Genomic DNA, 110,792 nt, shown 5'->3' with positions numbered 1-110,792 from the left:
CCGGCCGTGATCGCGGGCTCCCGGCCGCTGCGGGTGCTCAAGGACGCCTTCTCCGACGCCGTGCACCTGCGCAACGACCTGTTCTCCTACCAGCGGGAGGTCACCGACGAGGGCGAGCTGAGCAACGGGGTGCTGGTGCTGGAGAAGTTCCTCGGCTGCTCCACGCAGGAGGCCGCGGACGCGGTCAACGACCTGCTGACCTCGCGGCTGCAGCAGTTCGAGCACACCGCGGTCTTCGAGCTGGGGCCGCTGTTCGTTGAGCACGGCATCGACCCGCTCAGCGCGGCCGGCGTCGCGGCGTACGTGAAGGGGCTGCAGGACTGGCAGGCGGGCGGGCACGAGTGGCACATGCGCTCCAGCCGCTACATGAACGAGCGGGCGGGGGCGAGCCGGCCGCTCGGCATGTCGTCCGTGATCGACCTGCTGGGGGCCAAGCGGGTGCGCTCGTTCACGCACGTGCCGTACCAGCGGGTGGGTCCTTCGCGGATCCCCGACCTGTACGTGCCGTTCGAGCTGCGCCTGTCACCCCACCTGGACGGCGCCAGGCGCGAGCTGGTCTCCTGGTGCCGCGAGATGGGGATGTTGGAGCCGCCGCACGGCGTCGCCGGGCCCGCCGTCTGGGACGAGGCCAAGCTCGTCGACTACGACCTGCCGCTGTGCGCGGCGGGGCTGCATCCCGGCGCGACGCCCGGGGAGCTCGACCTGGCCTCCGCCTGGCTGGCCTGGGGGACGTACGGCGACGACTACTTCCCCGTCGTCTTCGGCCGCCCGCGCAACCTGGCCGCCGCCAAGGTGGCGGTCGCCAGGTTCGGCGACTTCATGCCCGTCGACGGCACGCCCGCCCCCGCGCCCGCCAACGCGCTGGAGCGGTCGCTGGCCGACATCTGGGCGCGTACGGCGGGGCCGATGCCGCAGGATGACCGGCGCAAGCTGCGGGCGGCCGTGGAGGAGATGTGCGAGGCGTGGCTGTGGGAGCTGGCCGGCGAGATCGCCCACCACATCCCCGACCCGGTCGACTACATCGAGAGGCGGCGGCACACGTTCGGCTCGGAGCTCACCATGAGCCTGAGCCGGCTGCGGCACTCCAAGTCGATCCCCGACGAGTTCTACGCCAGCGGCCCGATGGTGGCGCTGAAGAACGCCATGATGGACGCGGGCACGCTGGTCAACGACGTGTTCTCGTACCAGAAGGAGATCGAGTACGAGGGCGAGGTGCACAACGCGATCCTCGTCGTCGAGAACTTCTTCGGCTGCGACTACCCGACGGCGCTCGGCATCGTGGCCGATCTGATGGCCTCGCGGGTGCGGCAGTTCGAGCACATCGCGGCGAACGAGCTGCCGATCGTGTGCGACGACTTCGGCCTCGGCGAGGAGGCGCGGCGCGACCTCGACGCTTTCCTGACCGAGCTGGGCGACTGGCTGGCCGGCATCCTCAACTGGCACCAGGGCTGCTTCCGCTACGACGAGCCGTCGCTGCAGCGGCACCACCAGGCGCCGCTGCCGCGCTTCCACGGCCCGACCGGGCTCGGCACCTCGGCCGCGGTCATCAGGCCGCCGGGCGCCGTCGGCCCGGGTACCGTCAGCCCTGTCGCAGCGGGACGTTGACGTCCTTCGGCTGGTAGAACCAGCCCAGCATGCGCAGCAGGCGCCGCTGGTACGGCGTGACGTTGTGCAGGCGGATCCACCGCTCGGCCGGCGGCAGTGCGGGCATCGCGAGCACGCGCAGCCCCGAGACGTCGATGAAGGTCAGCTCTCCTGTGTCGACCACGATGTAGGTGCCCTGGCGGCAGCTCGCCAGGGTGCTGGCCACCGCGCGGCTGTTGGTCACGTCGATCTCGCCGATCAGCGCGACCGCCGGCACGGCGGGCAAACCTGGCGCCACCGCCGTACTGATCGTCAGTTGTCGGTCTTGGTACAGCAGCCGTTCTTGGACGCTCACGCTCCCCGCACCCCCCAACACGCTGGCTCTTGGGGGTTGTCGCCGTGGTCGCACCTGCGGATCTGTCGCACGCGCTTTCCGGCGATTAATCCGAAACCTAGGCTACACGAAGTATGCCGGGCTATGGATTTTTCGTCGGAATATGACCGATTTTTCGGATAATCCTGAAGTTAGCGGTCCGGGGTGCTTCGCGGTGGCTCGCCGGGCCTGGGCGGTGGGGTCTCACGTCGTTTGCCGAGGATCTAGGGAGGCGCCGGCGCGGGCGGAGACCGACCCCCAATTGGTGGAAATTTCATCTTTTAGCGGGCTGCCACTGATGGCGTTTTGTCGCCATAGAAGGCGAGAAAAGCCACAGAGGAGACAACTGCGGGCAGGGCGGCGACGGCGGCGCCCGGCGCGGCTCGGATCGGGAGCGTCGATGTGCCATGGACCAGAGACGGAGACAGCGAAGACAGCGGAGCCGGCGTAGGCGGGGCTTGCGGGGACCGGCAGGGCCGTCGGCGCTGCGCGTGGTGGTGGCCTGCCTGGTCGCGCTCGTGGTCCACGCCGCGGGGGCCACGTCTTCCGTGAGCGCCAGGTCGGTGGCCGGGAGCATCGCGCTGCGGGCGGCGCTGGAGATGATCGGGGTGCCGTACTCGTGGGGCGGCGGCGGGATCCACGGGCCCGGGTACGGCATTGGGCGCGGCGCCACCACCAAGGGCTTCGACTGCTCCGGCCTCGCCGAGTACGCCTACGCCCGGGCGGGCGCGCTCATCGGGACCACCACGTACGAGCAGTGGCGCGCGGGCATCAGGATGACGAAAGAGCTGATGGAGCCGGGTGACCTGGTCTTCTTCGACAGCGACAAGGCGACCCCTGGCCCCGAGCACGTGGGGCTGGCGGTGGACGCCGAGCGGATGGTGCACGCGCCGCACACCGGCGCCCAGGTCCGCATCGACCCGCTGAACCGCGCGGACCTGCTCGGCATCGTCCGGGTGGAGGTCGGCCGCGGCGACCAGGACCTCTGAGCCATGAGAATGCCGTACGCCTCCGGGCGGGCCCTGATCGGGTCCCGCGCCGGAGGCGTACGGCGTACCGAACATTCGGTCACCGGAGAGGCGGCGCCGTGGCCTCGCGAGTCTCCACGGCCGGCCTCACCGGCTCACCCAGGTCGAGGGAGGACCGTTGGCCACGCGGCCCGTCCGGTAGGGGGCCGCCGCGCCCTCCCCGCCTGCTACGTCCAGGTCCTACCTGGCCTGCGCGCGGCCGTTGTCGATGTCGGTGTTGATGTTGCCGTCACCGACCTGCGGCTGGTTGTTGTTCAGCAGCGCGACGTTGGTCTCGTCCAGGAGCTGGAGGATGCCGACCTCGATGTCGTTGGCCGAGTGGTTGAGCAGGTTGTTGAGGACGTCGTCGGCTATCTGCCACTGCGTCAGCAGGGCCTGACCCTTGTTGCTCGGGTTGGGGCCGACGTCGGCGGACGCGGCGGAGGTGGCGAAACCGAAGGCGGCGGCCGCCACGGCGGCGCCGGCCAGAATACGACGGATCATTGTGTGCTTTCCTCCATGAATCGGCGCGGAATTACCGGCGCCAGCTTCTTTCGTACAGGGCTGTGCGGTGCCGCTGACGGTGATCGTGGCAGACCTCGGAGATGGCGACTCGTTATGGAGGTCAAGGAGCGCTTGAATGCTGTGGTGCTGATTCCCGGCTTACCGCTATAAGGCTCCGATGCACGTTCGGTGACCTTTTCCGGCTTATTTCCGGTGAGCGTTCTCCGACGGCGCCGGCCGTACGGTCCTGGGCGATGTCGCTCGCCGCGACGGCGTACGGCCGTCGAACGCTCCGGTGTTCCAGGGAACCGCTCCGTGGCCTCGCGGATCGCCACGATCGTTCAGGTCTGAGTCCTACCTGGCCTGGGCCTGGCCGTTCTGGATCTTGGTGTCCTTGTTGTGGTTGCCGACCTCGGGCTGGTTGTTGTTCAGCGCGCTCACGTTCACCTCGTCGAGGACCTTGATGATGTTGACCTCGAGGTCGTTGAGCGAGTGGTTGGCGACGTTGTTGAGGACGTCGTCCAGGATCTGGAACTGGCTGAGGACGGCCTGGCCCCCGTTGTACGGGTTGGGCCCGACGTCCGCGGACGCGCCGGACGCGGAGAAGCCCAGAGCGACGGCCGCGATTGCGGCACCGGCCAGAATGCGACGGATCATGTTTGCTTTCCTCCATGGAACGGCCCGGAATTCCCGGCGCCATAGTCGTTCGTGCAGGGCTGTGAGGTGCCGCGAATAACAATCGCGGCAGGCGGCTGGGCCCGCAACCCGGAAAGACCTTATGGAGGTCAAGAAGCCGCCTCGATTCCTTGACATCAGGTTTCGCCGACACGGCGCTGGAAACCGGCGTCCGCATATCGCGGGCGGGCACCCGATGGATCGGCGGCGTCATTGCTGTCGCGGGCCTTCACCTTTTACACGCGCACCGGCGGGGGGCGTCGGTCGCCGCCCCTTCCGCCTGCCCGGCCTACTGGGCGCGGGCGTCGCCGTTGTCGATACGCGTGTTCCTGTTGGCGTCGCCGACCTGCGGCTGGTTGTTGTTCAGCAGCGACACGTTGACCTCGTCGAGCGCGGTCAGGATGCTGACCTCGAGGTTGTTCAGCGAGTGGTTGCCGACGTCGTTGAGCACGTCGTCCAGGATCTGGAACTGGCTCGCGATGGCCGCGCCCTTGTTGTACGGGTTGGGGCCCACGTCAGCGGACGCGGCCGACGCGGAGAAGCCGAAGGCTGCGGCCGCGACTGCGGCACCGGCCAGAATGCGACGGATCATGTTTGCTTTCCTCCATGGAACGGCGTGAATTTCCTGGCGCCGTGGTCGTTCGTTGCAGGGCTGCTAGGTGCCGCGAATAACCATCACGGGAACCCTGGAAAAGCGCAACTGGAAAATCTCTCGGCAAGGTCAAAGAGCCATCTGGATTTTTTGAGCCGGTTTTCCTGCGCTGCACCGGCGGCGCATGGGCGACACCGCGCGGGACCGCCATTGAACCGGTAGCGCCGATCGGCCGCGCCGCTTATGGGGGGTCCGTTCACCGGTCTTTGGGCAATGATCGACCGCTGCTTGGCGCTGGTATCCGGCAGCAGGAAAACGCTTTTGGAATGGCCGCCGCAGCACCGTGGGGAGACCGGGGACACCCGCGATGACGTGCGGGAACCATCGGCCGGCTGGGACGGCTCCCAGCGGGAGTCCGGGCCCGATCCCGTGCGAGGATAGTGGTCATGGCAGAGATCGTCGGCGGAGGACGTCCGGTCAACGACGCCGAGCGGCGCGTGATCGCATATCTGCGAGACCACGCGCCCGCCGACTGGTTGCTGCTGCACAACGTCGAGGTGCCGCGCGGGCACGACGTGTTCGAGGTCGACGTGCTCGTCCTGACCGGTCACTCGCTCGTGGTGGTCGACGTCAAGGGCACGAGGGGCCGCATCGAGGTGTCGGGCACGCGCTGGTTCCCGCCGCGCAGGGAGGCGTTCGGCTCGCCGGTGACCAAGTTGCGGGGCACCGCCAAGGCGCTCAAGGGCCTGCTGGTCTCGCGGGCCACCCAGCTTGAGCGGGTCTATGTCGACAGCCTGGTCGTGCTCACCTCACCCGACGCCGAGCTGGTCGATCCCGTCGGGCGCGACGCGGTCAACGTCACCGACCTGCCCGGCCTGGTGGCCACGCTGAGCGACGTCTCGCGGGTGCGCCGCGGCTGCAGCCCCGACGTGCGTCCCTACGTCACGGCGATCCTCGACGCGCTCAACCAGACCGTCCGCCGCAGCACCGCGCCGCCCAGGTTCGGCAACTGGGAGGTCGAGGAGCAGCTCGGCGGCGACGCCAAGGTCACCGAATACCGCGCGTTCAACGCCACGCTGCCCGGCAGCGAGACCGTGCTGCTGCGCGTCTACCAGGCCGACCCGCTGGCCGACCAGGAGTCGCGGGCGGCCGAGCGGCAGCGCATCGCCAACGCCTACCAGACGCTGGCCCGCATCCCGCCCCACCCGTGCGTGGTGCGCTCGCGCGACTTCTTCGCCATCGACGACGAGAGCCGGTTCGTGCTGGTGCTCGACGACGTGCACGGCGAGGCGCTGCACCTGGCGATGGGCAAGGCCGCCCCGATGGGCGTGATCCAGGACCTGCTGCGCGGCCTGGCGCACGCCCACCTGCACGGGGTGGTGCACCGCGCGCTCACCCCCGCCTCCGTGCTGGTCACCGACGACGGCCACGCGGTGCTCACCGGCTTCGACTACGCCAAGCCTGGCCCGCGCAACTACACCGTGGCCCACGAGCTGGGCAACGTGCTCGACGCCCACTACGTGGCGCCCGAGTGCCAGGAGCGGCCCGACCTCATGACCACCACCTCCGACGTCTACGCCGCCGGCGCCATCGCCTACCAGCTGCTCACCGGCCAGCTCCCGACCAGCTCCGACGCGCAGGGCCCCGACGTGCCCGAGGTGGTCCGCATGATGCTCGACCACTCCCCCGCCAAGCGGCCCACGGCGGCGCAGGCCCTGCAGGCGCTGCGCGACGCCCCGCCGCCGGCCAGGCAGCAGCAGAAGTCGCGGCTCACCAGGTTCGTCCGCCGCATCGTGTCCCGCCCTTAGGGCGCCTCACAGGCCGCCGCGTCGTGTCCCGCCCTTAGGCGCCTCACAGGTCGGCGCGCAGCGCGTCGGCGTGCCTGAGGTAGTCGAGTGCGAGGCCGGTTCGCCCAGCCGAGCGGTGCAGCTCGCCGAGGAGCTGCGTGCTCGATGCCTCGCCGCTGCGGTCGCCCAGCTCCTGGAAGATCTCCCGCGAGCGTTCGAGCCCGGTGGAGGCGAGCGCGAGGTCGCCGCCGGCCGCCTGTAAGCCGGCCAGGCTCTGCAGCGCGTACGCCCCGCAGTGCCGGTCGCCCAGCGACTCGAAGATCTCCAGCGCGTGCCGGTGGAACGAGATCGCCCGGTGCAGGTGCCCCATCTGCACGCACACGCAGCCCTCCCGGTGGGCGTCGCCCAGCTCCTGGGCCAGCCGCATGGCCCGGCTCAGCGACTCCGACGCCTGCGCGAGGTCACCCGACTTCAGGCACACCCGGCCGATGGCCTGCCTGGCGTACGCCTCGCCCGGCCTGTCTCCGGTCGCCTCGAAGATCGCCAGGGCGGCCCTGAAGTGGCCGAGCGACTGCGCGTACCGGCCGCGGAACTGGCTGACCGCGCCGAGGCCGCAGATCGAGGTGGCCTCCGCCCTGCGGTCGCCCAGCTCGCGGAAGATGCGGCGGGAGCGGGTGAAGGCGTCGGCGGCCTCGTCGTAGCGGTCCTGGTAGAGGGCGACCTGGGCGAGGCCCCTGAGCATGGCGGCCTCGCCGTACCTGTCGCCGGCCGCGCGGGCGGCGGCCAGTGCGGTGGTGTGGGTGCTCCGCCAGGTGCCGAGGTGGCAGCGCAGGTCCAGGTACGGCACCATCGCGGCGGCCAGCCCCCACGCCGACTCGGCGGCCCCGTTGCCCGCCGCCGTCTCCACGGCCGCGCTCAGCGTCTCGTGCTCCGCCTCGAACCAGGTCACGGGGTCGGAGGTGAGCCGGTCGAGCGTGGTGCCGGGCAGCCGCCAGCGCGGCGCGCCCGCCGCCGTCAGGCTGAAGACCGTGGTCGGCAGCCGGGCCATCGCGTGCTCCGCGGTCGCCGTCCACGCCGCGAGCACCCGTCCCACGGCCGCCGGGTCGCCGCGCTGGGACCTGGCGTGCCGGGCGATCAGGTCGGGCACCCGGTAGCGCGGCTGGCCCATCTCGTCGGTGCCGACCGGGTCCAGCAGGTTGACGTCCACCAGCAGGTCGGTGACGTCGCCCGCGCCGTGGCGGCCGAGCACCGCGTCGATCACCCAGCCGGGCTGCGCGGCGGGGCCGAGCAGGCCCAGGGTGGCCAGCGTGCGGGCGGCGTCGGCGGGCAGGCGCGCGTAGCCGCGGTCCAGGCCCGTCCGCACCTCGCGCAGCTCGCCCAGCCAGTCGTCGTCCAGCCGCTGCCGCAGCACCGACAGCGACCAGCCGGGGCGGGCGGCCAGGCGGGTGCCCGCGTTCCTGACGGCGAGCGGCAGGTGACCGCAGGCCGCGACGATGGCCTGCGCGGCCTCGCGCTCCCTGGCCACCCGGTCCGCGCCGGCCACGCTGGCGAGCAGGGACAGCGCCTCGTCCGGCGCGAGCGGGCCGAGCTGGACGAGCGCGGACCCCGGCAGCTCGGTGATCCTGCGCCGGCTGGTGACGATCACCGCGCTGTCGTTGCCGGGCAGCAGGGGGCGTACCTGGTCGGCGTCGCGGGCGTCGTCGAGCAGCATCAGCATGGGACGCTCGGCCAGCAGCGAGCGCAGCAGCGCGGAGCGCTCGGCGGTCGTCGGCGGCGGCGCCGCGACGCCGAGCGCTCTGAGTGCCTCGGCCAGCAGATTGTCCGGCTCGCGGTCGCCCAGCTCCAGGTAGAGCTGCCCGGCCGGGTACGCCGCGCGTAACGCGTGCCCCGCGTGCACGGCCAGCGCCGACTTGCCGCAGCCCGGCGGCCCCGAGACGACCGCCACGGGATGCGGCAGGCCGAGCGCGGCGACGGCCTCGGCCCTGCCGGTGAAGTCGGGCAGGTCGGGCGGGAGCTGCCGGGGCACGACGGGCGCGCTCTCGTCGGCGAGGATCAGCTCGTACGCGCCGCGCAGCTCCGCGCCCGGCTCGACGCCCAGCTCGTCCACCAGCCGGCCGCGCACGGTCGCGTACGCCCGCAGCGCCTCGGCCTTCCTGCCGCCCCTGTGCAGGGTCAGCACCAGCCGCCCCCACAGGTCCTCACGGTACGGCTGCTCCGCCAGCAGGCCGCGCAGCTCCGAAACCGCGCCGTCGTGGTCGCCTGCCGCGATGCGCCGCTCGATCAGCGCCTCGGCGGCCCGCGCGCGCAGCTCACGGAGTGGTTCGAGCCTGCGGTCCCAGACCGGGCTGCCGGGCAGGTCGCACAAGGGCGCACCGCGCCACAGGGCGAGCGCCGCGTCGTACTCGCCCCGGTCGACCAGCTCCTCGAAGGCCAGCAGATCAAGCTCGGACGCGGTCACGTCGACGGCGTACCCGCCGCCGTCGGAACGCAGGACGTCCCCGCCGAGATCGGTGCGGAGCGAGCTGGCGTACGTCCGCAGGTTGGCCTGCGCCGAGCGCGGCGGCCGGTGCGCCCAGAGCACCTCGGCCAGCAGGTCGGCGCCCACCAGCCGCCCCGCGTCCAGCAGCAGCGTGGCGAGCAGCAGGCGTGGCTTCCTGCCGGAGATCCGGACGGGGTGCCCGTCGCGGCGGACCTCCAGCGGCCCGAGCACGTGGAAGGTGACCGTCATCCGCATCAGCTCCTCTACAGAGGCCTGACAGCCGTTTGTATCGGTTGTGGACAGTTTCTGTGCGGCTCGTGCGGACCCTGGGTCTCAGAGATCCCACGGAAAGGATCACCCGATGAAGCTCTACGGAGCAATGGTCGCGAGCCTCGTGCTGCTCGCCGGCCTCGGCACGGCCAGCCCGGCGGCGGCCGATCCGGCGCCGGAATCGGCGGAGGCCCAGATACTCGCGACGAACTTCCAGCTCCCCTTCCCCTGCGGCCAGTCGTGGACGGGCAACTCCAGCGCCAGCAGCGCGCACCGGTCGTACGAGATCGACTTCAACCGGGGCAGCACCGCGGACGCCGACCTCGGCGACACCGTGGTCGCCGCCGCCTCCGGCACGGTGGCGATCTCGGCGCACCAGGGCTCGACCAACGGCTTCGGCAACCTCGTCAAGATCGACCACGGGGGCGGGTGGTCGACGTACTACGCGCACCTGAACACCCGCTCGGTCAGCGCAGGGCAGTCCGTCTCCCAGGGCCAGAAGATCGGCACCGTCGGCAACACCAGCAAACCGGGCAACAACATCTCGCCGCACCTCCACTACGAGGTACGGCTGGGCAGCAGCTATCCGTCCAACATTCAGCGGGCCGTCTTCAACGGCACCACGTTCGGATACCCGAACCAGACCGTGACCTCGCGCAACTGCGGCGGCTCTGCGAACCCGTACACGCCGCAGGAGGTGTGCGGCTCCGGCTTCAGCGTGATCGACTCGGCCGCGCTCGGCAGCGACGGCACCGTCTACCTGCTCTACAACTCCAGCAACGCCAACAACTGCGTGGTGACGCTGAAGGCGAAGTCGCTCGGCACGGCCACCGCGACCAGCGCTTACCTGGAAGTGCAGGGCAGCACCCGCAAGACGGACTCCGGCAACTTCGGCTATTACGCGGGACCGGTCAAGGCGGCGGCGCAGGCGACCTGCGTCAAGTGGGGCGGCAAGGCCGGCTCCACGGCGTACGACAGCCCATGGGAGCACTGCAGCTGAGCCAGAAGCGTGAACCGGAGGCCGGGCGGCGAGAGGGCCGCCCGGCCTACGCGCTCGTGATCGTGTCGAGGATGTCGATCACGTAGAGCTTGGGCCGCTCGCCGGGCGACGGCACCGCGATCCTGCTGCCGACCCGCTGCCCGGCCAGCGCTCCGACCCAGGCGGCCGGCACCGCGCCCGCCTCCAGCGTGAACGCGCTGGGCCCGCCCCGCCGGTACGAGGAGTCCACGACCTCGCGGGACGGCCAGGACGCGGCGACGTACTGGATGACGACCTTGGAACCGGCGACGACCTGCCTGCCCGAGCCGTCGATGAGCACCCGCGGCGGGTCGGCGGGCCGCAGGTCGGCGGGGACGACCGGCAGCGTGCGGCCGACGAGCCTGGCGTCCGGCGGGTAGCCGCCGAGGATGTCGAAGACGAGTACCAGCGTGTCGTACGGCGAGACGCCGGTCAGCGGCACGTTCGGGCCGAGCGCCTCGGCGGCCGGGCTGACCAGCATGATCCGGCTGCCGGCGGGCCGGCCGATGAGCGACTGCCGCCAGGTCTCCGACACCTGCCGGCCGTCGAAGACGACCGTGGTGGGCTGGTTGCCGTCGTACGTGCTCATGTACGGCTGGTTGCCCTTCCAGCGCCGGATGTCCACGTCGGCGAGCACCACGTCACCGGGCACCGTGCGCCGCCCGCTGCCTGTCGAGAGCACTGTGATCTGCGGCGTCCTGCCCGGCTTGCCCTTGGGGATGGTGACGATCGGCCGGCTGCCGAACCGCCCGGACACGACGGGTTGCGTGCCCTCGTCCGCCAGCCCGCACGAGGTGGCGAGCACGAGCAGGGCAGGCCAGAACAGACGCACTTCTTCTCCTTCAGGGCCCGGATCCGAAGGAGATACTTGCCGTAACCGGCCCAAGGAAAGCTTCGTGCCGCGCCATCACACGACAAACTTGGAGGATGTCCAAGCCCAACCTGGCCCGCCGGGTCGCGCAGGCGGCCGAGATCGCGCTGACCACCCGCAAATACGTGACGTTCCTCGACGTGGTGACGGGGCTGCGCTGGCTGCACACCCGGCACGTGGACGTCTGGCGGCAGGGCAGGGCCGGCACGCTGGCGGAGCTGGCCGCGGTGGACGAGGAGCGGCTGCTCACCACGGCGGCCCTGCTGCGCGACTGGGCGCTGGCCAAGGGGCTGCGGCCGGTGGAGACCCCCTACGTCGCGGGCACCCGCGACCGCCGCGAGCTGCGCTTCACCACAGGCCCCGACCAGAGCCCGTTCCGCGTGCACTGGTTGTCGCCCGACCTGAGCGAGGCCAGGGTGCGCCGGCTCACCGAGGCGCAGAGCAAGGCGCCCGACCTGGTGGTGGTGGCGCCGCTTGAGCCGTTCACGTGCGCGTCCTGCCGTGACACCGGCCCTTACCTGATCATGGAGGACGACGAGCCTCACTGCCTGACCTGCGCCGACCTCGACCACCTGGTGTTCCTGCCGGCCGGGAACGCGGCGCTCAGCCGCCGCGCCAAGCAGGAGAGCGGCCTGTCGGCGGTCGTCGTGCGGTACAACCGGCGGCGCAAGGTCTACCAGCGCCAGGGCCTGCTGGTGGAGGAGGCCGCGCTGGCCGCCGCCGAGGAGCGCTGCCTGGCCGACGAGGAGGTGCGCCTGCGCCGCCGCGAGCGCGACCGCGTCCGCAGGGCCGAGCAGGACGTCGAGTTCCAGGCCACGATGGCGGCCGAGATCGCCCGGTTGTTCCCCGGCTGCCCCGAGCCGCGCGCCCGCGAGATCGCCGAGCACGCCGGCCAGCGCGGCAGCGGCCGGGTGGGCAGGTCGGCGGCGGCCAGGGCGCTCGACGAGAACGCCATCACGCTCGCCGTGATCGCCTCCATCCGGCATCTCGACACCGACTACGACAAGCTGCTGATGGCGGGCGTGCCCCGGATGGAGGCCCGCGACCGCATCAGGGACGCCATCGAACACAAGCTCGAAGAATTCCGCCGGGCCGGTTAGGGTCGGGAGTTATGAGCGACTGGCACGACGTTCGGGAAGAGCTGCTGGCGTTCGCGCTGGGCCTGCCGGAGGCCCGCGAGGACCACCCCTGGGGCGACACCGTCGTCAAGGTGAACAAGAAGATCTTCGTCTTCCTCGGCTCTGACGAGCCGACCGACCGGTGGGCCCCCACGTTCACCGTCAAGCTCCTGTCGGAGGCCCATGGCCACGCGCTGAGCGTCGAGGGCGCGCAGCCGAGCGGCCACGGGCTGGGCAAGGCCGGCTGGGTGACGGTGCCGTTCCTGTCGGAGCTGCCCGCGACCGACGTGCTGCTCGACTGGGTGGAGGAGAGTTACCGCGCGGTCGCGCCCAAGCGCGCGATCAAGGAGCTCGACGCGCGCTGAAGGCCGGCCGCCGCCCGCCCCTGGCGCGAGCGGGCGCAGGGGCCGGGCGACGGGCGGGCGCGGGGCGCGCGGTCAGGTGACGGCGAGGCGGACGGCGTACTTCTCGTCGCGCCACAGCTCCTTGTCCAGCACCTCCAGCAGGGTCGCGGCGGCGTCGTAGACGTCGGTGTAGCCGAGGTAGAGCGGCGCGAAGCCGAATCTGAGCGTGTCGGGCGCGCGGAAGTCCCCGTGCACGCCGCGGTCGATCAGCGCCCGCATCACCGGATAGCCGTCGGGGTGGCGCAGGCTGATCTGGCTGCCGCGGGCGGCCGGGTCAGCGGGCGAGGCCAGCTCGAGCCGGTCGCCGACGAGGTCCACGAAGAGCGCGGTGAGCGCCATGCTCTTGGCCCTGACCTGCGTCATCGGCACGCGTTCCCAGATGTCGAGCGCCGCGTCGAGGGCCGCGAGCGAGAGCACGTGCGGCGTGCTCACCACGAACCTGCGCATGCCGTCGGCCGGCCGGAAGTCGGTCTCGAACGCGAATGGCGCGGCGTGCCCGTGCCAGCCGGACAGCACGTTCTCGGCCGTGGCCTGGTGGCGCGGGTTGACGTAGAGGAAGGCGGGCGCGCCAGGCCCCGCGCTCAGATACTTGTACGTGCATCCGACCGCGAAGTCCGCGCCCGAGACGTCCACCTCCATCGCGCCCACGCTGTGGCACAGGTCCCACACGATGAGCGCCCCCGCGGCGTGCGCGGCGGCGGTCACCGCGGGCACGTCCTGGCGCGCGCCCGTCCGGTAGTCCACTTCCGACAGCAGCACCACGGCCGCGTCGTCGAAGCGCCCCTCGGCCAGGTCACGCACCTCGTAGCCGCCGAGCAACCCGGCCAGCCCCTGCACCATGTAGTGGTCGGTGGGGAAGTTCGCGGCGTCGGAGACGATCACCCGGCGCTCTGGACGCAGCCGCAGCGCGGCCGCCACCGCCTGGAAGATCGCGATCGAGGTGGTGTTGCCCACCACGACCTGGCCGGGACCCGCGCCGATGAGCGGGGCCAGGCGGTCGCCGATGGTGAGCGGCTGCTCGTACCAGCCGGCGTGGTTCCAGCCGCCGACGAGCTGCTCACCCCACTCCTCCTCGACCGTGCGCCGCATCCGCTCCGCCGTACGGCGCGGCAGCGCGCCCAGCGAGTTGCCGACGAGGTAGATCACGCCTTCCGGCAGGACGAACTCGTCCTTGAAGGCCCGCAGCGAGTCCTGCGCGTCGAGGGCGAGGCACTGGTCGCGATCCAACGGTCGCTCCTAATTCATGGCGGAATGGTGGCTATGACGCTGTTCACCCCATTCTGATACTTCCGGGCGTACCAGTTCTGCACCTGATCGTGCTGATCGTTCAGCCGGGACGGGCCGCGCGGCGTCATGACGCGGGCCGGCGGCTCGGCGGCGTACCGGCCGGCCGCCATGAGCACCAGGAAACCGGCCACCGGCAGCCCCAGCACAGGGACGCGCATGGGGAGGCTCCCTTCAGCTCACGCCCGCTCCTGGGGGTGGTAGGCCACCGCCTGCATCTCGATGAGCAGGTGGGGATGCGGGAGCTGGTGCACCGCGACCGTCGTCCTGGTGGGCCCCTCCTCGTCGAAGAACTCGGCGTAGACCTCGTTGTAGCCCTTGAAGTCGTTCATGTTGACCAGGTACGTGGTGATCTGCACCAGGTCGGCCAGCGACCCGCCCGCGGCCTTGAGGATGTCGCCGACGTTCTCGATGACCGCCCTGGTCTGGGCGCGGATGTCGAGGCTGGTGGCGCCGTACCTGTCCACCTCGACGCCGACGAAGCTGTCGTCGGGCCTGCGGCAGCTCGTGCCCGACACGTACAGGAAATCGCCGGCCCGCTTGACGTGCGGGAACCGGCCTCGTGGCATGGCCTTGCCGGGCACCCGGATGGCCTTGGGCGGCGGTCTCACTTGCCGAACACCGCCCGTACCGAGCCGAGCCCCTCGATGCTCGCCTCGAAGACGTCGCCGGGCTCGACCGGCACGATCGGGCCGAGCGCGCCGGTCAGCACCACGTCGCCGGCCCGCAGCGCGTACTCGGTGCGGCCGAGCCGGGTGGCCAGCCAGACGGCGGCGTTGAGCGGGTGGCCGAGGCACAGCTCGCCGGAGCCGGTCGAGACCTCCGTGCCGCCGCGCGTCATCGTCATCCCGGCCGCCCGCAGGTCGAGCGCGCTCAGCGGGACCGGCGTGCCGCCCAGCACGAACGCACCCGCCGAGGCGTTGTCGGCGACGGTGTCGGCCAGCGTGATGTCCCAGCCGGCGATGCGCGAGTCGGCGATCTCGATCGCGGGCAGCGCGAAGTCCACCGCCCTGATCACGTCGGCCACGGTGTAAGGACCGCCGGTCAGGTCGGCGCCGATCACCAGCGCCACCTCGGCCTCGGCGCGCGGCTGCAGGAACCGCTCGTACGGGATCGGCAGCCCGTCGCAGTAGGACGTGTCGGCGAACAACATGCCGAAGTCGGGCTGGTCGATGCCGAAGCGCTCCTGGAGCACCCGGTTCGTGACGCCGACCTTCCTGCCGACCAGCCGGCGGCCCGCCCCTAGCGCCCGCCTGGTGTGGATCTCCTGGACGGCGTACCCGTCGGCCTGCGTGCTGACCAGGTCCCTGATCGGTGCGCAGGGCTTGCCCGTACGCGCCGCCTCCGCCAGCCGGTCGGCCGCCTGGGCGTGCGCGTCCACTGCCTGGGACCATTCGTCATGCATCGGGCTGCTCCAGTTTGATGGTGATCGTGGTGGGTTCTGAGTAGAAGTCGAGTGACCGGGTGCCGCCCTCCCTGCCGATGCCCGACAGCTTCGCGCCGCCGAACGGGGTCCGCAGGTCGCGTACGTACCAGGTGTTGACCCAGACCAGCCCGGCCTCCAGGCGCTGGGCGACGCGGTGCGCGCGGTCCAGGCCGTCCGTCCAGACCGTGGCGGCCAGGCCGTACTCGCTGGAGTTGGCCAGGTCGATCGCCTCGGCCTCGCTGTCGAAGGGCGCGACGTGACACACGGGACCGAAGATCTCCTCCCGGTTGAACCTCGACCATTCCGACAAGCCTGCCACTACCGTCGGTTCGACGAAATAACCGCCGTCGCGGTGGTCGCCGAACACCGGCACGCCGCCGCCCGACAGCACCTTGGCTCCCTCCGAGCGGGCCAGGGCGTAGTAGGACAGCACCTTGTCGCGGTGCGCGGCGGAGATCATCGGCTGCGGCTCGACCTCCTGGGCGCGGGCGGCCAGGCGGGCGCAGAACTCCTCGAAGATCGAGCGCTGGACGTACACGCGCTCGGTGCACAGGCAGACCTGGCCGCCGTTGGTGAAGACCGACCTCACCGTGCCCTCGACGGCCCTGTCGAGGTCGCAGTCCTCGAAGACCAGCCCGGCGTTCTTGCCGCCCAGCTCGAACGAGATCGGCTTGACCCGCTGGGCCGCGGTCCGCATGATCGCCGAGCCGGTCCTGGTGGAGCCGGTGAACGTCACCGCGTTCACGTCCGGGTGCTCGACCAGGAGCTGGCCCGCCGGCCCGTGGCCGAAGATGATGTTCACCACGCCCGGCGGCAGGCCCGCGGCGGCGCAGATCTCCGCGAAGATCGCCGCCGAGCCCGGCGTGTGCTCCGACGGCTTGACGACCACGGTGTTGCCGGAGACGAGGGCGGGCGCGAGCTTCCAGGTCATGAGCAGGAACGGCAGGTTCCACGGGATGATCGCGGCGACCACGCCGAGCGGCCTGCGCACGGTGTAGCTGAAGGTGCCGGACAGGTGGAAGGCGTCCTCGGGGCGCTGGGCGGCCATCTCGGCGAAGGCGCGGAAGTTGGCGATGCCGCGCGGGACGTCGAGCGTACGGGTCTGGTCGAGCGGGTTGCCGGTGTCGGCGACCTCGGCCGTCACCAGGTCGTCGAAGCGCTCCTCGATGCCCTCGGCCAGGCGGCGCATCCACCCGGCCCGCTCGCCGACGGGCATCGCCGCCCAGTCGCGCGAAGCCTCCCTGGCCGCGCGTACCGCCCGGTCGACCACCTCGGGGTCGGCCTCGTGGACGTGCCTGACCACGGTGCCCGTGACGGGGTCGTGGACGGGGAAGCCCAGGCCCGCGGCCACCGGTCCGCCACCGATGAAATGGGTCAGCACCACAGTCTCCTCATCTCTCCCTCGCTTTCCGGTAGGGATCGGGTACGCGGACGACACGGACCCACCGATCGCATCGTCTCGCCGGATCGCGGCGGGCGCCATGCGCGATGCTGGTGAACATGCAGACCCGCACCGATCGGATCACCGCCCACGACGGCACCTTCGACGTACGGACCTGGCTGCCGGAGACCGGCGGCGGGCCCGGCATCCTGCTCATCCAGGAGATCTACGGCGTCGGCCCCTACATCGAGAAGGTCGCCGGCGAGCTGGCCTCCAGGGGTTACGTGGTGGCCGCTCCCGACCTGTTCTGGCGCATCAGGCCGCACTGGCGCGGCGAACACACGGAGGAGGGCACGGCGATGTCGATCGAGCTGGCCCGCGACTTCGACCTGCCGCAGGGGGTGGCCGACTGCGCGCTCACGGTGGCGCATCTGCGCGCCATGCCCGAGGTGCGCGGCGGGGTCGGCGCACTGGGCTTCTGCCTCGGCGGCACGGTCGCGTTCATGCTGGCCACCAAGGTCGAGCTGGCGGCGGTGCTGTCCTTCTACGGCTCGGCGGTGCCGGAGTCGACCGGGCTGATGGAGCGGATCGACGCGCCGCTGCTGCTCGTGTTCGGCGGTGACGATCCGTTCATCTCGCGTGACCGGGTGGCCGTGGTGGAGGAGGCGGCGCGGTCGCGTCCGAACGTGGTGATGCACATCGAGGAGGAGGCGGGGCACGCCTTCCACAACAGCGAGGCGCCGATGTTCCACCGTCCCGAGGCTGCGGAGCGTGCATGGGCGGTGGCGCTCGACTTCCTCGGCCGGGAGCTGCCCGTCCGGTGAGACCTGTCCGAATGGACATCTTCCGGTACCCCTAGATCATCGCCATCATGGTCAAATGGCGCGGACGTGGGAATTGTGGGGAAACGTCATTATTGCTGGCACCATTGCACTTCCCCTCGCCTTGCTAGCAATCGTGCTGCTCGCCCGCCATCGCGCCCGCGCCGGTCACCCCGCTCCCCTGCGCGTCTCGATCGCCGACGTCGGCATCGCCGTGGGGAGCGCTCCATGGATAGGGATGATCCTCACCCCTGCGGGCGGCGCGAGCGGCGTGTCCCTGGCGCCGTTCAGCGACCTCGCCGACCTGGCAGGTGCGCCGTGGGACGAGGTGTTCGTGCAGGTCGGCGGCAATCTGCTGGTCTTCGCCGCGCTGGGCGCGCTGCTGCCCGTACGCAGCCGCGCGATGTCCTCGACGGCCAGGGTTGCGGCCCTAGCGGCGGCCTTTTCGGTCATGGTCGAAGTGCTCCAGCACGCGCTTCGGCTCGGCCGCTTCTCCTCCGTGGACGACGTCATCCTCAACGCGACCGGCGCCGCGATCTTCTCTTTGGTTACTCGCCGCTGGTGGGCCGATCGAATACCGGCCGGGACCGTTCCACGGTAACGGTCTGCTAAAACGCTGCGGAATTCACCACTCGGGCACGATCCGCTCAAAATCCGCCCGCGACCATCGCCTGCATCTGTGCGATCGTGGACAAGACGGGGCAAGTTCTCTGGAGACGCCACAACCTGGTTGGTGACAGAGGGTGATCAAAGTTGTCTGAATCCCCGGTACCTCACGAGCCCCCTATCTATCGACGCATCGCCGACGGTCTCCGCGCCCGGATTCTTGCCGGCGAACTGCGCGACGGGGACCGGCTACCGGGCGAGAACGCACTGATGGCCGAATACGCAATCGCACGAGCCACCGCCAGGCAGGCGCTTGCCGTACTGATCAACGAAGGGCTGGCGGTGCCCAAACGAGGTTCGGGGGTTTACGTGCGGTTGTTCAAACCGATCCGCAGGCACGGCGCACGCCGCCTGTCGCGGGAGCAGTGGGGTCAGGGCAGGGCCATCTGGGACGCGGACGCACGCGGGCGACCGTTCACCGTGGACGGGGTGGAGGTGGCGTTGGAACGCGCCGCGGAGGAAGTGGCCGCTGTGCTGGACAGCGACCAGGTGTGGGTGCGCAGGCGGCGCTACTCGGTGGACGCCAGGCCCGTGCAGCTGGCCACCTCCTACTTCCCCGCCCACCTGGTCGAGGGCAGCGCGATCACCCTCGCCGACACCGGGCCCGGCGGCGTCTACGCCAGGCTCGGCGACCTCGGCCTGCCCCCTGCCCACTTCACCGAGGAGGTACGCGCCCGCATGCCTCAGCCCCGCGAGAGCGGCCTGCTCGACCTGCCGGGCGGCACGCCGGTCATCGTGATCGCGCGGACCGCGTACACGTCGGGCGGGCTGCCCATCGAGCTCAACGAAATGATCCTGGACTCGGCCGCGTATGTACTTCAGTACGACTTCGACGCCTGATTCAAGGTGATCTGTCAAGCGATAGGTTGACCTGTCCCTCGCGATCATTGAATTCTCTAGAGAGGTGGCGCATCTTCTTAAGAGATGGAACCTCGCCTGGGGCCCGGGAAGGTGGACAGCGGTGTCCTTTGATCGGCATCTCGCCGAGATCGCCCGGGAGCACCCCCAGTGGACCATCTGGCGGAGCGACGCGGGCCGCTGGTGGGCCACGAGACACCATCCGCTGAGCGCGGCGCAGCGCGCGGCCGGATGTGCGATGACCATCGACGCGGACGACCCAGAAGGGCTGCGCGAGCAGCTCAGGGACCAGGAGAGGCGGGCCGGCGAGCAAGAGGTCTGGGGGGCCGGCCCCGCACCTCCATGACGCGGGTGGCGGAGCGTCACGCCACCTCGCGCACACGAGCAGCCCGGTGCCGGGTCCAGCGTCTCGGCGGCCCCGGTACCGGGCCCCCAAATCAGGAGGGGCCACGAACGCGGAAGCCTCCGACCCTATCGGGGGCGGGGGCTTCCGCTCCAGCGGCGGCCTAGTTGCGCGCCCTGGTCTCGGGGACGCGCACGATGTGCACGTCCGTGTCGTCCGAGACGTCCTTGGGCTCTTCCTTGACGGCCGGCTCCGTCTCGTCCTCGACGATGACCCGCACGTCGTCCTGCGGAACCTCGACGTCCTGCGGAACCTCGACGTCCTGCGTGAGCTCGGGGTCCTGCTGGCTCCTGACGTCCCGCGTGAGCTCGGGGTCCCCATGCTCCTGCGGGGGCGTGGGGGCCCCAGTGGAAGCCCCAGTGGGGGCACCAGTGGGAGCCGCTGTGGGAGCCAGGGCCTCCGGCACCAGCGGCCCGGCGTTCGACTCGGCCTGCATGAGGTCGCCGAGCACCGAGCTGATCTCGGTGAGCCGCCGCACGACCTCCGTGTGCGTGTTGCTCAGGTAGTCGACCCGGCGGCCCGCCTGCTCGTCGATCGAGGCCGCCCGCTGCTGGGCGGCGGTCAGCAGCGCGTCGGCCTCGGCCCGCGCGCCCGACACGATCTGCTCGGCCTGCGCCTGGGCCGACGCGAGAAGCTGCTCGGACTCCTCGCGGGCGGTGGTGACCAGCCGCTCGGCCTCGGCCCGCGCGCCGGTCAGCGTCTCCTCCGACTCCGTACGGGCCGCGGTCAGCTGCTCCTCGGCGTCGCTGCCCGCCTGCGCCAGCATGCGCTCGGCGGCCTGGGTCGCCTCGCTCACCCGGCGCTCGGCCTCGGCCTGGGCGGAGGTGAGCATCTTGTCGGCGGTCTCGCGTGAGGTGGTGACCAGCCGGTCGGCCTCGGTCTTGGCCTCCTCGCGCACCCGGGTGGCCTCGGCCTCGGCGTCCTCCCGCTTGGCCTGGGCCTCCTCCTCTCCGAGCCGGAGGATCTGCGCGAGCCGCGGGCTCAGGTCCTCATAGCTCTGCGGGGTCTCGACCATCCGCCGCCGGGCCTCGGCCAGCTCGATCCGGCCCTGTTCCGCCTGCTCGATGGCCCGCGCCAGCCGCTCCTCGAGATCCCGTATCTGGTTACGGGTGCGCATCATGTAGTCGTGGACCTGGCGGCGGTTGTAGCCGCGCATGACGACCTCGAAGGTGTCCTCTTGCATCAGATCGGGAAAGTTCTCGTGCTGGTTCATCATGGGGGTTACCTAAGGGTTTGCGTGAGGCGGGGGAAAACTGCGGGTTGTGAGGGTCTGGCGACGAGACGTCAGGAAACGACTTTCCTGCCATCGGCCCACGTCCGCAACCCGAACGCCATACCCCGACCAGGAAATAAGATGCCTCGAATGTACATAGCAGCGTTGGATGACGGCGCGACCCCGGACATACATCCCGATGCGTACATCGCACCCGGCGCCGTCGTGGTCGGCCGCGTACGCATCGGCCGGGCGTCGAGCATCTGGTACGGCTCCGTTCTCCGTGGGGACGACGAGCGGATCGAGATCGGCGAGGAGTGCAACGTACAGGATCTGTCGTGCCTGCATTCCGACCCCGGCGAGCCGGCGATACTCGAAGACCGGGTGAGCCTTGGCCATAAGGCCATGGTGCACGGCGCGCACGTCGAGCGCGGCGCGCTGATCGGCATCGGCGCGATCGTCCTCGGCGGCGCCAGGATCGGCGCGGGCACGCTGGTGGCGGCAGGAGCGCTGGTGGGGCCCGGCAAGAAGATCCCGTCGGGGGTGCTGGTCGCGGGCGTGCCCGGCAAGATCGTGCGCGAGCTGACCGACGACGACCGCGCCTCCTTCGCCCGTACGCCGGACAACTACCAGGCCAAGGCGATCAGGCACCGGCAGGCGTCATCACTTTGACCAGCACCTCGTCCGAGACCGACGCCTCGTTGAGCGGGTCGGCGTACTCCGGCAGCTCGGGCCGCAGGAAGCGGACGAAGTCGACGCTGAGCTTGAGGTCGGGCGTGCCCTTGACCTGCTTGGCGTTGCCCTTGGCGGGGTCCTGCTTGAGTGTGCTGTAGCTGTCCCAGTCGGTGTAGGCCGTCACCCCCCACTGCAGCACGTCGGGCAGCGTCGAAGGCCAGCGCTGACCCACCTTCCATGCGCCGCCTTCCTCCTTGTAGAGGGCGACGAACACCCGGCCGACCCGGCCGAGCACCAGCTCGACCCATCCGTCCTTGACGGCCAGCTCCTTCGGCTTGGAGCTGCCGTCCTGGGTGTACTTCACCTCGACCTGGCCGCTCTTCTCGCCGGTGCCGGTGGTCACCGACACCCAGTTGGGCTTGGCGTACGAGCCGGGCTGCCTGGCCATCAGCCCGCCGAGCGAGAACAGCCGCTTCGGCCGCCCGCTGCTCCTGCCGCTGACCTTGACCTTGGCGTGCATGACGATGTCGCCCGCCAGCTCCTGATAGACGAAGGGGCCGCGGAAGCCGTCGAACCAGGCGGAGGTCTTGGGCTCCAGGTACATCGAGCCCTTCACGGTCTTGTTCACGTCGAGCTTGGCGATCCTGTCGACGTCCTTCTCGGCGTCGCTCAGCTTGGTCCACATGGACAGGTCGGCCGCGTCGTCGAACTCAGCCGACGCGCCGCCCACCTCCCCGCCGGGCGCCGGCGCGGTGGCGTTCTGTAGCGTGAGAACTCCCGGCCCTGAGAGCGTCGGCTGCGCCGGCGCCTCCGTACCGCAGCTGGAGAGCACGCTGACGACCGCCACAAAACCCGCAACCTTCGCCCTCATAGCGGCCATTCTGCCGTGAAATGCCGATGGATGATCCACGTTCTCCCAGTACGATGACCGCCGTGCCACCCTGGGATGCGTTCACCGCCACGGAGGCGGAGGTCCGCGCGATGGTCGCGGACCCGCGCTGGCAGGGTCTGTCCGTCCCCGATCGCGCCCACGTCCTCGCGGCCAGGATCCTGGTGACGCCCGACGGCGACCGGTGGCTGTTCGGCGCGCACGCGCGCTGGCACCTGCACGACCCCGCCGACGGCCGCTGGCTCCTCGCGCCGCCGCCCCGGCGGCTGCGCGCCCGCAGGGTCGGCCATGCCGCCGCGGTGCTGCCCGACGCCGTGGTGCCGCACGGCTACGACTTCCACGCCGAGCCCGGCTCCACGCAGTCGTTCATCGGCCCCGACGTGCCCGAGGGCCTCACCGAGCAGGTCAGGCAGCTCGTCCGCGCCTCCGGCACCAAGTCCGAGCTCGACTACCCGCTGACGGCCTTCGGCGAGATCTTCGCCTCCGACGTGCCGAGCACGGTCGCGGCCGTGTGGGGCACGGTCATGTGGTGCGCGTACGCGCCCGCCTTCGACGGCAACGAGCGGCTGATCACGGTCTTCGGCGAATACCTGTGCCGGCCGCTGCCCGGTGACGAGTGGGTGCGCTGGCTGCCCGCGCCGCCACTGCTCGACCTCGCCACGCTGGTCGCCGAGCGGCTGCGGGCGGGCCGGCCGCGCGCGGCGCTCAGGCTGGCCGCCGTCATGGCCGACACCGCGCAGATCCTGCTGCTCGACACCCGGTTCAGGCCGCGCGCGCTGGCGCTGCTCACGATGGTCGAGCCGATGCTGCGCCAGGCCGAGATCGGCGATCCGTACGACGACGACGCGGCGCTGCGGCAGGCGTGGCTGGAGCGCTGCCCGGCCCGGCTGTGCCGGGCGCTGCTGGTCGAGAACGACCTCGAAGAGCACTTCTCCCACGCCCTGTACGACCTCGTGGACGCCCTCTCCTTCATGCCTGACCCCCGGGAGGGGGCGGCCACGTTCCTGGCCGACCTGTCCGATTCCGGGGGCGCGCTGCCGGGGCGGCTGGATCACCGGCTGCGGATGGCGTACGAGGAGCTGCGCCGCGCGGGCCTGACGGGCACCTCGGCCGGCGAGGCGACCGAGCCGGACGGCTTCCCGGTGCGCGGCGGCGGCGTGTCGGTGGCGCCCGCGCCGGTGCTTGAGGTGGCGCCGCCCGACCGGGCGAGCGCGGCGGCGGTGCTGGGGGCGGCGTACGCCATGGGGCAGGCGTGGGAGCGGCTGACGGGGGCCAGGATGCCCGAGCGCGGGCTGGCGGGTCAGACGGCGCTGGTGCGCAGGATCGTCCATGAACGCGACGACCATCACCACAGAGGTCACACGTAAACCACTAATACCGCTATTTCCACCTTACCTCGGCTCTATCGTTCTAACACTTCCGATAACAGACATTTAGCTGAATTGTGATCTCGGATTCAGGAAATGATCCTCCTGGGGGCCCCGAGGCGACGAAAGGAATGACTCCGATGGGCCATGTCGCCGGAAGGGCCCGCGCCGTAACCTCGTAGAGGGTGTGGGCTGCGGAAGGAAGGACGACGCGGTGGGGCACGACGACCTGGACTCTCGGGTCCACGACCGTGTCGCGTTGGACGAGATTGCGCTCTACGCCGAGGTGCTCACGGCCGTGGCTGTCAGCGAGCGGCGGCTGACCTTGGACGAACTCGACGACGCGCTCGGATTGCGGACTTCGGCGAGCCGCTGAAGAAGCAACACGATTACTAGCCCCGGGGACCTGGTTCCCGGCCCAATGGGGTCGGGAACACCGGTTTCCGGGGTTTCACATAACTAGTCAATCCATCGCCGGACTATCCACCTCACGGATGAGCCCCCGCTCACTGACGTCGCGATCTTCCTGCGACCGCACGCGCTCTTCTCGTCAGGACCGCACCAGCCGTGTCCTGCGCTCCCGCGTCACGACCGCACGAGCCGCGCGATGGCCGCCGACGCCTCCTTGACCTTCGCCTCGGCCTCGGGCCCGCCGGTGTTGATGGCGTCGGCCACGCAGTGGGAGATGTGCTCCTCCAGCAGCCCCAGCGCCACCGCCTGCAGGGCCCTGGTCGCCGCGGAGACCTGGGTCAGCACGTCGATGCAGTAAGCGTCGTCGTCGACCATGCGCTGCAGGCCCCTGATCTGCCCCTCGATTCGCCGTAGGCGCGTGAGATATGCCTGCTTGTCTCCGCTGTACCCATGCATGCTTCTACGGTACCCGTAAGAGGTATCACCCCGGGGTGCTAGCGCAGTCCCGCGATGAGCTTCTCCCACTGCTCGACGACCTCGTCGGCCGAGTGCCGCAGCGCCGTGTCGCGCGCGCCCGCCGCGAGCGACCGCCGCCGGCGCTCGTCGTCGATCAGCGCCAGCAGCGCCGCCGCGAACATCGGCGGGTCGCCCTCGGGCACCAGCACCCCGTTGTAGCCCGTCGCCACGAACTCCCTGGGCCCCCTCGCGCCCTCGTAGGCCACCACGGGCACCCCGCAGCCCATCGCCTCCAGCACCGCCATGCCGAGGTCCTCGCTGCGCGCCGTGCTCGCCACGATGGACGCCTTGGCGAACTCGCCCGCGAGGTCGGGGGTGGTGCCCATGAAGTAGACGTGGTTGTGCAGGTTCAGCTCGCGCACCAGCGAGCGCAGCAGCCGCTCCTCTGGGCCCGCGCCGTAGAGCCGCAGCCGCCAGTCGGGCCGCTTGTCGGCGACGATCGCGAACGCCCGGATCAGCCGGTCGTACGCCTTCACCGGCGTCCACCGGCCCCCGGCGGCGACGATCCTGTTGTCCATCCGCGAGCGCGGCCAGGGGCCGCCCGGCAGCGCGTCCAGCACGCTGTGCACGGCGGGCCCACCGTCGAGCAGCCTCGTCCACTCCTCCTGCGCCGACTCCGTGGCCGTCACGACGGCGCTCAGGCGCGGGTAGAAGCGCTTGACGGGGCCTGGGACGGCCGGCCTGCCCCACTCGCGGGCGATCCTGATGGTCTCGCGCGGCGCGTGCCTGGCCGCCTGCACGCCGAGGCCCGGCCTCGTGGTGATCAGCACGTCGGACCTGAGGTTGCGCAGCACCCGCCAGAGCGCGACCTCCGTACGGACCTGGCCCCGTGGCAGCAGGTGGCGCACTCCGGGGCGGGCGTCCACGACGCTGCGCAGGGCGACCTTGGGGCTGACGGGGAAGAACGGTTTCTCCTTCTGCCGTCTGACGCTGATCACCTCGACGTCATGGCGTTCGGCCAGCGCGGTGGCCAGGTTCAGCATGGCGCGCACGTCTCCCCGCATGCCGTACGCGGAGGCGAGCACCAGGCTGATCCTCATCCACCGACCTCGATCCGCAACTCGTCGTCGGCGGTGTAGCAGGGTTTGATGAGCACCCCGTCGACCCTGGCCGACGGATAGTGCAGGCGGCGCCGTTTGCCGTCCACGTCGTCGAGCCGCGAGCCGAGCCTCAGCGCCGTGGGCACGTCGGCGACCTGGAGCGCGGGCTCCCACGTGCCGGAGCCGGCGGCGCCCTCGGGGTCGGCGGCGAGCACGTCCACCAGCGACACGGCCGCGTGGAAGCGCACGCCCTGCACGGTCGCCGTGGCCGTCAGGCGGGCGCCGTTCTGCCTGCGGTCGAGGGTCAGCACCGCCTCGTGGCGGGAGTCGTCGTCCTCAAGGCCGGTGTAGGCCAGCAGCCCCATCACCTCGAAGCGGCCTTCCCTGAACCAGATCGAGCGCACCTCGGCCACCGGGTCGGCTTCGGAGATCTTCAGTGCCAGGTAGCCGTTGCGGGTGCGGTAGGAGCGGTAGGCGAGGGTGCGGCGGCACAGCGCGTACGCGTCGAGGTGGTCGAGCGAGAAGCCGGGATCGACGCTGCGCAGCCTGCTGCGCTTGCCCTCGTGGCGCAGGTAGGTGTCCCACCGGCCGGCGGTGAGGCGCAGCGGCTCCAGCGAGACGGCCAGCGTGGCCTCACGCGCCCGCGCGCCTGGCGTGCCGAGCAGCACGTCGCGTTCCACCCCCGTGGTGCGATGCCGGAGAACGAGTTCGGTGCCTTCTTCCAGTGGCTCGTCGATGGCGAGTCGCAGGGAGAGCACGTCGGCCAGGGTGACTTCGGCGTCCGTGACGACGACGCCCATCCTGAGCCCCCTCCCCGTCGAATAGAGCCATGCGACGTTGAGGTTACCGTGATTTTCCCGTTATGTGGATGCCAGATTTCTTCCTGTCACATGCGATGACATGCGACTCCTCCACATCACATGTGGAGGAGTCCGACATGTTACGGTCAGGGCGCGCTCTTGACGGACTTGATCAGGAGCTGGGCGACGTCCACGACCTCCAGCGATTCCTTGGCCTCGCCGTTGTTCTTCTTCTCGTTGATCGCGTCGCCGAGCATCACCATGCAGAACGGGCACGCGGTCGAGACCGTGTCGGGATTCGTGGTCAGCGCCTCGTCCACGCGCTCGGTGTTGATGCGCTTGCCGATGCGCTCCTCCATCCACATGCGCGCACCGCCGGCGCCGCAGCAGAAGCCGCGGTCCTTGTGGCGGTGCATCTCCTGGGTCTGCACGCCGGGCACCTTCGCCATGATGTCGCGCGGCTGGGAGTAGACCTTGTTGTGGCGGCCGAGGAAGCACGGGTCGTGGTAGGTGATCTTCTCCTCGATCGGGGTGATCGGGGTCAGCAGGCCCTCGTCGACCAGCTTGGCCAGCAGCTGGGTGTGGTGCACGACCTCGTACGTGCCGCCGAGCTGCGGATATTCGTTGGCCAGCGTGTTGAAGCAGTGGGGGCAGGTGGCCACGATCTTCTTGACGCCCGCCTCGTTGAGGGTCTCGATGTTCTGCTGGGCGAGCATGTTGAACAGATATTCCATGCCCAGCCGCCGCGCCGGGTCACCGGAGCACGCCTCCATCGGGCCGAGCACCGCGAACTTGACGCCCGCGATGTGCAGCAGCTCCGCCACGGCCTTGGTGGTCTTCTTCGCCCGGTCCTCCAGCGCGCCCGCGCAGCCCACCCAGAACAGGTATTCGGCGTCCTCGGGCATCTTGTCCTCGACGACCTCGACCTCGAAGTCGAGCTCGCCGATCCAGTCGGCCCGCTTCATCTCGGACATGCCCCACGGGTTGCCCTTGTTCTCCAGGTTCTTCACCATCACCCCCGCCTCGGACGGGAACGACGACTCCACCATCACCTGGTAGCGGCGCATGTCGAGGATGTGGTCGATGTGCTCGATGTCCACCGGGCACTGCTCGACGCAGGCGCCGCAGTTGGTGCACGACCACAGCACGTCGGGGTGGATGACGCCCTCTTCGCCGACCAGCGGCTTGTCCAGCAGCGCGAGCACGTCGGTGTCCTTGTGCTCGACGCCGTTCTGGGCGGCCAGCAGGTAGGGGGCCACCGCGAAGGCGTGGTCGCGCTGGTCGAGGATGAGCATCTTCGGCGACAGCGGCTTGTCGGTGTTCCACGCCGGGCACTGCGACTGGCAGCGGCCGCACTCGGTGCAGGAGTAGAAGTCGAGGAAGCCCTTCCACGTGGTGTCGGCGATCTTGCCGCGGCCGAGCCGCTCGGGGTCGAGGTCCTCGTCCTCGAAGTCGACCGGCTTGCCGTCCACGCGCAGCTCGGGCGCGCCGCCCATCCCGTCGGGGCGGCGGGAGAACAGCACGTTGAGCGGGGCGGTGAAGATGTGCAGGTGCTTGGAGTTCACCACGATGACCAGGAACACCAGCATGAAGCCGATGTGCAGGAGCAGCGCGATCTCCTCCAGCAGCGCGCTCTGCGGCAGCACGTCACCGAGCGCGAGCGAGACGAACGCGCCGGAGGAGTAGGGCAGGTTGCCGTTGGCCGCGGCGGCGCCCCTGGCCAGGAAGAGAGTCCAGATGATGTTGAAGATCATGAACAGGACCAGCCAGGCGCCGCCCAGGTGCGAGCCGGAGAAGCGGGAGCCGCGGCCGAGCTGCTTCGGCGAGTTGCGCACGCGGATGATCGCGAAGGCGACCAGGCCGAGCACGCAGGCCACCGCGATGAAGTCCTGGAGGAAGCCCAGCACCGCCCAGGTGCCGATGAGCGGGATGTGGAAGTCAGGGGTGCCGGTGACGGCGCCCTGGATGATCGCGCCGTACGCCTCGATGTAGACGGTCAGCAGGATGAAGAACGCCCACATGACGAAGAAGTGCGCGACGCCCGAAGACGTCCACTTCAGCAGCTTCTTCTGCCCGAACACCTCGACGAGCTGCGCCTTGATCTCGTCGCCCACGTGGGTCTTGGCGTACTCGGTCCGCTCGGGCGCCGGTGGGCCCACGGTCGCGAGCTTGTACAGGAACAGCACCCTCCGGCCGGCGACGGCCACCGCCGCGACGGTCATGACGAGCCCGATGACGGCTACCCAGAGCACGGGTCCTCCCACAGACGACGTTGGCTGTCAGCGTACGGTCACCCGCCGCGCAGGCATGTACCACAATCCTACCCACGAGTAACTTTACTGGCTCACGCGACATACCCTAAGGTCATCGCCCATTCTAGAACAATGCTCTACCCGCAGAAGTAGCGCTGAACCGTCGGCCCCAGCAGCTCGACCAGCTCATCGTGGCTCGCACTCGCCAGGGGCTCCAGCTTGAGCACGTAACGGGCGAGGATCACGCCGAACATCTGCGCGAAGGCCGCCTCCACCCGCAGGGGCGGCACCCCCAGCCGGTCGGCCACCTGGTAGAGCAGCGCGTTCGAGATGAACTCGCGGAACATCGTGGCCGACTGCTCGTGGGTCATCGCCGAGCGCAGCAGCGCCACCATCGGCTCGCGCGTCTCCGGCTCTGACGTCACCCGCAGCAGCATGCGCACCAGCCGCGTCCCGATCTCCTCGCGCGGCCCCTCCAGCAGGAGCGGGATCACCTCCTCCGGCGTGACCGGCAGCCGCAGGGCCGCCGTGAAGATGCCCTCCTTCGTGGCGAAATAGTGATGCACGAGCGCCGGATCGACGCCGGCCTCCCGCGCGATGCCGCGTACGGTCGCCTTGTCGAACCCCTTCTCCGCGAACACCTTCCGCGCCGCCGCCAGGATCTCCCCGCGCGTGTCGGCCGAGCCCGGCCTGCGCCCCGGCCGCCGCCGCTGACTGGTCATCGCGGCACCCCGCCCGGCAGGCAGCGCCTCACCGGCCCACCGCCAGATAGACCCGCATCGGCACCGACAGCACGCCCTCGGGGAACGCCGCGCGCAGCTCCGCCCGCCGCCGGCCCACCACCTCGTCGGCCCGCTCCGGCGACAGCGCCGCCATGTAGGAGTGGGAGCGCAGGTCGAGCAGGAAGTGCTCGATGCCGACCAGCCGCGTCCACGGGATCCAGCGCTCCCCCATCACCTCGAACGCCGACGCGATCGGCGGCACCGACCACTCCTCGACCGCCGGGCCGTAGTAGGTGGGCACCTCCTCGGCAAGCCTGGTCTCGTAGGCGGCCAGCCAGTCGGCCTGGGCGGCGTGGTTGAAGTTCCAGCAGCCCACGATCGCGCCGCCGGGGCGCAGCACCCGCCGCGCCTCGGCGATGGAGACCGCGGGGTCGAGCCAGTGCCACGACTGCGCGTACGTCACCAGGTCGGCCACGCCGTCGGCCAGCGGCAGCGCGTTCCCGTCACCCAGCACCGCCGCCAGCGGCACCCTCGCCGCGCCGCTCGCGCCGGCCTTCGCGCCGGGCTTCCGCCCGCCGTCCGCCCCGGGCGCCGGGCGGGCCTCCTGCCCGGCTTCGGCCGCCGACCTGGCGACCAGGTGGGCCAGCATCGGCTCGCCGGGGTCGACCGCGATCACCCGCGAGCCGCGCGCCCGCAGCGCCCGCGTCATGATGCCGGTGCCGGCCCCCACGTCGACCGTGGTGGCGCCGTCGAGCTCGACGCCCGACACCTCCGTCATCGCGCGGTAGACCTCGTCGGGATAGCCGGGCCGCCCCTCGTCGTAGGCGTCGGCCACCCGGTCGAACGTCCGTGCCAGATCCTTGAGCGGCCCGCTCATGTGGACGCCGCCAGGTGCAGCCGGGCGAAGGCCAGGCCCTCCGCCAGGTCGTCGATGCGCTCGGTGCGGCTCGCGGCCTTCCTGGTGTTGATCTCGAGGACCACCAGCCCGGAGTAGCCGTTGCCGGCCAGCCGCTCCAGCATCTGCGCGCACGGCTGGTTGCCCCTGCCCGGCACGAGGTGCTCGTCCTTGTTGGTCACGCCGAGCCCGTCGGCGAGGTGCAGGTGCGCGAGCCGGTCGCCGAGCTTGGTCGCCATCTCCATGGCGTCGGAGCCGGACACGGCGGTGTGCGACAGGTCGAGCGTGACCTGGGGGAAGTCGTAGTCGATGGGGTTCCAGTCAGGCGAGTAAGGCACCACGTCGTTGCCCCTGGCACGCAGCGGGAACATGTTCTCCACCGCGAACGTGATGTCGGTCTCGTCGCGCATCCTGGCCAGCCCGTTCTCGAAGTCGCGCGCGTAGTCGCGCTGCCAGCGGAACGGCGGGTGGACCACGACCGTCGACGCGCCGAGCCGCTCGGCCGCCTTCTGCGCCTTGACCAGCTTGGCCCAGGGATCGCGCCCCCACACCCGCTGCGTCACCAGCAGGCAGGGCGCGTGGATGGCCAGGACGGGGACCTCGTAGTGATCGGACAGACGCTCGATCACGTCGATGTCCTGGCTCACGGGATCGGCCCCGACCATGATCTCCACGCCGTCATAGCCCAGGCGGGCGGCGAGCTCGAACGCGTCGGGAGTGCGTTCCGGATATACCGAAGCAGTGGACAATGCGATCTTCGCATTGGGCACGCGGATGACATCAGCCACGTAGCCAGCCTAAGCCGGAGAAGCCGATCTGGCGCGTCAGGCCCTTCTGCCCCGTCCGGTGGAGTGCAAGAAAGGCCCTAGCGTGGGACGCATGCCACGGATCGCGAAGGGCGCCATCCCCAGCCCCAACATCTGGAACACGCCCCAGATCTACGAGCTGGAGAACCGCGCGGCCGACCCCGACGGTGCCGCCGATGCCGCGATGCGCGCGCTGCGTCCCTGGGCCGGCGCCACCGTGCTCGACATCGGCTGCGGCACCGGCTACCACCTGCCGATCCTGGCCGCGGAGGCGGCGCGGGTGATCGGCGTCGAGCCGCACGGCGACCTCGCCGCGCTGGCCCGCCGCCGCTGCACGGGGCTGCCCAACGTGACCGTGCACGCCGCCGCGGCCCAGGACCTGCCGCTGCCCGACGCCGGGGTGGACGTCGCCATGGCGCGGTGGGCGTACTTCTTCGGGCCGGGGTGCGAGCCGGGGCTGCGGGAGCTGTCGCGGGTGGTCCGCAGGGGCGGCGCCGCGTTCGTGGTGGACCTCGACGCGACGCGGGGGCCGTTCGGGCGGTGGTTCTCGCGTACGGTGCCGACCTACTCCGCCCGCGAGGTCGAGGCGTTCTGGGACCGGCACGGCTGGCAGCGCAGGCCGCTCGACCTCAGGATGGTCTTCCGGCGCAGGGCCGACCTGGAGGCGGTGCTGCGCATCGAGTTCGCCCCCGAGGTGGCCGAGCAGGCCATCGCCGAGACGCCCGGCCTTGAGCTGGCCTACCCCAACGTGCTGCGCTGGCGCTTCTTCTGAGCGCTTGACATTGACGCCGATGTCAACGTTTAGCCTGGCCGCATGCGCATCGGTGAGCTGGCGGAACGCACCGGAGTGAGCACCCGCTCCCTCCGCTACTACGAGAAGAACGGCCTGCTCCAGGCCCGGCGGGCGTCCAACGGCTACCGGACCTACACCGAGGACGACGTCCGGCTCGTCTCCGAGATCCGCGCGCTGCTCCAGATCGGCTTCACGCTGGAGGAGACGCGGCCGTTCGTCGACTGCCTGCGCCGCGGCCACAGCTCAGGGGGCTCGTGCGCCGAGTCGGTCGAGGTCTATGAGCGCAAGCTCAGCGAGATCGACCAGGAGATCCGGGTGCTGCTCGCCCGGCGCGCCGAGGTGGCCGCCCAGCTCGCCCAGTCCTGCCCAGGTTGCTTCGTGAGAGGATGAAGATGATCACGCTGACCACCGAGAACTACGAGGAACAGGTGCTCAGGAACGACAAGCCGGTGCTGGTCGAGTTCTGGGCCGAGTGGTGCGGGCCGTGCCGGATGGTGGGTCCCGTGCTGGAGCAGATCGAGGCCGAGCACGGGTTGACGATCGGCAAGCTCAACACCGACGAGAACCCCGAGATCATGGCCCGCTACGGCGTGATGGCGGTGCCGACGATGCTGCTGTTCGAGGGCGGCGAGCCGGTCAAGCAGATCGTGGGCGCCAAGCCGAAGCGCCTGCTGGAGGCCGAACTCGGCCTTTCCTGATCCGTACGGGCGGGATTGTCGGCCCCGGGCGCTAGCCTGCTCCTCATGGCCAAGACAGCCCAGAAGCCCGGATACCGCTGTGCCGAGTGCGGCTGGCGCACCCCCAAGTGGGTGGGCAGGTGCGGCGAGTGCCAGGCGTGGGGCACGGTCGACGAAGAGGGCGCCCGCGGCGCCACCGTCGTGCAGGCCGGCGCCACCAGCGCTCCCGCCCTGCCGATCGGCCAGGTCAAGGCCGAGGTGGCGGCGGCGCGCACCACCGGCGTGGGCGAGCTCGACCGGGTGCTCGGCGGCGGCCTGGTGCCCGGCGCGGTCGTGCTGCTGGCGGGCGAGCCCGGCATCGGCAAGTCCACGCTGCTGCTCGAAGCCGCCGCCCGCATCGCCGAGCGCACCACCGTCCTCTATGTCACGGGCGAGGAGTCCGCCGCCCAGGTGCGGCTGCGCGCCGACCGCATCGGCGCGATCCAGGACCAGCTCTATCTCGCCGCGGAGAGCGAGCTGGCGGCCCTGGTCACCCACGTCGACAAGGTGCAGCCGCAGCTGCTCGTGGTCGACTCCGTCCAGACGATCGGCACCACCCAGGCCACGGGCGTGCCGGGCGGCGTCACGCAGGTGCGCGAGGTGGCCGCCAACCTCGTGCGGCTGGCCAAAGAGCGCAACATGGCCACGCTCATCGTCGGCCACGTCACCAAAGAGGGCTCCATCGCCGGCCCCCGCACCCTTGAGCACCTGGTCGACGTGGTGCTCAACTTCGAGGGCGACCGCCACTCCCGGCTGCGCATGGTTCGCGCGATCAAAAACCGGTTCGGCCCCACCGACGAGGTCGGCTGCTTCGACCTGCACGAGCGCGGCATCGAGGGCATCACCGACCCGAGCGGGCTGTTCGTCTCCCGGCGCAGCGAGCCGGTGCCCGGCACCTGCGTCACCGTCACCGTCGAGGGCACCCGCCCGCTGCCCGCCGAGGTGCAGGCGCTGGTCGCGCGCACCGACGCCCAGCAGCCCCGCCGCACCTCCTCCGGCCTCGACACCTACCGCGTGCAGATGATCCTCGCCGTGCTGGAGCGGCGGCTCAACGCCAGGCTCGGCGGCTGCGACGTCTTCACCGCCACGGTCGGCGGCATCCGGCTGGCCGATCCGGCCGTCGACCTGTCGGTCATGCTGGCCGTCGCGAGCGCGGCAGGCGACAAGCCGCTGCCCGCCGGTCTGGTGGCGCTCGGTGAGGTCGGTCTCGCGGGCGAGCTGCGTCCGGTCAAAGACGTCCGCAGGCGGCTCACCGAGGCGGCCAGGCTGGGCTTCAAGCGGGCCCTCGTGCCCGCCGGATCGCTCGAAGAAGGCGGCCGCAAGCGCGGCGGCCAGCGCGCTCTGGTGCCGGTCGGGCCGGTCGCGTTCGCTCCCGGGTTCGAGGTGGTGCAGGCGGAGAACGTCTGGGACGCACTCACACACGTCACCTGAGCGCGGCTAAGCTGAGGTGACCGATCGACACGGGGGTCAGGTGGATAGGAGTCTTGACGACCGCCGTCGCGAAGCGCTGGCCGCTGTTGCGCCGGGCACACCTCTGCGCGACGGCCTCGAACGCATCCTGCGCGGGCAGACCGGCGGGCTGATCGTGCTCGGCTACAACCGTGTCGTCGAAGAGCTGTGCAGCGGCGGTTTCGAGCTCGACGTCGACTTCTCCGCCACCCGGCTGCGCGAGCTGGCGAAGATGGACGGCGCCATCGTGGTGAGCGACGACGACAAGATCGTCCGGGCCGCCGTCCACCTCGTCCCCGACCCCTCGATCCCCACCGACGAGTCGGGCACCCGCCACCGCACCGCGCAGCGCGTCGCCCGGCAGACCGGCCTGCCGATCATCGCGATCAGCAAGTCGATGCGGATCATCGCCCTTTACCTCGACGGCATCCGCTACGTCCTCGAAGAGTCGGCGGCCATCCTGTCCAAGGCCAACCAGGCGCTGGCCACCCTCGAGCGCTACAAACACCGCCTCGACGAGGTCTCCGGCACCCTGTCGGCGCTGGAGATCGAAGACCTGGTGACCGTGCGCGACGTCGCCGCCGTGGCGCAGCGCCTGGAGATGGTCAGGCGCATCTCCGACGAGATCAAGGGCTACGTCGTCGAGCTCGGCACCGACGGCCGCCTGCTCTCGCTCCAGCTCGACGAGCTGGTGGCCGGCGTCGACTCCGAGCGCGAGCTGGTCATCCGCGACTATCTCCCGGCCCCGGCCGGCCGCCGCCAGCGCCGCCTGCTGGAGGCCGTGCACGACCTCGACCACCTGTCGGCCGGCGAGCTGCTCGACCTGTCGGCGGTGGCGCGCGTGCTCGGCCACAGCGGTGCCGACCAGCTCGAAAGCCCGGTCAGCCCGCGCGGCTTCCGCCTGCTCGCCAAGGTGCCCAGGCTGCCCGCCACGGTCGTCGACCGGCTGGTCAACCACTTCGGCAGCCTGCAGAAGCTGCTCGCGGCCAGCATCGACGACCTCCAGGCGGTGGGCGGGGTCGGCGAGTCCCGCGCCCGGAGCGTCCGCGAGGGCCTCTCCCGCCTCGCCGAGTCCTCCATCCTCGAACGCTACGTCTGACCCGGTCGTCCCCGCGTTTCCGCAGGCCGGAACGCCTCCCTCCGCGCCGGGACATTTTTTTCTCGCCGGATGTCGAGAACGGCCGATCCGCTCCGACCCCTTCGTGACAGCAACCACTGAAGGGACCGGACACCATGCGCAAGCTCATCTTCTGGGTGCACACCTCCATCGACGGCCACATCGACGGCCCCGGCGGCGAGTTCGACTGGCCCATGATGGGCGAAGAGCTTTCGGCCTACTCCGAGGCGCTCTGCGAACGCAGCGACACCTTCCTGTACGGCCGGGGCGTCTGGGAGGGCATGGTCGCCTTCTGGCCGAACGCCGAGAAGATGTCCGACCACCCCCACGTCCTCAAGTTCGCCCCCCTGTGGCGCAGCACCCCGAAGATCGTCGCCTCTACCACCGTCGAGCACGACGACTGGGCCACCGAAGTGATCGGCACCAACCTGGCGGAACGCATCACCGACCTCAAGCGGCAACCAGGCGCCGACCTGCTGCTGACAGGCGGCTCGGGCCTGGCCGGAGAGCTGACGGGGCTCGGGCTCATCGACGAGTACCACATCGCCGTGCACCCGGTGGTGCTGGGCGGCGGCCGGCCGCTGTTCGCGCGCGGCGGCGACCGGCTGGGGCTGCGGTTCGCGGAGTCGCGGGTCTGCGACGCGGGCGTGGTGGTGACGCGTTACGACCGCGCGTGATTCTCCGGTCAGCGCAGGTGGAAGACGCCCTTCGGGCTGCGGAGCTTGCCCATCCGCACCATGGCCACGTACGTGCCGGGCAGCGCGGACGGCGGGGTGGCGCGGCAGTCGGAGCTGGAGCGCCGCCGGTCCCACTCCAGCGAGCGCACGTACGGCACCCCGCGCTGCAGCTGCTCGACGTCGGTGCCCTCGCCGCTCACGCAGTCGGCCGTGGACCAGATGCGGTCGGACCCCGAGGTGATGCGGACCTCCATGGCCCGCGGCCCCACGTCGGCCGTGCACATCACCGGACCCGTGTTGACCAGCGTCACCAGGAACGACGGCCGCGCGCCGGCCGCGTAGATCGGCTCCTTGCCGCCGCCCTGCAGGTGGAGGACGAGGTCCTCCTCCGCGCACGGCTCACCCGGTCGCTTGGGCCGGGCGGACGGTGACGGCTTGGGGCTGGCCGTCGGCGTGGGCGACGGGCTCGCGGTGCCCATGGCCAGCGTACGCAGGCCCGCGAGCAGCGGATCGACGGCCGGCGTGGCACTGACGCTCGGTGACGACTGGGCACGGGACTCCCGCTCCGGCCCGCTGCCGCCACTGGAACACGCCCAGGCCACCACGGCCACCACGACGAGCACCGCCACCAGTACGCTCATCCGGCGCCGCCAGTAGATGTCACCGCCGTCGCCACGCAGAGTATCCGGGTCCATACGCCAAGGATGGTGAGAGAGCGACCACGTTCGGTGACGACACGCCGACGGCCTTAATCTACGAATACGCTTGACCGCGTGGTTGAGCCGAACCTCCTGCACACCCCCGTTCTGGACTGGTACGAGGACAACGCCCGGGACCTCCCCTGGCGCGCCCCCGACGCGACCCCGTGGGGGGTGCTGGTCAGCGAGATCATGCTGCAGCAGACCCCGGTCGTCCGTGTCCTGCCCATCTGGCACGAGTGGATGGAACGCTGGCCCACCCCCAAGGCGCTGGCCGCCGAGCAGCCGGGCGAGGCCGTACGCCACTGGGGCCGGCTCGGCTACCCGCGCCGTGCGCTGCGCCTGCACGCCTGCGCCCGCGCCATCACCGGCGAGCACGGCGGCGAGGTGCCCTCCGACCACGAGACGCTGCTGTCGCTGCCCGGCATCGGCGAGTACACCGCGGCCGCCGTCGCCAGCTTCGCCTACGGCGGGCGGCACGCGGTGCTGGACACCAACGTGCGGCGGGTGTTCGCGCGGGCGATCCGCGGCGAGGAATACCCGCCCACCGCCACCTCGGCCGCCGAACGCCGGCTCGCCGAGAGCCTGCTGCCCGAGCTGGGCGCGCCCCGGTGGGGGGTGGCCGTCATGGAGCTGGGCGCCCTGGTGTGCACGGCCCGCTCCCCCCGCTGCGCCGACTGCCCGATCACGGGGCTCTGCGCCTGGCGCCTGAACGGCAAGCCGCCGCACGCGGGCCCCGCCCGCAAGGGCCAGACGTACGCCGGCACCGACCGCCAGTGCCGGGGCCGCCTCCTGGCCGTCCTCCGCGCCGCCCACGGCCCGGTCCCCAAGTCGGCTCTGGACGCGGTCTGGGACGACGACGCCCAACGCGAACGCGCCCTGGACGGCCTCATCACCGACGGCCTGGCCGAAGCACTGGACGACGGCACCTACCGCCTCCCCCACGCCTGAACCCCCGACCAGCCCGGCCGCCCGGGCACGGCCTCACCGCACAGCGGGTTGACCCCGGTCCTCGACCGACCGCCCGCAGGATTACCGCTCCCAGCGGGCTGACCGCAGCCGGCTCACCGCAGCCACGGGGGCACGAGGCGCTCTGTGTTCTTGGGGGCGAGGTCGCAGGCGTCGGGTTCCGACTTGCCGTCCGGGTTGTAGACCTCGGCCCCGGCCGGTGCGGTCACGATCGAGACGAAGCCGCGCTCGGCGTCGGCGACCATCTGCCGGCTGACGTCCGGGGGCAGCACCATCGTGTCCCCGGCGCCCACCTCGTGCCGCTCGCCGCCCAGCGTCACCACGGCGGCCCCGTCGAGCCACGTCCACACCAGCTCGGCGTCGAACGCGTGCACCGGCCCCACCATGCCCGGCCGCGCCTCCACCCGCCAGACCGCCGCCCCCGCCTGCCCCTGCGTCGGCGAGGCGAGCGTGGTCATCACCCCGTTGGGCGTCTCGACCCGCCGCGCCTCCGACGCCGTCACAACACTCATCGCCATCCCCTCTCTCACGCGATCCACGGCGGAACGCCGTAATCGGCACCATCGGCGGCCAGCGCCCGAGCCCCGGCAGGAGCCGTGACGACGGCGCTGTAGCCGGCGTCAGGATCGGCGAGGACCCGCCGCACGGTACGGGCCGGCATGACGACCGTGTCCCCGGCGGCGACCGCGTACGTCAGCCCGCCCAGCTCGACGGTCGCCGCCCCGGCGATCCAGCTCCACACCTGCTCAGCATCGAAGTCGTGCACCGGCCCCACGGCACCGGGCCGCGCGTCGACCCGCCACATCGACCGGGCCGCCCCGCCCTGCGTAGGCGAGGCGAACGTCGTCATGACCCCGCCAGGAGTCTCCGACCGGCGCGTCTGCGCGCCTCTTATGACAGCCACCAGGCTTCACCCCTAAGATTTAGGCAACCACGTTGTCGAATATAGTTAACCAGGTTGTCTATCATGTCAAGCCCAGGCTTCGAACTGCCCCTGCGCCTGCTGCTCGCGTTCCGCATGTTCATCGACGAGCTGCACGCCGAGCTGGCCCGCCAGGGCCACCCCGCCCTGCGCCCGATGCACGGCTTCGTCATGCAGGCCATCGGCGCCGACGGCACCACCGCCGTCGAGCTCGGCCGCGCACTAGGCGTCTCCAAACAGGCGGCCGGCAAGACCATCGACACCCTGGAGAGCGCCGGCTACGTCGAACGCACCGCCGACCCCCAGGACAGCCGCCGCAAGCTCGTCCGCCTCACCCCGTACGGCATCGACGCCCTCACCCGCTCGGCCCGCATCTTCGACACCCTGCGCGCCCGCTGGGCCGCCGAGCTCGGCGAGGAGCGCCTCAGCGCCCTCGAAGCCGACCTGCGCGCCATGACCCCCGCCAACCCCTGGCGCCTGGACACCCCCGGCTGGTTCGGCAACCTCTGAGAACGCAGAAAGGCCCGGCCGACAAGCGACCGGGCCCTCCGAAGACGCATCAGGCGGCCAGCTGCAACCCCAGGCTGGTCAGGTTCGTCCGCGCCCAGGCCAGCTCCTCGGCCAGCAGCGACACCAGCGCGCCAGGCCCCTTGGCCCGGCCGGGCACGGTCAGGTTGTGGGTCTCGACCTCGATGTGCGCGCTCCCGCTCACGGCCCCCGACAGCATGGCGGTCAGCGTGTCGTGCAGCACGGCCCCGGTGCTGGGCGTCTCGCCGGTGTGGTTGTGCACGTGTCCCAGCTTCACCACGGGCGCGCCCGCCGCGGCGAGCCCCTTGAGCGCCGCGCCCGGCTCCTCGGCCCCGCAGGCCAGGTGGCAGGCGTCGAGGCACACGCCAAGGTGCTCGGAGTCGATGCCGCCCACCCGCTCCAGCGCCTGCTCGGTCGTCTCCAGCACACACCCCGGCCACGGCTCGAACCCGACCCTGATCGTCTTGCCGGTCGTGCTGTAGATGCCGCGCAGCTCACGGGCCAGCCGCTCGAGCCGGCGGGTGGCGATGGAGTGCAGGTCGGCGGGCCAGTCGCGGCGCCAGCCGATGGGGATGGTGGAGATGCTGCCGAACCGGACGTCCTCCGGCAGCAGGAACGCGAGGATCTTGGCCAGCGCCATCGTGTAGCGGTAGCGCTCGGGCTTGGCCCAGTCGGGGCCCGGAACGTCCTGGTTGCGGCCGCCGGTGCCGTTGAGGCTGACGACCTCCAGGCCGCGCTCCTCAAGGGAGCGGCGCAGGCGTACGAGCTCGATCCGGTCGGCGGTGAGGTGGTCGGCGACGCTCGGAGACAGCCACAACCCGATCCCCATCCGCTCCACGCCCAGCCGCTTGCGCACCGGGACCGCGTATCGGGTGAGGTGCGCGATGAGGTTCTCCAGGTCCTCAGCGGGGTGGACGCCTGCGTTGTAGGCGAGGTGAACGAGCGTTCCGTCATCGTGACGCAGGCGCATCGGTTTCCTCCACGGCTTGCTGATGTTGTCCCGTCGCCCGCCTCGGACGTGCGAGCCAAGTGAGCATGCCTGCCTGCGGCTGGTACGCGCGTCCGCCCTGAGTTGATGGTTCGCTACTCCGCTGGGAGCAGCCTCAGGATGAGATCACGCACTTGTGGCTCACTTGGATGAGACTTGGCGATGCTCTACGCAGTGTAGTACTACTTGCCGTGGTGACACACCCGACCACAGAACAATTACGCAACGACCCTCACTTTCCGGCAGCAACGGCGTGAGGATCGTCTGTACGCGCCGGGGACCGCCGCAGAACTTCCCACCTACCCCGCTCTCCCGACAAACGCCACGAGCCCCCCAAAATCGCCCTCAGGGCCCTACAACGCCCTCGGGACCCCTCCCCGGCCCCGGCGCCGACAATGATGTCGAGCCGTTCACAGGAGGAAGGCGCCACGATGGGTGCGATACCGGTGAGTCCCGGTGACCGTTCGTCTCCGCCGAGGCCGGCCGTCGATCCGTGGGCCGCGGCCCTCGGCAACGCCTCGCTGCTGGGCGCCGGCTACCTCCTGATGGGGCGGCGCAAACTCGCCTTGGGCACCGGCGCGGTCACCATCGTGCTCCTCGTCCTGCTGGCCCAGGTCGTGCGGACCACCTGGTTCGAGGGCGTGGTGCTGCTGTGGTGGGCCGGTCTCATCGCCCACGGCGGGCGGCTGGCGGGCGGCGCGCCGACCGGGGAGCGCGGACGGCAGCGGCTCATAGGTCTCGGTACGGCCCTGCTCGTCCTGCTGGCCGCCGGTTACCTGCGCTTCGACGCCACCCGCGTCGAACAGCACGCCGCAGCGGCCCACCGCCGCGGCGACTGCGCCCAAGCCCTGTCCATCCTGGAAGGACTGTGGGCCGGGCACCACGTGGCCGACGCCCCGCTGACCGCCCGGGCGGAGGACGGCGGCGCCGCCTGCCGCCTGCTGGTGACCGCCGGACGGCAGGCCACGACCGACCGGCTGCTGGCCGCCCGCACACTGGAGACCTACCGCGCCCATCCGGGAGCGCTGTGGCAGGGCGCGGCGGGACGCCGGGCCGACCTCTTCCTCGCGCAGGCCGCGAACGAGCTGACCACCGCCCTGACCGGCGACACCGAAGCCCTGGACACGGCCTTCGGCCACCTGTCGCAAGCCCTCGAAGCGTCCACCGGCCAAGAGCCGAAGGTGGGCCAGACCCTGGACGGATTCCTCGACGCCCTGCCCACCAAGGACGCCTGCGCCACCAAGACGATCACCGACTGGCTCGCCGAGCGTCCGTCCGGCGGCGGCGTGCTGGACCGCGCCGCGGACGTCGTCCCGAAGGTCGCGCCCGCGGCGATCGTCGACTGCGGCGACGACCTCGCCGCGGACAAGGAGTGGAAGCAGGCCAAGGCTCAGTACGAGCAGCTGCTCGACCAGTACCCCAAGGACGACCTCGCGGCCCGGGCCGAGAAGGGCAGGAAGCGGGCCGGCCTGCAGATCGAGCTGGCGAACGTCCGCAAGCTCCTCAAGGGCGGCGGCACGCCCAAGTACTGCACCCGTCCCGCGCCCTACCACGGCGCGGCCCCCTACCGGGGCAAGGGGCCGCACCGCGCGATGGTGTTCGGCAGGAAGGACCACAAGGCGCGGCTACCCAAGTCGTGGCTGGCCAAGGACCCCGCCGACGCCGTCCTGGTGATCTGCGCCGGCGAGTCCAAGGACGGGGCCGCGGTCAGGACCTGCCCGTACCTCTCCGCCCACGCCCCCGGCGGCTACGCGAACGTGACGTTCAGGAAGCAGAAGGTCCCCGTACGCGTCTACGAGCTGCGCACCGGCAAGCGCGTGGGCCCGAACAGCGTGCAGATCTCCGGCTCCAGCTGCCCGCGCCGCATCCACTACACCTACTACGGCTACGACCTCGGCCCGCCTCTGGACATGTCGGTCACCTCCAGGAAGTCCGACATCCGCGCCGCCTACGCCTCCCTGATCAAACCCTGACCCACACCGAGACCCTCACCACCGCCCCCAGCACCGCCCAAAGGCGCGGCGGTGGGGGACGCGTGTCGATGAACGCCCGCTGTTAAGGCGGGCCAGCCGTAGACGCCGCCGCCTGTCAGCGGACGCCCGCATTGAAGCGGGCCAGCCCCCGGGCAGCACCGCCTGTCAGCGGACGCCCGCGTTGAAGCGGGCCAGCCCCCGGGCAGCACCGCCTGTCGGCGGACGCCCGCTGTTGAGGCAGGCCGGCCGTAGACGGTGCCGCGCGCTGGCGGACGCCCTCGGTGAAGCGGGCCAGCCCCCGGGCAGCACCGCCTGTCGGCGGACGCCCGCTGTTGAGGCAGGCCGGCCGTAGACGGTGCCGCGTGCTGGTGGACGACTCCGGTAGGTGGGAGGTGGGCGGGTCGTCACCCAACCCCGTGAAACGGTCCGCGGGCACGCGAAAGCCCCCGTGTGAGCGACTCACACGGGGGCTTTCGACCGAGCCCCTACAGGGGCGTCAGTTCTGGATCGGCGCGGCGATCGCGGCGGCCGAGTCCGGGATCTTCGAGGAGGTCTCCCCCTTGAAGATGAACTTGGCGTCGTCGCCTTCGCCCTCCACCGTCACCTTCACGACCTGCCCCGGCCGGAGCTCGCCGTAGAGGATCTTCTCCGACAGGGAGTCCTCCAGCTCGCGCTGGATCGTCCGGCGCAGCGGCCGGGCGCCCATGACCGGGTCGTAGCCGCGGTCGGCGAGCAGCTGCTTGGCCTCGGACGAGACCTCGAGCCCCATGTCGCGGTCCTTCAGGCGGGCGTCGACCTGGGCGAGCATCAGATCCACGATCTTGATGATCTCGACCGGCGTCAGCTGGTGGAAGACCACGATGTCGTCGACACGGTTGAGGAACTCGGGCCGGAAGTGCTGCTTGAGCTCCTCCTGGACCTTCGCCTTCATCCGCTCGTAGTTGGACTCGGTGTCGTTGGACTTCGCGAACCCGACCCCGATGCCCTTGGAGATGTCGCGGGTGCCGAGGTTGGTGGTCATGATGATGACCGTGTTCTTGAAGTCGACCACCCGGCCCTGGGCGTCGGTCAGGCGACCGTCTTCCAGGATCTGCAGCAGCGAGTTGAAGATGTCGGGGTGGGCCTTCTCGATCTCGTCGAACAGGACCACGGAGAACGGCTTGCGGCGCACCTTCTCGGTGAGCTGACCGCCCTCTTCGTAGCCGACGTAGCCGGGAGGCGAGCCGAAGAGCCTGGAGACGGTGTGCTTCTCCATGAACTCCGACATGTCCAGGCTGATCAGCGCGTCTTCGTCGCCGAAGAGGAACTCCGCCAGCGCCTTGGACAGCTCGGTCTTACCGACGCCGGACGGGCCGGCGAAGATGAACGAGCCACCGGGACGACGGGGGTCCTTCAGCCCGGCGCGGGTGCGCCGGATGGAGCGCGACAGGCCCTTGATGGCGTCGTCCTGGCCGATGATCCGCTTGTGGAGCTCGTCCTCCATGCGGAGCAGGCGCTGCGACTCCTCCTCGGTCAGCTTGAAGACCGGGATGCCGGTGGCGGTCGCCAGGACCTCGGCGATGAGCTCCTGAGTGACCTCGGCCACGACGTCCATGTCGCCGGCCTTCCACTCCTTCTCCCGCCGCTCGCGCTTGAGCTGCAGCTGCTTCTCCTGGTCGCGGAGCGCAGCGGCCTTCTCGAAGTCCTGCGCGTCGATCGCGGACTCCTTGTCGCGACGGACGTTGGCGATCTTCTCGTCGTATTCGCGCAGGTCCGGCGGCGCGGTCATGCGGCGGATGCGCATGCGGGAGCCGGCCTCGTCGATGAGGTCGATCGCCTTGTCGGGAAGGTAGCGGTCGCTGATGTAGCGGTCGGCCAGCTGCGCGGCGGCCACGAGCGCGTCATCGGTGATGGACACGCGGTGGTGGGCCTCGTAGCGGTCGCGCAGACCCTTGAGGATCTCGATCGTGTGGCTGAGCGAGGGCTCGGCCACCTGGATCGGCTGGAAGCGCCGCTCGAGCGCCGCGTCCTTCTCCAAGTATTTGCGGTATTCATCGAGCGTCGTCGCGCCGATCGTCTGCAGCTCGCCGCGGGCCAGCATCGGCTTGAGGATGCTGGCGGCGTCGATCGCGCCCTCGGCGGCGCCCGCACCCACGAGCGTGTGCAGCTCGTCGATGAACAGGATGATGTCGCCGCGCGTGCGGATCTCCTTGAGCACCTTCTTCAGGCGCTCTTCGAAGTCGCCGCGGTAGCGGGAGCCGGCGACCAGGGCGCCGAGGTCAAGCGTGTAGAGCTGCTTGTCCTTCAGCGTCTCGGGCACCTCGCCCCTGACGATCTTCTGCGACAGGCCCTCGACGACGGCGGTCTTGCCGACGCCGGGCTCGCCGATGAGAACGGGGTTGTTCTTGGTCCTCCTGGAGAGGACCTGCATGACCCGCTCGATCTCCTTCTCACGGCCGATGACCGGATCCAGCTTGCCCTCGCGGGCGGCCTGGGTCAGGTTGCGGCCGAACTGGTCGAGCACCAAGGACGTGGACGGGGCCGACTCCTGGGGGCCGCCCGCCGCGGCCGGCTCCTTGCCCTGGTAACCGTGGAGCAGCTGGATCACCTGCTGCCTGACACGGTTGAGATCAGCTCCAAGCTTGACCAGCACCTGAGCCGCCACACCCTCACCCTCGCGGATGAGCCCGAGCAGGATGTGCTCGGTGCCGATGTAGTTGTGACCCAGCTGCAAAGCCTCACGGAGCGACAGCTCGAGGACCTTCTTGGCCCGCGGGGTGAACGGAATGTGCCCCGACGGAGCCGACTGGCCCTGGCCGATGATCTCCTCGACCTGCTGGCGCACACCCTCAAGGCTGATGCCGAGGCTCTCCAGAGCCTTGGCGGCCACGCCCTCACCTTCATGGATCAAACCAAGAAGAATGTGCTCAGTGCCGATGTAGTTGTGGTTGAGCATCCTGGCCTCTTCTTGGGCCAAGACGACAACACGCCTCGCTCGGTCGGTGAACCTCTCGAACATCTCGTCGCTCCTCACAGAGCGGTCAGTCAGGCCGGTAAATCCGGTCCCGTCCTCCCGCATGCTAGCCCTGGCTCGGCGAACCGTGCCCTCTGCCGCTGACACGCTCTATAGCAGACACGTTCCCCGAGAGCAGGGCGTTCACCCTCCATCCAACTACTGTTCGGGGGTGACATGTTCCCGATACGCCGCAAGCGAACGATGTTTAAGCCGCCCCGGCGGGGCGACTGCGAATTGCCACTCGCGGCGCACGCGGATCCCTCACGGATCTGGCCATCGGACGCCTGGCACGAAGGCGGCGTTGGGGACGCCGCTTCGCCCGCGCGTCGCTGATGCCGCGTATCTGTTCTGACGTCATCGTATGTGGTGATGCGAGGCTTGGCCAAGCGAGCACACTACGCCCTGAGCACAACTCGCCACCCTGCGCGCACCGCGCTTCCGCATGCGCCCGTACAGACGGTAATCGGTAATGCGGCATCCGGTCAGCCCGGTTACCGGACGCATCCCGCATGATGAGACGCCGTCACCGGTTGATGCGTCGCATTCCTCATGATCCTTGCACCAGCAGGTGCACGGCAATCGGAATGTCAGCCGGTCGCGAGTTGGCCGCATTGTGGGCCGATGCTGGGGAAACCGGCAATGCGTGAGGCTTGCTCATACTCGTGTCTTATGCCCGCGGCGGAGGGCAGGCCCGGGATATCGCGCGCGGCCGCGCATCCGTACGCGCATCCGTCCGCCATGGGTTTCCCGCCGGATGCGGCGGCAGTGGATCACGCTTTTACGCTACAGCGCGTGAAGAGTTGGGCGGCCGGGTCAACCCCCGGCGGTCGCCGATTTCGCCCGCGCACAAGCGGACGATGCCGGGAACGGCAATGGGGGCGGCCGGCCCGGTGTACACGGAGCGTACTCCTGAATGGGCTCGGCCGCCCCACACGGCTTTCGGCGCGCGCTCGCCCGCATAACGCGGCCCCGGCCGGAAACCCGCCGGAAACCGGCGCCGGGGATGGCCAGTGAACGCGCGCGCCCAAAACGCCCACATTTGGGCGTCTTAGGAGATCATCCTCCACCGGAGTCCGGATTCGCGGGACGCCGGGGAAACGATCATGCGCTTATGGCGGCCGCCGGGGTCCAAGGCGAACATCATAAGCGCATGGTCGAGTGACGGGCTTGTCAGTGCGCGGCCTCGTACTTCTCCACGACGGTGGAGGCGATGCGGCCGCGCTCGCTGACGGGCAGGCCGTGGGCCTTGGCCCACTGACGGATCTCCGAGCTCTTCTCCCGGCTCATCGCACGGCTGCCGCCGCGACCGCGGCGACGCGTGGATACGGCGCCCGCCCTGCGCGCGTGCTGCACGAAAGGCGTGAGAGCGTCCCTCAGCTTCTTCGCGTTAAGGTCGCTGAGGTCAATCTCATAGGAGGAGCCGTCAATAGCGAAGCTGACCGTCTCATTGGCCTCGCCCCCATCGAGGTCATCGATGAGAATCTCCTGGATCTGCTTGGCCATGTACGCAATCCTTTCGCGGAGCATTGTTCATTCGCCTGCCCAAACATATACCCGGAAAGGCGTGGAGACAATTCAGCGCTACGGGGATTCGGCTGACTAGCCGATCAGTTCTGCCGCTCGGGCTGATCCTCGCGGTTTCGGCGGCCCCCCAGAGCCTCGGAGCGGACCAACTTCACTACGCCAAAGATGAAGGCGCCGGCCACCACCAGAGGGGGGATGAGCGCTGACAATACGTCCGTTAGGGCTTCCATTCGTCCTTCGCCTCCACGGCTAGCGGGGTTTCGGGGGCGCTTAAAGCGCTCGGCGCGTCGCCACGGGAGCCCGGCTCCTCATGACGCGCGGGCGATGACCACCCGTACCAGACCATAGCGGCACACAGCTGCCCTGCGTGTCGCAGGGGCGCCATCATCCGGCAACCCGGACGCCCCATAGCCTAATGCCAGTCTCTCCAGGCTCCTTACCGGATCAACCGAAAATTTTACGAAAAGACATCGCCCCAGGTACGCCGGTCTCACCGAAGATCTTTTACCACCCGCGTTCCCGCCACCCTGTCGTGCGGCCCCCGCTCCAGCGGCTTGTCCATGAGGATGAGCAGCCCCACGCCGAAGAGCAGCATTCCGGCCACCAGATTGACCACCGGAATGCCCATGAGCATCAGCGGGGCCGGATAGACCAGCGACCGTTTCAGCAGCGTACGGGGCGGCCGGTCGTCCGGCGCCAGGCGAATCCGCATGATCGCCTTACCGAACGTGCGCCCGCGCCGTGAATGAGCCCACCAGTCGTAACCGGCATAAGCGAACCCGGCCACCGCCCATCCGATCACACCGGGCAGCCGGCCACCGAACACCTCCGACATCCCGACAGTCCGCAAGAAGCCCCACAGCGCAATGAACAGAATGTAATAGAAGACCCCGAAGACGAGCGCTTCAATGAAGCGGGCGGCCAGGCGTTCCCACCATTCAGCGGGGCGGGCCTGCGGTCCTGGCGGTGTCCCGGCCATATCTCCCACCTCACGTGTTCGCGGCGCACGGGGACTCTGACCATTTTCACCGGGGGACGCGGACATAACACAAGGGCCGGCGCAGAGCCGGCCCTTGTGTCGCCCTGAAGGGCTACCTGACCTTGACGACCACGGTCTTGCCGAACTTGTCGCCGAACGTCTGGTGCAGCGGCTTGTCCCAGAGCTGCGACGCGCCGTTGAGCGCGTAGATGAGCCCCGCGATCATCGGGCCCAGGATCGGCACCCAGTAGAAGATGTAGCCGCCCACCGTCAGCAGGGCGCGCTTGAGTGCGACGTCGGTCGGCACGCCGTCGGGCTGCAGCTGCCCGCCGACCTGGACGACCTTGATGCCCAGCGCCATCTTGCCGACGGTCTGGCCCTTCATCTTCGTCAGCAGGAAGTCGTAGAGCAGATAGACGATGGTGACGACGATCGAGACGACCACGTAGTACAGGATCCCGAAGGTGATCCCGCTCGTGAGGCCCGTGATCGAGCTGTAGGAGGGGTACAGCGGCGCCAGCAGGAGCTGCACCACGTACATGACGATGCCGAAGATGACGCCGTCGAGGAACCTGGCGAGCAGGCGCTGCCACCACTCGGCGAGCGGCGCGGGCGCACCGGGCGGCTGGACGCCGACCGGCTTGCCGTAGGGCTGCCCGTAGCCGGGCTGCTGGCCGTAGCCGCCCTGACCGTACGGCTGGGGCTGCCCGTAGCCGGGCTGCTGGCCGTACTGCTGCTGGGGGTCGTAGCCCTGCTGGCCGTAGGCCTGCTGCCCGTAGCCGGGCTGCGACTGCTGCTGCTGGCCGTAACCCTGCTGCTGCCCGTATGCCTGCTGGGCGTCGTAGCCCTGCTGGCCGTAGCCCGGCTGCGACTGCTGCTGCTGACCGTAACCCTGCTGGCCGGACGGGGGCTGCTGGCCGTAGCCCTGCTGCTGGCCGTAGCCCTGCTGCTGGCCGTAGCCGGGCTGGGACGGCGGCTGCTGGCCGTAACCCTGCTGCTGCTGGCCATAGCCCTGCTGGGGGTCATAGCCCTGCTGCTGGCCGTAGCCGGGCTGCGACGGGGGCTGCTGTCCGTACTGGGGCTGCTGGCCGTAGCCCGGCTGGGACTGCTGCTGCTGTCCGTAGCCCTGCTGCTGGGGGTCGTAGCCCTGCTGCTGCTGGGGGTCGTAGCCCTGCTGCTGCTGCTGGGGGTCGTAGCCCTGCTGGGGGTAGCCCTGCTGCCCGTAACCGGGCTGCGACTGCTGCTGCTGGCCGTAGCCCTGCTGGCCGTACTGGGGTTGCTGGCCGTATGAGGGCGGCTGCTGGCCGTACTGGGGTTGCTGCTGGCCATAGCCGTACTGTTGTTGTTGTTGCTGTCCGTACTGGGGCTGCTGCCCGTAGGCGTCGTCCGCCCGGTAGCCGACCACAGTGACGTCCGGGTCGGGCTCGCCGGGGTGGCGGCCCGCGTTCTGCTGCCCGTAAGGGGTGCCGGGTGCAGAATTCTCGCCGGATTCGTCCTGTGGATACGGCGGCTGTCCGGTGCTCACCGTGTCACCTCGCTTCGAGTGCGCATGTGGCACGTGTCAGGACACATGCCTGTGCTGCCCAACGTATCGACATAGGTATCAACAATCACCTTTCCATCTGGTCAAGGTCCGCGTCACCCGATGTCAGATGCAGCAGCATGCGGGTGTTGCCAAGGGTGTTCGGTTTGACGTGTTCCAGGTCGAGGAACTCCGCGACACCCTCGTCGTACGAGGCCAGCAGTTCGGCGTACACCTCGGGCGAGACCGGCGTGCCCTGAATCCGGCGAAAGCCCAGTCTTGCGAAGAAGTCGACCTCAAAAGTCAGACAGAACACACGCCGCAGACCTAGATCATTCGCCTGCTGTATCAGCGCCGAGACGATCCGATGGCCGACGCCCATGCCACGGCACTGCGGATCCACGGCCACGGTGCGGACCTCGGCGAGGTCCTCCCAGAGCACGTGGAGCGCACCGCAACCGACGACCTGCCCGCCCCGTTCGGCCACCCAGAACTCCTGTACGTCCTCGTACAGGGTGACGGTGGCCTTCTTCAGGAGCCGCGGGCCCGCCCCCGCGTAGGTGTCCACGAGCCTCCTGATGCCCCGCACGTCGGGCGTGCGGGCGCGCCGGACCACCACCGCGGTCTCGGCTGCTGTCAGTTCGGCCACCTGCTCCATGGCCCTCCAGGGTACAGATGTCATTACGGCTCGGCCCTAACTCCCACGTCTCGGCCCATGCTGTTACAACTCGTGCTCATCCGAGCACGCGCTCTGAGCAGGCCCGCGAGTCGCCAGATCAGGCGGCAAATCCGTCATAAGTTGCGTTTCGTACGGCCAGGCACGAGATCACCTTGTGACTCTTCGGTTGTGAAACCTCTACAGAGTCGGCAGTTCTGGTTGAGCACGAACCCGGAGTGCATTAGTGTCCAGCGACGATGTTCCCCGCGTGTCGCGCGCGGGCGACACGCCTAATCCTCCGCGAGGAGGAGCCGGGGAACCGCCGGTGACGCCCCCCAGCGCCACCATCGGGGTGAATCCGCAATGTCCGGTAGGGCTGCTCCGGCCCGAACCCGTCAGCTAACCCGGCAGGCGTCGACGAGAGGAGCTGGTTGGTGAAGCGCACGCGCACGCGTGAGAGGACGACCGCGGGCAAGCACGCCCGCCCTCCGCAACACGCCTCCCGGCGGTCGCGTCTGCTCGGTGTAATAAGTGTCACACTGGCCACCTTTTTGGTCGCCGCCCCCGTCGGCTCCGCGTCCGCCGACCCCAAGCCCTCGCTCCAAGACCTGGCCAAGCAGGTCGAGAAGATGCACACCGAGATCGAGACGCTGGCCGAGGAGTACAACAGCCAGCGGGAGAAGCTCAAGAGCGCCAAGAGGGCCGCTGACGCCGCGAAGAAGACCCTGGCCACCAGCGAGGCCGACCTCGCCGCCAAGCGCGCCAAGGCCGCCGCACTGGCCGAGAACGCCTACATCACCGGCGGCCTCAGCCGCGCCCTCGCCTTCGCCACCTCCGACGACCCCGACGAGTTCCTCGACCGCGCCGCCACCACGTACGTGCTGCAGCAGCAGCAGGGCGAGGCCGTCAACCAGGTCACCAAGGCCAGGGAGGCCGCCGAACGGGCCAAGGCGGGCGCCGCCACCCGCATCAAGGAGGTCGAGAAACTCATCTCCGACCTCGACAACAAGCGCGACAAGATCACCAAACTGGTCACCAAGGTCGAGAGCAACCTCTTCAGGCGGGCGCTCGGCGAAGCAGGCCGGCCGGGCACCCGGGCCCAGCGCGTCAACCTGCCCATCGTGGGCAGCGGCAAGGCCGCCCAGGCCGCCAGGTGGGCGCTCACGCAGCAGCTCAAGCCATACGTGTGGGGCGCCGAAGGCCCCAACTCCTACGACTGCAGCGGCCTCGTCATGGCCGCGTACCAGCAGGTCGGCATCTCGCTGCCGCACTACACCGGCAGCCAGTGGACGGCGGGCCGCCACATCGACCGCTCCGAGCTGCGCCCAGGCGACCTGGTCTTCTTCTACAGCGACCTGCACCACGTGGGCATCTACCTCGGCGGCGGCATGATGGTGCACGCCCCGCGGACCGGCGACGTCGTCCGCATCGCCTCGATCGAGCGGCGGCCCTTCGCCGGCGCGGTGCGCATCGCCGACTGAGCCGCCCCGACCGAGCCCGTTCCGACCGAGCCGCCCCGACCGAGCCGCTCTGAATGAGCCCGCACCGTTAGGAGCCGCCCTGCGAGGACCGCAGAAGGCCCTCCAGAGGTCCGCGGGGCCCGCCCCACACGAGCCCGTCGCCGTGATCAGATCAGCTGGCGGCGGGCCGCCCAGGCCACGGCCTCGATCGCCGTGGCGACGCCGATGCGGTCGCAGATGCCCCGCAGTCTCCGGCGTACGGTACGGCCGCTGATGTCCAGCCGTCTGCCCACCCGGTCGACCGTGACCCCTTTCGCCAGCTCCGACAGCAATGCGAGGTCCGCATGGCTGAGTTCAACACCTTCAGTGAGCACTTCCATCGGGAGCCCTCCCCCCCAACAGCAGAACGTGGGCCTCTCGACCGGACCCAGGTTGCTCCTCGCAGACCGTAAACGCATCCTGGAAAGGTCGTCAAGCATGACAACCGTGTGGCTTGACCAGCACTATTGACATGATCCGAAATATGTGACGCCCTGGCGATAAAGCACTACAGAACGCCGCCAAATAGCGGGCCCGCGCAACGCGGAAATCGGCGCCGAACGCCTTTCGATCTTTCTCTTCGCACCCATTTGCAGCCGCCCGCCCGGCGTACGGGCAGCACGACGGAACGGCCGGTCGGCGAGGTGTTCCAGGGCGGTGCGGCCTCGTCGCCGGCCGGCTCGCGACGGCCGCCCCTGGCCATGCGGCAGAGCCGCCCGCACCTGCGCGCCCGACCCGCCTGCGGTCCTGCGAACTTGACCGGGTGCTTACAGACGATCAGATGTCGGAAAGCGGGCCGACCAGAATGCGGTTCGGCGCAGGCGTCCAGAAGTGCCCTGACCGCGCACGCGAAACGGCGGCGCCGCCCTCAGGGCAGCGCCGCCTTGACCGTGCTCAGCGACCGTGCTCAGCGACCGTGCCCAATGGCTGGGCTCAGTGACTGGGCTCAATGACTGGGCTCAGTGGCTGGGCTTGACCAGCGGGAACAGGATGGTCTCGCGGATGTTCTTGCCGGTGAACGCCATGATCATCCGGTCGATGCCGGCGCCCATGCCCCCGGTCGGCGGCATGGCGTATTCGAGCGCCTGCAGGAAGTCCTCGTCGAGCTGCATGGCCTCCAGGTCGCCGCCGGCGGCCAGCAGCGACTGCTCGACCAGCCGGCGCCGCTGCTCGATCGGGTCGATCAGCTCGGAGTAGGCGGTGCCGAGCTCGGTGCCGAACCCGATGAGGTCCCACTTCTCGGTCAGCAGCGGGTTGTCGCGGTGCTGGCGGGTCAGCGGCGAGGTCTCCAGCGGGTAGTCCATGACGAACGTCGGCTGCACGAGCGTGTGCTCGACCAGCGCCTCGAACAGCTCCTGCACGAGCTTGCCCGAGCCCCACTTCGGGTCCCAGTGGACCTCGCGGCGGTCGGCCAGCTTGCGCAGTTCCTCAAGGGTGGTGGAGGTGGTGATCTCCTCGCCCACGGCCTGGGAGACCGCGCCGTAGAGCGTGATGCGCGGCCACTCGGCGATGCCGAGGTCGATCTCCTGCCCGTCGTGCACGACCACCGTGGTGTCGAGCGCGGCCACCACGGCCTTCTGGTACATGCGCTGGGTCAGGTCGGCCATGTCGTTGTAGTCGAGGTAGGTGCCGTATGCCTCGAGCATCGTGAACTCAGGGTTGTGGGTCGAGTCGGCGCCTTCGTTGCGGAAGTTCCGGTTGATCTCGAAGACCTTCTCGATGCCGCCCACCACGAGCCGCTTGAGATAGAGCTCGATCGCGATGCGAAGGTAGAGCTCCATGTCATAGGCGTTGATGTGGGTCTTGAACGGCCTGGCCGCAGCGCCGCCGTGGATCGGCTGCAACATCGGCGTCTCGACCTCGAGGTAGCCCTCCTCGTGCCAGAAGTCGCGCACCGCGCGCACGGTGGCGCTGCGGACCCGGGCCATCTTCCTGGCCTCGTCGTTGACGATGAGGTCGACGTAGCGCTGGCGCACCCGCGCCTCGGGGTCGGTGAGGCCGATGTGCTTCTCCGGCAGCGGGCGCAGGCACTTGGCGGTGATCTGCCAGCTGTCGGCCAGGATGGACAGCTCGCCGCGCCGCGAGGTGATGACCTCGCCGCTCACACCGACGTGGTCGCCGAGGTCGACGTCGCGCTTCCAGCTCGCCAGCGACTCCTCGCCCACCTTGTCGAGGGAGATCATCACCTGCAGGTCGCCGCCTCCGTCGCGGAGGGTGGCGAAGCAGAGCTTGCCGCCCACGCGGTTGAGCATGACGCGCCCCGCGACCGCGACCCTGTCGCCGGTCGAGGTGTCGGGCTCCAGGCCCTGGTATTTCTCCCTGACCTCGGCGTTGGTGGCCGTGCGTGGGAAATTCACCGGGTAAGGGTCGACGCCCTCGCTGCGAAGGCGGTCGAGCTTCTCCCTCCGGATGCGCATCTGCTCGGGAAGTTCGTCGCTCACAACATCAAAGGGTAGGGGATATGGCGAACTGCAAGGGCTCGTCGGCCTGCTGTAGATCCTCTGCAAGAGCCCTGGCTTACCAATATCTCACGAGCTCAGGGGGGAGCCGGTAGGGAGCCGGCCCAGGGAGCTCAAGGAGAGAAGATGTTCAAGAAGATCGCCACAGGGCTCCTGGCCGCCGCCGCGACGACCGCTCTCGCCCTGTCACTTCCCACCGCCGCTCAGGCTTCCAGCTTCGACCACCACCGGGACTCCTCCGACGGCTGGGGCCCCGTCCACGCCAAGTTCGGCCTGGCCAAGGCCGAGGGCTGGATCGGCGTCGACTGGAACCGGCGCGGCACCCACAACGAGATCAGCGTCGCCGGCCGCCTCTACGACCGCGACAACCGCACCTACCGCCGCGGCGGCAAGTGCGCGTTCGTCACCTTCCAGGCCCGCGAGTTCCGCAGCGGCTGGGACACGGTCTACACCGACAAGTACTGCGGCTACCCCGGCTTCGAGCGCTTCCGCTTCGAGGTCGAGGACGTCTCGGCCGTGCGGGTGAAGGTCTGCCAGGCCGGCCCGCAGCACAACGCGTGGCCGACGAACTGCGGCCGCTGGGACTACATCTACTCCGCCCGCCACTGACCGTGGCAGGCACACGAGCGGCCCCCCACATCGGCGGGGGGCCGCTCTTCCATGTGTACGAGGGTCAGGCAGCGTTCCTGTGGTAGATCAGCCGCAGCCCGATGAGGGTCAGCCACGGCTCGTGCACGTCGATCGAGCGCGACTCGCCCACCACGAGCGCCGCGTGGCCGCCGGTGGCCACCACGGTGACGTCGTCGGGGTCGTCGGCGAGCTCGGCGGCCATGCGCTCGACGATGCCGTCGACCTGGCCCGCGAAGCCGTAGATGATGCCGGCCTGCAGCGCCTCGACGGTGTTCTTGGCGATCACCGAGCGCGGCCTGACCAGCTCGACTTTGTGCAGCTGGGCTCCGGCCGCGGCCAGGGCGTCCACCGAGATCTCGATGCCGGGCGCGGTGACCGCACCGACGTACTCGCCCTTGGCGGAGACCGCGTCGAACGAGGTGGCGGTGCCGAAGTCGACGATGACGCAGGGGCCGCCGTACTGGTCGATGGCGGCCAGCGCGTTGACGATGCGGTCGCTGCCGACCTCTTTGGGGTTGTCCATGCGTACGGGCACGCCGGTGCGGATGCCCGGCTCCACGATCACCGCGGTCACGTCGCCGTAGTAGCGGCGGCACATCTCGCGCATCTCGTTGAGCACGCTCGGCACGGTGGAGCAGATGGCGATGCCGTCGACGTCGGCCCCCTTGAGCAGCGGCGACTGGGCCAGCAACCCTTGGAGGACGACCGCGATCTCGTCGGCGGTGCGGCGGGCGTCGGTGGCGAGCCGCCAATGCTCGATGACGTCCTCGCCCTCGAACAGTCCCAGCACCGTGTGCGTGTTGCCGACGTCGATCGTGAGCAGCATCAATTACCCCCGCAGGTCCAGTGCGATGTCAAGGGCCGGCGCTGAGTGCGTTAGCGCTCCCACCGCAAGGTAGTCGACGCCAGTGTCCGCCACATCACGGGCCGATTCCAAGGTCAATCCCCCACTCGCCTCAAGGGCAACCCTGTTTTTCGCCCGATTTTTCACGACTTGTACGGCACGCGCGGTGTCCTCGACCGTGAAGTTGTCCAGCAGGATCAGCTCGGCGCCCTCGTCGAGCACCGGGTCCAGCTGGTTCAGCCGGTCGATCTCCACCTCGATCGGCACGTCCGGATAGCGCTCCCTGACCGCCCTGAACGCCTCGGCCACGCCTCCCGCCGCCACCACGTGGTTGTCCTTGATCAGCGCCGCGTCCGACAGCGACATCCGGTGGTTCACGCCGCCGCCGCAGCGCACCGCGTACTTCTCCAGCGCCCGCAGCCCCGGCAGCGTCTTGCGGCTGTCGCGCACCCGCGCGCCCGTGCCGCTGATCTCCTCCACCCAGCGGCCGGTCAGCGTGGCCACCCCGGACAGGTGGGTGAGCAGGTTGAGCGCGGTGCGCTCGGCCGTCAGCAGCCCGCGCACCGGGCCCTCCAGCGTCATCAGCACGTCGCCCGCCCTGACCCGCTCGCCGTCCTTGGCCGCCCGCTCGGCCCGCGCCGCGCCCAGCCGGACGAACACCGCCTCGGCCACCGCCAGCCCCGCCACCACTCCGTCCTTGCGCGCCACCACGTCGGCGACCGCCCGCTGCTGCGCCGGGATCGTGGCCAGGCTCGTCACGTCGCCCGCCTCCTGGAGGTCCTCCTCCAGCGCGCGGGTGATCAGCGTGTCCACCTCGGCCGGGTCGAGCCCGGCCGCCGTCAGCTCCTGCGCCAGGCGCGCGGGCATCGTGTCCTCATGCGGCGTGTACGTCATGCGCAGCCCCTCCTCGGTCAGCGTCACGTCCAGGTGGCCGAGCCACTCGTTGTCGTCGCGTACGTCGTGGTCCTCGCGCCAGTGCGAGCCGCGCGTCTCCAGCCGGGCCGCCGCCGCACCGGTGAGCGCGGTGGCCACCGTGAGCAGGTTCGTCGCCTCCCACGACTCGGTGCGCGGCGGCACCGCCACCGGCGTCCACCGGGCGTCGCGCAGCGCCCTGGCGGTCTCCATGAGCGACTCGCGGCTGCGCAGCACGCTCGCGCCCGCGCTCATGTGGGCCTGGATCCTGGACCTGACCCGCGGGTCCACCAGCCCTTCCTGGGCGCCGGCGGGCACCGGGGCGCCGGGCGACGGGCGTACGGCGTGGATGTCCTCCGCGATGCGCTCGGCGAAGACGAGCCCTTCGAGCAGCGAGTTGGAGGCCAGCCGGTTCGCCCCGTGCACGCCGGTGCAGGCGACCTCGCCGCAGGCGTACAGGCCGTCGATGCTGGTACGGCCCCGCAGGTCCGTACGGACGCCGCCGCTGGCGTAGTGGGCCGCGGGCGCGACCGGGATGGGCTCCGTGACCGGGTCGATGCCGTGCTCGCGGCAGGCCGCGTAGATCGTCGGGAAGCGCGTCTCCCACATCTCGCGGCCGAAGTGGCGGCCGTCGAGGTAGACGTGCTCGCGCCCGGTCTCGCGCATCCTGCGGGTGATGGCCTTGGTCACGACGTCGCGCGGCGCGAGGTCGGCCAGCTCGTGCACGCCGGTCATGAACCGCTCGCCCTCGTGGTCTATGAGGAAGGCCCCCTCGCCCCTGACCGCCTCGGAGATCAGCGGCTGCTGCCCGGTCGAGCCCGCGCCCAGCCAGAGCACGGTGGGGTGGAACTGGACGAACTCGATGTCGCGCACCACCGCCCCGGCCCGCAGCGCGAGCGCGACGCCGTCGGCGGTGGAGACGACCGGGTTGGTGGTGACCGCGTAGACCTGGCCCATGCCGCCGGTGGCCAGCACCACCGCCCTGGCGTGCACCGCGCCCACGCCGTCGCGCGCGCCCTCGCCCATGACGTGCAGGGTCACGCCCCTGGCCCGGCCCTGGGCGTCCTTGATCAGGTCGAGCACCAGGGCGTGCTCGATGACCTCGATCGAGCCGGCGCGCACCGCCTCGACCAGGGCCCGCTGCACCTCCGCGCCCGTGGCGTCGCCGCCGGCGTGCACGATCCTGCGCCGCCGGTGCCCGCCCTCCCTGCCGAGCTGGAGCTCTCCGTCACCGGTGCGGTCGAACCGCGCACCCCTGGCCATCAGCCGCCGCAACGCTCCCGGGCCGTCGGTGACGAGCGTGCGCACCGCCCGTACGTCGCACAGCCCCACCCCTGCGACCAGCGTGTCGTTCAGGTGCTCCTCAGGGGTGTCATGCGGGTCGAGCACGGCGGCGATGCCGCCCTGCGCCCAGCGGGTCGAGCCGGACGACAGGCCGTCCTTGGTGACGACCAGAACCTTGGCCGCCGGCTCCAGCTCGGCGTAGCGCAGGGCCACGGTCAGGCCCGCGACGCCGGAGCCCACGACGACCACGTCCGCGTCCACGGTCCAGCCCGGGTCGGGAGCGGTCAGACGCAGGGGAATCGCCGGTGCACTCATGGGGGTCTCCTCACTGAGGCGATTTCGTCACTATGACGATAACGCCTGGGCGCGCGTGAGCATGCCCCGGGGGTGCTCAGGACGGACGGTCGGCCGGGCCCAGCGTGAGGGTGACGTTGTCGATCAGCCGGGTGCTCCCCACCCTGGCCGCCACCGCGAGCACGGCCAGGCCCTCGAAGTCGTCATCGACCTCGGCGAACGTGGCCGGATCGACCAGTGCCAGGTAGTCGACGTCGAGCGCGGGACCGGCCGCGTCGAGCACCTTGCGCGCCTCCGCCCTGATCTCGTCGGGCGTGAGCTGTGAGGCGCCGGCCCGCAGCGCCCGCGACAGCGCCAGGGCCACCTGCCGGTCGTCGTCCGACAGATAGCGGTTGCGGCTGGACAGGGCCAGGCCGTCGGGCTCGCGTACGGTGGGGGCGCCGAGGATCTCGATGGGCAGGTCGAGGTCGGCGACCATGCGGCGGATGAGGGCGAGCTGCTGGGCGTCCTTCTGCCCGAAGACCGCGAGGTCGGGCTGCACCAGGTTGAACAGCTTGAGCACGACCGTCAGCACGCCGTCGAAGTGCCCCGGGCGCGCGGCCCCCTCGATGACGCGGCCCATCTCGCCGGAGGAGACGCCGACCTGGCGGTCGGGCGGATACATGTCCTCGGCGGAGGGATGGAAGACCACCTCGACGCCTTCGGCCCGGCACACGTCCAGATCGGCATCAAATGTACGGGGATAGCGCGAAAAATCCTCGTTAGGGCCGAACTGCAGAGGATTGACGAAAATGCTGACCACAACCTGATCGGCGCGCACCCGGGCCTGCCTGATCAGTGACCGGTGCCCCTCGTGGAGCGCGCCCATGGTGGGCACCAGCGCCACCGTGCCACCACGGCGCGCCTTGACCAGGTCTTCCCGGTTCCTGGCGACGATCAGCTCCATCAGAGTCTCCTGAGGGGACCGTCGCCTTTAGGCGACGGGGGAATGGGGAGCGGGAGGGCCGTCAAGGCTCGGGCGTGCAGTGATCTGTCAGGTCCGCGCATCAGAGATCTCCGTTCATCGCGCATTGGATGGATGACACTGTTTCAATGACCGTGTGACTCGTCAGGTGCGTACTTCCCCAGGCGCGGCGTACGACCTCGGATACCACGTGGTGTGGTGCCCAAAATACCGCCGCCCGGTCCTCGGCGGACGGGTGAAGGACCGCCTGGAGGAGCTGGTCCGCGCCAGGGCCGGCGAGCATGACTGGGAGATCGTGGCGCTTGAGGTGATGCCCGGCCAGGTGCGCCTGTTCGTCAAGCCCTGCCCGAAGAACTCGCCGTCGTACGTGGCCGGCCGGTTCAAGGGGTTCACCTCCCACCACCCGCGCGCCGAGTTTCCGCGCCTGCGTTTCCGGTTGCCCACGCTGTGGTCGCGGTCCTGCTTGGTGGCCATGGTCGGCCCTGTGTCGGCCGAGACGGTGCGGCGCTGCAGCGAGACGCAGTATGAGCGGGCACCCAAGGCGGGTGGCCGTGCGTAGGTCTTACAAGTTCCTCATGCGTCCGACCGCGCACCAGCGGATCGCGCTCACCGCGTGCCTGGACGACCACCGCGCCCTGTACAACGCGGCGCTTGAGGAGCGGCGTGAGGCGTACAGACGGTCCAAGGTGTCGATCCGGTACGGCGACCAGTCCGCCCAGCTGAAGGAGATCCGCGCCGACGACCCCGATCAGGCGCGCTGGTCGTTCTCCTCTCAGCAGGCCACCCTGCGCCGCCTGGACAAGGCGTTTCGCGCGTTCTTCGGCCGCGTCAAGGCCGGTCGCACTCCGGGCTTTCCGCGCTTGAAGGGCCGGGGCTGGTTCGACACGGTTGAGTGGCCCAAGGACGGCGATGGCTGCCGCTGGAACTCCCAGCCCGAGCATCCGTCCGCCACGTTTGTCCGCCTTCAAGGTGCCGGGCATGTCCGTGTCCACCGGCACCGCCCGGTGCGGGGCCGGGTGAAGACGATCAGCGTGAAGCGGGAAGGCTCCCGCTGGTTCGTCGTCTTGTCGTGCGACGACGTGCCCGCCGAGATCCTGCCCGCCACGGGTGCGGTCGTCGGCGTGGACATGGGCGTGGCGTCGTTCTTGACCACCTCGGATGGCGAGCAGGTCGGCAACCCGCGACACCTCGCGGCGTCCGCCGGGAAGCTGGCAACCGCTCAGCGGGACCTGGCCCGTAAAAAGCGCGGGTCCACGCGCCGCCGTAAGGCGGTCGCCCGCGTCGCGGCCCTGCACGGCAAGGTCCGGCGTCAACGACTCGACGGCGCGCACAAGGCTGCGAACGCCCTGATCCGCGACTACGACATGATCGTGCACGAGGACCTGCGGATCACGAACATGACCAAGAGTCCGGCCCCGAAGCCGGATGGCGAGGGCGGGTTCCTGCCCAACCGCGCGGCGGCCAAGGCCGGACTGAACAAGAGCATCCTGGACGCGGGCTGGGGGGTGTTCCTGACGGTCCTCGCGCACAAGGCTGAAAGCGCCGGTCGAGAGCTGATCGCGGTGAACCCCGCCGGCACCTCCCGCACGTGTGCCCGTTGCGGGCACTGCGCGAAGGACAATCGTCTCACCCAGGCATCGTTCGTCTGTACGGCGTGCGGTCATGCCGCGCACGCCGACGTGAACGCGGCCGTCAACATTCTCAGGGCAGGGCTTGCCCTTCGCCAGGCTGCGCAAGCGGCTTAGCGAGAAGCCGCTCCCTCCAGGGAGCGGAGGAGTCACAACAGCCCTCCGAACGCGACGGTCAGGTCCATATATTGCCCCCCAGTGCGTCGAGCAGCCGCTCCGCCTCCTCCGGCTTGAGCAGCCCGGCCGCCAGCGCGCGGTCGGCGGTGAGCCTGGCCAGCGCGATGTAGGCGTCGGCCGCCTCCGGCGCGGCCAGGATGAGCGCGTCGACGTGTTTGCGTACGGTGCCGGCGTCTCCCCTGACGACGGGACCGGTCAGGCCCGCGATGCCGAGCCGCAGCACGTTGTCGAGCGCGGCGCCGAGCAGCGGGCCCAGCATCCGGCCTGGATGCTCGACCCCGATGCCGCGCAGCAGGTCGCCCGACTCGGCGATGAGCGTGACCATGTGGTTGGCGGCGCCGGCCAGGGCCGCGTGGTAGAGCGGGCGGTCGGAGTCGGCGATCCAGACCGGCTCGCCGCCCATCTCGATCACCAGCGCCTCGGCGACCGGCCGCAGCACGTCGGGGGCGGTCACGCCGTAGGAGATGCCGGTGAGCTTGTTGAGGTCGTCGTCGCGGCCGGTGAACGTCATCACCGGATGCAGCGCCAGCGGCAGCGCGCCCGCCTCGGCCGCCGGGTCGAGCACCGACAGGCCGTAGGCGCCGCTGGTGTGGACGAGCATCTTGCCCCGCAGGTCGGCGCCCGTGCGGGCCAGGCCGCCCACCAGGTCGGGCAGCGCGTCGTCGGGCACGGTGAGCAGGATCAGCTGGGCCGCCGCCACCACCTCGTCGGGCCTGGACGGCGAGACGCCGAGGCGCTCGGCCGCCCATCGCTGGGAGTTGTCGGAAACGCCGCTGGCGGCCACCACCCGGTGGCCCGCCTGCGCGAGCGCCGCGCCGAGTGCGGAGCCCACCTTGCCGGCCCCCAGCACGCCGACGGTCAGCCGTGCCGGGCGGTCCCCTGCGTCCATGACGTCTCACCCCTGACCAACGTGACGGCACTGCCGACCAGGGTAACGGCCTCGCGGAGTGGCGAGCGTGACCGGAGATTTGCCGCGCGTTGAGTTAACGACAAAAGGGACAAGGGCATGCGATCTGGTGCACCCCCTGTCGGAAGAGATGAGGAGAGGGGCCATCGCAGAAAGGCAGCGGGCGCCGAGTCCTCTGTGGACCCGACGCCCGCGATCGTGCTGACCCCTTGGGAGTGCGCCGGCTGGTCATCCGCCGACTGACCAGCCGGGACATGAACCCGGGCCGGCCTGCGCCGGCCCGGGCTCTATGGGTGCGCTCAGTGGTGGCTGGGCGCGTAGGCGTGGGCGCCGCCCTTGCAGCCCGCGACCGCGAGGCCGATGACGGCGATCGCGTTACCGCAGACGTTGATCGGAGCGACGATCGGGACGTGGAGCTGGTTGCCGGAGACAACGCCGCCGGTGCCGTTGGTGATGTCGGCGTGCGCCGGGGCGGCCAGGGAGAGCATGGCGACGGCTCCGGTGACGACCATGACCTTCTTCAGCACGAGGGCTCCTCTCTTTCGCGGCCTGCACGACCGCGGGGTGCTTCTTCGGCGAGTGAAAGCCGCGCCACCTGGAGGTCGACGCGGCGCAATCACTCGATGACAACAGGTAAACGCTAACGCAAGATTGCGACATTGAGTAGTCATTCAATGACAGTGCGTCGCGATGGGAAGTCATGAGATAGTCCAGGCATGTGGCTCACATGGCGCGCGGCGACGGAGCGCGCGCTGTACGGCGAGGAGGGCTTCTACCTCCGCGAACGCCCCTCAGGCCACTTCCGCACCTCCGTCAGCGCGTCTCCGGCGTTCGCCGAGGCGGTGCTGGCGCTGCTCGCGGAAGTGGACGCCGAGCTGGGCAAACCCGACGCGCTCGACCTGGTCGACATCGGGGCGGGCGAGGGCGTGCTGGTCGCCGAGGTCCTCGAACGCGCCGAGCCCGCGCTGCGCGACCGGCTGCGCGTCACGGCGGTCGACCTGTCGCCCAGGCCCGCCGGCCTGCCCGAGGAGATCGCCTGGTCGAGAGAGCTGCCGTGCTGCTTCACCGGGCTGGCCGTCGCCAATGAGTGGCTCGACAACGTGCCGCTCGACGTGGTCGAGCAGACCGCCGACGGGCCCCGGGTGGTGATGGTGGAGGTGCACACCGGCGAGGAGCGCCTGGGCGGGCCGCTGCGGCCGGCCGACCGGGAGTGGCTCGACCGGTGGTGGCCGCTGACACGGGTGGGGGCGCGGGCCGAGATCGGCAGGCCGCGTGACGAGGCGTGGGCGTCCGTTCTCGTCCGTCTCACCAGGGGCCGGGCGATCGCCATCGATTATGCACATCCTGTGGATAACCGTCCGCCCTGTGGAACGCTGACCGGATACCGGGACGGGTCGGTCGTGACCCCCGTACCCGACGGGAGCTGCGACATCACCGCACACGTCGCACTCGACGCGTGCGCCGAGGCCGGGCGGCGAGCGGGCGCGATATCCACAGCCTTGTCCACACAGCGCGAGGCGCTGCGCGAGCTCGGGCTGACCGGCGCGCGGCCGCCTCTCGACCTGGCCCGCACCGATCCGCGCCGCTACCTTCGCGCGCTCGCGCGGGCCTCGGAGGAGGGCGAGCTGCTGGAGGCGACCGGGCTCGGCGGCTTCGGCTGGCTCAGCCAGAGCAAGTGACCCTCGCCGCCACGCCCCCGGCGAAGCCCGGCTGGGAGCGTCCGCCGCTTCAGGCGGGGGTGGCCGTCAGGTTCAGCGCGTGGAGGCCGCGGATGACGTAGCCGGGCTTCCATTCGGGCTCCTCGCGCAGCTCCAGCTTCGACGTGCGGTCGAGCAGGGCGCCGAACGACTCCGCCAGCTCGATCCTGGCCAGCGGCGCGCCCAGGCAGAAGTGGATGCCGGCGCCGAAGGAGATGTGCGGGTTGTCGGCGCGGCCCACGTCGAGCCGGTCAGAGTCGGCGAACACCTCGGGGTCCCTGTTGGCCGAGCCGAACAGCAGGGCCACCTCCGAGCCGCGCGGGATGCGTACGCCGTGCACCTCGATGTCCTCCAGCACCCACCGCTCGAACATCTGCAGCGGCGTGTCCCACCGCATCAGCTCCTCGACCGCGGTGGGCAGCAGCGCACGGTCGGCGCGCAGCCTGGCCAGCTCGGCCGGGTTGCGGAACAGCGACCACCAGCCGTTGCCCGTCACGTTCACGGTGGCCTCGTGACCGGCGTTGAGCAGCAGCACGCAGGTGCCGACCAGCTCGTCCTCGGTCAGCTCGCCGATCTGGGTGAGCGCGCTGACGAGGTCGTCGCCGGGGTTCGCGCGCCGGTCGGCGGCCAGGGCCTTGAGGTAGCCGGAGAACTCCGTGGCCGCGCGTACGGCGGTGTGCTGGGCCTCCAGGGTGGGGTTGAGCTCGTACATGCCGCAGATGTCGGCCGACCAGGGGCGCAGCAGGTGGCGGTCGCCGTCGGGGATGCCGAGCATCTCCGCGATGACGGTGACCGGCAGCGGCTCGGCGACCTCGGCGATGAGGTCGCCGCCGCCCTTCTCCACGTACGCATCCACGAGCTCGCCCGCCATGGCCCTGACGCGGGGCCGCAGCGACTCGACCATGCGCGGCGTGAACGCCTTGGAGACCAGCCGGCGCAACCGGGTGTGCACCGGCGGCTCCACGTCGAGCATGCCCGCCCTGATCACACGCCAGAACGGCTCCTGGAACCCCGGCTCGGGCGGCCTGCCGAACTCCTCGTGGCCGGCCACGTGCAGGTACGACCGGCCCAGGCGGCGGTCCCTGAGCAGCGCGTTGACGTCGGCGTGCCGGGAGATCAGCCACTGGCCCGTCGGCTCGAAGTAGCTGACGGGCGCCTCGCGCCGCAGCTCCTCGTAGACGCGGTACGGGTACGCCACGAATTCCGGATTCCAAGGATCAAAGCCCACTATTTCATCTTAGAAGGGGACGCCTCCTTTCTCGCGTGCCTGCTCCGGACCCGGATGTTGAGCAGCTCGACCACGACGGAGAACGCCATCGCGAAGTAGATGTAGCCCTTGGGGATGTGCTGGTCGAGACCCTCGGCGACGAGCATCACGCCGATGAGCACCAGGAACGCCAGCGCCAGCATCTTGATCGTGGGGTGGCTGTCCACGAACCGGCTGATCGGCGCCGAGGCGAACAACATCACGGCCACGGCCACGACGACGGCCGCGACCATGACGCCCAGCTCGTCGACCATGCCGACCGCGGTGATCACCGAGTCGAGCGAGAACACGATGTCCAGCACCATGATCTGCAGGATCACGGAGGTGAAGGAGACGGCCGCGGGCTTCTTGCCGTCCTTGTCGTGGGGCGCCTCCATGTTGTGATGGATCTCGGTGACGCTCTTGCCCAGCAGGAACAGGCCGCCGAGCAGCAGGATCAGATCACGTCCCGAGATTTCATGACCGAAGACCTCGAACAACGGCTCGGTGAGCTGCACCACCCACGACAGCCCCAGCAGCAGGAGCAGCCGGCTGACGAGTGCCGCGCCCAGGCCGAGCACGCGAGCCCGGTCGCGCTGCTCGGGTGGCAGCTTCCCGGCGAGGATGGAGATGAAAATGATGTTGTCGATCCCCAGCACGATCTCCAGGGCGACCAGGGTTAAGAAACCGATCCAGATCTGCGGATCGGCCACCCAGTCGAGCATCGGGTACCTCCATGACTCGGGGGATGGCGGGTTTCCGGTAGCAACGAGCCGGGGGCCGCAGAAGTTCGCGGCTTGCGATTTCCGCCCGGGTGTCGGTTATAGTTCCCCTCGTAGGTCATGAGTGCCAGCGTCAAGCCCCGGCTAGCTGGCCGGCAACCCTCGCGTCCGCGGCGGGGTGCCCCGGGTGAAGACCTGGTCCGTCACGAGGTGTGACGGGCAAGCGCGGGCTCCTCGGCTGCTTCCAGGGGTCCGATGACCCCGAGGAGGTTCGCCGTGTCCACTCTGACGATCTTCAGCAACGCCCGTGCAGCCGAGGAGAGCCCGGCGCCCGCCACGCAGGCCCGGCCGATCCCCGCCGTCCTGGGCGCCGACCTCGAAGTGCCGGTCAAGGGCGGCCGGCTGGTCGGCTACGCCAACCTCGACTACGCCGCCAGCGCCCCCTGTCTCGAGCCGGTCAGCGCCGCCGTCACCGCCGCGCTCCCGGCCTACTCCAGCGTCCACCGCGGCGCCGGCTACGCCTCCCAGCTCACCACCGCCCGGTACGAGCAGGCCCGCCACACCGTACGCGCCTTCGTCGGCGCCCGCCCCGACGACGCGGTGATCTTCACCCGCAACACCACCGACGCCACGAACCTGCTGGCCGGCTGCCTGCCCGAGGGCACCACCACAGTCGTCTTCGACACCGAGCACCACGCCTCCCTGCTGCCCTGGCCGAACGCGGTCCGGCTGGCACCGCCCGCCTTCCCCGGCGAGGCCGTGCGCGCCGCCGACGAGACGCTCGCCGCCATCGAAGGGCCCAAGCTGCTCGTCGTCACCGCCGCCTCCAACGTCACCGGCGAGCTGTGGCCCATCGCCGCCCTGGCCCACATCGCGCACCGGCACGGCGCGCGGATCCTGGTGGACGCGGCGCAGCTCGTGCCGCATCGGCGGCTCAACCTGACCGCGCTCGACCTCGACTACGTGGCCTTCTCCGGGCACAAGCTGTACGCGCCGTTCGGCGCGGGCGCGCTGGTCGGGCGGCGGGACTGGCTGGCCGCGGGCGAGCCGTACCTCAAGGGCGGCGGCGCCGTCCGCTCGGTCGGCGAGAGCGCCGCGAACGTCGAGTGGCACGACGACCCCGAGCCGCGCCACGAGGCGGGCACCCCCAACGTGCTGGGCGCCATCGCGCTGGCCGCCGCCTGCGACGCGCTGACCGCGACCGGCTGGACCGAGCTGGTGCGCGAGGAGGAGCGGCTGATCGAGCGGCTGCGTGCCGGACTGGCCTCCATCGACGGGGTACGCGAGCTGTCGCTGTGGGGTCCCGGCCACCCCCGGGTCGGCATCGTGTCGTTCACCGTGGCCGGCTACTCGGCGCGGGAGGTGGCCGAGGTGCTGTCCGGCGAGTACGGCATCGGGGTGCGCGACGGGAAGTTCTGCGCGCACCCGTTCGTCCGTCATCTGCTGGGCACCGCCGACGGCGGCTGCGAGGACGGCACCGCGTCCGCCGTGCGGGCCTCGATCGGCATCGGCACGACGCAGGAGCACGTGGACCGGCTGGTGTCGGCCCTGCGCGACCTGGTCGCACGCTGACGCCCAGAGGCCTCACCGGGCGGCCTTTCCGGGCGGCCCCTTCGAGCGGCCCTTGTCGAGCGGCCCGTTCGCCGGGCTCAGCGGTTTGGCGGCTTGCGGTGCTGGGGCGGCTCGTCGGCGACCAGGGAGTCGATCTCCCGCATGTCCTCGTCGTTGAGCCGGCTCTGCGGCGGCCTCTGCTGGGGCTCCTGCTGGGGCGCGCCCGGCTGCCTGGGGACGTCGGGCGGCTCCTCAGCGGTGGACCGGGCGGGCGTGGTGGGCCCGCCATAAGAGCCGGTGTCCGTGGCTCCGTAGGAGCCGGTGGTGGTGTCCGTCCTGTTCGGCCGGTACGACACCAGGTCCTCCTCGGCGGCCCGGCGTTCGTGCCGCCGCCGGAACATCGCCGACAGGATGCCGTCGATCCCGATGCGCCCGCCGCCCAGTGCCAGGAACAGCAGGCAGAGCGCGCCGAGCGCGGCCGCGAGCTCCCAGCCGCCTTCGCCCACGAAAACGCCCTTGCCCCAGTGCGCGAAGATGATCGCGCCCAGCATGTTGGCCAGCAGCAGCAGCGCCACAGGGCGGACCGCCAGCCCGATGATCAGCAGCACCCCGCCGATGAGCTCGACGACCATGGCGTACCCGGCGGCCAGCTCGGGCATCGGGATGCCCATCTCGCCGAATCCGCTCGCGATCGCGGAGTGCCCGCCCTGCCACTTCTGCCAGCCATGCGCGACGAAGATCACGCCGGTGATGATGCGCGCGATCAGGGCCGCGATGTCGAAGAGAACTCTCTTCATGGTCCTATCTCCCCCCGTTCCAGCTATTCCTCCCCCTGTCCGGCTATGGGATGTCATCGCATGCCATCTCTTGACCAACCCCCTAGCTGGATCACCAGCGACGACGGTGGCAGCATGGCCGTATGACGGAACGTGTGGTCGGAATCGGCGCGGGCGCGAAAGAGCTGGCCACCGAGGACATGATCCTCAACATCGGGCCGCAACACCCCTCCACCCACGGCGTGCTGCGGCTGCGGCTGACGCTCGACGGCGAGCGCATCGCCACCGCCGAGCCGATCATCGGCTACATGCACCGGGGCGCGGAGAAGCTGTTCGAGGTGCGCGACTACCGTCAGATCATCATGCTCGCCAACCGGCACGACTGGCTCTCGGCGTTCGCGAACGAGCTGGGCGTGGTCATCGCCGCCGAGCGCATGCTGGGCATGGAGCCGCCGGTGCGCGCGGTCTGGGCCCGCACGCTGCTGGCCGAGCTCAACCGGGTGCTCAACCACCTGATGTTCCTCGGCTCGTACCCGCTTGAGCTGGGCGCGATGACGCCGCTGTTCTACTCCTTCAACGAACGCGAGCGCATCCAGGCCGTCATGGAGGAGATCTCCGGCGGGCGCATGCACTACATGTTCAACCGGGTCGGCGGGCTCAAGGAGGACCTGCCGCTGGGCTGGCTCGACCGGGTGTCGGCGGCCGTCGCGGAGACCCGCCGCCGGGTGCCCGACATCGAGAACCTCATCCTGCACAACGAGATCTTCATCGCCCGCACCAAGGGGGTGGGGGTGCTGACGCGGGAGCAGATCCTGCAGTACGGCGTCAGCGGCCCCATCGCCCGTGCCTCCGGGGTGGACATCGACCTGCGGCGCGACGATCCGTACCTGGCCTATGGGGAGCTGCCGGTGAAGGTCGTCACGCGGAGCGCGGGCGACTGCCACGCGCGCTTCGAGGTGCTGCTCGACCAGCTCAAGGTCTCGCTCGACCTGGCCGAGTCCTGCGTCGAGCGGCTGCGCTCGCTGCCGCCAGGGCCGATCAACCAGCGGCTGCCGAAGGTGCTGAAGGTGCCGGAGGGTCACACGTACGCGTGGACCGAGAACCCGCTCGGCATCAACGGCTACTACCTGGTCTCCAAGGGCGACAAGACGCCGTGGCGGCTCAAGCTGCGCTCGGCGTCGTACAGCAACATCCAGGTGCTGCGGGAGATGCTGCCTGGGCACCTGGTGGCCGACATGGTCGCGATCCTCGGCTCGATGTTCTTCGTCGTGGGTGACATCGACAAGTGAGCGGTCAACAACGGGACAAATACGTCGACTGGCTGCGGGCGCTCAGCCTGATCGTCGTGGTGGTCTGGCACTGGGCGTTCACCATCCTCCAATGGAAGCCGCACGGCCCCGAGCCGACCAGCCCGCTCGGCTTCACCTCGGGGCTGTGGATCCTCACCTGGCTGCTGCAGGTGCTGCCGCTGTTCTTCTACGTCGGCGGGCACGTGCACCTGCTGTCGTGGCGGCGGGCCAAGGGGCGCGGGGCCGGCATCGGGGCGTTCGTGCTGCGGCGCATCCGCGCGCTCGCCTTACCCGCGCTCTTCCTGTCCGGGGTGTGGGTCGTCATCGGAGCGGTGGTGACGTACACCTTCGAGGTGGACTGGATGTGGCGGGTGGTGCTGCTGGTGCTCAGCCCGCTGTGGTTCCTCGGCGTCTACCTCGTGCTCATCGCACTGCTGCCGGTCGCGCTGTGGCTGCACCGCCGCTACGACGTGCTCGCGCTGATCTGGCTCGGCGGCACGGCGCTCGTCGTGGACGTGCTGCGCTTCCGCTACGGCGTCGAGTGGGCCGGCTGGCTCAACATGATCGTCGTCTGGGGTCTCGCCCACCAGGCCGGCTTCTTCTACGACCGGGTCGTGGAGCTGCCGCGCCGCTACGACGCCGCCCTGCTGTGGACCGGGCTGTTCGCCCTGTTCGGGCTGGTGTACTCGGGCATCTACCCGGGCTCGATGGTCGGCGTGCCGGGCGACAAGTGGTCGAACATGGCGCCGCCCACGTTCGTCATCGTCGCGCTGCTGCTGTTCCAGATCGGGCTCGTCGAGGTGCTGCGCCCGGCCATGGAGCAGGTGCTGGAGCGGCCGCGCTGGCGGCGGCTCAACGACTTCATCAACCGGTACTCGCTGCCGCTGTTCCTCTTCCACACCACCGGCATGGCCATCTCGCTGGGCCTGTCATGGTGGCTTTTCGGCACGCTCGGCGGCCAGATCCCGCCCGACCTGAAATGGTGGCTCGAACGCCCGATCGCCATCATCGGGCCGCTGATCTGCACCACTCCGGTCATCTACCTCTTCGGCCGGCGCCGGGCTCCCGTCCGGCAAACGCAGGACAAGGGTGTCGGCGGGTCCATAAGCTCGACGCATGGCTGAGATCGCCTTCCGGGCCAACGCCGAAGACGAACGGATCATCCGTACCGCGTTGCGGGAAGGTGAACGGCCCAGCGACGTGCTGCGTCGCGCGCTGCGCCTGCTGCAGCGGGAGATCTGGCACGACCGCCTCGCCGCCGCCGAGCAGCGGGCCGTGGAGGGCCTGCCCGACGAGCGCTAGCGGCGCTCCTCGTCCTCCGGTTTCTTCGGCACCCGGCAGCAGTGCTCCAGATAGAGGGCCGCGCAGACGAGCAGCACGCAGGAGACGAACGAGCCGGTCGCGATGAAGAACTCGCCGCGCGGCGTCTCCCGGTCGAGGAGCTGCACCGTGTGGAGCGCGAAGCCGGCGAAGACGCCGCCGAACACCGCGCCCGCGTACGCCGACGCCTTGCCCAGCGCCGCCAGCCTGGCCACCGCGAGCGGCTCGACCGGCTTGGTGCCCGGCTTGCGAGCGAGCCTGGCCTTGGTGGCCCAGCCGCTGTAGCCCTCGCCGAGCGCCAGCAGGAGCAGGGTGGGGATGGCGGTCCACGGCAGCAGCGGCAGCCTGCCGTAGTCGCTCATCATGATCGCCGCCCAGGTGGCGAGGGCGACGACGACCAGGATGCCGACGAGGGGGCCGGGGGACGTGGGCTTCAATCGGGCCTCTGCAACTTGAGATCCTCGCGCAGGCGTACGCCCCGCCGGTCGAGCCCTTCGAGCAGCCCCGCCACCGCGCCCTTGCCGGGCAGCACCCCCTCGGGGTCGCTGTCGGCCCACGGCACCAGCACGAACGCCCGCTCGTGCGCCCGGGGATGCGGCAGCGTCAGCTCGGGGTCGTCGGAGACGACGTCGCCCACCACGATCAGGTCGATGTCGAGCGTGCGCGGCCCCCACCGCTCGGCGCGCTCGCGGCCGAACGCGTTCTCCACGCCCAGCGCCCGCTCCAGCAGCGTGCGCGGCTCCAGCGTGGTCTCCGCGATGACGATCGCGTTGAGGTAGGGGCGCTGCCCCCCTGGACCGCCCACCGGGTCGGTCTCGTAGACCGGGGACGCCTTGACGAACTCCAGGCCAGGCGCGTCGAACAGGGCGTCCAGCGCGTCCTGCAAGGTCGTGAACCTGCGTCCCAGGTTGCTGCCGAGAGAGAGGACCACCTTCATCCGCGGCTCCGCTCGATGGTCACGATCACGTCGTCGAACGGCACCGGGATCGGCGCCGCCGGTTTGTGCACGCTCACCTCGGCCTTGTGCACCAGCTCGTTGGCCAGGCACACGTCGGCGAGCCGCTGCGCGAGCGTCTCGATCAGCTCGACCGGCTCGCCCTCCACCACCGCGGCCAGCGCCTGCGCCAGCTCCCCGTAGTGGACCGTCTTGGTGAGGTCGTCGCCGGCCGCCGCCGGCGCGGTGTCGAGGAACAGCGTCGCGTCCACCACGAACTCCTGCCCGAGCTCACGCTCGGCAGCGAGCACGCCGTGCCGGCCCCGGGCGCGCAGGCCCTTGAGGGTGATGCGGTCAGCGCTCAAGCTCGCCTTCCTCCTCCTCGTCGTCGTCGGCCTGCAGCACCGGCGACCCGTGGTGCATCCACAACCGCCAGCCCTGGGCGGTGCGGATGTAGACGTTGCTGGCCACCACCTTGCCCGCGGCGAAACTGGCCTCACCCTCCTCCCCCGCGGTCAGGATGTTCTCCACACAGGTCAGCACGGCCACGTCACCCAGCACCGTCGTGTTGACGTCGGTCAGCACGAACTGGATGTAGGTGGTGTTGGCCATGATCAGGGCCCACGACCGCAGCACCTCGGAGCGGCCCGACAGCAGGGTCCAGCCCGGGTGTACGCAACTCACCTGGTCGTCGGTGGTGTCCTCGGCCCAGATCTCGGTCATCTTGTCCAGGTCGCCGCTCTCGATGGCGGTGTAGAACTCCTGGTTGACCGTCTCGATGGCGGCGGTGTCGACGCTCATGTGCCTGCTCCGGCTCTCTTCCATGCGGCGGCCACGCGCACGGCATCGGCATTGGGACCTACTTCGTGCACGCGTACGCACCAGGCTCCGGCGTGCGCGGCCAGTGCGGTCACGGCCAGCGTGGCGTCGTCGCTGCGACTGAACGGCCGGGGCGTGCCGTCGGGTTCGGCAAGCAGGCGCCCCAGGAACCGTTTACGTGAAGCCCCGATGAGCAGCGGGAAGCCGAGCTCCGCGAGTTGCGGGATGCCGGCCAGCACCGCCCAGTTGTGTTCGGCGTTCTTGGCGAAGCCCAGGCCCGGGTCGAGCACGATCTGCTCCTCCGTGACGCCCTCCGCCATCACCAGATCGACCCGCTTGCTCAGCTCTTCGCGCACCTCCGTCACCACGTCGGTGTAGACGGCGCGGGACTCCATGTCGTGGCTGTGCCCCCGCCAGTGCATCACCACGTAGGAGACGCCGGTGTCGGCCACCACGCGCGGCATCTCCGGGTCGGCCAGGCCGCCGCTGACGTCGTTGACGAGCCGCGCGCCCGCCTCGACCGCCGCCCGCGCCACCTCGGCCCGCATCGTGTCGACGCTGACCACCACGCCGTCGGCGGCCAGCGCCCTGATCACCGGGACGACCCTGGCCAGCTCTTCGTCCAGCGGCACCCGGGCCGCACCAGGGCGGGTGGACTCGCCGCCCACGTCGACGATGTCGGCCCCCTGACTCACCAGGTCGAGGCCGTGCTGGACGGCGGCGTCGGCGCCGAACCACTTGCCGCCGTCAGAGAACGAGTCGGGCGTCACGTTGACCACACCCATGACGAGGCACCGATCCGCACCTCCCGGCACGTTGATGGGCACGCTAGTCATGGGCCAAGCCTAGGCGCTTCCCCACACCTGCTGACATCGTGGGTACCCCGTTCGCCGCGCGCGACCTGATCAGCGCCCCAGGATGAGCGCCATGGCCTCGGACCGGGTCTTGTCGCTCGTACGGAAGTCGCCCCGCACGGCCGACGTGACGGTCTTGGCGCCCGGCTTGCGTACGCCGCGCATCGTCATGCACAGGTGCTCGCACTCCACCACCACGATCACCCCGCGCGGCTCCAGCACCCGCATGAGCGCGTCGGCGATCTGCGAGGTCATCCGCTCCTGCACCTGCGGCCGGCGGGCGAACACGTCGACCAGCCTGGCCAGCTTCGACAGCCCCGTGACCTGACCCTTCGCGTTGGGGATGTAGCCCACGTGGGCCAGGCCGTGGAACGGGACCAGGTGGTGCTCGCAGGTCGAGTAGACCTCGATGTCACGCACGAGCACCATCTCGTCGTGATCGACGTCGAAGACCTTGTTGAGCACTTCCTCCGGCGTCTGGCCGAGCCCGGAATACTGCTCGGCCATCGCGCGGGCGACCCTGGCGGGCGTCTCGACCAGGCCGTCGCGGTCGGGATCCTCGCCGATGGCGTAGAGGATCTCGCGCACGGCCTTCTCGATCCGCCCGAGGTCGACGTCGTGCTGCGTCACGTACTTTCCCCGGAGGGCAGGGCATCCTGGTGGCCCGAGGTGAGCGAGCCGTTGGCCGACTGCTCCTTCGGGGTCAGGATCGGCGGCCGGTCGGACGGCAGCCGCTTGCCGTAGCCCGCGTAGGACGGGCGGTGCTCCTTGACCACCACGGGGGCGAAGATCTGCAACACCTGCTCGCGGGAGAGCGTCTCCTTCTCCATGAGCTCCAGCACCAGGTTGTCGAGCACGTCGCGGTATTGGACCAGGATGTCCCATGCCTGGTCGTGCGCCGTCTCGATCATCCGGCGGACCTCCTCGTCGATCGTGGAGGCGATCTTCTCGGAGTAGTCGCGCTCGTGGCCCATCTCGCGGCCCAGGAACACCTCCGCCTGGCCGGTGCCGAACTTACGGGCGCCGAGCTGCTCGCTCATGCCGTATTCGGTCACCATGCGGCGGGCGACGGCCGTGGCCTTCTCGATGTCGTTGGAGGCGCCGGTGGTGGGCTCGTGGAAGACGAGCTCCTCCGCCGCGCGGCCGCCGAGCAGCATCGCGAGCTGGTCCATCATCTCGGACCTGGTGGCCAGGAACTTGTCCTCCATCGGCAGCGTCATCGTGTAACCGAGCGCGCGGCCGCGGGACAAGATCGTGATCTTGTGGACCGGGTCGGAGTTGGGCAGCGCGTGCGCCACCAGTGCGTGACCGCCCTCGTGGTAGGCGATCATCTTCTTTTCCTTGTCGGACATGACCCGCGTCTTGCGCTCGGGCCCTGCCATGACGCGGTCGATCGACTCCTCGAGGACGTCCATCGTGATGAGCTTCTGGTCGGCCCGCGCGGTGAGCAGGGCCGCCTCGTTGATCACGTTGGCCAGGTCGGCGCCGGTGAACCCGGGGGTGCGGCGCGCGATGACGTCGAGGTCGACGTCGGGGGCGAACGGCTTGCCGCGGCCGTGGACCTTGAGGATGCCCTTGCGGCCCTCGAGGTCGGGGCGGTCGACCGTGACCTGACGGTCGAAGCGGCCGGGACGCAGCAGCGCCGGGTCGAGGATGTCGGGCCGGTTGGTCGCGGCGATGAGGATCACGCCGCCCTTGACGTCGAAGCCGTCCATCTCGACGAGCAGCTGGTTGAGGGTCTGCTCGCGCTCGTCGTGACCGCCGCCCAGGCCGGCGCCGCGGTGGCGGCCGACGGCGTCGATCTCGTCGATGAAGATGATCGCGGGGGCGTTGGCCTTGGCCTGCTCGAACAGGTCGCGCACACGGGAGGCGCCGACGCCGACGAACATCTCGACGAAGTCGGAGCCCGAGATCGAGTAGAACGGCACCCCGGCCTCGCCGGCGACCGCGCGGGCCAGCAGCGTCTTACCGGTGCCGGGCGGGCCGTACAGCAGCACGCCCTTGGGGATCTTGGCGCCGATCGCCTGGAACTTGGCCGGGGCCTGCAGGAACTCCTTGATCTCCTGGAGCTCCTCGATGGCCTCGTCGGCACCCGCGACGTCGGCGAACGTGGTCTTGGGGGTGTCCTTCGTGATGAGCTTCGCCTTCGACTTGCCGAAGTTCATCACCCGCGAGCCGCCGCCCTGCATCTGGTTCATGATGAACAGGAAGATCAGCACGATGATGACGATCGGCAGGAAGCTCACCAGCAGGCTCAGCAGGATGTTCTCCTGCGGCACCTCGGTGGTGAAGCTCTTGGTCTTGCCGGCGTCGACCTGAGCCTGCAGCTCGTCGGTCAGCTTGCTGCCGTAGCCGGTGACCCAGTCGGACTGGATGAGGTTGGTCGGAGTGCCGCCCGGCTCAACCGCGACCGGGTTGACGAGCTTCACCTCGATCCGGTTGTCCTTGTCGACAATCTTGGCGTTGCTGACGTTTCCGGCGCGAATCTGCTGGAGAACCAAGGACGTGTCGGCCGACTTGTAATTTCCACCGCCACTCCAGAGCTGGGTGACGAGGAGGAGCAGCACGACGATGCCCAGGATCCACAGCAGTGGCCCACGTGTAAATCGCTTGAGATCCATCCGATGCGGAACCCCTTGCGGGCCCGTCCCTTCCTGACCATGGCCTGGAACCCCGGGCACGCCCGGGGCCGCGGCATCCGGCACCGCGACTTCTGACTACCCGAAGGGGACACGTGGTCACCCTCCCGGAGTCTGAAGGTACACCGGCAGAGCGCACGGAGGGACCCGCCCGCTACACCGGTCTTGCCCTATCAACGTACGTCACGTTGCGCCATGTTCCCGGCCATTGCCGGAAGGGAGGGCCCGAAGCGCTATCGATATACGTGCGGCGCCAGGGTGCCGATGAACGGCAGGTTGCGGTAGCGCTCCGCGTAGTCGAGCCCATAACCGATGACGAACTCGCTGGGAATGTCGAAGCCCACGTATTTGACGTCGATCGGCACCTTCACCGCGTCGGGTTTCCGCAGCGCGGCGCAGATCTCCAGCGACGCCGGATTGCGCGACTTCAGGTTTTCCAGCAGCCAGTGCAGCGTCAGGCCGGAGTCGATGATGTCCTCGACGATCAGCACATGGCGGTTCAAGATGTCGGTGTCGAGGTCTTTCAGCACGCGTACGACGCCGGACGACTTGGTGCCCGCGCCGTACGACGACACCGCCATCCAGTCCATCTGCACCGGCACGTGCAACGCTCTGGCCAGGTCGGCCATCACCATGACCGCGCCCTTCAGCACGCCGACGAGCAGCACTTCCTTGCCCGCGTAATCCTCGTCTATCCGGGCCGCGAGTTCTTTGATCTTCGCCTGGAGCTCGTCCTCGGGAATGAGCACCTTTTCCAGGTCATTGCCCATGTCGGCAGCGTCCACCTGTGGTTCCTTACGGGATGGGACTGATGGCGAATATCAGGGTGCCATACCGCCGGACGGCGGACAGACCCCCGGGCAGATCCACGGCTTTCTGACCGTGCCAGTGCGTGACCAGCCGGTCCACCGCCAGCACGTGGGTCGCCGACAGGGCTCCGGACGGCGCTCCCGCCGCGATCGCCGCCCTCCGCACCATCCGCCGCCTCACGGCGCCGGGCAGCTTCTCCAACTCCGCCACCGGCAGCCTCACCGACCCGCCGATATCGCTTAGAGCGCAATTCTCGTACGCGGAATCGGCCCACTCGTCGAGCGCGTCCGCGTCCTCCCGCGCCATGGCCGCCGTCCGCGCGAGCGCCTCCGCCACCCCCGGCCCGAGTTCTGCCTCCAGCACCGGCAGCACCCGCCGGCGAACGCGCACCCGGGTGAAGCGCGGATCCTCGTTGTGCGGATCGTCCCAGGGCCGCAGAGCGAGCGCGCTACAAGCCGCCACCGTGGTCGCCCGAGGGATGTTCAGCAGCGGCCGCCGATAGATCCCCGTGACGGATGCCATCCCCGACAGGCTCCGAGTCCCGCTCCCCCGGGCCAGCCCCAGCAGAACCGTCTCAGCCTGATCGTCCCTGGTGTGCCCCAGCAACACCGCCGCCGCCCTCAACCTCTCCGCCGCCTCGGTCAGCGCGGCATACCGCGCCTCCCTGGCCGCCGCCTCAGGCCCCCCTTCGGTACCGACGGTGACGGTGAGCACCTCGGAAGGGTCAAGCCCCATTCCTGTCCCGATCCGCGCCACCGAGACGGCCCGCTCCCCCGACCCTTCCTGCAGCTGATGATCAACCGTCACCAGCCCGGCCCTGAGCCCGGCCCGAGGCGCCACGAACGCGGTCGCCGCCGCCAGCGCCAGCGAATCAGCCCCACCGCTACAGGCGACGAGAACGAGCGCCCCCTGCGGCAGCTCGGCCAACGCCTCCCGCACAGCCCTACGGACATCAGCAACAGCCGGATGTGGACCCACGCAGGCATTCTCCCGCCTCCCCCACCCCTACAGGCGCCAGGCCACCGCCGTACCGCCCCCCGCCGGCGCGGCGCCCGGAAGCTGTGGTGGTGCGGGCCGAGGTGGCGGGGTGAGGGGCGCTTGGGGCTCTTCGCTAGGCGGGGAGGGCCGGGGTGCCTATGACGCGGCTGATCCAGGACGTGGGGTCGGCTATCTCCGGGGTTGTGGGGAGGGTTTCCGGCGATGTCCAGATCTTGTTGAAGCCGTCCATGCCCACGCGGTCCACTACCGTGCGGACGAAGGCGGAGCCTTCCGCGTACTGCTTCATCTTGACTTCGATGCCCAGCAGGCGGCGGACCGTGCGGTCGAGGCGGGAGCCGCCCTCGCGGCGTTGCGCGAACTTGGCGCGGATGTCGGCCACCGAGGGCACCACGGACGGGCCCACCGCGTCCATGACGTAGTCGCCGTGGCCCTCGACCAGCGTCATGACGGCGGTCAGGCGGTCGAGGATCTCCTTCTGGCCGGGCGACTGGATGGCGTCGATGAGGTTGCCCTCGCCGCCGCGCACCACGTCGGCGACGGTGTCGGCGGCGTTGCGGAGGCGCTCGAGCAGGGTGGGCAGGTCGAGGTCGGACGCGAGCAGGAACTCGGTCATCTGGGAGCGCACGTATTCGCGCAGCCAGGGCACGCCGGTGAACTGCACACGGTGGGTCTCCTCGTGGAGGCACACCCACAGGCGGAAGTCGTGGGGGTTGACGCCCATCTCGCGCTCGGCGTGGACGATGTTGGGCGCGACGAGCGTGAGCCGCCCCGCGGGCTCCTGACCGGTCGGGTCGGGCGGCAGGAACAGCTCGTACTGCCCCAGCACGCGGGAGGCGAGGAAGGCCAGCACGGCCCCGACCTCGACGCCCGTGATGCGGGAGCCGACGGCGGTGACGATGGCCGGCGGCTGGTTGTCGGAGTTGCCCATGCGCTGCGTGAGCGGCTCGAGCACCACGCGGAAGCCCTCGACGTTGGCCTTGATCCAGCCGGGCCGGTCGACGATGGTCGCCGGCTGCGGCGCGGTCTCCGTGTGGATCTTGGTGAACTGCCGCACGTGCCCTTCGGCCTCGCGCGACAGGGTGCGGAGCTCGGCGACGGCCTGCCTGGCCTCCTCCCGGCTCACCTGTGGGCCGGGGCGCACGAGGCGCGTGCCGGTCGTGACGGCCAGATCCCAGTCGATCACCTGCATACCGTCCACGGTACGTGCTTCTGGTCCGGGCCGCGAAGGACCGTGCGGAGGAACGTGCCGAGGACCGTGCTGGGGACCGTGCTGGGGACCGTGCGGAGGAACGTGCTCAGGAACGTGCGACGATGGCCGCGAGCCGGTCGAGCACGGGTTCGGCGTTGACCGGCACCTGGTCGGCCATGAAGGCGTAGGTGACCAGCCGCCCGTCCTTGGTGGTGGCCAGCCCGGCGAGCGTGTTGATGTGGTTGAGCGTGCCGGTCTTGGCGCGGACGAGCCCGACCTGGTCCTTGCTGTCGCCGCCGGTGAAGCGCCGCCCGTTGCCGAGCGTGCCGGAGAAGCCGGCGATCGGCATGCCGGTGGCGACCGCGCGCAGCTCGGGGTGCTGCGGCGCGCCGGCCAGGGCGATGGCCTTGGCGAGGGCGTGGGGGCTGATGCGGTTGCGGATGGACAGGCCGCTGCCGTCGGAGAGCGAGACGTTCTGGGCCAGCCCGAGCCGCTGCAGCACGGCGTTCACGGCCTTGCCGCCGCCGCCGAACGACGGCTGCTGGCCCTCCTTGATGGCGACGTGCCGCATGAGGGCTTCTGCGAGGTCGTTGTCGCTGCGGGTGAGCGTGTGCTCGACGAGCGCGTAGAGCGGGGCGGAGTCGACGCGGCCGAGCTCGGCGGCGCCGGCGGGCGCCTTGGCGGGACGTACGGACTTGGCGACGGAGACGCCCTGCTCGGCGAGGAGCCTGGCGAAGGCGTCGGCGGCGTATTGGGGCGGGTTCTGGACCCGGGGGGCGCGGAAGCGGGGGTGCTGGCGGCCCTCGTCGATCATCAGCGCGTGGACGGGGGCGACCTCGCCGTCAGGGATGTAGTTGGGCTTCCAGCCGGGCGCCTTGGGGTTGCCGGTGAACAGGCTGTCGTCGTAGGAGAGGGTGACCTTGCGCACACCCTGTGCCTTGAGCGTGGCGGCGGTGCGCGCGGCCAGGGTGTTCAGGCTCGCCTGCTTCGGGTAGTCGGACGACCTGGCCTGGGGGCCGGCGAGCATGGGGTCGCCGCCTCCGACGAGGACGATCGTGCCGGGCTTCGTCCCCTGGACGACGCGGGTGGACAGCCGGGCGTCGGGGCCGAGCGCGGCCAGGGCCGCGGTGCACGTGATGATCTTCGTGGTGGAGGCGGGGGTGATGGCGGTGTCCGGGTTGGCCGCGAAGAGCTGCTCGCCTGTGACGGTGTCGAGGACGATCGCGCCCACCCGTCCGCCGAGCGCATCGTCACCCAGCGCGCTGGCCAACTGCTTCGTCAAAGTACCCTTAGTCGGGAGAGGTCCGTCTCCTGACTTCGCCGAAAGCTGGGCCAGCACAGGCCCCGCGGTGACCACGGGGACGGGGGGAGAGCCTTCCGCCGGGGACGCCGTCGGATCGGTCGGCGCAGACCCGCTCGTCAGCGCGCTCAGGTTGAAGTCGGTGGTCATCGCGTAAACGCCGATGACGATCGTCAGGATCTGGAGCACGGCGAGGGTGGTCAGCATCACCAACCGGTCGCGCCGCGCCACGTCGCCTGCCCTCTCTCCTGTGTTCGCCTACGAGACATTAACGCCCGCCCGGGGGTGCCCGGGGGCCTGAGCGGAGGAACCGCGGTGGAGTTCGACGTTGTCGTTGAGATTCCCAAGGGACAACGGAACAAGTACGAAGTCGATCACGAAACCGGCAAGATCAGGCTTGACCGGCTGCTGTTCACCTCCACGCAGTACCCCGCCGACTACGGCTTCATCGAGAACACCCTCGGTGAGGACGGCGACCCGCTCGACGCGCTGGTGCTGCTGCAGGAGCCGACGTTCCCCGGGTGCTACATCACGTGCCGTGCGGTGGGGATGTTCCGGATGACGGATGAGAAGGGCGGTGACGACAAGGTGCTGTGCGTGCCGTCCACCGACCCCCGCATGCATCACATCCAGGACATCCACCACGTCTCGGAGTTCGACCGCCTGGAGATCCAGCACTTCTTCGAGGTCTACAAGGACCTGGAGCCGGGCAAGTCGGTCGAGGGCGCCAACTGGGTGGGCCGCATCGAGGCCGAGGCCGAGATCGAGCGCTCGTTCCGCCGGGCCAAGGAGCACGGTCACCACTGACCTGCCGTCAGCGGGGCCTGGTGGCGCCCACCAGGTCCCCGCGCCAGATCGAGGCCACCCGTACGACGTCGCCGGTCTGCGGCGCGTGCACCATCTGGCCGCGTCCGACGTAGATGCCGACGTGGTGGATGGTCGAGGGGTTGCCGCTGACGTGCGCGAAGAACAGCAGGTCGCCGCGGCGCAGCTGGTCGAGCGGCACGTGCGGGCCCGAGGTCCACTGGGTGCCCGTCCAGTGGTCGAGCCGCACGCCGGCCTTCTCCCAGGCCCGCATGGTCAGCCCCGAGCAGTCATAGGTCTCCGGGCCGGCGGCGGCCCACACGTACGGCTTGCCGAGCTGGGTGAGCGCCCAGTTGGCGGCCACGTCTCCCATCCGCGAGCCACCCGCGACGAGCCCTGACAGGGCCGCCGCGCGCCGCCTGGCGAGGAGCTGGGCGCGGGTGCGGGCGGCGTTCACCCTGCGCTGCAGGGTCGTCTTCCTGGCCATCAGCTCCCGTGTCTCGCGCCGCTGGCGGGCGACCGCGGTCTGGGCGGCGAGCTTGGCCCGGCGGGCGCTCTCGGCCGCCGCGAGCCGCTCGGCGTGCGCCCGCCCCGCGTACGTCCGCAGGATCGCGGCCACTTCCTGGGCGTCGCGCAGGCGCCGCATGACCGCGCCCTGCTCCTCTTCCAGATAGCCCAGCACCATGGCCCGGTGCAGGAACCCGTCCGTGCCGCCGCGGTCGGCCAGCATCCCCATGTACGGCTTGACCGTCCCCAGGCCGCCGTAGTTCTCGGCGGCGAGCAGCGCGACGTCCTGCCTGGCCCGCTCGACCTCGGCGTCGGCGGCGGCGAGCCGGGCGGTGGCCTGCTGCTGCGCCTGCTCGGCCCTGCGCAGCCGGACGACCTCCCCGTTGTACGCCTCCACCAGCCGCTCCACCTCGGCCGCCAGCCGGTCGAGCCGCGACTGGGCGGTCACCAGGGCGGCGGTGGTGCGGCCGAGCTGGTGTGAGCGCTCGCGTACGGTCTGGCGGGCCCGCTTGACGTCGTGGCGGGACGGCCCCGGCTCGGCGAGCGCGGGCGGGCACGTGGCCACCAGCAGGCAGGCAACGAGGAGCCCGGCCCGGAATGCGCGCATAGGTCCCCCTGAAACCGTTGGTTACTCTATGCGCACGATTCCCCCCAGTTAACTCACGTAACGTGACCACACCGAGCCTCAATCGCCCCTTTCCGAAGCGCTGGCAGAACGCGGTTCAGCTGCGGTTCTCCGTTGGGGTCGCGGACGGCTCGTCCGAAGGGGTGGGAGTGGCCGGTTCCGACGGCGTGGTGGTGGGCGTGGGGGTCTGGGTGGGGCTTGGCGAGGGGGACGGGGTCGGGCATGGGCTGCGCGGACCGCAGGGCCGGGGCTTCGGCGGGTGGGGGTGCGGGTGCTTCGGGGGGTGCGGGTGCTTCGGGGGCGAAGTCCGGGTCGGCGGGGTCTGCGCCGGCGGGGCCTGCGTCGGGGGCTGCTCGGGCGGCTCTTCCGCCGGCGGCGTGAGCCGCGTCGGCGGCTCCTCCGGTGGCGCGGGCGGGGAGGGCGGCGGCGAGTCGGGCCGGGAGGGCGGCGTCTCCGGCTCGCCCGGCCGTGACGACGGCGGAGAGCCGCCGGTCGGCGTGGCCACCACGGGGACCACCGGCGGCGGCTGCCCGGGCGTCCCCGTGACGCCGAGTGGCTGCGTGGTCGTGCCGTCGAGGATGGGCAGCACGGACAACGGGACGTCCTCGGGGTCGGCCTGCCAGGGCAGGCGGATGCCGGGCGGTTCGCCCGTGGCCGGGAACGCGGCCGTCGCGACACCTGTCACTCCACCGTTCTCCCTTCCGATGTGCTGGAAGATGACCGCTATCGCCACCACGGTCGCGACCGCCGCCAGCGCGCCCGCCACCGCCTGAGGCCACTTCCTGCCGTGGTGCGCGCCGGGAACGGGAAACCCGGCGGCGCCGAGCGCGGCCGTGCGGCGGGCGACGTAGCGGCGGTAGGGCAGCAGCTCGGGGTCGGCGAAGCAGCTCATCACGCGCACCCGCAGCGTCTCGGGCAGCGCGGGCTCGGGCAGCAGCTCGTAGACCTTGGCGACGGAGACCTCGCGGCTGCGGTGGGGCGCGCAGACCTCGCACCCCGGCAGGTGCCTGACCAGGTGCTCGCGCATCTCCGTGGTCAGCGCGCCGGAGAAGCCGGACAGGATGCGGGCCCTGCGCGGGCAGTCGTAGGGGCCCTTCCTGGCCAGCACCTCGGCGGTGATGGCGTCGCGCAGGCTTTCGCGGGCCTGCTCGTACAGCAGCTCGACCTGGCGTACGGGCTGCGCGAGCACCTGCGCCAGCTCGGCGGCGGGCAGCCGGTGGCGGTGGACGAGCTCGAGCACCTCGCGCTCGGCCGTGGGCAGGCTCTGGACGGCGTTCCAGGCCATGACGCGCAGGTCGGCGTCGGCGGGGTCGTCGAGGTCAGGCGCCTCGGCCAGGCCCTCGTCGGCGCCCGGCGGCTCGGCGGCCCTGCGGCGCAGGCACTCGGCTCTGGCCAGCGCGTAGAGCCAGGTGCCGAGCCTGTCGGGGTCGGCCAGGGCGCCGGCGTGCGCCTCGGCGGCGATCAGCGTGTCGCGCAGCGCCACCTGGGCGCTCTCGGCGCTGAGGAGAAGGGACCAGCAGTAGCGGTAGACGCTCTCCGCGTACGCGTCGTAGAGCGTGGCGAGTGCCCCTGGATCGCGGGCGCGGAGTGCTTCCACCAGGACGCGGTCAGTCATGTGACCGAAGGTAATGGATCGGTAACTAGTAGTTCCACCACTTCCGGGCTTATGGCCGGTTCTTGTCTGGGAGCGGGCGGATTCCCGTACGGAAATATCGCGCCGCACAGCATTACCGCCCGAAATTTGCGGAAATCACTGTTTGTGTTCAGAGAGGACAGCAGTGCTCCTGTCCACCGCGAACGGCTCACTCGTCGGCTTGACCGTGTGCATCGGCACCGCGCCGGCCAGCGCCAGCTCCTCGTAAGGACGCCCGGTCGACCCCCAGGTCCTGGCGGTGATCTCGGTCTTGGCGACCTTGGCGTTCTTCGGCAGGCCGAGCACCGACAGCACGAACCTGGGCGCGCTGCCCGCCTTCACGTCGTCCACGAACGTGTCGCCACCGCCGAGAAGTTTTCCGGATTTATCACGCAACATCGCCGTCACGACCAGGCTGCTCACCGGCATTTGATAGGGATTATCGACATATCCGGTAATGAGGTAAGAGCCGTCTTTCTGGGGCAGGGTCTGCACCCGGCTGATCGGGAACGGCTGGAACGACGACACGATCCGCGCCGCCTGCCGCCACCGCGCGGGCCGGTATTGGATCGTCACCTTCGCCGGCTTCACCGAGGCCGGAGCCTGCCCGGTGAAGGCCAGCGAGCCGCCCGGCGGCACCGCGTCGAGCGGCTGGTCCAGCTTCAGCACCTCGGCGCCCTTGGCGTCATGGCCGACGATGGTGGCGACCACGTGCTCGCCGAAGTGCCACGGGTTGGCGTTGGTCAGCACGCCCGCCCAGTTGACGGCGTACCCGTCGGCGGACTTGACGATGTTGGAGACCTGCTCCTTCATCGCGAGCGGCTTGAGCTGGGGCTGGACGGGACGTTCCTCGCTCGCGCACCCGGCGAGGCAGATCGCCCCGAGTGCGAGGAGGCTGACGGTTCGGCTACGCGGGATCACTTTGCCGTGATAACCCGAACATGGCACGACCGGCAGCGGACACGCGCCAGCCGTACCAACTCTTTAACGCGGGTCTCTCACCGGGGACGCACCACGCGCGACTCGTCCCAGACCGGCTCGGGCGACTCGTAGACCGTGCCGTCGGCGCCGAAGACGAGGTAGCGGTCGAAGTCGGCGGCGAACCACCGGTCGTGCGTGACCGCCAGCACCGTGCCGTCGAACGCCTCCAGGCCCGCCTGCAGCGCCTCCGCGCTGGCCAGATCGAGGTTGTCGGTCGGCTCGTCGAGCAGCAGCAGCGTGGCGCCCGACAGCTCGAGCAGCAGGATCTGCAGCCGGGCCTGCTGGCCGCCGGAGAGCGTCTCGAAGCGCTGCTCGGCGACGCGGCCGGCCAGCTCGTAGCGGGCCAGCGCCTTCATCGCCTCGTTCTTGAGCCTGGCGTGCTCGGTCATGACGATCTCGACCGGGGTGCGGCCACGCAGGTCGGGACGCGCGTGGGTCTGCGCGAAGTGGCCGGGCACCACGCGGGCCCCCAGCCTCGCCACGCCCTCGTGGGCGACCTGCTCGCCGGCCAGCAGGCGCAGGAAGTGGGACTTGCCCGAGCCGTTGGAGCCGAGCACGGCGACCCGCTCGGCGTACCAGACCTCCAGGTCGAACGGGCGCATGAGGCCGGTGAGCTCGAGCTGCTCGCAGATCACCGCCCGCTTGCCGGTGCGGCCGCCGCGCAGCCGCATGGAGATGTGCTGCTCGCTCGGCGCCACCTCGGGCGGCCCCGCCTCCTCGAACTTGCGCAGCCTGGTCTGGGCGGCGTGGTAGGCGGCCGCCATGCCGTCGTTGTAGCGCGCCTTGTTCTTCAGCATGTTGACCAGGGCCTTGATCTTGGCGTGCTCTTCGTCCCAGCGCCTGCGCAGCTCGTCGAGGCGCTCGTTGCGGGCCCTGCGCGCCTCCGCGTACGTGGCGAAGCCGCCGCCGTGGATCCAGATGTTGCCCGACTCGACGGTGACGATGCGGTCGGCCGCGTTCGCGAGGAGCTGGCGGTCGTGGCTGACCAGCAGGACGGTCTTGGGCGTCTCCTTGAGCTGCCGCTCCAGCCACTCCTTGCCGGGCACGTCGAGGTAGTTGTCGGGCTCGTCGAGCAGCAGGGTCTGGTCGGGGCCGCGCAGCAGCGCCTCCAGGACCAGGCGCTTCTGCTCGCCGCCCGACAATGTGGCGACGTCGCGGTATTGCACCCGGTCGAACGGGACGCCGAGCGCGGCGACCGTACAGGTGTCCCAGAGCACCTCGATCTCGTAGCCGCCGGCGTCGGTGTAGTCGCTGATGGCCTGGGCGTAGCGAAGTTGCGTCTTCTCGTCGTCGCGCTCCATCATGGCCAGCTCGGCCTCGTCGAGCCGCTTCGCCGCCTGCCGCACGGCCGGGGGCGCGACGCCGAGCAGCAGGTCACGCACGGTGCTGCTGTCGCGCACGCTGCCGATGAACTGCCGCATCACGCCGAGCCCGCCGGAGCTCGCCACGCTGCCCTCGACGGGCTGGATGTCGCCGGCGATGAGGCGCATGAGCGTGGTCTTGCCCGCGCCGTTGGGCCCGACGAGCGCCGCCTTGACGCCCTCGCCGACGCGGAAGGAGACGTCGTTGAGCAGCGGCCGCCCGTCAGGCAGCACGTACGTCAAATGTCCTACTTCCACGTGGCCCATCCCGGCAGGGTAACGGGCGCCCCGCCACCCGGTCATCCGGATTTCGCCGCCCTCACGAGGGGCCTGGACACCAAGTGATCTAATGACTAGAACTGTAGGGAACTCCCCTCCCCCTAGGAACGGTCATGACGCGATTCCGCACCGCCCTCGCCCCCCTCGCCATCGCGTTGCTCGGCTTCACCGCCGTCCCTCAACCCGCCGCAGCGGCACAAGAAACGTCCACCTGCGCCCCCACGGTCCGGAGCGCCACCCCCGACACCCGGCTGACCAGCCTGTTCACCAACCACGGCAACGACAACAACCGCCTGGACGACTGGACGGGCGCCGACGGCACGTACTCGCTCAAGCTGCCCGGCGGCAAGGAGCTGTGGGTCTTCTCCGACACGTTCCTCGGCCGGGTCAACGAGGACGGCTCCAGGCCCCCGGTGGTCGAGGAGGGCGGCTCGACGGTCTTCCTCAACAACACCTTCGCCGTCGAGCGCAACGGCCGGCTGGCCACGATCCACGGCGGCACCGAGGCGAAGCCCAAGGCCGTGATGCCCCCGCGCGACGAGAACCACTGGTACTGGGCCGGCGACGCCACGCTGGCCGGCGGCCTGGTGGAGGTCACCTACCAGGAGTACGAGCGCTTCGGCGAAGGCGCGTGGGACTGGCGCTGGCACCGCAACGTGGTCGCCCGGTTCGCGCCGGGCCGCCTTGAGCGCCCGATCAGCGTGCACGACCTGCCGAGCGGCCACGGGGTGGCCTGGGCGTCGGGCATCCTCAGGGACGGCGGCCACACCTACGTCTACGGGGTCGAGGACCTCGGCTCGCCGAAGTACATGCACATCGCCAGGGTCAAGGGCGACAGCCTGCTGGGCCGCTGGGAGTACCGCACGGCCGACGGCGGCTGGTCGGCGGACCCGGCCGACTCGGCGCGGGTGATGGACGGGGTGGCGAACGAGTACAGCGTCAGCAAGGTCGGATCCGGATATGTCCTGATTACGCATGACACGACCGTGGCGCTCAACCCGAACATCGTCGCCTACTCCGCCTGCTCACCCGCCGGCCCCTTCACCGCCAAGCAGCACGTCTACACGACCCCCGAGACCGGCGGGAACATCTTCACCTACAACGCCCACGCGCACCCGGAGATCGACGGGCCCGGCCTCGTGGTGTCGTACAACGTGAACAGCTTCGTCAACACCGACCACTACGACGACGTCTCCATCTACCGTCCGCGCTTCCTGGACGTGACGTTCCAATGAGGCGCAACTGGGCGGCCCGCCTGCGGCAGGGCACGATCGAGGGGCTGGCCGCGGTCACCCTGGACAACGAGCGGCTGCGCGTGACCGTGCTGCCGGGCAAGGGCGGTGACGTCGTCGAGTTCCTGCACAAGCCGACCGACACCGACCTCGTCTGGCTCACGCCGCGCGGCCTGCGCGACCCGCGCGAGCACCTCCAGGGCGCGCCCGACGACGTCGCCCCCTTCATCGACCACTACGAGGGCGGCTGGCAGGACGTCTTCCCCAACGGCGGAGCGCCCAGCGCATACCGCGGCGCGCGGCTGGCGCAGCACGGCGAGGTGGCGGGGCTGCCGTGGGAGTGCGCGGTCGTGGCCGACTCCCCCGAGGAGGTCGCGGTACGGCTCAGCGTGCGGACGCGGCGGCTGCCGTACCGGATGGAGAAGGTGCTGCGGCTGCGCTCCGGCACGGCCGCGCTGGAGATCGAGGCGCGCGCCACCAACGAGTCGGGGCTCCCGCTGCACGCCATGTGGGGCCAGCACATCGTGTACGGCCTGCCGTTCCTGCGGCCGGGCGGCCGGATCAGGCTGCCCGACGGCGTCACCGTGATCCCGCACGAGACCCCGATCGCGCCCGGCGGGCGCCGGGTCAAGGCGGGCGGCCCGTGGCGGTGGCCGGTGGTGCCCGCCGACGGGGGCGGCGAGGTGGACCTGAGCGTGGTGCCCGAGCGCGGCGAGCCGAGCGACATCGTCTACCTCACCGGTTTCGACGAAGGCTGGTACGAGATCACCGGCGCGGTCGGCTTCCGGGTGGAGTGGGACGCCACGCTCCTGCCCTACCTGTGGATGTGGCAGGAGCTGGGCGCCACCACGGGGTACCCCTGGTGGGGTCAGGCGTACACGGTCGGCCTTGAGCCGTTCGCCGGCATGCCGACCGACGGCCTGGCCGCGGCCGTGGACAACGGGACGGCCATGGAGCTGGGCCCGTACGAGACGAAGGTGTTGAAGATGCGCGCTGAGGTGGTGGCATGACCGAGTTCGACGGCAAGGTGGCGCTGGTCACGGGCGGTTCGATGGGCATCGGGCGGGCGGTGGTCGAGCGGCTCGCGGCCGGCGGCGCGTCGGTGGTGTTCTGCGGCGTCGACAAGGACGCCGAGCAGGACGGCGAGCGCGTCACCGGCCGGGTCGCCGACGTGCGCCGCGCCGACGACCTGCGCGGCCTGGTGGACCTCGCGGTCTCCCGGTACGGCGGCCTGGACATCGTGGTGACCAGCGCGGGCGTGCAGCGCTACGGCACGGTCGAGGACACCCCCGAGGAGGTCTGGGACGAGGTGCTCGACATCAACCTCAAGGGCGTCTACCTGACCTGCAAGGCCGCGATGCCGCAGCTGCGCGCCCGTGGCGGCGGCTCGATCGTGGTGGTGTCGTCGGTGCAGGCGTTCGCCTCGCAGGCGCAGGTGGCGGCGTACACGGCGAGCAAGGCCGCGCTGAACGGGCTGGTCAAGGCCATGGCGCTGGACCACGCCAAGGACGGCGTCCGGGTGAACGCGGTCTGCCCAGGCTCGGTCGACACGCCGATGCTGCGCTGGGCGGCCGACCTGTGGCGGGGCGAGCTGTCGCAGGAGGAGCAGGTCGCGCAGTGGGGCAGGACCCATCCGCTGGGCCGCGTGGGCCGCCCTGAGGAGGTGGCGGAGGTGGTGGCGTTCCTGGCCGGGCCGCGCTCGTCGTTCGTCACCGGAGCCGAGCACCGCGTGGACGGCGGGCTGCTCGCGCAGAACCCCGCGGCGCTTCCCGAGGAGCTTCCCGAATAGGTCGAGCGCAGACCACGGGTTCCTCCACGAGGGCCAACACTTCTGCCAACGCGGCGAAAGCGCAGGGCAGGGCCCTGATAGCAGTGAGTGCGGCGGGCCGGGCCCGCGACCCGTTCCAGGGGCGCGGCGCCTTTGGGAAATCGACGCGGGTCATGGCCGCTCGCGTGCGATTCCGGCGCGCCGGGTTCCCGGCAGAAACGACTCACTGATCGGAGAGAAACCTGTGAGGCTCACCAAGAAGGCCGCCGGTCTCATCGCCGCGGCCACGCTGTTCACCGTGGTCGCCCCCGCTGCCGCCGCGGTGGCCAGCCCCCGCTCGACCTGCTACGGCGGCCGGGTCTGCCTGTACGCCGGTTACGACTACAACCGCGGCCAGGTCGACCACTGGCGGGACTTCATCTCGGACGACTCCAACTTCGCCGACAACAACTGGCTGAACTGGGACTTCAGCAACTCCTGGCACAGCATGGACAACGAGACCAGCTCGGTGCGCAACCGCATCGGCTGCAGTGCGACGCTCTGGCAGCACCCCGGCTACACGGGTGCGCACAGCACGTTCACGCACAACTCGAACGACGGTTTCCTGGCGAACAACGCCATCGGCAACAACCGCGCCAGCGCGCTCGACATCTGGTGCCGCTGAGCGATAAAGGGAGTGCCGGTTTCCGGGCTTGGCCCTCGGAAACCGGCTGCCGCCGGCTCATCGCGAGCACTTTGGTGCTGGCGACGGCCGCGGCCTGCGGCGTCGAAGAGCCGGTGGCACCGCCCGCGCCCACCAAGGGCGTCACCTCGGTGTCACACCTCGTGCTCCCGTTCGACGCCTACAAGACCACTCCCGAGCAGCGGGCCGTGCTGGGCAACGCCCACAACCGTCTCGTCGTCAGGTGCATGCGCAAGCAGGGCATCACCATCGACCCGCCCGCCGAGAGCGCGGCCGCGATCGCCGCCGTGGATCCCGGCAACTCCCGCCGCTACGGCGTCACCGACCCGGACGCGGCCAAGCGGCACGGCTACCACCTGGCCAGGCCGCCCTCTCCCGACACGACCGGCGCCTGGGCCGGCAAGCTGCCCAAGCACACCCGCCACCGCCTGTACGGCACCGCGGCCGACCGCGGCTGCCTCGACCGCGCCACGCTCGCCCTGGACGAGGGGGCGCGCAAGGCGGACTGGCCGTGGCTGGCCCTGCAGGACTCGCTGACGCTGGAGCAGGCCGCCAAGCACCCGACGGTGACGGCGGCGGTCAAGCGCTGGCAGTCGTGCATGAGCCAGGCCGGCCACTCCTACCCCGCGCCCGAGGCCGCCATCGCCGACAGCCGCTGGAACCTGGACGAGCCCACGGCGGTGACGGAGGAGGAGCGGCAGACCGCGACGGCCGACACCACGTGCAAGTGGGCGTCGGGCCTGGTCGCGGCCTGGTACGCGGCCGACGCCGACCTGCAGAACGCCCTCATCCGCGACAATCCCGACCGCTTCGCCGCGCTGCGCCAGAACCTCAGGCAGCGCCTGGCCAGAGCCTCACGCCTGCTCTCCGAGGACGAACGCCGCCAGGTGAGCTGACTGGGCGAGCCTGCTGGGCTCGTGCACGTACATCATGTGGCCGGCCTCGTAGTACTTGAACTCGATGTTGCCGGTCAGCTCGGGCGGCACGGGCAGGTGGGCGAAGGTGTGCTCGGCGGCGAAGTACGGCGTGGCGCCGTCGTGGTAGCCGCAGGCGACGTGCACGCGCAGGTGCGGATTGGCCCGCATCGCCGCCCCCAGGCGGGAGGCGACCTGCACGTGCGCGTTCTCGAACTCCTTGTACGACCACGGCCGCACCCGCGAGGTGAGCACCTCGTACGGCAGGTCGTTGGCGTAGCCCAGGTCGGTGCGCAGGTAGTGGTTGAGCGCCGCGCTGTACGGCCCCATGATCGCGTCCATGCTGGGATCGGCGGCGAAGTGCTCGCGGCCGCCGTCGGGGTCCCAGCCGGTGAAGCGGCCGTCGAGCCGGCCGACGACCTGCCGCCGGTGGCGCAGCACCTCGGTGAAGAACCTGATGTGCTCGATGCGCAGGTCCACCCGGTCCACGTAGTCGGTGCTCAGCCCGGTCAGCCCGGCGACCTTGGCGACGGCCGCCGCGCGCTCCTCGGCGGTGAGCCGGTTGCCCCTGGCCAGCGCCCACAGGTAGTCGCGGTCGGCGTACTCCTCTGCCTCGCGCAGCACGTCGGCCAGCGGCCGGTCGCCGTGCAGGCCGTGGTAGTGGGCGATGGCCGCGTACGTCGGGAGGTAGAGCGCGTAGGCCAGGTCGTTGCCCTCGTTGAACTCGCCGGTGATGAAGTCGAGCACCGAGGAGATGAGCATGACGCCGTTGAGGTACATGCCGTAGCGCGACTGCAGGTGCTGGGCGAGCCCGGCGGCGCGCACGGTGCCGTACGACTCGCCGGCGAGGAATTTCGGCGACATCCACCGGCCGTTCCTGGTGGTCCACAGCCTGATCACCTCGCCGACCGACTCCAGGTCGCCGGTGAAGCCGTGGTACGGCTCCGCCTTCTCCCCTTGGGCGGCCCGCGAGTAGCCGGTGGAGACCGGGTCGATGAAGACCAGGTCGCTCACCCGCAGCAGGCTCTCCTCGTTGTCCACCAGCCCGTACGGGGGCGGCAGCAGCGCTCCGGCGTCGCCCATGACGACCCGGCGGGGCCCGAGCACGCCCAGGTGCAGCCACACGCTGGACGAGCCGGGCCCGCCGTTGAAGGCGAACGTCACCGGCCTGCTGCCGGGGTCGGCGCCGTCAAGGGTGTAGGCGGTGATGAACACCTCCGCCTTGGGGCGCAGGCCCTCGAACGTGCCGTCGGTGGTCACCTCCTCGCGCAGCACCATCGTGCCGGCGGTGGCGGTGTACGCCTGGCCGGACGGCAGGGTGTGGGAGGAGGTGACGAGGTTGTCGGCAGGGGCGGCTGGCTTCGACTCTTCAGACATATCGCCCCATTATGGTGCGATTTCCACCGCGGGATCCGCGAACCTCTCGTTGGGGACCGTCGCGTACCAGCCGGGACGCCCCGGATCGCGGTCGTACGGGTAGCCGCCCAGCTCCTTGTAGAGCTCGGCGTAGCGCGCCACCTGATCCCGGTCCAGCCGCACGCCCAGCCCTGGACCGGTCGGGACGGCGATGGCGCCCTCCGAGTACGCCATCTTCCCGCCCTCGATCACGTCGTCCCTGAGCTGGTGGTAGTGGGCGTCGGCGGCGTAGGTGAGGTTCGGCAGCACCGCACCGAGGTGCAGCATCGTCGCGAGCTGGATGCCCAGCTCCCCCGACGAGTGCACGGCCACCCCGAGCTGGAACGTCTCGCACACCCCCGCCGCCTTGACGCACGGCCTGATGCCGCCCCAGAACGTCGTGTCCAGCAGGATCACGTCGGCGCTCCTGCGCAGCACGTTGGAGGCGAGCTGCTCGAAGTTCACCACGACCGTGTTCGTCGCCAGCGGCACGCCGATCTGCGCGCGCACGGCCCGCAACCCTTCGAGCCCCCAGACCGGATCCTCCAGGTAGTCGTTGTTCAGGTGCTCGATCGCCTTGCCGAAGCGCAGCCCCTCGGCCACCGACAGCACCGCGTTGGGGTCGTACCTGAGCCGGTCGCCGGGGAACGCCTCGGCCAGCGCGCGGTAGCACTCCAGCTCGTGGTCCGGCGGGAAGACGCCGCCCTTGAGCTTGTGGACGGTGAACCCGTGCTCCTCCTTCAGCCGCGCCGTGTGCTCGACGAGCTGCTCGGGGGTGCGGATCTCGGCGTGGGCGTCGGAGGCGTACCGGAAGAACAGGTACGACGCGAACGGCACCGCGTCCCTGACGCGCCCGCCGAGCAGGTCGCTGACCGGCACCCCGAGGTGCTGCCCGACCAGGTCGAGGCAGGCGAACTCGATCGCGGCGAGCAGCTGCGTGCGGTTGTTGTAGAGCGAGGCCGTCGGGTTCGCGATCTTGAAGCGCAGCGCTTCGAGCTGGAACGGGTCGTGCCCCTTCAGGTACGGCAGGAGCGCGCGGAAGGCCGCTTCCGCGCTCTCCCCGCCGCCGCCCATCTCACCGAGCCCGATGAGCCCGTTGTCGGCCTCGACCTCGACGATCGTCCGGACGAAGCGCCCCCAGTGCGCGCCGTTGCTGTGCCGCAGCGGCGCCTCCAGGGGCACGGCCACCGTCGTGGCCCTGATGTCGACGATCTTCACTGGCGCGTCCCCCTGACCACGGCCACCCCGCACGCGGGCAACCGCACCTCGACCGGCTCCTGCCCCGGCAGCGTCACCGTGGTCTCCACCGGCTCGGCGGCCAGCGACTGCAGCCGCACGCCCTCCCAGCCGATCGAGGTGACCAGCACGTCGGGATGATCGACACGCACGTACGTCTCCGACACCTCAGGGCTGTCGGTGATCAACGCGCCCACGAACGGCTCGCAGAGCCCCGACGCCGCCGCCGCGCCGAGCCGCCGCCCGCCCGCGCCGCCCGTCCCGGACGTCACCGCGTACCGGAACGTCGTCTCGCCCTGCTGCTGCGCGGGGAAGTTGGTGTCCCAGATGTTGTTGAGCGCCCACGAGTAGACCGTGCCGTCCTCCTGGTCGAGGGTCGGCGGGAACGGCGCGTACGGCATGTGGATGGTGCCGAGCTGCACCAGCGGCGCCTCCAGCGTGGCCCAGGCGATGGTCAGCTCAGGGTCCTCGAAGGCGATCCAGTGCCTGATCGGCAGCATGTACTCGGCCGAGCCCGGCACTCTCGGCACATCGGGCCCGCCGACGCCGCCGGTCAGCTCCCAGGCCGTGGCCTGGCCCGCGGCGAACGGGAAGGCCAGGAAGACCGCCTCCTTCGCCGGGGTGCCCTGCTTGGCGAGCTGGTAGGTCAGGTCGAGCCTGGGCACGCCGTGGTGCAGCTCGATCGTGGTGCGGATCCAGTCCACGCCCTTGCCGCGCAGCTCCACGACCAGCTTCTCGCCCACGGCCGTGCGCCTGGCCTCGGTGATCCTGGCGTGCTCGCCGATCGCCCGGTCGCCGAGCAGCGTGCGGTCGTGCGCGCCGACGTGGCCCGACAGGTGGTTGAAGTGCGGGGCGGTGGCGTAGCGGTCGTAGACGTACTGGCCGAAACCGGCCGCCGCGTCGCCGTTGACCAGCTCGCGGCCTGCCCGCTTGTCGAAGATCGAGCCGATGCAGCCCTCGCGCACGTCGTACGCCACGCGGTAGAACTCGTTCTCGATCACCCCGCTCTCGTCCAGCTCGACCGGCTCCGGAGCCTGCGTCTCGCCGGGCACGACGTCGAGCCTGACGTAGCCGAAACCGGGCACGTCGGGCACGACCGCGTGCACGTGCCGGCCGATCGGCCTGGTCGGCCAGTCCGCCGGGTCCACCAGCTCCTCGTGGTGCGGCAGCCGCTCGCCGGTCCGCGCGTCCACGAGCGCGATCGGCACCTCCACGCCGACGACGTCCCGGGGCAGGAAGGCGCGGACGACGTCGGTGCGCGTCCACGTCGCCGGGTTGAAGACGGCGAACGACGACAGCGCGCCGCCCTCCGTGCCCGACTCCGTGCCCGACTCTGTGCCCGACTCCGACAGCGCCGCGCCGAACCTCCTGGCCGCCGCGTGCAGCAGGTCGGAGGCGTCGTCCTGGGCGTCGTACGCGCCGGACGACTTGCGCGTCCACTGCAGGCCGCCCGAATCGCCGCCCTCCTCGGCGTCCTCCCACGGGTTCGCCGCGCCCCACGTGTGCTCGTTGAACAGCGCGACCTTGTCGTACGCCGCGTCGATCCGCTCGGTCGCGTCCACCCCGGCCAGCGTGTGCAGCGTCTCGGCCACCCGCAGCGCCGACTGCGCCCTGCGCACGTAGCCCAGCGGGCGGGCACCCGAGCCGAGCCCGTCGGCCCACCAGTCGGTCCAGTCGCCCTCGTGCACCGCCAGGCGGTCGTGGTAGCGCTCCTCGACGTGCTCGAAGAAGTCGCTGTTGACCGCGCTGCGCAGCCGGGGGTAGGCCCACTGCTCGTTCCACCGCCGCGCGATCGTGGCCGGCACGATCGACGGCCCCGCGTTGTCGGCGTGCGCGCCCTGCACCCGCAGGTGCAGCACGTCCAGCTCGTACGGCTCCTTCGGCGCGTCGGGCCCCTGCCAGCCGAACGTGCCCGGCCCGTACGGGTAGCCGCGCGTCGCCAGCGCCGACAGGTAGCGCGGCAGCAGGTCGTCGGCCAGCTCGTAGGAGTCGGTCAGCCCGACCGTGTTGCCCTCCATGTACGCCATCCCGTGCGGCGTGTCGGTGAACCACACGAGGATCTCGTTGCCGCTCGGCGCCCGCCAGCGGAACGGCCGGCTCAGCTTGTCACCGCCGTGCAGGTACGGCACCGACCGCCCCGCCCAGTTGTGCGCCGCCGCGAGATAGCGCACGCCGTGCTGACTGAGCGCGTCCACGAGGCCCACGACCGCGCCGGGCACGTCGGTGTGCATGGCCGACTTCGTGGCGAAGCCGTAGCGGCGTTCGAGCTGCGCGGTGAAGCGCAGCTGCCGGTGCAGCTCCTCGGTCGAGCACGCCTCGGTGTGCAGCTGGAACGGCAGCGCCGTCACCTCGATCAGGCCCGCCCTGGCCAGCTCGGCGAAGGCGTCCACCATCTCCTTCGGCCGATGCTCCAGCCAGCGCAGCGCCGGCATGGACGACTCGACCGTCCAGCGGAACTTGGCGTCGTCCGGCCAGGACGCGGTCTCCTGCCCGAGGCGTACGGCCGCGTCGAGGTAGTCGAGGTGGTGACGCAGCACCGTGCCCTGCGGGTCGGTGTAGCCGATGTCGAGATGCGAGTGGTGCACCACGAACACGCTCCACTTGCGCTGCGGCGAAACCGTGATCTGCGCGCTGCCCACCACGCCCGCGTCGTCGCGGCACTCCAGCGTGAACACGCGCGGCGCGTCCACCTCCGGCACCAGCAACGTCACGTCGCGGCCCGACGCGCTGTCCACGCCCACCAGCACGTGGGTCAGCGGCTCGGTGCTGGAGACCCGGACCGCCTGGCGGCCGTCGTGGGTGAACAGCGGCAGCACCGCGACCCTGACCTCCAGCCCGCGCACGCTGAGCACGGGCGTCGAGGTGTCGTCTCGCAGCGCCTGCCTGATCCCGTCGTAGTCGGGACTCCCCAGGCTGCGCTGGAGCAACCGGCTGGTCATTGAACACTCCCTAGAGACAGGCCCCTGGCGAAGAGGCGCTGGGTTGCCAGGAACAACACCACGGTCGGCAGCGAGACCACGAGCCCGGCGGCCAGGCCGACCGGGACCGGGGTGCCGGCGTACACGTCGGTCATGAGGCCCGCGATGGCGGTCATGACCGGGCGTACCTCCTCGGTCTGGCTCAGGGTCAGGCCGAAGATGAGGTCGTTCCAGATGAAGGTGAACTCGAGGATGAACACGGCGGCCAGCGCCGTGAACGAGATCGGCAGGTAGATGCGCCAGAAGATGCGCCACGTCGAGGCGCCGTCCATGCGGGCCGCCTCGAAGACCGAGAACGCGACGCCGCTGTAGAAGTTGCGCAGCACGAACGCGGCCAGCGGCACGTTGATCGCCGTGTAGATGAGGATCATGCCGAGGCGGCTGTCGTACAGGCCGGCGTCGCTGTAGCCGACGAACAGCGGCACCAGCAGCATCTGCGAGGGGAAGATCGTGCCGCCGAAGATCAGCAGGAACCACCAGAACCCGTAGCGCAGTCTGAGCACCACGATCACGTAGCCCGCCAGCGCGCCGACGAGCACGCCGAGCAGCGGCGAGACGATGCTGTAGAGCGCGGTGCTGGCCAGGCTCCGCGTCAGGTCCGCGCTGTCCAGCGCGATGGCGAAGTTGTCGAACAGGGCGAAGTCGCCCGAGGGCACCCACGCGCCGGCCGGGTCGTAGGAACCGGCCGGCCGGGAGGCGTTGACGAGCAGCAGGTACGTCGGCCCGAGCCAGATCAGCCCGAGCACGACGAGCACGGCACGGCGGATCACGTGGCCGTCACCTGCCTGCGCAGATAGAGGTAGGAGGCCAGCCCGGTCACCACGGTCAGCAGCACCGCCACCGCCGAGCCGTAGCCGTAGTCGCTGGCCACGAACGTCTCCTTGTACATGGTCACCGCGAGCGTCTCGGAGTTGCGTCCAGGGCCGCCCTGCGTCAGCACCCACACGATGTCGAACGTCTTCAGCCCGGCCACCAGCGCGAGCCCCACCACGACCGCCGTCAGCGGCCGCATGAGCGGCCAGATCACGTGCCGGAACAGCCGCCACCCCGACGCGCCGTCCATCCGCGCCGCCTCGATCGGCTCCTTGGGGATCGACTGCAGGCCGACGACGAACAGCAGCGTGTTCACGCCGAGCTGCTGCCAGGTCCAGACCGCGAGCATCGCGAACGTGTTCACCGGCGCGTCCTGCAGGAACGCGGTGTCCACGCCGAGCAGCACGTTCGCGATGCCGCCGTGCGACAGGATCGGGCTCCACACCATGGCGAGGCCGGCGCCGCTCAGCGCGTACGGGAGCATGAACGGCACCCGGAACCAGGCGCCGCCCTTGATGTCGTACGACAGCACCGCGACCAGCAGCCCGAGCCCGACCGGCAGCGCCATCGTGCCGATCACCCAAATCAGCGTGTTGCGGATCGAGGTCAGCAGCGCCGCGTCGTCGAAGAGCTTGCCGAAGTTCGCCAGGCCGTTCCAGACCGGCGGCTCCAGCCCGTCGTAGGTGGTCAGGCTGAGGTAGGCGGTCCACAGGAACGGCGCGTAGAGCAGCACCGCGACCAGCAGCGCCGCGGGCGCCACGTACCCGTGCCGGAACCGGCCGAGCAGCGGGGCGCCCCGTTTCAGCTGCGACTGGGATGGCACCGCACTCACTGATGCGTGCTCCAGTACTCGTCGGCGGCCTTCTGGATGGTCTCCAGGACCTCCTTGTACGACGCCGGCTCGGTGACGAACTTGCTGAACCCGTCGAGCGCGGCCGTCAGGATCGGTGGCGGCGTCGCCTCGAAGTAGCGGTTGACCAGGCGGTACTTCCCGCCGCCCGCGTCCTTGGTGACCGTGCCGAGCACCTTGTCGTCGATCGTCACCTTCGGGTTGGCGCTGACGTCACCGCGGCTCTTGGCCCACTTGTCCTGCGCCTCCGAGGTGGTCCACCACTTGAGGTACTTCATGCTGGCGTCGGGGTCGGCTGCCTTGGTGAGCGAGCACAACGGGCCGCTCTCGAAGATCATCGACGTCTTGGGCAGGGCCGGGTTGACGTTGGGGATGACGAAGAAGTCGTAGTCGGTGCCGGCCTTCATGTCGCGGCTGGTCATGCTGGTGTTGAACCAGGTGCCGAACGTCACCATCGCGGCCTTGCCGTTCTTGAGGACGTCGCCCGGGTCTGTTTTGTCGCCCGGATTGATGAAATATCCGGCGTCGATGAGCTGCTTCCACCGCTCCATCACCTGCACCACGCCCGGGTCGGTGTACTTGGCCTGGCCGGTGGCGAGGCGGTCGTACAGGTCGGGGTCGGTGCCGGCCAGCAGCTGCTCGAACCAGACGAAGGAGAACAGCACGCTGGTGTGGTAGAACGCCTTGACCCCGTTCTTCTTCAGGGTCTCCGCCGTCTGGACGAGCTCGTCCCAGGTCTGCGGCGGCTTGAGGTCATACTCGTCGAAGATCTTCTTGTTGTAGAACATCCCCCAGTAGGCGACGTTCATCGGCACGCAATACTGCTTGCCACCGACCGTGTAATAGGGCAGCAGGTCCTGCGACAGGTCGCCCGCCTTGATCGCCTCCTGCCAGATGGCCGAGGTGTCGGCCACCTGCTTCTGCTTGACGATCTCCTCCAGCATCCCCCCGGTCTGCCAGGTGAACAGGTCCGGCTTGACGTTCGTGCGGAACGACGCCTTGATGAACGCCTGGTACTGCGCCGAGTCCGTGTAGCCCGTCGGCTTCATGCCCAGGCCGATCTGCTGCTTCGACAGCGCGCCCATCTCATCGAAGAACTTCGACCACGCGCCCTTGTCGTTGTAGAGCGTCAGCTCCGTCTTCTTCTGCTGCTCGCCGGCGCCGTTGCCACCGCAGGCGGCCAGGACGAGCGCCGCCACGCCGAGCGTGGCCACACGTGACCGGAACATGAGCCGGCCTCCTTGGATCTCATCGGGGGGATTGCAACCTGTGCTCGATAACGGTCTTCACATCGACCAGGTGGGCCCGCATGCGCTCCTCGGCCTGCGCCGCGTCGCGTGCTTCGATGGCCCCCAGGATCGCCAGGTGCTCCTCGTAGTCGCGGCGCCGGTCGTCGAAGATCTGCAGGATCTCGCGCTGCTCCGGACCGTGCACGGTCAGCAGCGAGTCGACCACCTCGTGCAGGACGCTGTTGCCCGCCAGCCGGGCGGTCGCCCGGTGGAAGGCCATGTTCGCGTCGTGCAGCTCGGCGTCCTCGCCGCGCAGATGCCTGCCCGCCTCGTCGAGCACCCGCCGCAGCGCTGCCAGCTCCTCACCGGCGGCGTGCTCCGCGGCCATCGCCGCCAGCGGCGGCTCGATCACGATCCGCGCGCCGAGCAGCTCCAGGAGCTGGGGGGCGTGCATCTCGCGCATGTTCGGATTGGGCAGCACCAGCCGCTCTATCGCGGGCCCGACATAGATGCCGGAACCGTGCCGCATCTCGATGGCCCCGGTGGCCTCGAGCCTGCGCAGCGCCTCGCGCAACGTCGGGGTGGTGACGGCGAAGCGCTGGGAGAGCTCCCTGGTCGAGGGCAGCCTGTCGCCGGGCCGGTGCCCGCCTGTACGGATGAGCTCCAGCATGCGCTCGGTGAGCGCGTCGGAAAGCGAGGGCCGCGTTACCTCGGACATATCAAGTGATCTAATCACTTTTCCGGGATGGCGTCTATGAGGGATACCGTTTCGTCACAGACTGCGTGGTGAGACGGGCTCTCGCCGCGTTGCTCAGCCCTGATGAGCAGGCTCTCAGGCTTGGCTAGCGCTTGAGCAGCTTGAGCATCATGTCGATCTGCCCCTTACGGGAGCTCTGCACCTGTGCGGCCCACTTCTGCACCTCGGGATTGGCCCCCTTCGCCACCTCGGACACCGCCATCTGCACGGCGTCGTCCTGGTGCGCGATGAGCAGGTTGAGCAGGTCGTACTCGAAGTTGCTGGACGCCTTGAGCTCCTGGATGCGCTTGGCGTCGGTCTCCGGCATGCCACCGTGGTGGTCGTGCGCGCTGCTCGGCGGCGTGAGCGGCTGGTCCCAGTCGCGCAGCCAGCGCGTCATCATCTCGACCTCGTCCTGCTGCGTGGTCTCGATGGCCGAGGTGAGGGTTTTGACCTCGGGGTCGGTGGCCTGCGACGTACCGACCTTGGCGATCTCGATGCCCTGCCGATGGTGCTGCACCATCATCTGCACGAACATCACGTCCTCGGCGTTCACCGGGGGCTCGTCCCCCTGCCCGCCGCCGCAGGCCGTGATGAGCAGGAGCCCGAGGACCGCTAAGACCGTACGCAACCGCCTCAACTCCCGCTTATCAGCCAGGAAACCTTCCTATTCGAAGATCCCCGCCCACGCAAGGGCCCGCCGCGCAGCAGCTCCTCGAACGCGGCCCGCTCGTGCCCGATGGCCTCAACCCGTCCGGCCGCCTCCCCCACATCCTTGAGCGCCCACCCCAGCACCACCTCAGGACACGTCCTGCGCCTGCCCTCCCCCGCCTTGACCGGCCCGACCTCGCCGAGCCCCGCCGACCGGTGCCCCGCCATCCTCTGGAGATGCTCCGCCAGCCGTTCAAGACCGCCGTCGTCACTCCCGAGCCGCTGTTCGAGCGTGCCGCCACGAACATCCTCGACGACCGCCACCTCACCCGGATAGAGCCGCCCACTCCCGTCCACGAACCGCAACTCCGGCACCCGCACACCCAGCTCGCTGAACTCCCGATGCGCCGCCAGAAACAGCCCCATCTCCGACTTGTCGGCGCCCGGCCCCCAGAAGTTCTCATCGGCGGCCCACACGTAGAGGACGACGCTGGGCCCGCGCTCGAACGTCAGCCGATAGACCCCCTTCCTGGTGCCACCCCGCAACCGCTCCACCCGTTCGAGCTTTTCACCGAACGCCTCGCGTACCAGGGGACCAAGGTCTTCCTTAGAAGCGAACCGCCGTTCCGTGCTCACAGGTCATGCTCAAGGAAGTGCCGCATCGGCCGGAACCCCAGCTCGGTGAAGAAGGCCAGCGCGGCCTCGTTGAAGTGCCACACGTCGGTGAGCACGGAGGTGCACCCCGCCTCTCTGCCGGCCTCGCGTACCGCCCGGGCGAGAGCCGACCCGACCCCCGACCTTGCCACGCCAGGATCGACCGCGATGTGCTCGATGGACACGAAACTCCGCGCCCGCAGCATCACGTCACCTTCGCGCCGATGCACGACCCCGGTCACGTACCCGACCGCCCGCCCCCGTTCCTCGGCCAGGAACGCCAGCGCCCCCTCCCTGCCCAAGAACCGCACGAAGAGCCGCGCCACCTCCTCCTTGTCCCCGGCCGACACGAACACATCGGGCCGCGCCTCGACATGCAGCGCATGAACGATCTCATTCAACTGGGCCAGCACCACCGCATCCGCCTCAGTGGCCCGCCGCACCTCGATCTCCGTCACCGCGCAATGATCCCGACCCCAGGCAAGGACGGCCACGGGTTTATCCGCCCACACCGCGCCGGCTCATCACCGCATCAGCAGCATCAGACGCCGCAAGCAGAAAGCCAAGCCCCAAAAGATCCCTGACACGGACACGCCCCCTTCGCTTCAGCACCGACCCCCGATCCCGCCATCATGCCGACCCTGCCCGGGTATGGCGACCCCTGCCGCGCGTCGGCGATGCTGGGGCGCGTGGAGTATGTGTCCAGAGTGCCGGAACCACCGTTGGACGGCCTGATCGACGACCTCTACTACTTGGAGGGTGCGCCCCCATACCCCAGGCTGATACTCCCTCCGATGCCGTCCGCCGTGCTCATCATCAACCTCGGAGACCCGTTCCGCATCGGGACTGCCGACTACGGCGACGGCTGCGTCCTCACCACCCCCACCCACGCCGTCGAGTTCGGCTACCCGCCCGCCACCCGCTCGGTCGGGGTGCACTTCAAGCCGTGGGGCCTGGCCCCGTTCCTGCCGATGCCCGCGAGCGAACTGCGCGACCGCCCGGTCACGGTCGAGCAGGTCTGGGGCCGTCCCGCCGCCTTCGAGCTGCGCGAGCGCTTGGCCGCGGCGGCCGGGCCGTACGAGATGCTCGCTTGTCTGGAGACCGAGCTGACCCGCCGCCTCCGCGACACCGCCGGCCTCCGCCTGGTCCGCCACACGAGCGGCGTCATAGCGGCGGCCATGGGAAGGGTCGCCATCGGCGACCTGAGCGTGGCGGCGGGCGTCAGCAGCACGCACCTGGCCCAGCGGTTCAAGGACCTCATCGGCCTCACGCCGAAGCGGCTCGCCCGTACGTACCGCTTCGCCGCCACCGTGACGGCGATCGACCCGATGGGCCCGATCGACTGGGGCGACCTCGCCACCCGCGCCGGCTACTTCGACCAGGCTCATTTCACCCACGAGTTCCGCACATTCACCGGCCTGACCCCCACCCGGTACGTCGAGGTAAGGCGCCGCTTCCTCAGCGAACACCCCGGCCACGCCCTGAACGTCGGCCCACTCCCCGCCGTTTGATTTCTTACAAGCCCCCGCCCCCGAGGACACGCCAGTATGGGCCTCATGGGCAAGGTCATCATGTACGCCACCGTGTCGGTGGACGGTTTCATCGCGAAGGACAACGACGAGGTCGGCCCGCTGTTCGACTGGATGGCCGGCGGCGACGTCCCGCTCAAGGAGAACGGCCAGATCAAGGTGACGCAGGCCTCGTACGACTACGTCCGGCCGTACTGGGACGAGATCGGCGTCACGATCGCCGGCCGCCACGTCTTCGACCTGACCGGCGGCTGGGACGGCAAGCCCCCGGCCGACATCGACCACGTGGTGGTCGTCACCCACCGCCCGCAGCCCGCCGACTGGGACCCGCAGGCCCCCTTCCACTTCGTGAGCGGCATCGAAGCCGCCATGGCCAAGGCCCAGGAGCTGGCCGGCGACCGCACGGTGGAGGTGGCCGCAGGAGACGTCGGCGGCCAAATGCTGGCCGCCGGCCTGGTGGACGAGGTGGCCATGGACGTGGCCCCGGTGATCCTCGGCACCGGCAAACGCTACTTCGGCACGCTGAACGCCATTCACCTACTCAAAGACCCCCACGTGGTGATCCAAGGCACCCGAGTCCTCCACCTCCGCTACCGAGTCCGCCACTGACCTCCACTGAACACCGGTCCGGGTTCCGCCGCAACTGCTCGGCACACCACCGAAAGTGCCCATCCTCCGCACCCATGCCGAACAGATCGTAAGTAGTGAGCGCGTACACAGCCTGGTACACGCGCAGAACATCAGCCGAGTACGAAAGCTCCCGCGCAAAGTGAACCGCGCCGGGTTTGATGGAGGCCGGAGCAACTGGCAGGGGCGAGAATAGCGGCGCCGGTCTCTGTGCAGCGGGCCACGCGGATGCCTTGCCGGTTGAGTTCCTTCCAGATCTTGCGCACGCCGTACACGTCGTAGTTGTCGCGCCAGATGCGGGTGATGTGGTCGATTAGCTGCCGGTCGCGCAGTTCCCGCGCCGAGGGCGGCCGGCTCTCGCCAGCAGCCGTCCGGTGCCGTCACAGGTCAGATGGATCTGGCCGGTCAACCCGCCACGGGATCGGTCGAGGGCGTGGTCCGTCTCCTGTCCGCGCGGGTGTCCCCTTTTCGGGCGCCGGTCGCGTGCTGGTGCGTCCGCACGATGGTGGAGTCCACCGTCACCAGCCGGTCAATGTCGCCGCTCGCATCGGCCCGGGCCTGCACCGCCTGCAGCATCGCGGTGACGTGCCGTCCAGGCTCCAGCGCCGGAACCACCTATGCAGGCTCTGCCAGGGCCCGTACCGGGGTGTCGCATCCCGCCAGGCCACACCGGTACGGATCTTCCACACGATCCCGTTCAGCACCCGCCGGTCATCCTCCCGAGGACGCCCTAACGGCGCCGCGGGAAGAAACGGCCACAAGGAGCAACTGCGCCGGAGATCAACAGCGGTGTGCAGGTCGTGAAGAACTGTGACAGCGCCAACGACAACCTCTTCTACGGGCCCTGAGGAGTTCTGACCGACCGCGAGTACGTCGAGGTGCAGGCTCACGGAGGAGGATCGGCGCGCGCTCAGCCCGCTGTTCTGGGCACATGTGAACCTCTACGGCCGGTTCCGATCGGACATGGATTCCCATTTCGGCCTCACCGTGGCGTGAGTGGGCCTCCGACGGGACGGTGCAGCGGTTCGAACCACGTCATGCTTACGGACCGCACGCCTTCATCCGCGCACGGGCCCGGCTTCGGGGTGCGCCCTCTTCGTGGCATGCCACCATCGTCGGCCGAGCCGCCTCCGGGATGTCGGTCAGCAGCAGAACATCAGATAGTTCTGCAGGTCACCGAGGATGCGGGCGACGCTGTCGCGGTCACCCGCGATACAGCACTTCGTTGCCATCGCGGCGGGAGGTGACGATGCCGCCGCGGCGGAGGGGCGAGCTGCTGGGAGGCAGTGGACTGGCTGATGCCGGCACGTGCGGCGACCTGGTTGACCGACAGCTCGGCGTCTTGGGGCGGACAGCAGCATGATCTGCCGGCGTCCGTGGCCGGCCAAGACTTGGAGGAAGTGCGCCCGTGCCGTGCCGGATCGGGTCAGGTGTTGCGGCGGCGCCGGTAGTAGGCGTAGGTGGCGGCGGCAAGCAGGGGTCCCCACAGCAGCAGCGGGAGGTAGCAAAGGTAGTAGATCGCCGCCTCCCAGCCGCCTGCTTGGGTGGGGAAGTTGGCGGGAGTCGGCTCGCCTCGCAGGTTCACTCCGACGAGCTCGGTGACGACGGCGGCTGTCCACAAGATCGTCAAAACCATGGCGCCGAGACCGGCGGGGATGACGGCGACCGACGTCGGCACTCTGCGGCCACCCAGCCCGGGAACCCAGCGCGGGAAGCGCTCGCCCCAGGCGGCGACCAGTCCGACGGCCGCGAACGCCACCAGCTCCGACACGACAGACAGCAGGACGACGTAGGCCCGCTCGCCGATCGGCAGCCCATCGCCGAACGCGAACGGCAGCCGCCAGAGGCCGGACGGCAGCACGGTGAATGGGATGGCGTAGGCGGCGATCCGCGCCCAGCGGGGCACCCCGGCCACCGAGGCATGGGCGGCCCTCCACGCGTTACGCAGCCGCCCGGTGGCCACCGGCGCGTTCATGGTCGATTCTGCTGTTCCGGTGGTCATGGCAGCCGGCAGCGGCGCGCCGAGGATCCGATCAGTTCTCGTCATGCCGAACACGCTAGGAACGACCGGACCCGGCCGCCTCCCCCTGGCGAGGGAGTACGCCGGACGCGCCGTCGGTTAACGTCGATCGTCGTGAAGCGTCACATCGTCCGGGCCGTGCGGGCCGGAATTTACCAACTGCTGGGCGCCGCGCTGCTGACTCCGGTCGCCGTGGTGCTCGGCCTGCCCATTTTGACCGAGTGGACGCCGGGGCGTGTGCTGGTGTTATGGGCGGCCTGCCTGCCGGCCTCCGTGCTGCTTGCCCTGACGCCGCTGATGCGGCGTCTGGAGGCGGCCGCGTTGTCGGAGCTGCTCGACGTCGAGGTACCCAAACAGGCCGACCGCGTCTACCTGGTGGTGCTGACCGGCCTGCACCTCTACGTCGGTGGCACACTGAGCGCGGGCATCCTGGCGCTGACGCCCGGACTGGTGTCGCTGCCCGAACTGGCGCGGGCGGGGCTCGGCGAGCCTGCCGAAGTGCTCTTGATCGCCGCCATCGTACTGACCGTGATGGTCGCCGCGGGACTCGGCCAGCGCTGGGCGGCGCGCCGGCTGCTGCGTACCGAGCCATCACGCGTGATCGACGAGCTCGGCCGCCGCCAGAGCCTTGCCCTGGAACTGCACGACTCCGTAGGTCACGCTCTCAGTGTCGTCCTCGTGCAGGCGATGGCCGCTCAGGCGGCGTTGCAGCGGACCAAGCCTGCGCTCGCCGTACAGTCGCTGGAGCACCTGACGGCCACGGCCCGCAACGCCCAGCAGGACCTGGACGTACTGTTGAGCGTGCTCGACAACGACGGCACCACCCAGACTCCTACGCTGGAGTCCCTTTACACGCTCACCCGCGGCCTCGACGTGCACATGAACGTCATCGAACACCTTGACAAGGTCCCGGCCGCAGCCTCGCGCACGGCCTTCGCGCTCGCGCGGGAGGCGCTCACCAACGCCCTGCGTCACGGGCGCGGCCCGGTCACGCTGGACGTCGCCGTCGGCGCCGACCTGGTCCTGACGGTGGACAACGCGGCCGCGGGCAGCCCCGGCGGACAGGGGCGCGGCCTGACCGGCATGCGCATGCGGGCCCGCCTGGCCGGCGGCACGTGTACCTGGGAGGAGGCGGACGGGACGTGGCGCGTTCAGGCGAGGCTGCCGCTGTGATCCGGGTCGTTCTGGCCGACGACGAAAAGCTGATCCGTTCGGGCTGGACGACCATGCTGTCCCTGCACGACGACATCGCGGTGGTGGGCGAGGCGGGCGACGGCCGCGAAGCCGTCGACGCGGGCACCGGCGCGGACATCGTGCTGATGGACATCCGCATGCCCCGCATGGACGGCCTGGCCGCGACCCAGGAGCTCGCCCGCCACTCCCCGGCGACGCGCGTCATCGTGGTCACCACGTTCGAGAACGACCAGCTGGTCTGGGGCGCCCTGCGCGCCGGCGCCGCGGGCTACGTGCTCAAACGCGCGCCCGCCGACGAACTGGTGGAAGCCATCCGGCTGGTGCACTCACGCGACGCGCTGCTCTTCCCCGACGCGCTGCGCCGCATCGCCTCCCCTCACGTCGGTACAGCCACGCCTCGCGTGCCGGTCGAGTTGACCCCTCGCGAACTGGACGTCCTGCGGCACATCGCGCTCGGGCAGAACAACGCGGAAATCGCGGCCGCCCTGCACGTCACCAAGGAGACGGTCAAGACACACGTCGGCAATGTCCTGGGCAAGCTCGGCGCCCGCGACCGCACCCAGGCGGCCGTGCTGGCCTACGAACTCGGCCTCGTCTTCGCCGGCGCGCAAAGGCCGGTCCCCAAGGCGGGCGATTGGTCATCATAGGGCGGACACCTCGCAGATCGAGTTGAGTGTTGCGGAAGATTTCGTACGCCGTCACACGCATAAGAACTTGAGCAGTATTTGGGCCGCCATAACCCTAAATCCAACGTCGAGTGATCACAGCGGCAAGGCGTCTCGCGCCTGGCCCACCACCCTCGCCATGTCAATCTCCTGGCCGGTCGCCACCGAGCTCGGGGCGGTTCACTGTCGCCTCGTCCCGGAAAACGATGGTGGGGCCAAGCGCCCCATCCGATGGCTGCTCAGGCGGGATGCGCCGACCGGGAGGAGTCCCAAAGCGCGGCGCCGCCGACGACCACTGCCGCCAGGACGGCCAGGGCGAGAGGCGGCACGAGCGACGACGCCACCAGGACGACCGGCGCGGCGACGACGAGCACGGCGATGGCGACGAGCCTGCTCGCCGGTATGCGACCGAACACGACACGCTGGAACACCGCGTGCCCGGCCAGGAACAGCGCGGGGCCGCCCAGGACGGTGAGGGCGGTGCCCGCCGTGACCGGGCCGAGCGGGTGCGCGATCGCCAGTTCGTCGCCCACGGCCGCGACGATGATCCCGGCCACGAGGGGGATGTGGCCGTAGGTGTAGGCCGACCGGCCGACTGACCTCGGTCTGCGGCCGCCCATTCACCCAAACCTTGGCCACCCGCCCGTCACCGAGCGCGTACACAACCCCCTCAACCCCAATTCCGATCCGCCGCACATCGGTATACCCACGCGCACGGAAGTACTCAATCCAAGAATCCCCGCCACTCACCATTACGTCTCCCGCTGAAATCTCCATCCACGCGTTGAACCAGCAACCGTATAGCCTTTACCGTTCAATCCATGATCAACCAAGGCGGGGCCGAAGAAAGCACGCAGTCTGCCGAACCGCACAACGCTGATCTGGGCCGCTCCCGTCGAGTCGTTCTGCGCCGCATGACCAGCCACGACCAGGACCAGTTCCTCGAACGAGTCCGTGCCACGGACGGCCTGAACCTCCCCACCACCCCGGAAGCGTTCCAGACCTTCCTCAGCCGATTCGGCGAGGGCCGATCCGCCGATGCCTTACTGGTCTGCCTCCGCGACACCGGCGCCATCGCCGGCAATATCAACATCAACAGCATCATCCGCGGCCGCTTCCAGAACGGCTCACTGGGCTACGCCGCCTTCGCTCCCTACGCCGGCCGCGGCTACATGTCAGAAGCCCTGGCCCTGGTCCTGCGCCACGCGTTCATCACCCTGCAGCTGCACCGACTGGAAGCCCACATCAGCCCCACCAACCAGCCGTCCATCAACCTGATCAAGCGCCACGGTTTCCGTTACGAGGGCTACTCGCCCGACCTCTTGTTCATCAACGGCGCCTGGCGAGGGCACGGCCGATGGGCCCTCACCAACGACATGCACGGCACCGTCCCCGAAACCCCTCACCCCACACTGCCCACCCCCTGATATCCGAGGCCGCAAGAGGCGGTTGTCGTTACACGTTCGACGGGGCGTCCTGAGGTGCCAGGAAGTGAAACTCAGCGAATCTGCCAAAGCCGCTCATCCACACGAACGCCGGGCAACCCCGGCACCGGCGACGTGGCCGCGTAGAGCATGGACCTGCCGTCTTCGTCGTCCAACTCGGCGAGGATGCGGCTGCCGTCGGCCAGGATCACCGTCCATAGTCCCGGCGGTTCGGTATCGCCGTACAACACGTACACGCCGAAATGCGCCGCAAACCTCTCGATGAACTCCCGGCGGCCCACCCGATCGACGAGCCGCCCCTCAATCCCCACGTCGAACCGCATCGCGAAGTGACCCCGGGCCTCCTCGTAAGTGCAGAAGGCCGCGAACACCACATGCTGCGGAACATCCCGCAGGTCATCGTTGACCCGATCGGCGTGACCAACGTACAACTCGTGCTCGGCGATCCCGAAGCAGTCCAGCAGGAATCCGCGCAACTCGTCCTCCGGAACAAGGCGCGAGACCAGACCGTCGTACCCCGTGGCCCGGGTCTCCGTCACAAGCCCAACTTACGCACCCCTCGCCCCCGCTGTCGCCAGCATTTCGCTCACGCTCAGAAAGCCTGCAAACCCAACTCTCGATGAGGCGCCCGTCGTTGAGGTGTTCTCGACACCTTCTATGCCAGAGGTACACGTCAAGCGTTGTTCGAGTTGCCTGTTCGGCAGCACACCATATCTGGTGAAATGTGGCCGGCAGGCGCTAATTTCCGCACATGACAACGAGGAGTAGGAGCAAGAGGAAGGGCAACTTAGCCAAGTACTGGGGCTTCATCCCCTTTACATTGCTGATTGCAGCCCTAGCTGGCTGGATGCCCGAAGTTGCCCCCGTGATGATCCTCGGCTTAGCCGCTCTGTCCAGCTACTTCTTCGTCTTCGGGATGCCGGTCTGGTGTGGAGCGCTCAACCGAGACGGCACGACCTGCCGCGAAAACGCGTACGGCCTCCTCTTGGGCTGCTACCGGCGCCAGCATAAGTGGCAGAAAGTCAAGATGCGTTTCGCGCGGACCAAATGGGCCAAGCTGAATCGGGGGTTGTGGACTCAGCCCCGCGAATGCTTGGCAACCATCGGAGCCATCATCGCGATTCTGGGCGGGATAGCAGCCTTCGTGCCCCTTCCTTGGATGCCAAAGTAGGGCAGCAGACACATGGGGCGTCGAAACTCGTCTAGGCCCCTCACACATGACGTTGCTGGGCTCAACCCGCCTCCCCGGTGACGTTAGCCCGCGTGGTGACGGCGACGGCTGAAAACTGACCCTCTACGGGCGTCTGAAAACGGACCCACCTCACAGCCCAGCAGGGCTATAGCCAGAGAGGTGCTGAACGTGGAGGACTGGGCGGAGATCCGCCGCTTGCACAGATCAGAGGGCATGCCGATCCGGGCGATCACCCGCAAGCTCGGGGTGGGGCGTAACACCGTGCGGCGGGCGCTGGCCTCGGACGAGCCCCCGAAGTACGTACGCACGCCGAAAGGATCGATCGTGGATGCGGTCGAGCCGCAGATCCGGGAACTGCTGCGCCAGTGGCCGGACATGCCCGCGACCGTGATCGCCGAACGGATCGGCTGGACCAGATCTCAGACGGTGCTCAAAGACCGGGTGCGGGAGTTGCGGCCGTTGTTCAGGCCGCCGGACCCGGCCTCGCGCACCACCTATCAGCCGGGTGAGCTCGCGCAATGCGACCTGTGGTTCCCGCCGGTCGACGTCCCGCTGGGATACGGGCAGGCAGGACGTCCGCCCGTGCTGGTCATCGTGTCGGGCTACTCCCGGTGGATCAGCGCCCGCATGGTCTCCACCCGGCAGGCGCCCGACCTGATCGCGGGGCACTGGAGGCTGCTGCAGCGCCTGGGCGCCGTGCCGAAGAAGCTGGTCTGGGACAACGAGTCCGCGATCGGCCGCTGGAACGCGGGAAAGCCGCAGCTGACAGCGGCGATGAACGCCTTCCGCGGCAGCCTGGGCATCCAGGTGCTGCAATGCCGGCCCGCCGACCCCGAGGCCAAAGGCCTGGTCGAACGCGCCAACGGCTACTTGGAGACATCGTTCCTGCCCGGCCGGACGTTCACCTCACCGGCCGACTTCAACACCCAGCTCGACTCGTGGCTGCAGCTGGCCAACGCCCGCCATCACCGCCGGATCGAATGCCGGCCGCTGGACCGGCTGGCAGCCGACCTGGCCGCGATGGTCGCCCTGCCCGCGGCTGCACCGCAGATCGGCTGGAACACCTCGGCGAGGCTGCCGCGCGACCACTACGTCCGGCTGAACGCCAACGACTACTCCGTGCATCCGGCCGCGATCGGCCGCCTGGTCGAGATCCGAGCAGATCTCGACCACGTCACCGTGACCTGCGGCGGCGTCAACGTCGCCCGGCACGAACGCTGCTGGGCCGCCCACCAGACGCTCACCGACCCGCAGCACCTGGCCGCCGCCCGCACGTTCCGCAGCCAGCGCCTGAGCACGGTCCCCGCGGCGCTGACCGAAGTCGAACAGCGCCGACTGTCCGACTACGACGACCTGTTCGGCCTGAACGACACCGATGAGCAGGTGGCGCTGTGATGGCCGCCAAGAACACCAGCCGCAACGTCGCCTCCGAAC

112 protein-coding genes, 2 pseudogenes and 2 riboswitches (2 of these 116 cut by a window edge) are annotated in these 110,792 nt (G+C 70.1%); of the genes and pseudogenes, 45 read left to right on the top strand and 69 right to left on the bottom strand.

Features of this window, described 5'->3' with window-relative positions; all coding sequences use genetic code 11:
- Window positions 1–1,605: the 3' portion of a terpene synthase family protein gene (locus AB0K12_RS16160; RefSeq protein ID WP_364560858.1), read on the top strand. It extends 612 nt beyond the left edge of the window; only the last 1,605 of its 2,217 coding nucleotides appear in the window; the start codon falls outside the window, past its left edge; the stop codon is at window positions 1,603–1,605.
- On the opposite strand, the gene AB0K12_RS16155 is transcribed toward AB0K12_RS16160, so the two are convergent.
- Window positions 1,580–1,939, bottom strand: a complete 360-nt coding sequence (locus tag AB0K12_RS16155; protein ID WP_364560855.1) for an STAS domain-containing protein — start codon at window positions 1,937–1,939, stop codon at window positions 1,580–1,582. The genes AB0K12_RS16160 and AB0K12_RS16155 overlap by 26 nt on opposite strands.
- A 476-nt stretch (window positions 1,940–2,415) precedes the next feature.
- On the opposite strand from AB0K12_RS16155, the gene AB0K12_RS16150 reads away from it, so the two are divergent.
- The gene (locus tag AB0K12_RS16150) at window positions 2,416–2,946 is read left to right on the top strand and encodes a C40 family peptidase (protein WP_364560852.1); all 531 of its coding nucleotides are present in this window, start codon (window positions 2,416–2,418) and stop codon (window positions 2,944–2,946) included.
- Window positions 2,947–3,165: 219 nt separating this feature from the next.
- Here the strand turns inward: AB0K12_RS16150 and AB0K12_RS16145 are convergent, their stop codons facing one another.
- The 3 genes from AB0K12_RS16145 to AB0K12_RS16135 all read right to left on the bottom strand — a co-directional run bounded on the left by AB0K12_RS16145 (window position 3,166) and on the right by AB0K12_RS16135 (window position 4,735).
- On the bottom strand, window positions 3,166–3,468 hold the full coding sequence (locus tag AB0K12_RS16145; protein ID WP_364560849.1) for a hypothetical protein: 303 nt from the start codon (window positions 3,466–3,468) through the stop codon (window positions 3,166–3,168).
- 354 nt (window positions 3,469–3,822) lie between these two features.
- Entirely contained in the window at window positions 3,823–4,125 is a 303-nt protein-coding gene (locus AB0K12_RS16140; RefSeq protein ID WP_345392256.1) for a hypothetical protein, read from the bottom strand.
- Window positions 4,126–4,432: 307 nt separating this feature from the next.
- A complete protein-coding gene (locus AB0K12_RS16135) occupies window positions 4,433–4,735 on the bottom strand; it encodes a hypothetical protein (protein WP_364560845.1) in 303 nt (100 codons plus the stop codon).
- A gap of 446 nt (window positions 4,736–5,181) precedes the next feature.
- On the opposite strand from AB0K12_RS16135, the gene AB0K12_RS16130 reads away from it, so the two are divergent.
- Window positions 5,182–6,543 carry an NERD domain-containing protein kinase family protein gene (locus AB0K12_RS16130; RefSeq protein WP_364560842.1) on the top strand — a complete coding sequence of 454 codons (1,362 nt, stop codon included), beginning with the start codon at window positions 5,182–5,184 and terminating at the stop codon, window positions 6,541–6,543.
- 43 nt (window positions 6,544–6,586) lie between these two features.
- On the opposite strand, the gene AB0K12_RS16125 is transcribed toward AB0K12_RS16130, so the two are convergent.
- Window positions 6,587–9,250 carry a BTAD domain-containing putative transcriptional regulator gene (locus AB0K12_RS16125; RefSeq protein ID WP_364560839.1) on the bottom strand — a complete coding sequence of 888 codons (2,664 nt, stop codon included), beginning with the start codon at window positions 9,248–9,250 and terminating at the stop codon, window positions 6,587–6,589.
- Between the two features lie 112 nt (window positions 9,251–9,362).
- On the opposite strand from AB0K12_RS16125, the gene AB0K12_RS16120 reads away from it, so the two are divergent.
- A complete protein-coding gene (locus tag AB0K12_RS16120; protein WP_364560836.1) occupies window positions 9,363–10,271 on the top strand; it encodes a M23 family metallopeptidase in 909 nt (302 codons plus the stop codon).
- Window positions 10,272–10,317: 46 nt separating this feature from the next.
- On the opposite strand, the gene AB0K12_RS16115 is transcribed toward AB0K12_RS16120, so the two are convergent.
- The gene (locus AB0K12_RS16115; RefSeq protein ID WP_364560834.1) at window positions 10,318–11,121 is read right to left on the bottom strand and encodes an FKBP-type peptidyl-prolyl cis-trans isomerase; all 804 of its coding nucleotides are present in this window, start codon (window positions 11,119–11,121) and stop codon (window positions 10,318–10,320) included.
- Between the two features lie 95 nt (window positions 11,122–11,216).
- Between AB0K12_RS16115 and AB0K12_RS16110 the strand changes: the two genes are divergently transcribed.
- Window positions 11,217–12,260 carry a DUF2293 domain-containing protein gene (locus tag AB0K12_RS16110; RefSeq protein ID WP_364560831.1) on the top strand — a complete coding sequence of 348 codons (1,044 nt, stop codon included), beginning with the start codon at window positions 11,217–11,219 and terminating at the stop codon, window positions 12,258–12,260.
- 11 nt (window positions 12,261–12,271) lie between these two features.
- Entirely contained in the window at window positions 12,272–12,643 is a 372-nt protein-coding gene (locus AB0K12_RS16105) for an MmcQ/YjbR family DNA-binding protein (RefSeq protein ID WP_364560828.1), read from the top strand.
- A 72-nt stretch (window positions 12,644–12,715) separates the two neighbouring features.
- On the opposite strand, the gene kynU is transcribed toward AB0K12_RS16105, so the two are convergent.
- The 5 genes from kynU to AB0K12_RS16080 are packed head-to-tail and all read right to left on the bottom strand — an operon-like array spanning window position 12,716 to window position 16,773.
- On the bottom strand, window positions 12,716–13,909 hold the full coding sequence (gene kynU / locus AB0K12_RS16100) for a kynureninase (RefSeq protein WP_364560825.1): 1,194 nt from the start codon (window positions 13,907–13,909) through the stop codon (window positions 12,716–12,718).
- Window positions 13,910–13,923: 14 nt separating this feature from the next.
- On the bottom strand, window positions 13,924–14,127 hold the full coding sequence (locus AB0K12_RS16095; RefSeq protein WP_364560822.1) for a hypothetical protein: 204 nt from the start codon (window positions 14,125–14,127) through the stop codon (window positions 13,924–13,926).
- Between the two features lie 18 nt (window positions 14,128–14,145).
- A complete protein-coding gene (locus AB0K12_RS16090; protein ID WP_345392278.1) occupies window positions 14,146–14,577 on the bottom strand; it encodes a RidA family protein in 432 nt (143 codons plus the stop codon).
- Window positions 14,574–15,371, bottom strand: coding sequence for a fumarylacetoacetate hydrolase family protein (locus AB0K12_RS16085; RefSeq protein WP_364560818.1), 798 nt, complete (start codon window positions 15,369–15,371; stop codon window positions 14,574–14,576). The genes AB0K12_RS16090 and AB0K12_RS16085 overlap by 4 nt, the downstream gene beginning before the upstream one ends.
- Window positions 15,364–16,773, bottom strand: coding sequence for an aldehyde dehydrogenase family protein (locus AB0K12_RS16080; RefSeq protein ID WP_364560815.1), 1,410 nt, complete (start codon window positions 16,771–16,773; stop codon window positions 15,364–15,366). The genes AB0K12_RS16085 and AB0K12_RS16080 overlap by 8 nt, the downstream gene beginning before the upstream one ends.
- Before the next feature lie 119 nt (window positions 16,774–16,892).
- On the opposite strand from AB0K12_RS16080, the gene AB0K12_RS16075 reads away from it, so the two are divergent.
- The 4 genes from AB0K12_RS16075 (at window position 16,893) to AB0K12_RS16060 (ending at window position 19,464) form a co-directional block, all read left to right on the top strand.
- Complete coding sequence (locus AB0K12_RS16075) at window positions 16,893–17,597, top strand: dienelactone hydrolase family protein (RefSeq protein WP_364560812.1); 705 nt, start codon at window positions 16,893–16,895, stop codon at window positions 17,595–17,597.
- Between the two features lie 55 nt (window positions 17,598–17,652).
- On the top strand, window positions 17,653–18,195 hold the full coding sequence (locus AB0K12_RS16070) for a VanZ family protein (protein ID WP_364560809.1): 543 nt from the start codon (window positions 17,653–17,655) through the stop codon (window positions 18,193–18,195).
- 152 nt (window positions 18,196–18,347) lie between these two features.
- Complete coding sequence (locus AB0K12_RS16065) at window positions 18,348–19,100, top strand: GntR family transcriptional regulator (RefSeq protein ID WP_355412553.1); 753 nt, start codon at window positions 18,348–18,350, stop codon at window positions 19,098–19,100.
- A 121-nt stretch (window positions 19,101–19,221) separates the two neighbouring features.
- A complete protein-coding gene (locus tag AB0K12_RS16060; protein ID WP_364560806.1) occupies window positions 19,222–19,464 on the top strand; it encodes a hypothetical protein in 243 nt (80 codons plus the stop codon).
- Between the two features lie 160 nt (window positions 19,465–19,624).
- On the opposite strand, the gene AB0K12_RS16055 is transcribed toward AB0K12_RS16060, so the two are convergent.
- Window positions 19,625–20,737, bottom strand: a complete 1,113-nt coding sequence (locus tag AB0K12_RS16055; RefSeq protein ID WP_364560803.1) for a hypothetical protein — start codon at window positions 20,735–20,737, stop codon at window positions 19,625–19,627.
- Between the two features lie 138 nt (window positions 20,738–20,875).
- Here AB0K12_RS16055 and AB0K12_RS16050 point away from each other — a divergent pair, with 138 nt between their 5' ends.
- Entirely contained in the window at window positions 20,876–21,406 is a 531-nt protein-coding gene (locus AB0K12_RS16050) for a gamma carbonic anhydrase family protein (protein ID WP_364367560.1), read from the top strand.
- On the opposite strand, the gene AB0K12_RS16045 is transcribed toward AB0K12_RS16050, so the two are convergent.
- Entirely contained in the window at window positions 21,378–22,280 is a 903-nt protein-coding gene (locus tag AB0K12_RS16045; protein ID WP_364560799.1) for a hypothetical protein, read from the bottom strand. The two genes, AB0K12_RS16050 and AB0K12_RS16045, sit on opposite strands and share 29 nt — an antisense overlap.
- A 53-nt stretch (window positions 22,281–22,333) precedes the next feature.
- On the opposite strand from AB0K12_RS16045, the gene AB0K12_RS16040 reads away from it, so the two are divergent.
- Both AB0K12_RS16040 and AB0K12_RS16035 read left to right on the top strand, forming a co-directional pair.
- Entirely contained in the window at window positions 22,334–23,665 is a 1,332-nt protein-coding gene (locus AB0K12_RS16040) for a hypothetical protein (protein ID WP_364560796.1), read from the top strand.
- A gap of 214 nt (window positions 23,666–23,879) precedes the next feature.
- Entirely contained in the window at window positions 23,880–24,041 is a 162-nt protein-coding gene (locus AB0K12_RS16035) for a hypothetical protein (RefSeq protein ID WP_020540796.1), read from the top strand.
- Between the two features lie 209 nt (window positions 24,042–24,250).
- Here the strand turns inward: AB0K12_RS16035 and AB0K12_RS16030 are convergent, their stop codons facing one another.
- From AB0K12_RS16030 to AB0K12_RS16000, 7 genes are all read right to left on the bottom strand, one after another.
- Entirely contained in the window at window positions 24,251–24,532 is a 282-nt protein-coding gene (locus AB0K12_RS16030) for a metal-sensitive transcriptional regulator (protein ID WP_080044376.1), read from the bottom strand.
- 38 nt (window positions 24,533–24,570) lie between these two features.
- Entirely contained in the window at window positions 24,571–25,632 is a 1,062-nt protein-coding gene (locus tag AB0K12_RS16025; protein ID WP_364560793.1) for a glycosyltransferase, read from the bottom strand.
- Entirely contained in the window at window positions 25,629–26,432 is an 804-nt protein-coding gene (locus AB0K12_RS16020) for a hypothetical protein (protein ID WP_364560790.1), read from the bottom strand. Before AB0K12_RS16020 ends, AB0K12_RS16025 begins: the two co-directional genes overlap by 4 nt.
- Window positions 26,433–26,578: 146 nt before the next feature.
- Window positions 26,579–28,684 (bottom strand): (Fe-S)-binding protein, encoded by a 2,106-nt coding sequence (locus tag AB0K12_RS16015; protein ID WP_364560788.1) that lies wholly within the window; start codon window positions 28,682–28,684, stop codon window positions 26,579–26,581.
- Between the two features lie 137 nt (window positions 28,685–28,821).
- Window positions 28,822–29,406 (bottom strand): TetR family transcriptional regulator, encoded by a 585-nt coding sequence (locus AB0K12_RS16010; RefSeq protein ID WP_364560786.1) that lies wholly within the window; start codon window positions 29,404–29,406, stop codon window positions 28,822–28,824.
- Between the two features lie 28 nt (window positions 29,407–29,434).
- The gene (locus tag AB0K12_RS16005; protein ID WP_364560783.1) at window positions 29,435–30,283 is read right to left on the bottom strand and encodes a class I SAM-dependent methyltransferase; all 849 of its coding nucleotides are present in this window, start codon (window positions 30,281–30,283) and stop codon (window positions 29,435–29,437) included.
- A complete protein-coding gene (locus AB0K12_RS16000) occupies window positions 30,280–31,089 on the bottom strand; it encodes a sugar phosphate isomerase/epimerase (RefSeq protein ID WP_364560780.1) in 810 nt (269 codons plus the stop codon). Before AB0K12_RS16000 ends, AB0K12_RS16005 begins: the two co-directional genes overlap by 4 nt.
- A gap of 91 nt (window positions 31,090–31,180) precedes the next feature.
- Here AB0K12_RS16000 and AB0K12_RS15995 point away from each other — a divergent pair, with 91 nt between their 5' ends.
- The 6 genes from AB0K12_RS15995 (at window position 31,181) to AB0K12_RS15970 (ending at window position 35,859) form a co-directional block, all read left to right on the top strand.
- Entirely contained in the window at window positions 31,181–31,879 is a 699-nt protein-coding gene (locus tag AB0K12_RS15995; protein WP_364560777.1) for a class I SAM-dependent methyltransferase, read from the top strand.
- A gap of 42 nt (window positions 31,880–31,921) precedes the next feature.
- Window positions 31,922–32,290: a MerR family transcriptional regulator gene (locus AB0K12_RS15990; RefSeq protein WP_364560774.1), complete on the top strand. Its 369-nt coding sequence runs from the start codon at window positions 31,922–31,924 to the stop codon at window positions 32,288–32,290.
- 2 nt (window positions 32,291–32,292) lie between these two features.
- Complete coding sequence (trxA, locus tag AB0K12_RS15985; RefSeq protein ID WP_364561427.1) at window positions 32,293–32,598, top strand: thioredoxin; 306 nt, start codon at window positions 32,293–32,295, stop codon at window positions 32,596–32,598.
- Between the two features lie 45 nt (window positions 32,599–32,643).
- Window positions 32,644–34,047: a DNA repair protein RadA gene (gene radA / locus AB0K12_RS15980; protein WP_364560771.1), complete on the top strand. Its 1,404-nt coding sequence runs from the start codon at window positions 32,644–32,646 to the stop codon at window positions 34,045–34,047.
- 40 nt (window positions 34,048–34,087) lie between these two features.
- Complete coding sequence (gene disA, locus AB0K12_RS15975; RefSeq protein WP_345392320.1) at window positions 34,088–35,164, top strand: DNA integrity scanning diadenylate cyclase DisA; 1,077 nt, start codon at window positions 34,088–34,090, stop codon at window positions 35,162–35,164.
- Window positions 35,165–35,298: 134 nt separating this feature from the next.
- Window positions 35,299–35,859 carry a dihydrofolate reductase family protein gene (locus AB0K12_RS15970; protein ID WP_364560766.1) on the top strand — a complete coding sequence of 187 codons (561 nt, stop codon included), beginning with the start codon at window positions 35,299–35,301 and terminating at the stop codon, window positions 35,857–35,859.
- An 8-nt stretch (window positions 35,860–35,867) separates the two neighbouring features.
- Here AB0K12_RS15970 and AB0K12_RS15965 read toward each other — a convergent pair whose 3' ends face one another.
- A complete protein-coding gene (locus tag AB0K12_RS15965; protein WP_364560764.1) occupies window positions 35,868–36,554 on the bottom strand; it encodes a hypothetical protein in 687 nt (228 codons plus the stop codon).
- Between the two features lie 78 nt (window positions 36,555–36,632).
- Between AB0K12_RS15965 and AB0K12_RS15960 the strand changes: the two genes are divergently transcribed.
- On the top strand, window positions 36,633–37,508 hold the full coding sequence (locus tag AB0K12_RS15960; protein WP_364560762.1) for an A/G-specific adenine glycosylase: 876 nt from the start codon (window positions 36,633–36,635) through the stop codon (window positions 37,506–37,508).
- 113 nt (window positions 37,509–37,621) lie between these two features.
- On the opposite strand, the gene AB0K12_RS15955 is transcribed toward AB0K12_RS15960, so the two are convergent.
- Window positions 37,622–38,038 carry an AraC family ligand binding domain-containing protein gene (locus tag AB0K12_RS15955; RefSeq protein WP_364560760.1) on the bottom strand — a complete coding sequence of 139 codons (417 nt, stop codon included), beginning with the start codon at window positions 38,036–38,038 and terminating at the stop codon, window positions 37,622–37,624.
- 14 nt (window positions 38,039–38,052) lie between these two features.
- Window positions 38,053–38,430, bottom strand: coding sequence for a cupin (locus AB0K12_RS15950; RefSeq protein WP_364560757.1), 378 nt, complete (start codon window positions 38,428–38,430; stop codon window positions 38,053–38,055).
- A gap of 63 nt (window positions 38,431–38,493) precedes the next feature.
- Here AB0K12_RS15950 and AB0K12_RS15945 point away from each other — a divergent pair, with 63 nt between their 5' ends.
- Window positions 38,494–38,958: a MarR family transcriptional regulator gene (locus AB0K12_RS15945; protein ID WP_364560754.1), complete on the top strand. Its 465-nt coding sequence runs from the start codon at window positions 38,494–38,496 to the stop codon at window positions 38,956–38,958.
- Between the two features lie 49 nt (window positions 38,959–39,007).
- Here the strand turns inward: AB0K12_RS15945 and AB0K12_RS15940 are convergent, their stop codons facing one another.
- Complete coding sequence (locus tag AB0K12_RS15940; RefSeq protein WP_355412600.1) at window positions 39,008–39,946, bottom strand: TIM barrel protein; 939 nt, start codon at window positions 39,944–39,946, stop codon at window positions 39,008–39,010.
- Window positions 39,947–40,395: 449 nt separating this feature from the next.
- Here AB0K12_RS15940 and AB0K12_RS15935 point away from each other — a divergent pair, with 449 nt between their 5' ends.
- Window positions 40,396–41,937, top strand: coding sequence for a hypothetical protein (locus tag AB0K12_RS15935; RefSeq protein ID WP_364560749.1), 1,542 nt, complete (start codon window positions 40,396–40,398; stop codon window positions 41,935–41,937).
- Between the two features lie 496 nt (window positions 41,938–42,433).
- On the opposite strand, the gene AB0K12_RS15930 is transcribed toward AB0K12_RS15935, so the two are convergent.
- The 5 genes from AB0K12_RS15930 to AB0K12_RS15910 form a co-directional block, all read right to left on the bottom strand.
- The gene (locus AB0K12_RS15930) at window positions 42,434–44,935 is read right to left on the bottom strand and encodes an ATP-dependent Clp protease ATP-binding subunit (protein ID WP_355412604.1); all 2,502 of its coding nucleotides are present in this window, start codon (window positions 44,933–44,935) and stop codon (window positions 42,434–42,436) included.
- Between the two features lie 1,167 nt (window positions 44,936–46,102).
- Window positions 46,103–46,435 carry an Lsr2 family protein gene (locus AB0K12_RS15925; protein ID WP_090937978.1) on the bottom strand — a complete coding sequence of 111 codons (333 nt, stop codon included), beginning with the start codon at window positions 46,433–46,435 and terminating at the stop codon, window positions 46,103–46,105.
- Window positions 46,436–46,946: 511 nt separating this feature from the next.
- Window positions 46,947–47,435 (bottom strand): RDD family protein, encoded by a 489-nt coding sequence (locus tag AB0K12_RS15920; protein ID WP_355412607.1) that lies wholly within the window; start codon window positions 47,433–47,435, stop codon window positions 46,947–46,949.
- Between the two features lie 112 nt (window positions 47,436–47,547).
- Complete coding sequence (locus AB0K12_RS15915) at window positions 47,548–48,960, bottom strand: RDD family protein (protein WP_364560744.1); 1,413 nt, start codon at window positions 48,958–48,960, stop codon at window positions 47,548–47,550.
- Between the two features lie 85 nt (window positions 48,961–49,045).
- Window positions 49,046–49,615: an amino-acid N-acetyltransferase gene (locus AB0K12_RS15910; protein WP_364560741.1), complete on the bottom strand. Its 570-nt coding sequence runs from the start codon at window positions 49,613–49,615 to the stop codon at window positions 49,046–49,048.
- A gap of 277 nt (window positions 49,616–49,892) precedes the next feature.
- Window positions 49,893–50,044: riboswitch (cyclic di-AMP (ydaO/yuaA leader) on the top strand.
- A 122-nt stretch (window positions 50,045–50,166) separates the two neighbouring features.
- On the opposite strand from AB0K12_RS15910, the gene AB0K12_RS15905 reads away from it, so the two are divergent.
- Window positions 50,167–51,096, top strand: a complete 930-nt coding sequence (locus AB0K12_RS15905; RefSeq protein ID WP_364560738.1) for a C40 family peptidase — start codon at window positions 50,167–50,169, stop codon at window positions 51,094–51,096.
- 146 nt (window positions 51,097–51,242) lie between these two features.
- Here AB0K12_RS15905 and AB0K12_RS15900 read toward each other — a convergent pair whose 3' ends face one another.
- Complete coding sequence (locus AB0K12_RS15900; protein WP_345392350.1) at window positions 51,243–51,455, bottom strand: LuxR C-terminal-related transcriptional regulator; 213 nt, start codon at window positions 51,453–51,455, stop codon at window positions 51,243–51,245.
- 618 nt (window positions 51,456–52,073) lie between these two features.
- Window positions 52,074–53,555, bottom strand: coding sequence for a bifunctional lysylphosphatidylglycerol synthetase/lysine--tRNA ligase LysX (lysX, locus tag AB0K12_RS15895; RefSeq protein ID WP_364367622.1), 1,482 nt, complete (start codon window positions 53,553–53,555; stop codon window positions 52,074–52,076).
- Window positions 53,556–53,699: 144 nt separating this feature from the next.
- On the opposite strand from lysX, the gene AB0K12_RS15890 reads away from it, so the two are divergent.
- Complete coding sequence (locus AB0K12_RS15890; RefSeq protein ID WP_364560733.1) at window positions 53,700–54,182, top strand: hypothetical protein; 483 nt, start codon at window positions 53,700–53,702, stop codon at window positions 54,180–54,182.
- Window positions 54,183–54,246: 64 nt separating this feature from the next.
- Here the strand turns inward: AB0K12_RS15890 and AB0K12_RS15885 are convergent, their stop codons facing one another.
- From AB0K12_RS15885 to panC, 3 genes are all read right to left on the bottom strand, one after another.
- A complete protein-coding gene (locus AB0K12_RS15885) occupies window positions 54,247–55,029 on the bottom strand; it encodes a type III pantothenate kinase (RefSeq protein WP_364560730.1) in 783 nt (260 codons plus the stop codon).
- A gap of 3 nt (window positions 55,030–55,032) precedes the next feature.
- Window positions 55,033–57,558, bottom strand: coding sequence for an L-aspartate oxidase (locus AB0K12_RS15880; RefSeq protein ID WP_364560727.1), 2,526 nt, complete (start codon window positions 57,556–57,558; stop codon window positions 55,033–55,035).
- A 76-nt stretch (window positions 57,559–57,634) separates the two neighbouring features.
- A complete protein-coding gene (gene panC / locus AB0K12_RS15875; protein ID WP_364560722.1) occupies window positions 57,635–58,483 on the bottom strand; it encodes a pantoate--beta-alanine ligase in 849 nt (282 codons plus the stop codon).
- Window positions 58,484–58,649: 166 nt separating this feature from the next.
- Between panC and tnpA the strand changes: the two genes are divergently transcribed.
- Together tnpA and AB0K12_RS15865 are read left to right on the top strand one after the other, a co-directional pair.
- Entirely contained in the window at window positions 58,650–59,060 is a 411-nt protein-coding gene (gene tnpA / locus AB0K12_RS15870) for an IS200/IS605 family transposase (protein ID WP_364560719.1), read from the top strand.
- A 16-nt stretch (window positions 59,061–59,076) separates the two neighbouring features.
- The gene (locus AB0K12_RS15865) at window positions 59,077–60,246 is read left to right on the top strand and encodes a transposase (protein WP_364560716.1); all 1,170 of its coding nucleotides are present in this window, start codon (window positions 59,077–59,079) and stop codon (window positions 60,244–60,246) included.
- Between the two features lie 58 nt (window positions 60,247–60,304).
- On the opposite strand, the gene AB0K12_RS15860 is transcribed toward AB0K12_RS15865, so the two are convergent.
- Together AB0K12_RS15860 and AB0K12_RS15855 are read right to left on the bottom strand one after the other, a co-directional pair.
- Window positions 60,305–61,195: a DUF2520 domain-containing protein gene (locus AB0K12_RS15860; protein ID WP_364560713.1), complete on the bottom strand. Its 891-nt coding sequence runs from the start codon at window positions 61,193–61,195 to the stop codon at window positions 60,305–60,307.
- Between the two features lie 317 nt (window positions 61,196–61,512).
- A complete protein-coding gene (locus AB0K12_RS15855) occupies window positions 61,513–61,740 on the bottom strand; it encodes a chaplin family protein (protein ID WP_364560709.1) in 228 nt (75 codons plus the stop codon).
- Between the two features lie 189 nt (window positions 61,741–61,929).
- Here AB0K12_RS15855 and AB0K12_RS15850 point away from each other — a divergent pair, with 189 nt between their 5' ends.
- A complete protein-coding gene (locus AB0K12_RS15850) occupies window positions 61,930–62,892 on the top strand; it encodes an SAM-dependent methyltransferase (RefSeq protein WP_364560706.1) in 963 nt (320 codons plus the stop codon).
- A 49-nt stretch (window positions 62,893–62,941) separates the two neighbouring features.
- Here the strand turns inward: AB0K12_RS15850 and AB0K12_RS15845 are convergent, their stop codons facing one another.
- Together AB0K12_RS15845 and AB0K12_RS15840 are read right to left on the bottom strand one after the other, a co-directional pair.
- Window positions 62,942–64,138 (bottom strand): cytochrome P450, encoded by a 1,197-nt coding sequence (locus AB0K12_RS15845; RefSeq protein ID WP_364560704.1) that lies wholly within the window; start codon window positions 64,136–64,138, stop codon window positions 62,942–62,944.
- Window positions 64,138–64,881: a TerC family protein gene (locus AB0K12_RS15840; RefSeq protein WP_364560701.1), complete on the bottom strand. Its 744-nt coding sequence runs from the start codon at window positions 64,879–64,881 to the stop codon at window positions 64,138–64,140. The genes AB0K12_RS15845 and AB0K12_RS15840 overlap by 1 nt, the downstream gene beginning before the upstream one ends.
- A gap of 113 nt (window positions 64,882–64,994) precedes the next feature.
- A riboswitch (SAM riboswitch) is annotated at window positions 64,995–65,110 on the top strand.
- Window positions 65,111–65,154: 44 nt separating this feature from the next.
- Here AB0K12_RS15840 and AB0K12_RS15835 point away from each other — a divergent pair.
- The gene (locus AB0K12_RS15835; RefSeq protein WP_364560698.1) at window positions 65,155–66,450 is read left to right on the top strand and encodes an aminotransferase class V-fold PLP-dependent enzyme; all 1,296 of its coding nucleotides are present in this window, start codon (window positions 65,155–65,157) and stop codon (window positions 66,448–66,450) included.
- A gap of 77 nt (window positions 66,451–66,527) precedes the next feature.
- Here the strand turns inward: AB0K12_RS15835 and AB0K12_RS15830 are convergent, their stop codons facing one another.
- Window positions 66,528–67,226, bottom strand: coding sequence for a DoxX family protein (locus AB0K12_RS15830; RefSeq protein WP_364560695.1), 699 nt, complete (start codon window positions 67,224–67,226; stop codon window positions 66,528–66,530).
- A 122-nt stretch (window positions 67,227–67,348) separates the two neighbouring features.
- Between AB0K12_RS15830 and AB0K12_RS15825 the strand changes: the two genes are divergently transcribed.
- Genes AB0K12_RS15825 through AB0K12_RS15815 form a run of 3 tightly spaced genes read left to right on the top strand, consistent with a single transcriptional unit; the run spans window position 67,349 to window position 69,796 of the window.
- A complete protein-coding gene (locus tag AB0K12_RS15825) occupies window positions 67,349–68,494 on the top strand; it encodes an NADH-quinone oxidoreductase subunit D (protein WP_364560692.1) in 1,146 nt (381 codons plus the stop codon).
- Window positions 68,491–69,618 carry an acyltransferase gene (locus tag AB0K12_RS15820; protein ID WP_364560689.1) on the top strand — a complete coding sequence of 376 codons (1,128 nt, stop codon included), beginning with the start codon at window positions 68,491–68,493 and terminating at the stop codon, window positions 69,616–69,618. The genes AB0K12_RS15825 and AB0K12_RS15820 overlap by 4 nt, the downstream gene beginning before the upstream one ends.
- Complete coding sequence (locus tag AB0K12_RS15815) at window positions 69,611–69,796, top strand: hypothetical protein (protein ID WP_345392383.1); 186 nt, start codon at window positions 69,611–69,613, stop codon at window positions 69,794–69,796. Before AB0K12_RS15820 ends, AB0K12_RS15815 begins: the two co-directional genes overlap by 8 nt.
- Here the strand turns inward: AB0K12_RS15815 and AB0K12_RS15810 are convergent.
- The 11 genes from AB0K12_RS15810 to dacB all read right to left on the bottom strand — a co-directional run bounded on the left by AB0K12_RS15810 (window position 69,793) and on the right by dacB (window position 79,589).
- Window positions 69,793–70,251, bottom strand: coding sequence for a DUF3180 domain-containing protein (locus AB0K12_RS15810; protein ID WP_364560686.1), 459 nt, complete (start codon window positions 70,249–70,251; stop codon window positions 69,793–69,795). The two genes, AB0K12_RS15815 and AB0K12_RS15810, sit on opposite strands and share 4 nt — an antisense overlap.
- Window positions 70,248–70,751 carry a 2-amino-4-hydroxy-6-hydroxymethyldihydropteridine diphosphokinase gene (gene folK, locus AB0K12_RS15805; RefSeq protein ID WP_364560683.1) on the bottom strand — a complete coding sequence of 168 codons (504 nt, stop codon included), beginning with the start codon at window positions 70,749–70,751 and terminating at the stop codon, window positions 70,248–70,250. The genes AB0K12_RS15810 and folK overlap by 4 nt, the downstream gene beginning before the upstream one ends.
- Complete coding sequence (folB, locus tag AB0K12_RS15800) at window positions 70,748–71,113, bottom strand: dihydroneopterin aldolase (protein ID WP_345392389.1); 366 nt, start codon at window positions 71,111–71,113, stop codon at window positions 70,748–70,750. Before folB ends, folK begins: the two co-directional genes overlap by 4 nt.
- Complete coding sequence (locus tag AB0K12_RS15795) at window positions 71,103–71,549, bottom strand: nuclear transport factor 2 family protein (RefSeq protein WP_345392392.1); 447 nt, start codon at window positions 71,547–71,549, stop codon at window positions 71,103–71,105. Before AB0K12_RS15795 ends, folB begins: the two co-directional genes overlap by 11 nt.
- Window positions 71,546–72,352 (bottom strand): dihydropteroate synthase, encoded by an 807-nt coding sequence (gene folP / locus AB0K12_RS15790; protein WP_364561424.1) that lies wholly within the window; start codon window positions 72,350–72,352, stop codon window positions 71,546–71,548. Before folP ends, AB0K12_RS15795 begins: the two co-directional genes overlap by 4 nt.
- A 120-nt stretch (window positions 72,353–72,472) precedes the next feature.
- A complete protein-coding gene (folE, locus tag AB0K12_RS15785) occupies window positions 72,473–73,051 on the bottom strand; it encodes a GTP cyclohydrolase I FolE (protein ID WP_345392395.1) in 579 nt (192 codons plus the stop codon).
- Entirely contained in the window at window positions 73,048–75,042 is a 1,995-nt protein-coding gene (ftsH, locus tag AB0K12_RS15780) for an ATP-dependent zinc metalloprotease FtsH (protein ID WP_355412651.1), read from the bottom strand. The genes folE and ftsH overlap by 4 nt, the downstream gene beginning before the upstream one ends.
- Window positions 75,043–75,293: 251 nt before the next feature.
- Window positions 75,294–75,845, bottom strand: coding sequence for a hypoxanthine phosphoribosyltransferase (gene hpt, locus AB0K12_RS15775; RefSeq protein WP_364367661.1), 552 nt, complete (start codon window positions 75,843–75,845; stop codon window positions 75,294–75,296).
- A gap of 10 nt (window positions 75,846–75,855) precedes the next feature.
- Window positions 75,856–76,848 carry a tRNA lysidine(34) synthetase TilS gene (gene tilS / locus AB0K12_RS15770; protein ID WP_364560676.1) on the bottom strand — a complete coding sequence of 331 codons (993 nt, stop codon included), beginning with the start codon at window positions 76,846–76,848 and terminating at the stop codon, window positions 75,856–75,858.
- 133 nt (window positions 76,849–76,981) lie between these two features.
- Window positions 76,982–78,058: a zinc-dependent metalloprotease gene (locus AB0K12_RS15765; RefSeq protein WP_364367667.1), complete on the bottom strand. Its 1,077-nt coding sequence runs from the start codon at window positions 78,056–78,058 to the stop codon at window positions 76,982–76,984.
- Window positions 78,059–78,164: 106 nt separating this feature from the next.
- Entirely contained in the window at window positions 78,165–79,589 is a 1,425-nt protein-coding gene (gene dacB / locus AB0K12_RS15760) for a D-alanyl-D-alanine carboxypeptidase/D-alanyl-D-alanine-endopeptidase (protein WP_364560672.1), read from the bottom strand.
- Between the two features lie 84 nt (window positions 79,590–79,673).
- Between dacB and AB0K12_RS15755 the strand changes: the two genes are divergently transcribed.
- Window positions 79,674–80,165 carry an inorganic diphosphatase gene (locus AB0K12_RS15755; protein WP_355412661.1) on the top strand — a complete coding sequence of 164 codons (492 nt, stop codon included), beginning with the start codon at window positions 79,674–79,676 and terminating at the stop codon, window positions 80,163–80,165.
- A 7-nt stretch (window positions 80,166–80,172) separates the two neighbouring features.
- On the opposite strand, the gene AB0K12_RS15750 is transcribed toward AB0K12_RS15755, so the two are convergent.
- The 4 genes from AB0K12_RS15750 to AB0K12_RS15735 all read right to left on the bottom strand — a co-directional run bounded on the left by AB0K12_RS15750 (window position 80,173) and on the right by AB0K12_RS15735 (window position 85,536).
- A complete protein-coding gene (locus AB0K12_RS15750) occupies window positions 80,173–81,276 on the bottom strand; it encodes a C40 family peptidase (RefSeq protein WP_364560668.1) in 1,104 nt (367 codons plus the stop codon).
- A 115-nt stretch (window positions 81,277–81,391) separates the two neighbouring features.
- Window positions 81,392–82,909 carry a sigma-70 family RNA polymerase sigma factor gene (locus AB0K12_RS15745; protein WP_364560665.1) on the bottom strand — a complete coding sequence of 506 codons (1,518 nt, stop codon included), beginning with the start codon at window positions 82,907–82,909 and terminating at the stop codon, window positions 81,392–81,394.
- Between the two features lie 135 nt (window positions 82,910–83,044).
- Window positions 83,045–83,848: a hypothetical protein gene (locus AB0K12_RS15740; RefSeq protein ID WP_364560663.1), complete on the bottom strand. Its 804-nt coding sequence runs from the start codon at window positions 83,846–83,848 to the stop codon at window positions 83,045–83,047.
- A gap of 77 nt (window positions 83,849–83,925) precedes the next feature.
- Window positions 83,926–85,536, bottom strand: coding sequence for an ATP-binding cassette domain-containing protein (locus AB0K12_RS15735; protein WP_364560660.1), 1,611 nt, complete (start codon window positions 85,534–85,536; stop codon window positions 83,926–83,928).
- A gap of 125 nt (window positions 85,537–85,661) precedes the next feature.
- On the opposite strand from AB0K12_RS15735, the gene AB0K12_RS15730 reads away from it, so the two are divergent.
- The 5 genes from AB0K12_RS15730 (at window position 85,662) to AB0K12_RS15710 (ending at window position 90,126) form a co-directional block, all read left to right on the top strand.
- On the top strand, window positions 85,662–86,783 hold the full coding sequence (locus AB0K12_RS15730) for a DUF4185 domain-containing protein (RefSeq protein ID WP_364560657.1): 1,122 nt from the start codon (window positions 85,662–85,664) through the stop codon (window positions 86,781–86,783).
- Window positions 86,780–87,790, top strand: coding sequence for a DUF4432 family protein (locus AB0K12_RS15725; protein ID WP_364560655.1), 1,011 nt, complete (start codon window positions 86,780–86,782; stop codon window positions 87,788–87,790). The genes AB0K12_RS15730 and AB0K12_RS15725 overlap by 4 nt, the downstream gene beginning before the upstream one ends.
- On the top strand, window positions 87,787–88,569 hold the full coding sequence (locus AB0K12_RS15720) for an SDR family oxidoreductase (RefSeq protein ID WP_364560652.1): 783 nt from the start codon (window positions 87,787–87,789) through the stop codon (window positions 88,567–88,569). The genes AB0K12_RS15725 and AB0K12_RS15720 overlap by 4 nt, the downstream gene beginning before the upstream one ends.
- Window positions 88,570–88,792: 223 nt before the next feature.
- The gene (locus AB0K12_RS15715; protein ID WP_355412676.1) at window positions 88,793–89,212 is read left to right on the top strand and encodes a peptidase inhibitor family I36 protein; all 420 of its coding nucleotides are present in this window, start codon (window positions 88,793–88,795) and stop codon (window positions 89,210–89,212) included.
- A 71-nt stretch (window positions 89,213–89,283) separates the two neighbouring features.
- Entirely contained in the window at window positions 89,284–90,126 is an 843-nt protein-coding gene (locus AB0K12_RS15710; protein WP_364560649.1) for a hypothetical protein, read from the top strand.
- On the opposite strand, the gene AB0K12_RS15705 is transcribed toward AB0K12_RS15710, so the two are convergent.
- The 10 genes from AB0K12_RS15705 to AB0K12_RS15660 all read right to left on the bottom strand — a co-directional run bounded on the left by AB0K12_RS15705 (window position 90,085) and on the right by AB0K12_RS15660 (window position 101,144).
- Window positions 90,085–91,521: a peptidase S10 gene (locus AB0K12_RS15705; protein WP_364560646.1), complete on the bottom strand. Its 1,437-nt coding sequence runs from the start codon at window positions 91,519–91,521 to the stop codon at window positions 90,085–90,087. The two genes, AB0K12_RS15710 and AB0K12_RS15705, sit on opposite strands and share 42 nt — an antisense overlap.
- Window positions 91,522–91,530: 9 nt before the next feature.
- A complete protein-coding gene (locus AB0K12_RS15700; RefSeq protein WP_364560643.1) occupies window positions 91,531–92,757 on the bottom strand; it encodes an enolase C-terminal domain-like protein in 1,227 nt (408 codons plus the stop codon).
- Entirely contained in the window at window positions 92,754–95,714 is a 2,961-nt protein-coding gene (locus AB0K12_RS15695; RefSeq protein ID WP_364560639.1) for a glycoside hydrolase family 38 C-terminal domain-containing protein, read from the bottom strand. The genes AB0K12_RS15700 and AB0K12_RS15695 overlap by 4 nt, the downstream gene beginning before the upstream one ends.
- On the bottom strand, window positions 95,711–96,523 hold the full coding sequence (locus AB0K12_RS15690) for a carbohydrate ABC transporter permease (RefSeq protein WP_364560636.1): 813 nt from the start codon (window positions 96,521–96,523) through the stop codon (window positions 95,711–95,713). The genes AB0K12_RS15695 and AB0K12_RS15690 overlap by 4 nt, the downstream gene beginning before the upstream one ends.
- Window positions 96,520–97,398 (bottom strand): sugar ABC transporter permease, encoded by an 879-nt coding sequence (locus tag AB0K12_RS15685; RefSeq protein ID WP_364560633.1) that lies wholly within the window; start codon window positions 97,396–97,398, stop codon window positions 96,520–96,522. Before AB0K12_RS15685 ends, AB0K12_RS15690 begins: the two co-directional genes overlap by 4 nt.
- Complete coding sequence (locus AB0K12_RS15680; RefSeq protein ID WP_364560630.1) at window positions 97,395–98,645, bottom strand: ABC transporter substrate-binding protein; 1,251 nt, start codon at window positions 98,643–98,645, stop codon at window positions 97,395–97,397. Before AB0K12_RS15680 ends, AB0K12_RS15685 begins: the two co-directional genes overlap by 4 nt.
- A gap of 19 nt (window positions 98,646–98,664) precedes the next feature.
- The gene (locus tag AB0K12_RS15675) at window positions 98,665–99,363 is read right to left on the bottom strand and encodes an FCD domain-containing protein (protein WP_364560627.1); all 699 of its coding nucleotides are present in this window, start codon (window positions 99,361–99,363) and stop codon (window positions 98,665–98,667) included.
- A gap of 124 nt (window positions 99,364–99,487) precedes the next feature.
- Window positions 99,488–100,012 carry a DUF305 domain-containing protein gene (locus AB0K12_RS15670; RefSeq protein ID WP_364560625.1) on the bottom strand — a complete coding sequence of 175 codons (525 nt, stop codon included), beginning with the start codon at window positions 100,010–100,012 and terminating at the stop codon, window positions 99,488–99,490.
- Window positions 100,013–100,017: 5 nt separating this feature from the next.
- Window positions 100,018–100,668: a hypothetical protein gene (locus tag AB0K12_RS15665; RefSeq protein ID WP_364560622.1), complete on the bottom strand. Its 651-nt coding sequence runs from the start codon at window positions 100,666–100,668 to the stop codon at window positions 100,018–100,020.
- Window positions 100,665–101,144 (bottom strand): GNAT family N-acetyltransferase, encoded by a 480-nt coding sequence (locus AB0K12_RS15660; RefSeq protein ID WP_364560619.1) that lies wholly within the window; start codon window positions 101,142–101,144, stop codon window positions 100,665–100,667. The genes AB0K12_RS15665 and AB0K12_RS15660 overlap by 4 nt, the downstream gene beginning before the upstream one ends.
- Window positions 101,145–101,318: 174 nt before the next feature.
- Here AB0K12_RS15660 and AB0K12_RS15655 point away from each other — a divergent pair, with 174 nt between their 5' ends.
- On the top strand, window positions 101,319–102,197 hold the full coding sequence (locus AB0K12_RS15655) for a helix-turn-helix domain-containing protein (protein WP_364560616.1): 879 nt from the start codon (window positions 101,319–101,321) through the stop codon (window positions 102,195–102,197).
- 45 nt (window positions 102,198–102,242) lie between these two features.
- Window positions 102,243–102,824 (top strand): dihydrofolate reductase family protein, encoded by a 582-nt coding sequence (locus AB0K12_RS15650; RefSeq protein WP_364560614.1) that lies wholly within the window; start codon window positions 102,243–102,245, stop codon window positions 102,822–102,824.
- Window positions 102,825–103,051: 227 nt separating this feature from the next.
- Here AB0K12_RS15650 and AB0K12_RS15645 read toward each other — a convergent pair.
- The 3 genes and pseudogenes from AB0K12_RS15645 to AB0K12_RS15635 all read right to left on the bottom strand — a co-directional run.
- Window positions 103,052–103,171 (bottom strand): annotated as a pseudogene (locus AB0K12_RS15645) (IS3 family transposase); the annotation flags it as partial.
- 29 nt (window positions 103,172–103,200) lie between these two features.
- Window positions 103,201–103,576: pseudogene (locus tag AB0K12_RS15640) on the bottom strand (IS5 family transposase); the annotation flags it as partial.
- A 692-nt stretch (window positions 103,577–104,268) separates the two neighbouring features.
- Window positions 104,269–104,889 (bottom strand): hypothetical protein, encoded by a 621-nt coding sequence (locus tag AB0K12_RS15635; protein ID WP_364560612.1) that lies wholly within the window; start codon window positions 104,887–104,889, stop codon window positions 104,269–104,271.
- Between the two features lie 87 nt (window positions 104,890–104,976).
- Here AB0K12_RS15635 and AB0K12_RS15630 point away from each other — a divergent pair, with 87 nt between their 5' ends.
- The gene (locus tag AB0K12_RS15630; protein ID WP_364560610.1) at window positions 104,977–106,035 is read left to right on the top strand and encodes a histidine kinase; all 1,059 of its coding nucleotides are present in this window, start codon (window positions 104,977–104,979) and stop codon (window positions 106,033–106,035) included.
- Complete coding sequence (locus tag AB0K12_RS15625) at window positions 106,032–106,703, top strand: response regulator transcription factor (RefSeq protein ID WP_364560608.1); 672 nt, start codon at window positions 106,032–106,034, stop codon at window positions 106,701–106,703. Before AB0K12_RS15630 ends, AB0K12_RS15625 begins: the two co-directional genes overlap by 4 nt.
- A 257-nt stretch (window positions 106,704–106,960) precedes the next feature.
- Here AB0K12_RS15625 and AB0K12_RS15620 read toward each other — a convergent pair whose 3' ends face one another.
- Window positions 106,961–107,341, bottom strand: coding sequence for a low temperature requirement protein A (locus AB0K12_RS15620; protein WP_364560605.1), 381 nt, complete (start codon window positions 107,339–107,341; stop codon window positions 106,961–106,963).
- A gap of 201 nt (window positions 107,342–107,542) precedes the next feature.
- Between AB0K12_RS15620 and AB0K12_RS15615 the strand changes: the two genes are divergently transcribed.
- Window positions 107,543–108,148 carry a GNAT family N-acetyltransferase gene (locus AB0K12_RS15615; RefSeq protein WP_364560602.1) on the top strand — a complete coding sequence of 202 codons (606 nt, stop codon included), beginning with the start codon at window positions 107,543–107,545 and terminating at the stop codon, window positions 108,146–108,148.
- Between the two features lie 71 nt (window positions 108,149–108,219).
- On the opposite strand, the gene AB0K12_RS15610 is transcribed toward AB0K12_RS15615, so the two are convergent.
- Window positions 108,220–108,705, bottom strand: a complete 486-nt coding sequence (locus tag AB0K12_RS15610; protein WP_364560599.1) for a hypothetical protein — start codon at window positions 108,703–108,705, stop codon at window positions 108,220–108,222.
- Window positions 108,706–108,917: 212 nt separating this feature from the next.
- Here AB0K12_RS15610 and AB0K12_RS15605 point away from each other — a divergent pair, with 212 nt between their 5' ends.
- The 3 genes from AB0K12_RS15605 to istB all read left to right on the top strand — a co-directional run.
- Window positions 108,918–109,337, top strand: coding sequence for a hypothetical protein (locus tag AB0K12_RS15605; protein ID WP_364560596.1), 420 nt, complete (start codon window positions 108,918–108,920; stop codon window positions 109,335–109,337).
- 180 nt (window positions 109,338–109,517) lie between these two features.
- Window positions 109,518–110,753 (top strand): IS21 family transposase, encoded by a 1,236-nt coding sequence (gene istA, locus AB0K12_RS15600; RefSeq protein ID WP_364560594.1) that lies wholly within the window; start codon window positions 109,518–109,520, stop codon window positions 110,751–110,753.
- Window positions 110,753–110,792, top strand: the 5' portion of a protein-coding gene (istB, locus tag AB0K12_RS15595; RefSeq protein ID WP_364560591.1) for an IS21-like element helper ATPase IstB. The gene runs 749 nt beyond the window's last position; only the first 40 of its 789 coding nucleotides appear in the window; its start codon is at window positions 110,753–110,755; its stop codon lies off the right edge, out of view. The genes istA and istB overlap by 1 nt, the downstream gene beginning before the upstream one ends.

The organism is Nonomuraea sp. NPDC049419 (genome assembly GCF_040676995.1).
GTDB classification, from domain to species: domain Bacteria; phylum Actinomycetota; class Actinomycetes; order Streptosporangiales; family Streptosporangiaceae; genus Nonomuraea; species Nonomuraea salmonea.
The sequence above is the reverse complement of the archived record's forward strand: the minus strand, read 5'-3'. Positions and strand labels throughout refer to the sequence as shown.

Coding starts and splice junctions, on each gene's coding strand:
- AB0K12_RS16145 (WP_364560849.1), bottom strand. CDS start 3,468: ATGATCCGTCGTATTCTGGCCGGCGCCGCCGTGGCGGCCGCCGCCTTC.
- AB0K12_RS16140 (WP_345392256.1), bottom strand. CDS start 4,125: ATGATCCGTCGCATTCTGGCCGGTGCCGCAATCGCGGCCGTCGCTCTG.
- AB0K12_RS16135 (WP_364560845.1), bottom strand. CDS start 4,735: ATGATCCGTCGCATTCTGGCCGGTGCCGCAGTCGCGGCCGCAGCCTTC.
- AB0K12_RS16130 (WP_364560842.1), top strand. CDS start 5,182: ATGGCAGAGATCGTCGGCGGAGGACGTCCGGTCAACGACGCCGAGCGG.
- AB0K12_RS16125 (WP_364560839.1), bottom strand. CDS start 9,250: ATGACGGTCACCTTCCACGTGCTCGGGCCGCTGGAGGTCCGCCGCGAC.
- AB0K12_RS16120 (WP_364560836.1), top strand. CDS start 9,363: ATGAAGCTCTACGGAGCAATGGTCGCGAGCCTCGTGCTGCTCGCCGGC.
- AB0K12_RS16110 (WP_364560831.1), top strand. CDS start 11,217: ATGTCCAAGCCCAACCTGGCCCGCCGGGTCGCGCAGGCGGCCGAGATC.
- AB0K12_RS16105 (WP_364560828.1), top strand. CDS start 12,272: ATGAGCGACTGGCACGACGTTCGGGAAGAGCTGCTGGCGTTCGCGCTG.
- AB0K12_RS16095 (WP_364560822.1), bottom strand. CDS start 14,127: ATGCGCGTCCCTGTGCTGGGGCTGCCGGTGGCCGGTTTCCTGGTGCTC.
- AB0K12_RS16085 (WP_364560818.1), bottom strand. CDS start 15,371: ATGCATGACGAATGGTCCCAGGCAGTGGACGCGCACGCCCAGGCGGCC.
- AB0K12_RS16075 (WP_364560812.1), top strand. CDS start 16,893: ATGCAGACCCGCACCGATCGGATCACCGCCCACGACGGCACCTTCGAC.
- AB0K12_RS16070 (WP_364560809.1), top strand. CDS start 17,653: ATGGCGCGGACGTGGGAATTGTGGGGAAACGTCATTATTGCTGGCACC.
- AB0K12_RS16055 (WP_364560803.1), bottom strand. CDS start 20,737: ATGATGAACCAGCACGAGAACTTTCCCGATCTGATGCAAGAGGACACC.
- AB0K12_RS16050 (WP_364367560.1), top strand. CDS start 20,876: ATGCCTCGAATGTACATAGCAGCGTTGGATGACGGCGCGACCCCGGAC.
- AB0K12_RS16045 (WP_364560799.1), bottom strand. CDS start 22,280: ATGAGGGCGAAGGTTGCGGGTTTTGTGGCGGTCGTCAGCGTGCTCTCC.
- AB0K12_RS16040 (WP_364560796.1), top strand. CDS start 22,334: ATGACCGCCGTGCCACCCTGGGATGCGTTCACCGCCACGGAGGCGGAG.
- AB0K12_RS16030 (WP_080044376.1), bottom strand. CDS start 24,532: ATGCATGGGTACAGCGGAGACAAGCAGGCATATCTCACGCGCCTACGG.
- AB0K12_RS16025 (WP_364560793.1), bottom strand. CDS start 25,632: ATGAGGATCAGCCTGGTGCTCGCCTCCGCGTACGGCATGCGGGGAGAC.
- AB0K12_RS16020 (WP_364560790.1), bottom strand. CDS start 26,432: ATGGGCGTCGTCGTCACGGACGCCGAAGTCACCCTGGCCGACGTGCTC.
- AB0K12_RS16010 (WP_364560786.1), bottom strand. CDS start 29,406: ATGACCAGTCAGCGGCGGCGGCCGGGGCGCAGGCCGGGCTCGGCCGAC.
- AB0K12_RS16005 (WP_364560783.1), bottom strand. CDS start 30,283: ATGAGCGGGCCGCTCAAGGATCTGGCACGGACGTTCGACCGGGTGGCC.
- AB0K12_RS15995 (WP_364560777.1), top strand. CDS start 31,181: ATGCCACGGATCGCGAAGGGCGCCATCCCCAGCCCCAACATCTGGAAC.
- AB0K12_RS15990 (WP_364560774.1), top strand. CDS start 31,922: ATGCGCATCGGTGAGCTGGCGGAACGCACCGGAGTGAGCACCCGCTCC.
- trxA (WP_364561427.1), top strand. CDS start 32,293: ATGATCACGCTGACCACCGAGAACTACGAGGAACAGGTGCTCAGGAAC.
- radA (WP_364560771.1), top strand. CDS start 32,644: ATGGCCAAGACAGCCCAGAAGCCCGGATACCGCTGTGCCGAGTGCGGC.
- AB0K12_RS15970 (WP_364560766.1), top strand. CDS start 35,299: ATGCGCAAGCTCATCTTCTGGGTGCACACCTCCATCGACGGCCACATC.
- AB0K12_RS15965 (WP_364560764.1), bottom strand. CDS start 36,554: ATGGACCCGGATACTCTGCGTGGCGACGGCGGTGACATCTACTGGCGG.
- AB0K12_RS15955 (WP_364560760.1), bottom strand. CDS start 38,038: ATGAGTGTTGTGACGGCGTCGGAGGCGCGGCGGGTCGAGACGCCCAAC.
- AB0K12_RS15945 (WP_364560754.1), top strand. CDS start 38,494: ATGTCAAGCCCAGGCTTCGAACTGCCCCTGCGCCTGCTGCTCGCGTTC.
- AB0K12_RS15940 (WP_355412600.1), bottom strand. CDS start 39,946: ATGCGCCTGCGTCACGATGACGGAACGCTCGTTCACCTCGCCTACAAC.
- AB0K12_RS15935 (WP_364560749.1), top strand. CDS start 40,396: ATGGGTGCGATACCGGTGAGTCCCGGTGACCGTTCGTCTCCGCCGAGG.
- AB0K12_RS15930 (WP_355412604.1), bottom strand. CDS start 44,935: ATGTTCGAGAGGTTCACCGACCGAGCGAGGCGTGTTGTCGTCTTGGCC.
- AB0K12_RS15925 (WP_090937978.1), bottom strand. CDS start 46,435: ATGGCCAAGCAGATCCAGGAGATTCTCATCGATGACCTCGATGGGGGC.
- AB0K12_RS15920 (WP_355412607.1), bottom strand. CDS start 47,435: ATGGCCGGGACACCGCCAGGACCGCAGGCCCGCCCCGCTGAATGGTGG.
- AB0K12_RS15910 (WP_364560741.1), bottom strand. CDS start 49,615: ATGGAGCAGGTGGCCGAACTGACAGCAGCCGAGACCGCGGTGGTGGTC.
- AB0K12_RS15900 (WP_345392350.1), bottom strand. CDS start 51,455: ATGGAAGTGCTCACTGAAGGTGTTGAACTCAGCCATGCGGACCTCGCA.
- AB0K12_RS15890 (WP_364560733.1), top strand. CDS start 53,700: ATGTTCAAGAAGATCGCCACAGGGCTCCTGGCCGCCGCCGCGACGACC.
- AB0K12_RS15885 (WP_364560730.1), bottom strand. CDS start 55,029: ATGCTGCTCACGATCGACGTCGGCAACACGCACACGGTGCTGGGACTG.
- AB0K12_RS15880 (WP_364560727.1), bottom strand. CDS start 57,558: ATGAGTGCACCGGCGATTCCCCTGCGTCTGACCGCTCCCGACCCGGGC.
- panC (WP_364560722.1), bottom strand. CDS start 58,483: ATGGAGCTGATCGTCGCCAGGAACCGGGAAGACCTGGTCAAGGCGCGC.
- AB0K12_RS15865 (WP_364560716.1), top strand. CDS start 59,077: ATGCGTCCGACCGCGCACCAGCGGATCGCGCTCACCGCGTGCCTGGAC.
- AB0K12_RS15860 (WP_364560713.1), bottom strand. CDS start 61,195: ATGGACGCAGGGGACCGCCCGGCACGGCTGACCGTCGGCGTGCTGGGG.
- AB0K12_RS15850 (WP_364560706.1), top strand. CDS start 61,930: ATGTGGCTCACATGGCGCGCGGCGACGGAGCGCGCGCTGTACGGCGAG.
- AB0K12_RS15840 (WP_364560701.1), bottom strand. CDS start 64,881: ATGCTCGACTGGGTGGCCGATCCGCAGATCTGGATCGGTTTCTTAACC.
- AB0K12_RS15830 (WP_364560695.1), bottom strand. CDS start 67,226: ATGAAGAGAGTTCTCTTCGACATCGCGGCCCTGATCGCGCGCATCATC.
- AB0K12_RS15825 (WP_364560692.1), top strand. CDS start 67,349: ATGACGGAACGTGTGGTCGGAATCGGCGCGGGCGCGAAAGAGCTGGCC.
- AB0K12_RS15815 (WP_345392383.1), top strand. CDS start 69,611: ATGGCTGAGATCGCCTTCCGGGCCAACGCCGAAGACGAACGGATCATC.
- folK (WP_364560683.1), bottom strand. CDS start 70,751: ATGAAGGTGGTCCTCTCTCTCGGCAGCAACCTGGGACGCAGGTTCACG.
- AB0K12_RS15795 (WP_345392392.1), bottom strand. CDS start 71,549: ATGAGCGTCGACACCGCCGCCATCGAGACGGTCAACCAGGAGTTCTAC.
- folP (WP_364561424.1), bottom strand. CDS start 72,352: ATGGGTGTGGTCAACGTGACGCCCGACTCGTTCTCTGACGGCGGCAAG.
- ftsH (WP_355412651.1), bottom strand. CDS start 75,042: ATGGATCTCAAGCGATTTACACGTGGGCCACTGCTGTGGATCCTGGGC.
- AB0K12_RS15765 (WP_364367667.1), bottom strand. CDS start 78,058: ATGCAGGTGATCGACTGGGATCTGGCCGTCACGACCGGCACGCGCCTC.
- AB0K12_RS15750 (WP_364560668.1), bottom strand. CDS start 81,276: ATGCGCGCATTCCGGGCCGGGCTCCTCGTTGCCTGCCTGCTGGTGGCC.
- AB0K12_RS15745 (WP_364560665.1), bottom strand. CDS start 82,909: ATGACTGACCGCGTCCTGGTGGAAGCACTCCGCGCCCGCGATCCAGGG.
- AB0K12_RS15735 (WP_364560660.1), bottom strand. CDS start 85,536: ATGGGCCACGTGGAAGTAGGACATTTGACGTACGTGCTGCCTGACGGG.
- AB0K12_RS15730 (WP_364560657.1), top strand. CDS start 85,662: ATGACGCGATTCCGCACCGCCCTCGCCCCCCTCGCCATCGCGTTGCTC.
- AB0K12_RS15725 (WP_364560655.1), top strand. CDS start 86,780: ATGAGGCGCAACTGGGCGGCCCGCCTGCGGCAGGGCACGATCGAGGGG.
- AB0K12_RS15720 (WP_364560652.1), top strand. CDS start 87,787: ATGACCGAGTTCGACGGCAAGGTGGCGCTGGTCACGGGCGGTTCGATG.
- AB0K12_RS15705 (WP_364560646.1), bottom strand. CDS start 91,521: ATGTCTGAAGAGTCGAAGCCAGCCGCCCCTGCCGACAACCTCGTCACC.
- AB0K12_RS15695 (WP_364560639.1), bottom strand. CDS start 95,714: ATGACCAGCCGGTTGCTCCAGCGCAGCCTGGGGAGTCCCGACTACGAC.
- AB0K12_RS15680 (WP_364560630.1), bottom strand. CDS start 98,645: ATGTTCCGGTCACGTGTGGCCACGCTCGGCGTGGCGGCGCTCGTCCTG.
- AB0K12_RS15675 (WP_364560627.1), bottom strand. CDS start 99,363: ATGTCCGAGGTAACGCGGCCCTCGCTTTCCGACGCGCTCACCGAGCGC.
- AB0K12_RS15655 (WP_364560616.1), top strand. CDS start 101,319: ATGCCGACCCTGCCCGGGTATGGCGACCCCTGCCGCGCGTCGGCGATG.
- AB0K12_RS15650 (WP_364560614.1), top strand. CDS start 102,243: ATGGGCAAGGTCATCATGTACGCCACCGTGTCGGTGGACGGTTTCATC.
- AB0K12_RS15635 (WP_364560612.1), bottom strand. CDS start 104,889: ATGACGAGAACTGATCGGATCCTCGGCGCGCCGCTGCCGGCTGCCATG.
- AB0K12_RS15620 (WP_364560605.1), bottom strand. CDS start 107,341: ATGGGCGGCCGCAGACCGAGGTCAGTCGGCCGGTCGGCCTACACCTAC.
- AB0K12_RS15615 (WP_364560602.1), top strand. CDS start 107,543: ATGATCAACCAAGGCGGGGCCGAAGAAAGCACGCAGTCTGCCGAACCG.
- AB0K12_RS15605 (WP_364560596.1), top strand. CDS start 108,918: ATGACAACGAGGAGTAGGAGCAAGAGGAAGGGCAACTTAGCCAAGTAC.